General features: G+C 67.7%; 110 protein-coding genes, 1 tRNA gene and 1 pseudogene (2 of these 112 only partly in view). 52 read left to right on the forward strand and 60 right to left on the reverse strand.

What is annotated here, in order from left to right; all coding sequences use genetic code 11:
• The 4 genes from C5O27_RS01020 to C5O27_RS01035 all read right to left on the reverse strand — a co-directional run.
• Window positions 1–78, reverse strand: partial view of an alpha/beta hydrolase gene (locus C5O27_RS01020; protein ID WP_035751933.1) — the 5' end (the start) only. 933 nt of this gene lie to the left of the window's left edge; the window shows 78 of its 1,011 coding nt (coding positions 1–78); it begins with the start codon at window positions 76–78; the stop codon falls past the left edge of the window.
• 115 nt (window positions 79–193) lie between these two features.
• Entirely contained in the window at window positions 194–964 is a 771-nt protein-coding gene (locus C5O27_RS01025; protein WP_127961670.1) for an SDR family NAD(P)-dependent oxidoreductase, read from the reverse strand.
• Between the two features lie 54 nt (window positions 965–1,018).
• On the reverse strand, window positions 1,019–1,684 hold the full coding sequence (locus C5O27_RS01030; RefSeq protein WP_006358417.1) for a crotonase/enoyl-CoA hydratase family protein: 666 nt from the start codon (window positions 1,682–1,684) through the stop codon (window positions 1,019–1,021).
• Window positions 1,685–1,925: 241 nt separating this feature from the next.
• Complete coding sequence (locus C5O27_RS01035; protein ID WP_127961671.1) at window positions 1,926–2,990, reverse strand: enoyl-CoA hydratase/isomerase family protein; 1,065 nt, start codon at window positions 2,988–2,990, stop codon at window positions 1,926–1,928.
• A 47-nt stretch (window positions 2,991–3,037) separates the two neighbouring features.
• Here C5O27_RS01035 and C5O27_RS01040 point away from each other — a divergent pair, with 47 nt between their 5' ends.
• Together C5O27_RS01040 and C5O27_RS01045 are read left to right on the forward strand one after the other, a co-directional pair.
• On the forward strand, window positions 3,038–4,222 hold the full coding sequence (locus tag C5O27_RS01040) for a CoA transferase (protein WP_127961672.1): 1,185 nt from the start codon (window positions 3,038–3,040) through the stop codon (window positions 4,220–4,222).
• Window positions 4,219–5,628, forward strand: coding sequence for an amidohydrolase family protein (locus tag C5O27_RS01045; protein ID WP_127961673.1), 1,410 nt, complete (start codon window positions 4,219–4,221; stop codon window positions 5,626–5,628). Before C5O27_RS01040 ends, C5O27_RS01045 begins: the two co-directional genes overlap by 4 nt.
• An 8-nt stretch (window positions 5,629–5,636) precedes the next feature.
• On the opposite strand, the gene C5O27_RS01050 is transcribed toward C5O27_RS01045, so the two are convergent.
• Entirely contained in the window at window positions 5,637–6,329 is a 693-nt protein-coding gene (locus tag C5O27_RS01050) for an SDR family NAD(P)-dependent oxidoreductase (protein ID WP_127961674.1), read from the reverse strand.
• A 63-nt stretch (window positions 6,330–6,392) separates the two neighbouring features.
• Here C5O27_RS01050 and C5O27_RS01055 point away from each other — a divergent pair, with 63 nt between their 5' ends.
• Both C5O27_RS01055 and C5O27_RS01060 read left to right on the forward strand, forming a co-directional pair.
• Complete coding sequence (locus C5O27_RS01055; RefSeq protein ID WP_127961675.1) at window positions 6,393–7,253, forward strand: alpha/beta fold hydrolase; 861 nt, start codon at window positions 6,393–6,395, stop codon at window positions 7,251–7,253.
• Window positions 7,254–7,257: 4 nt separating this feature from the next.
• Window positions 7,258–8,481: pseudogene (locus C5O27_RS01060) on the forward strand (MFS transporter); the annotation flags it as partial.
• Between the two features lie 72 nt (window positions 8,482–8,553).
• Here the strand turns inward: C5O27_RS01060 and C5O27_RS01065 are convergent.
• Window positions 8,554–8,880: a hypothetical protein gene (locus tag C5O27_RS01065; protein WP_006358410.1), complete on the reverse strand. Its 327-nt coding sequence runs from the start codon at window positions 8,878–8,880 to the stop codon at window positions 8,554–8,556.
• A 303-nt stretch (window positions 8,881–9,183) separates the two neighbouring features.
• Between C5O27_RS01065 and C5O27_RS01070 the strand changes: the two genes are divergently transcribed.
• Both C5O27_RS01070 and C5O27_RS01075 read left to right on the forward strand, forming a co-directional pair.
• On the forward strand, window positions 9,184–10,662 hold the full coding sequence (locus C5O27_RS01070) for an LVIVD repeat-containing protein (protein ID WP_042376252.1): 1,479 nt from the start codon (window positions 9,184–9,186) through the stop codon (window positions 10,660–10,662).
• The gene (locus C5O27_RS01075; protein ID WP_006358408.1) at window positions 10,659–11,321 is read left to right on the forward strand and encodes a DUF305 domain-containing protein; all 663 of its coding nucleotides are present in this window, start codon (window positions 10,659–10,661) and stop codon (window positions 11,319–11,321) included. Before C5O27_RS01070 ends, C5O27_RS01075 begins: the two co-directional genes overlap by 4 nt.
• A 30-nt stretch (window positions 11,322–11,351) precedes the next feature.
• On the opposite strand, the gene C5O27_RS01080 is transcribed toward C5O27_RS01075, so the two are convergent.
• The 3 genes from C5O27_RS01080 to C5O27_RS01090 form a co-directional block, all read right to left on the reverse strand.
• Window positions 11,352–11,849 carry an HNH endonuclease gene (locus C5O27_RS01080; RefSeq protein WP_005194436.1) on the reverse strand — a complete coding sequence of 166 codons (498 nt, stop codon included), beginning with the start codon at window positions 11,847–11,849 and terminating at the stop codon, window positions 11,352–11,354.
• A 361-nt stretch (window positions 11,850–12,210) separates the two neighbouring features.
• Window positions 12,211–13,077, reverse strand: a complete 867-nt coding sequence (locus tag C5O27_RS01085) for an enoyl-CoA hydratase-related protein (RefSeq protein WP_127961676.1) — start codon at window positions 13,075–13,077, stop codon at window positions 12,211–12,213.
• A gap of 160 nt (window positions 13,078–13,237) precedes the next feature.
• Window positions 13,238–15,784 (reverse strand): ATP-dependent Clp protease ATP-binding subunit, encoded by a 2,547-nt coding sequence (locus C5O27_RS01090; RefSeq protein ID WP_127961677.1) that lies wholly within the window; start codon window positions 15,782–15,784, stop codon window positions 13,238–13,240.
• Between the two features lie 401 nt (window positions 15,785–16,185).
• Between C5O27_RS01090 and betT the strand changes: the two genes are divergently transcribed.
• The 4 genes from betT (at window position 16,186) to C5O27_RS01110 (ending at window position 22,467) form a co-directional block, all read left to right on the forward strand.
• Window positions 16,186–18,402: a choline BCCT transporter BetT gene (gene betT, locus C5O27_RS01095; RefSeq protein WP_127961678.1), complete on the forward strand. Its 2,217-nt coding sequence runs from the start codon at window positions 16,186–16,188 to the stop codon at window positions 18,400–18,402.
• On the forward strand, window positions 18,399–19,916 hold the full coding sequence (locus C5O27_RS01100) for an aldehyde dehydrogenase family protein (protein ID WP_127961679.1): 1,518 nt from the start codon (window positions 18,399–18,401) through the stop codon (window positions 19,914–19,916). The genes betT and C5O27_RS01100 overlap by 4 nt, the downstream gene beginning before the upstream one ends.
• Window positions 19,913–21,478: a GMC family oxidoreductase gene (locus C5O27_RS01105; RefSeq protein WP_127961680.1), complete on the forward strand. Its 1,566-nt coding sequence runs from the start codon at window positions 19,913–19,915 to the stop codon at window positions 21,476–21,478. The genes C5O27_RS01100 and C5O27_RS01105 overlap by 4 nt, the downstream gene beginning before the upstream one ends.
• A 356-nt stretch (window positions 21,479–21,834) precedes the next feature.
• A complete protein-coding gene (locus C5O27_RS01110; protein ID WP_127961681.1) occupies window positions 21,835–22,467 on the forward strand; it encodes a hypothetical protein in 633 nt (210 codons plus the stop codon).
• Here C5O27_RS01110 and C5O27_RS01115 read toward each other — a convergent pair.
• The gene (locus tag C5O27_RS01115; protein ID WP_127961682.1) at window positions 22,464–23,066 is read right to left on the reverse strand and encodes a TetR/AcrR family transcriptional regulator; all 603 of its coding nucleotides are present in this window, start codon (window positions 23,064–23,066) and stop codon (window positions 22,464–22,466) included. The genes C5O27_RS01110 and C5O27_RS01115 overlap by 4 nt on opposite strands.
• 69 nt (window positions 23,067–23,135) lie before the next feature.
• Here C5O27_RS01115 and C5O27_RS01120 point away from each other — a divergent pair, with 69 nt between their 5' ends.
• The 4 genes from C5O27_RS01120 (at window position 23,136) to C5O27_RS01135 (ending at window position 27,646) form a co-directional block, all read left to right on the forward strand.
• Window positions 23,136–24,014: an alpha/beta fold hydrolase gene (locus C5O27_RS01120; protein WP_127961683.1), complete on the forward strand. Its 879-nt coding sequence runs from the start codon at window positions 23,136–23,138 to the stop codon at window positions 24,012–24,014.
• A 95-nt stretch (window positions 24,015–24,109) separates the two neighbouring features.
• A complete protein-coding gene (locus tag C5O27_RS01125) occupies window positions 24,110–24,604 on the forward strand; it encodes an RNA polymerase sigma factor (RefSeq protein WP_127963729.1) in 495 nt (164 codons plus the stop codon).
• Window positions 24,601–25,923, forward strand: a complete 1,323-nt coding sequence (locus tag C5O27_RS01130) for a VOC family protein (protein ID WP_127961684.1) — start codon at window positions 24,601–24,603, stop codon at window positions 25,921–25,923. Before C5O27_RS01125 ends, C5O27_RS01130 begins: the two co-directional genes overlap by 4 nt.
• Before the next feature lie 163 nt (window positions 25,924–26,086).
• Window positions 26,087–27,646 (forward strand): HNH endonuclease signature motif containing protein, encoded by a 1,560-nt coding sequence (locus tag C5O27_RS01135; protein WP_127961685.1) that lies wholly within the window; start codon window positions 26,087–26,089, stop codon window positions 27,644–27,646.
• Here C5O27_RS01135 and C5O27_RS01140 read toward each other — a convergent pair.
• Window positions 27,643–28,116, reverse strand: a complete 474-nt coding sequence (locus C5O27_RS01140; protein ID WP_006358396.1) for an anthrone oxygenase family protein — start codon at window positions 28,114–28,116, stop codon at window positions 27,643–27,645. The genes C5O27_RS01135 and C5O27_RS01140 overlap by 4 nt on opposite strands.
• 52 nt (window positions 28,117–28,168) lie before the next feature.
• Between C5O27_RS01140 and C5O27_RS01145 the strand changes: the two genes are divergently transcribed.
• Together C5O27_RS01145 and C5O27_RS01150 are read left to right on the forward strand one after the other, a co-directional pair.
• Window positions 28,169–29,479 carry an outer membrane protein assembly factor BamB family protein gene (locus C5O27_RS01145; RefSeq protein ID WP_006358395.1) on the forward strand — a complete coding sequence of 437 codons (1,311 nt, stop codon included), beginning with the start codon at window positions 28,169–28,171 and terminating at the stop codon, window positions 29,477–29,479.
• Window positions 29,480–29,664: 185 nt separating this feature from the next.
• Complete coding sequence (locus C5O27_RS01150) at window positions 29,665–30,432, forward strand: lytic transglycosylase domain-containing protein (RefSeq protein ID WP_075862779.1); 768 nt, start codon at window positions 29,665–29,667, stop codon at window positions 30,430–30,432.
• Between the two features lies 1 nt (window position 30,433).
• Here the strand turns inward: C5O27_RS01150 and C5O27_RS01155 are convergent, their stop codons facing one another.
• The 4 genes from C5O27_RS01155 to C5O27_RS01170 form a co-directional block, all read right to left on the reverse strand.
• The gene (locus C5O27_RS01155; protein ID WP_127961686.1) at window positions 30,434–31,726 is read right to left on the reverse strand and encodes a M18 family aminopeptidase; all 1,293 of its coding nucleotides are present in this window, start codon (window positions 31,724–31,726) and stop codon (window positions 30,434–30,436) included.
• A gap of 10 nt (window positions 31,727–31,736) precedes the next feature.
• Window positions 31,737–32,417 carry a phosphoribosylformylglycinamidine synthase subunit PurQ gene (gene purQ, locus C5O27_RS01160; protein WP_005201295.1) on the reverse strand — a complete coding sequence of 227 codons (681 nt, stop codon included), beginning with the start codon at window positions 32,415–32,417 and terminating at the stop codon, window positions 31,737–31,739.
• 5 nt (window positions 32,418–32,422) lie between these two features.
• Window positions 32,423–32,662, reverse strand: coding sequence for a phosphoribosylformylglycinamidine synthase subunit PurS (gene purS, locus C5O27_RS01165; RefSeq protein WP_005201292.1), 240 nt, complete (start codon window positions 32,660–32,662; stop codon window positions 32,423–32,425).
• Between the two features lie 68 nt (window positions 32,663–32,730).
• Entirely contained in the window at window positions 32,731–33,213 is a 483-nt protein-coding gene (locus C5O27_RS01170) for a glutathione peroxidase (RefSeq protein WP_006358392.1), read from the reverse strand.
• Window positions 33,214–33,384: 171 nt separating this feature from the next.
• On the opposite strand from C5O27_RS01170, the gene C5O27_RS01175 reads away from it, so the two are divergent.
• Window positions 33,385–33,879, forward strand: a complete 495-nt coding sequence (locus C5O27_RS01175) for a MarR family winged helix-turn-helix transcriptional regulator (RefSeq protein ID WP_006358391.1) — start codon at window positions 33,385–33,387, stop codon at window positions 33,877–33,879.
• A gap of 61 nt (window positions 33,880–33,940) precedes the next feature.
• Window positions 33,941–35,488 carry a DHA2 family efflux MFS transporter permease subunit gene (locus C5O27_RS01180; RefSeq protein ID WP_075862783.1) on the forward strand — a complete coding sequence of 516 codons (1,548 nt, stop codon included), beginning with the start codon at window positions 33,941–33,943 and terminating at the stop codon, window positions 35,486–35,488.
• Window positions 35,489–35,557: 69 nt separating this feature from the next.
• Here the strand turns inward: C5O27_RS01180 and C5O27_RS01185 are convergent, their stop codons facing one another.
• Both C5O27_RS01185 and C5O27_RS01190 read right to left on the reverse strand, forming a co-directional pair.
• Entirely contained in the window at window positions 35,558–37,705 is a 2,148-nt protein-coding gene (locus tag C5O27_RS01185) for a S9 family peptidase (RefSeq protein ID WP_127961687.1), read from the reverse strand.
• Window positions 37,702–38,601 (reverse strand): phosphoribosylaminoimidazolesuccinocarboxamide synthase, encoded by a 900-nt coding sequence (locus tag C5O27_RS01190; protein ID WP_006358388.1) that lies wholly within the window; start codon window positions 38,599–38,601, stop codon window positions 37,702–37,704. Before C5O27_RS01190 ends, C5O27_RS01185 begins: the two co-directional genes overlap by 4 nt.
• Window positions 38,602–38,662: 61 nt before the next feature.
• Between C5O27_RS01190 and C5O27_RS01195 the strand changes: the two genes are divergently transcribed.
• A complete protein-coding gene (locus C5O27_RS01195; RefSeq protein ID WP_006358387.1) occupies window positions 38,663–38,950 on the forward strand; it encodes an Rdx family protein in 288 nt (95 codons plus the stop codon).
• Window positions 38,951–38,953: 3 nt separating this feature from the next.
• Here the strand turns inward: C5O27_RS01195 and purB are convergent, their stop codons facing one another.
• From purB to C5O27_RS01210, 3 genes are all read right to left on the reverse strand, one after another.
• The gene (gene purB / locus C5O27_RS01200; RefSeq protein ID WP_006358386.1) at window positions 38,954–40,381 is read right to left on the reverse strand and encodes an adenylosuccinate lyase; all 1,428 of its coding nucleotides are present in this window, start codon (window positions 40,379–40,381) and stop codon (window positions 38,954–38,956) included.
• A 65-nt stretch (window positions 40,382–40,446) separates the two neighbouring features.
• On the reverse strand, window positions 40,447–40,833 hold the full coding sequence (locus tag C5O27_RS01205) for a hypothetical protein (protein WP_006358385.1): 387 nt from the start codon (window positions 40,831–40,833) through the stop codon (window positions 40,447–40,449).
• A gap of 55 nt (window positions 40,834–40,888) precedes the next feature.
• Window positions 40,889–41,479, reverse strand: coding sequence for a TetR/AcrR family transcriptional regulator (locus C5O27_RS01210; RefSeq protein ID WP_197028075.1), 591 nt, complete (start codon window positions 41,477–41,479; stop codon window positions 40,889–40,891).
• Window positions 41,480–41,662: 183 nt separating this feature from the next.
• Between C5O27_RS01210 and C5O27_RS01215 the strand changes: the two genes are divergently transcribed.
• The 4 genes from C5O27_RS01215 (at window position 41,663) to C5O27_RS01230 (ending at window position 44,255) form a co-directional block, all read left to right on the forward strand.
• The gene (locus C5O27_RS01215) at window positions 41,663–42,421 is read left to right on the forward strand and encodes a DUF6882 domain-containing protein (RefSeq protein WP_164905296.1); all 759 of its coding nucleotides are present in this window, start codon (window positions 41,663–41,665) and stop codon (window positions 42,419–42,421) included.
• A gap of 94 nt (window positions 42,422–42,515) precedes the next feature.
• Window positions 42,516–42,785 carry a metal-sensitive transcriptional regulator gene (locus C5O27_RS01220; RefSeq protein ID WP_005201272.1) on the forward strand — a complete coding sequence of 90 codons (270 nt, stop codon included), beginning with the start codon at window positions 42,516–42,518 and terminating at the stop codon, window positions 42,783–42,785.
• Between the two features lie 32 nt (window positions 42,786–42,817).
• Complete coding sequence (locus C5O27_RS01225) at window positions 42,818–43,213, forward strand: DUF302 domain-containing protein (RefSeq protein ID WP_035752099.1); 396 nt, start codon at window positions 42,818–42,820, stop codon at window positions 43,211–43,213.
• Between the two features lie 94 nt (window positions 43,214–43,307).
• Entirely contained in the window at window positions 43,308–44,255 is a 948-nt protein-coding gene (locus C5O27_RS01230) for an alpha/beta hydrolase (RefSeq protein WP_075862788.1), read from the forward strand.
• Window positions 44,256–44,280: 25 nt separating this feature from the next.
• Here C5O27_RS01230 and purD read toward each other — a convergent pair whose 3' ends face one another.
• From purD to C5O27_RS01245, 3 genes are read right to left on the reverse strand one after another with little or no spacing between them, the layout of a single operon-like run.
• A complete protein-coding gene (gene purD, locus C5O27_RS01235) occupies window positions 44,281–45,534 on the reverse strand; it encodes a phosphoribosylamine--glycine ligase (protein ID WP_208651409.1) in 1,254 nt (417 codons plus the stop codon).
• A gap of 55 nt (window positions 45,535–45,589) precedes the next feature.
• The gene (locus tag C5O27_RS01240; protein ID WP_127961690.1) at window positions 45,590–47,545 is read right to left on the reverse strand and encodes an ArnT family glycosyltransferase; all 1,956 of its coding nucleotides are present in this window, start codon (window positions 47,543–47,545) and stop codon (window positions 45,590–45,592) included.
• The gene (locus C5O27_RS01245; RefSeq protein WP_042376936.1) at window positions 47,542–48,795 is read right to left on the reverse strand and encodes a bifunctional glycosyltransferase family 2/GtrA family protein; all 1,254 of its coding nucleotides are present in this window, start codon (window positions 48,793–48,795) and stop codon (window positions 47,542–47,544) included. The genes C5O27_RS01240 and C5O27_RS01245 overlap by 4 nt, the downstream gene beginning before the upstream one ends.
• A 106-nt stretch (window positions 48,796–48,901) precedes the next feature.
• Here C5O27_RS01245 and C5O27_RS01250 point away from each other — a divergent pair, with 106 nt between their 5' ends.
• Window positions 48,902–51,013, forward strand: coding sequence for a RecQ family ATP-dependent DNA helicase (locus C5O27_RS01250; protein WP_127961691.1), 2,112 nt, complete (start codon window positions 48,902–48,904; stop codon window positions 51,011–51,013).
• Window positions 51,014–51,041: 28 nt separating this feature from the next.
• Here the strand turns inward: C5O27_RS01250 and C5O27_RS01255 are convergent, their stop codons facing one another.
• On the reverse strand, window positions 51,042–52,418 hold the full coding sequence (locus C5O27_RS01255; protein WP_006358376.1) for a wax ester/triacylglycerol synthase domain-containing protein: 1,377 nt from the start codon (window positions 52,416–52,418) through the stop codon (window positions 51,042–51,044).
• Between the two features lie 145 nt (window positions 52,419–52,563).
• Window positions 52,564–52,989 (reverse strand): HIT family protein, encoded by a 426-nt coding sequence (locus C5O27_RS01260; RefSeq protein WP_006358375.1) that lies wholly within the window; start codon window positions 52,987–52,989, stop codon window positions 52,564–52,566.
• On the opposite strand from C5O27_RS01260, the gene C5O27_RS01265 reads away from it, so the two are divergent.
• A complete protein-coding gene (locus tag C5O27_RS01265; protein WP_006358374.1) occupies window positions 52,964–54,181 on the forward strand; it encodes a DNA adenine methylase in 1,218 nt (405 codons plus the stop codon). The two genes, C5O27_RS01260 and C5O27_RS01265, sit on opposite strands and share 26 nt — an antisense overlap.
• A 10-nt stretch (window positions 54,182–54,191) precedes the next feature.
• Window positions 54,192–55,034, forward strand: a complete 843-nt coding sequence (locus C5O27_RS01270; RefSeq protein WP_035751999.1) for a hypothetical protein — start codon at window positions 54,192–54,194, stop codon at window positions 55,032–55,034.
• On the opposite strand, the gene C5O27_RS01275 is transcribed toward C5O27_RS01270, so the two are convergent.
• The 4 genes from C5O27_RS01275 to C5O27_RS01290 form a co-directional block, all read right to left on the reverse strand.
• Entirely contained in the window at window positions 55,027–56,469 is a 1,443-nt protein-coding gene (locus tag C5O27_RS01275) for a sensor histidine kinase (RefSeq protein WP_006358372.1), read from the reverse strand. The genes C5O27_RS01270 and C5O27_RS01275 overlap by 8 nt on opposite strands.
• Window positions 56,469–57,191 (reverse strand): response regulator transcription factor, encoded by a 723-nt coding sequence (locus C5O27_RS01280; protein ID WP_035752003.1) that lies wholly within the window; start codon window positions 57,189–57,191, stop codon window positions 56,469–56,471. The genes C5O27_RS01275 and C5O27_RS01280 overlap by 1 nt, the downstream gene beginning before the upstream one ends.
• Window positions 57,192–57,282: 91 nt before the next feature.
• On the reverse strand, window positions 57,283–57,969 hold the full coding sequence (locus C5O27_RS01285; RefSeq protein ID WP_075862795.1) for a DUF899 domain-containing protein: 687 nt from the start codon (window positions 57,967–57,969) through the stop codon (window positions 57,283–57,285).
• 74 nt (window positions 57,970–58,043) lie between these two features.
• Window positions 58,044–59,246 (reverse strand): winged helix DNA-binding domain-containing protein, encoded by a 1,203-nt coding sequence (locus C5O27_RS01290; protein WP_127961692.1) that lies wholly within the window; start codon window positions 59,244–59,246, stop codon window positions 58,044–58,046.
• A gap of 441 nt (window positions 59,247–59,687) precedes the next feature.
• Between C5O27_RS01290 and C5O27_RS01295 the strand changes: the two genes are divergently transcribed.
• On the forward strand, window positions 59,688–61,334 hold the full coding sequence (locus C5O27_RS01295) for a WD40 repeat domain-containing protein (protein ID WP_244216574.1): 1,647 nt from the start codon (window positions 59,688–59,690) through the stop codon (window positions 61,332–61,334).
• Here the strand turns inward: C5O27_RS01295 and C5O27_RS01300 are convergent.
• Window positions 61,321–62,967: a carboxylesterase/lipase family protein gene (locus C5O27_RS01300; protein ID WP_127961693.1), complete on the reverse strand. Its 1,647-nt coding sequence runs from the start codon at window positions 62,965–62,967 to the stop codon at window positions 61,321–61,323. The two genes, C5O27_RS01295 and C5O27_RS01300, sit on opposite strands and share 14 nt — an antisense overlap.
• Window positions 62,968–63,052: 85 nt before the next feature.
• Between C5O27_RS01300 and C5O27_RS01305 the strand changes: the two genes are divergently transcribed.
• Window positions 63,053–63,406 carry a hypothetical protein gene (locus C5O27_RS01305; protein WP_006358365.1) on the forward strand — a complete coding sequence of 118 codons (354 nt, stop codon included), beginning with the start codon at window positions 63,053–63,055 and terminating at the stop codon, window positions 63,404–63,406.
• On the opposite strand, the gene C5O27_RS01310 is transcribed toward C5O27_RS01305, so the two are convergent.
• From C5O27_RS01310 to C5O27_RS01320, 3 genes are all read right to left on the reverse strand, one after another.
• Window positions 63,396–63,653 (reverse strand): hypothetical protein, encoded by a 258-nt coding sequence (locus tag C5O27_RS01310; protein WP_006358364.1) that lies wholly within the window; start codon window positions 63,651–63,653, stop codon window positions 63,396–63,398. The two genes, C5O27_RS01305 and C5O27_RS01310, sit on opposite strands and share 11 nt — an antisense overlap.
• Before the next feature lie 116 nt (window positions 63,654–63,769).
• Window positions 63,770–63,844, reverse strand: a tRNA-Thr gene (locus tag C5O27_RS01315).
• A gap of 51 nt (window positions 63,845–63,895) precedes the next feature.
• Window positions 63,896–64,282, reverse strand: a complete 387-nt coding sequence (locus C5O27_RS01320; protein WP_006358363.1) for a RidA family protein — start codon at window positions 64,280–64,282, stop codon at window positions 63,896–63,898.
• A gap of 166 nt (window positions 64,283–64,448) precedes the next feature.
• Between C5O27_RS01320 and C5O27_RS01325 the strand changes: the two genes are divergently transcribed.
• The 4 genes from C5O27_RS01325 (at window position 64,449) to otsB (ending at window position 68,551) form a co-directional block, all read left to right on the forward strand.
• Window positions 64,449–65,930, forward strand: a complete 1,482-nt coding sequence (locus C5O27_RS01325) for a threonine/serine exporter family protein (protein ID WP_006358362.1) — start codon at window positions 64,449–64,451, stop codon at window positions 65,928–65,930.
• A 113-nt stretch (window positions 65,931–66,043) separates the two neighbouring features.
• The gene (locus tag C5O27_RS22675; RefSeq protein WP_005200235.1) at window positions 66,044–66,205 is read left to right on the forward strand and encodes a hypothetical protein; all 162 of its coding nucleotides are present in this window, start codon (window positions 66,044–66,046) and stop codon (window positions 66,203–66,205) included.
• 4 nt (window positions 66,206–66,209) lie between these two features.
• The gene (locus tag C5O27_RS01330) at window positions 66,210–67,769 is read left to right on the forward strand and encodes an alpha,alpha-trehalose-phosphate synthase (UDP-forming) (protein WP_208651412.1); all 1,560 of its coding nucleotides are present in this window, start codon (window positions 66,210–66,212) and stop codon (window positions 67,767–67,769) included.
• Window positions 67,766–68,551: a trehalose-phosphatase gene (gene otsB / locus C5O27_RS01335; protein WP_127961694.1), complete on the forward strand. Its 786-nt coding sequence runs from the start codon at window positions 67,766–67,768 to the stop codon at window positions 68,549–68,551. Before C5O27_RS01330 ends, otsB begins: the two co-directional genes overlap by 4 nt.
• 6 nt (window positions 68,552–68,557) lie before the next feature.
• Here the strand turns inward: otsB and C5O27_RS01340 are convergent, their stop codons facing one another.
• Window positions 68,558–69,367: a transglutaminase-like domain-containing protein gene (locus C5O27_RS01340; protein WP_006358359.1), complete on the reverse strand. Its 810-nt coding sequence runs from the start codon at window positions 69,365–69,367 to the stop codon at window positions 68,558–68,560.
• Window positions 69,368–69,437: 70 nt separating this feature from the next.
• A complete protein-coding gene (locus tag C5O27_RS01345) occupies window positions 69,438–70,565 on the reverse strand; it encodes an ROK family transcriptional regulator (protein ID WP_127961695.1) in 1,128 nt (375 codons plus the stop codon).
• A 91-nt stretch (window positions 70,566–70,656) separates the two neighbouring features.
• On the opposite strand from C5O27_RS01345, the gene C5O27_RS01350 reads away from it, so the two are divergent.
• Entirely contained in the window at window positions 70,657–71,433 is a 777-nt protein-coding gene (locus C5O27_RS01350) for an SDR family NAD(P)-dependent oxidoreductase (RefSeq protein WP_006358357.1), read from the forward strand.
• 12 nt (window positions 71,434–71,445) lie between these two features.
• On the opposite strand, the gene C5O27_RS01355 is transcribed toward C5O27_RS01350, so the two are convergent.
• Window positions 71,446–72,702, reverse strand: coding sequence for a L,D-transpeptidase (locus C5O27_RS01355; protein ID WP_164905345.1), 1,257 nt, complete (start codon window positions 72,700–72,702; stop codon window positions 71,446–71,448).
• A 51-nt stretch (window positions 72,703–72,753) separates the two neighbouring features.
• Window positions 72,754–73,341 (reverse strand): helix-turn-helix domain-containing protein, encoded by a 588-nt coding sequence (locus C5O27_RS01360; protein ID WP_127961696.1) that lies wholly within the window; start codon window positions 73,339–73,341, stop codon window positions 72,754–72,756.
• A 48-nt stretch (window positions 73,342–73,389) separates the two neighbouring features.
• Between C5O27_RS01360 and C5O27_RS01365 the strand changes: the two genes are divergently transcribed.
• Together C5O27_RS01365 and C5O27_RS01370 are read left to right on the forward strand one after the other, a co-directional pair.
• Window positions 73,390–74,253, forward strand: coding sequence for a class I SAM-dependent methyltransferase (locus C5O27_RS01365; protein WP_127961697.1), 864 nt, complete (start codon window positions 73,390–73,392; stop codon window positions 74,251–74,253).
• On the forward strand, window positions 74,250–75,233 hold the full coding sequence (locus C5O27_RS01370) for an NAD(P)/FAD-dependent oxidoreductase (protein ID WP_127961698.1): 984 nt from the start codon (window positions 74,250–74,252) through the stop codon (window positions 75,231–75,233). The genes C5O27_RS01365 and C5O27_RS01370 overlap by 4 nt, the downstream gene beginning before the upstream one ends.
• A 1-nt stretch (window position 75,234) precedes the next feature.
• Here C5O27_RS01370 and deoC read toward each other — a convergent pair whose 3' ends face one another.
• On the reverse strand, window positions 75,235–75,912 hold the full coding sequence (gene deoC / locus C5O27_RS01375; protein WP_208651414.1) for a deoxyribose-phosphate aldolase: 678 nt from the start codon (window positions 75,910–75,912) through the stop codon (window positions 75,235–75,237).
• A 27-nt stretch (window positions 75,913–75,939) separates the two neighbouring features.
• Here deoC and purU point away from each other — a divergent pair, with 27 nt between their 5' ends.
• Window positions 75,940–76,833, forward strand: coding sequence for a formyltetrahydrofolate deformylase (gene purU / locus C5O27_RS01380; protein WP_127961700.1), 894 nt, complete (start codon window positions 75,940–75,942; stop codon window positions 76,831–76,833).
• On the opposite strand, the gene C5O27_RS01385 is transcribed toward purU, so the two are convergent.
• From C5O27_RS01385 to C5O27_RS01395, 3 genes are all read right to left on the reverse strand, one after another.
• Entirely contained in the window at window positions 76,830–77,822 is a 993-nt protein-coding gene (locus C5O27_RS01385) for an alpha/beta hydrolase (protein ID WP_127961701.1), read from the reverse strand. The two genes, purU and C5O27_RS01385, sit on opposite strands and share 4 nt — an antisense overlap.
• A 753-nt stretch (window positions 77,823–78,575) precedes the next feature.
• Window positions 78,576–80,354: an ABC transporter ATP-binding protein gene (locus C5O27_RS01390; RefSeq protein ID WP_127961702.1), complete on the reverse strand. Its 1,779-nt coding sequence runs from the start codon at window positions 80,352–80,354 to the stop codon at window positions 78,576–78,578.
• Window positions 80,347–82,110: an ABC transporter ATP-binding protein gene (locus C5O27_RS01395; RefSeq protein ID WP_127961703.1), complete on the reverse strand. Its 1,764-nt coding sequence runs from the start codon at window positions 82,108–82,110 to the stop codon at window positions 80,347–80,349. Before C5O27_RS01395 ends, C5O27_RS01390 begins: the two co-directional genes overlap by 8 nt.
• 111 nt (window positions 82,111–82,221) lie before the next feature.
• On the opposite strand from C5O27_RS01395, the gene C5O27_RS01400 reads away from it, so the two are divergent.
• Entirely contained in the window at window positions 82,222–82,851 is a 630-nt protein-coding gene (locus C5O27_RS01400) for a hypothetical protein (RefSeq protein WP_127961704.1), read from the forward strand.
• 38 nt (window positions 82,852–82,889) lie between these two features.
• Here C5O27_RS01400 and C5O27_RS01405 read toward each other — a convergent pair whose 3' ends face one another.
• From C5O27_RS01405 to C5O27_RS01425, 5 genes are all read right to left on the reverse strand, one after another.
• A complete protein-coding gene (locus tag C5O27_RS01405) occupies window positions 82,890–84,071 on the reverse strand; it encodes an LmeA family phospholipid-binding protein (protein ID WP_127961705.1) in 1,182 nt (393 codons plus the stop codon).
• Window positions 84,068–84,943, reverse strand: coding sequence for a carbon-nitrogen hydrolase family protein (locus C5O27_RS01410; RefSeq protein ID WP_006358346.1), 876 nt, complete (start codon window positions 84,941–84,943; stop codon window positions 84,068–84,070). Before C5O27_RS01410 ends, C5O27_RS01405 begins: the two co-directional genes overlap by 4 nt.
• A gap of 24 nt (window positions 84,944–84,967) precedes the next feature.
• Window positions 84,968–85,660: a class I SAM-dependent methyltransferase gene (locus C5O27_RS01415; RefSeq protein ID WP_244216575.1), complete on the reverse strand. Its 693-nt coding sequence runs from the start codon at window positions 85,658–85,660 to the stop codon at window positions 84,968–84,970.
• A gap of 107 nt (window positions 85,661–85,767) precedes the next feature.
• Window positions 85,768–86,277 (reverse strand): DUF2505 domain-containing protein, encoded by a 510-nt coding sequence (locus tag C5O27_RS01420; protein WP_006358344.1) that lies wholly within the window; start codon window positions 86,275–86,277, stop codon window positions 85,768–85,770.
• Between the two features lie 10 nt (window positions 86,278–86,287).
• On the reverse strand, window positions 86,288–86,794 hold the full coding sequence (locus C5O27_RS01425) for a DUF2505 domain-containing protein (RefSeq protein ID WP_006358343.1): 507 nt from the start codon (window positions 86,792–86,794) through the stop codon (window positions 86,288–86,290).
• Between the two features lie 38 nt (window positions 86,795–86,832).
• Between C5O27_RS01425 and C5O27_RS01430 the strand changes: the two genes are divergently transcribed.
• Window positions 86,833–87,954 (forward strand): UDP-N-acetylmuramate dehydrogenase, encoded by a 1,122-nt coding sequence (locus C5O27_RS01430; RefSeq protein WP_127961707.1) that lies wholly within the window; start codon window positions 86,833–86,835, stop codon window positions 87,952–87,954.
• Between the two features lie 21 nt (window positions 87,955–87,975).
• Here C5O27_RS01430 and C5O27_RS01435 read toward each other — a convergent pair whose 3' ends face one another.
• The 6 genes from C5O27_RS01435 to C5O27_RS01465 form a co-directional block, all read right to left on the reverse strand.
• Window positions 87,976–89,070, reverse strand: coding sequence for an alpha/beta fold hydrolase (locus C5O27_RS01435; RefSeq protein ID WP_127961708.1), 1,095 nt, complete (start codon window positions 89,068–89,070; stop codon window positions 87,976–87,978).
• A 60-nt stretch (window positions 89,071–89,130) separates the two neighbouring features.
• Window positions 89,131–89,958 carry a MerR family transcriptional regulator gene (locus C5O27_RS01440; protein ID WP_006358340.1) on the reverse strand — a complete coding sequence of 276 codons (828 nt, stop codon included), beginning with the start codon at window positions 89,956–89,958 and terminating at the stop codon, window positions 89,131–89,133.
• A gap of 6 nt (window positions 89,959–89,964) precedes the next feature.
• A complete protein-coding gene (locus tag C5O27_RS01445) occupies window positions 89,965–90,288 on the reverse strand; it encodes a DUF2516 family protein (RefSeq protein WP_005200278.1) in 324 nt (107 codons plus the stop codon).
• Between the two features lie 71 nt (window positions 90,289–90,359).
• Entirely contained in the window at window positions 90,360–91,478 is a 1,119-nt protein-coding gene (locus C5O27_RS22680; RefSeq protein ID WP_164905297.1) for a heparin-binding hemagglutinin, read from the reverse strand.
• Between the two features lie 14 nt (window positions 91,479–91,492).
• Entirely contained in the window at window positions 91,493–92,026 is a 534-nt protein-coding gene (locus C5O27_RS01460; protein WP_006358338.1) for a helix-turn-helix domain-containing protein, read from the reverse strand.
• A gap of 115 nt (window positions 92,027–92,141) precedes the next feature.
• Window positions 92,142–93,482, reverse strand: coding sequence for a DUF445 domain-containing protein (locus C5O27_RS01465; protein WP_006358337.1), 1,341 nt, complete (start codon window positions 93,480–93,482; stop codon window positions 92,142–92,144).
• A gap of 41 nt (window positions 93,483–93,523) precedes the next feature.
• Between C5O27_RS01465 and C5O27_RS01470 the strand changes: the two genes are divergently transcribed.
• The 4 genes from C5O27_RS01470 to C5O27_RS01485 all read left to right on the forward strand — a co-directional run bounded on the left by C5O27_RS01470 (window position 93,524) and on the right by C5O27_RS01485 (window position 97,130).
• Window positions 93,524–94,324, forward strand: a complete 801-nt coding sequence (locus tag C5O27_RS01470) for a TetR/AcrR family transcriptional regulator (RefSeq protein WP_187346472.1) — start codon at window positions 93,524–93,526, stop codon at window positions 94,322–94,324.
• Window positions 94,321–95,148, forward strand: coding sequence for an SDR family NAD(P)-dependent oxidoreductase (locus C5O27_RS01475; RefSeq protein WP_127961709.1), 828 nt, complete (start codon window positions 94,321–94,323; stop codon window positions 95,146–95,148). Before C5O27_RS01470 ends, C5O27_RS01475 begins: the two co-directional genes overlap by 4 nt.
• The gene (locus C5O27_RS01480) at window positions 95,145–95,996 is read left to right on the forward strand and encodes a polyphosphate kinase 2 family protein (protein ID WP_006358334.1); all 852 of its coding nucleotides are present in this window, start codon (window positions 95,145–95,147) and stop codon (window positions 95,994–95,996) included. The genes C5O27_RS01475 and C5O27_RS01480 overlap by 4 nt, the downstream gene beginning before the upstream one ends.
• Before the next feature lie 180 nt (window positions 95,997–96,176).
• The gene (locus C5O27_RS01485) at window positions 96,177–97,130 is read left to right on the forward strand and encodes a hypothetical protein (protein ID WP_127963732.1); all 954 of its coding nucleotides are present in this window, start codon (window positions 96,177–96,179) and stop codon (window positions 97,128–97,130) included.
• 168 nt (window positions 97,131–97,298) lie between these two features.
• Here C5O27_RS01485 and C5O27_RS01490 read toward each other — a convergent pair whose 3' ends face one another.
• The 4 genes from C5O27_RS01490 to C5O27_RS01505 all read right to left on the reverse strand — a co-directional run bounded on the left by C5O27_RS01490 (window position 97,299) and on the right by C5O27_RS01505 (window position 101,895).
• Window positions 97,299–98,081, reverse strand: a complete 783-nt coding sequence (locus C5O27_RS01490) for a heparin-binding hemagglutinin (protein WP_127961710.1) — start codon at window positions 98,079–98,081, stop codon at window positions 97,299–97,301.
• Window positions 98,082–98,333: 252 nt separating this feature from the next.
• Window positions 98,334–99,221, reverse strand: a complete 888-nt coding sequence (locus C5O27_RS01495) for a 3-hydroxybutyryl-CoA dehydrogenase (protein WP_127961711.1) — start codon at window positions 99,219–99,221, stop codon at window positions 98,334–98,336.
• A gap of 163 nt (window positions 99,222–99,384) precedes the next feature.
• Window positions 99,385–100,680 (reverse strand): isocitrate lyase, encoded by a 1,296-nt coding sequence (aceA, locus tag C5O27_RS01500; RefSeq protein WP_005200301.1) that lies wholly within the window; start codon window positions 100,678–100,680, stop codon window positions 99,385–99,387.
• Between the two features lie 471 nt (window positions 100,681–101,151).
• Window positions 101,152–101,895, reverse strand: a complete 744-nt coding sequence (locus tag C5O27_RS01505; RefSeq protein WP_127963733.1) for a hypothetical protein — start codon at window positions 101,893–101,895, stop codon at window positions 101,152–101,154.
• A gap of 93 nt (window positions 101,896–101,988) precedes the next feature.
• Here C5O27_RS01505 and ramB point away from each other — a divergent pair, with 93 nt between their 5' ends.
• A complete protein-coding gene (ramB, locus tag C5O27_RS01510; protein ID WP_127961712.1) occupies window positions 101,989–103,419 on the forward strand; it encodes an acetate metabolism transcriptional regulator RamB in 1,431 nt (476 codons plus the stop codon).
• 3 nt (window positions 103,420–103,422) lie between these two features.
• On the opposite strand, the gene C5O27_RS01515 is transcribed toward ramB, so the two are convergent.
• Entirely contained in the window at window positions 103,423–104,835 is a 1,413-nt protein-coding gene (locus tag C5O27_RS01515) for a lipase family protein (protein WP_127961713.1), read from the reverse strand.
• 411 nt (window positions 104,836–105,246) lie between these two features.
• On the opposite strand from C5O27_RS01515, the gene C5O27_RS01520 reads away from it, so the two are divergent.
• Window positions 105,247–106,536, forward strand: coding sequence for a lipase family protein (locus C5O27_RS01520; RefSeq protein ID WP_127963734.1), 1,290 nt, complete (start codon window positions 105,247–105,249; stop codon window positions 106,534–106,536).
• Window positions 106,537–106,567: 31 nt separating this feature from the next.
• On the opposite strand, the gene C5O27_RS01525 is transcribed toward C5O27_RS01520, so the two are convergent.
• Window positions 106,568–107,032: a MaoC family dehydratase gene (locus C5O27_RS01525; RefSeq protein WP_127961714.1), complete on the reverse strand. Its 465-nt coding sequence runs from the start codon at window positions 107,030–107,032 to the stop codon at window positions 106,568–106,570.
• Window positions 107,033–107,057: 25 nt separating this feature from the next.
• On the opposite strand from C5O27_RS01525, the gene C5O27_RS01530 reads away from it, so the two are divergent.
• From C5O27_RS01530 to C5O27_RS01565, 8 genes are all read left to right on the forward strand, one after another.
• Window positions 107,058–107,594: a carboxymuconolactone decarboxylase family protein gene (locus C5O27_RS01530; RefSeq protein WP_035752040.1), complete on the forward strand. Its 537-nt coding sequence runs from the start codon at window positions 107,058–107,060 to the stop codon at window positions 107,592–107,594.
• Between the two features lie 26 nt (window positions 107,595–107,620).
• A complete protein-coding gene (locus C5O27_RS01535) occupies window positions 107,621–108,289 on the forward strand; it encodes a class I SAM-dependent methyltransferase (protein WP_127961715.1) in 669 nt (222 codons plus the stop codon).
• Between the two features lie 28 nt (window positions 108,290–108,317).
• Window positions 108,318–109,136, forward strand: a complete 819-nt coding sequence (locus C5O27_RS01540) for a class I SAM-dependent methyltransferase (protein ID WP_127961716.1) — start codon at window positions 108,318–108,320, stop codon at window positions 109,134–109,136.
• On the forward strand, window positions 109,133–109,477 hold the full coding sequence (locus C5O27_RS01545) for a cupin domain-containing protein (protein ID WP_005200315.1): 345 nt from the start codon (window positions 109,133–109,135) through the stop codon (window positions 109,475–109,477). The genes C5O27_RS01540 and C5O27_RS01545 overlap by 4 nt, the downstream gene beginning before the upstream one ends.
• Before the next feature lie 36 nt (window positions 109,478–109,513).
• Window positions 109,514–110,179 carry a helix-turn-helix transcriptional regulator gene (locus C5O27_RS01550; RefSeq protein WP_127961717.1) on the forward strand — a complete coding sequence of 222 codons (666 nt, stop codon included), beginning with the start codon at window positions 109,514–109,516 and terminating at the stop codon, window positions 110,177–110,179.
• Window positions 110,180–110,262: 83 nt separating this feature from the next.
• Window positions 110,263–110,742 (forward strand): MTB12 C-terminal domain-containing protein, encoded by a 480-nt coding sequence (locus tag C5O27_RS01555; protein ID WP_005200319.1) that lies wholly within the window; start codon window positions 110,263–110,265, stop codon window positions 110,740–110,742.
• A 5-nt stretch (window positions 110,743–110,747) separates the two neighbouring features.
• Complete coding sequence (locus C5O27_RS01560; protein WP_127961718.1) at window positions 110,748–111,467, forward strand: ABC transporter ATP-binding protein; 720 nt, start codon at window positions 110,748–110,750, stop codon at window positions 111,465–111,467.
• Window positions 111,464–112,339 (forward strand): ABC transporter permease, encoded by an 876-nt coding sequence (locus C5O27_RS01565; RefSeq protein ID WP_127961719.1) that lies wholly within the window; start codon window positions 111,464–111,466, stop codon window positions 112,337–112,339. Before C5O27_RS01560 ends, C5O27_RS01565 begins: the two co-directional genes overlap by 4 nt.
• Here C5O27_RS01565 and C5O27_RS01570 read toward each other — a convergent pair.
• Both C5O27_RS01570 and C5O27_RS01575 read right to left on the reverse strand, forming a co-directional pair.
• Window positions 112,260–113,144 (reverse strand): DNA-3-methyladenine glycosylase family protein, encoded by an 885-nt coding sequence (locus tag C5O27_RS01570; RefSeq protein ID WP_127961720.1) that lies wholly within the window; start codon window positions 113,142–113,144, stop codon window positions 112,260–112,262. The genes C5O27_RS01565 and C5O27_RS01570 overlap by 80 nt on opposite strands.
• A 134-nt stretch (window positions 113,145–113,278) precedes the next feature.
• A protein-coding gene (locus tag C5O27_RS01575; protein ID WP_006358315.1) for a metal-dependent hydrolase family protein crosses the window boundary here: on the reverse strand, window positions 113,279–113,893 show its 3' end. 624 nt of this gene lie beyond the right edge of the window; the window shows 615 of its 1,239 coding nt (coding positions 625–1,239); its start codon lies off the right edge, out of view; its stop codon occupies window positions 113,279–113,281.

Below are 113,893 nucleotides of genomic sequence, written 5' to 3' on the forward strand. Positions count from 1 at the left end.
CGCCGGCGCCCATCCGGTCGCCGCAACCGCGACGGCACACGCGACGACAGCCAGTCGCCTCTTCCACGAGGAACGCACCAATAGCCCCTTTGGTTAACAATATTCTCAGACTTAACAAAGGTAACCGGGATCGACGGAGCACCCCAAGCCGAGACGGTCGTCGTTGTGCTTTTGTGATGTGCGGCAGGCCCGGTCAGCGTGGCTGGAACCGCTGCGCACCGTCGAGGCGCACGATCTCTCCGTTGATGTAGTTGTTCTCGAGCAGGTGTTGCGCCAGCGCGGCGAATTCGTCGGGAAGACCGAGGCGCTTGGGGTAGGGCACGCCGGCGGCGAACTTGGTGAGCGCCTCCTCCCCCATCGACTCCATGATCGGCGTCCGCATCGTGCCGGGGGCGATGGTGTTCAGGCGCACGGCAACCGAGCCGAGGTCGCGCGCGCCGAACAGGGTGAGACCCATGACCCCGGCCTTGGCGGCGGCGTAGGCGGTCTGGCCGACCTGCCCCTCGTAGCCGGCGATCGAGCTGGTCATCACGATCGCGCCGCGCTCCCCGGAATCCTTGGGTTCACCGGCCGCCAACTTGGCCGCGGTCAGCCGCAGGACGTTGTAGGTGCCGGTGAGATACAGGTTGAGGGTCTTGACGAACCCTTTCATCTCGGCGGGCGAGCCGTCGCGGCCGACGATCTTCTGTGCCACACCGAATCCGCCGTGCGCGATGACCGCGTAGCGCAGCTCGCCGAGTTCCCCCGCCTGCTCGAGCGCGGCGTTCACGGAGTCGTCGTCGAGCACGTCGGTGCGCGCATAGATCGCCCGCTCCCCCAGCTCTTCCGCGAGTTCCTTCGCCGGCTGGTCGGCCAGATCGGCGATCACGACCGACGCACCGGCGGCGTGCAGCCGACGCACCGTCGCCGCACCGAGTCCACCTGCACCGCCGGTGACGACCGCGACTTCACCCTCGAACGACATCTGTTCTCCTCACATCGATTTCACGTGCTGATCGGTTGGGCACATGCAGTTGACTCAGGCGCCGGTCCACTCGGGCTTGCGCTTCTCGGCGAACGCGCGGGCGCCCTCGATCGCATCTTTCGAGGTGAAGACCGGCGCGAGCAGGCGACCCTGGCGGTCCCACTTCTCGTCGTCGCTCCACGATTCCGACTCGGCGATGATCCGCTTGGTGACCGCGACGGCCAGTGGACCGTTCTCGGTGATGCGTTCCGCCAGCGCCAATTCGAGGGCCTTCTGGTACGGGATCTTCTTGGGCAGCCGGAGAAGTCCACCGGCGCCCGCGACGAGGCCGCGCTTGACCTCGGGGATGCCGAACTTCGCCGACTTCGACGCGACGACGAGGTCGGTCGCGAGAACCAGCTCGGTTCCGCCCGCGAGTGCGTAGCCCTCGACGGCGGCGATGACGGGCTTGGCCGGCGGCTTCTGTGTGAAGCCCAGACCGCGACCCTCGATGGCAACCGACTCGCCGGCCGCGAAGGCCTTCAGATCCATTCCCGCGCAGAAGTTCCCGCCCGCGCCGGTCAGGATGGCGACCGACAGCTCCGGACTGTCGTCGAGCTCGTCCATCGCGTCGGCGAGCGACTGGCTCACTTCGTGGTTGATCGCGTTGCGCGCCTGTGGCCGGTTGATCGTGATGACGAGGATGCGCCCCCGGCGCTCCACGAGAACTGCGTCGGACATGTGTCGCTGACCCCTCACCGATTTTCGACGATCGCTGCGGACGCGCTCACGCGAAATCGGGCGGCGTCGGCCGCAGCTCGGGGGTCATCGTAAGCAGAGACCGGTCGCCGAATGGGGAAAATGAACCAACTGAGTTAGACAAGTTCCACGACCCCGTCCGCAAACCCACCCCTTTTCCGTAAACCCACTACCCGGCTAGGGGGTGGAAATACGGAAAAGGGGTGGGTCTGCGGGAACGGGTCTACTCCCGGATCTCGTCGACCAGTCCCCAGTCCAGTGCCTGCTGGGCGTCGATCTCGGCACCTGTGACGAACAGGTACAGCGCACGCCACCGTCCGATGCGCCGGGGAACGCTCACGGTTCCGCCCGCTCCAGGGATGAGGCCCATCGCCACCTCTGGGAGGCGGATGCGGGTGTCCGGCGCGGCGACGATGTGCCCGGCGAAGGCGGGGATCTCGATACCCGCGCCGACGCAGTGCCCGTGCAGCCGGACTTCGACTTTGTCAGCCAGCGTGGACACCAACCGGCCGGCCCCACCGCGCGTGCGGATCAGATGGGCGGTCGACGAGTCGGGCATGTGGCCGAACTCGTCGAGGTCGCCGCCGGCACAGAAGGAGCTGCCCGCGCCGTCGATGATGATGCGGTCGATCGAGTCGTCGAGGACCGCGAGGCGCAACGCCTCCACGAGCGCGTCTCTCAGGGCCGTCCCGTACGCGTTACGGCGTTCGGGCCGGTTGAGGGTGATCCGCAGGGTTCCGGCCTGTCGGTCCAGCAGCACCGGGTCGACGGCGGGCGGTGGAAGAGGTCGTCCTTTCGCTAGACGCGCCTCCAGCCACCGACCGAACTCGTCGCCGCCCTGGAGTGTCGAGTAGCCCAGCGATTCGACGTCGATCGCCGCGACGGGGTCGAGCGGTTCGGCGGCACGCACGATCTGCGCGCCGACGAGGGATGCCTGCGGGCAGCGCGAGACGGCATCGGTGAACACTGCGACAGCCGCGTCGACGTCGTCGGCGGCCACCACACTCCGGTGGCCGGTTCCGGTCGGGGCACAGGTGAGATCGAGTGCCTCCAGCAGCGGGTTCAGCGCGTCGTCGAGCGGGCCCGTCGAAGTTCCCATCAGGATCACGTCCGACGCCGAGGCACGGTCGACGGCCCGGGTCAGGTCACCGTCGGTCACGCCATCCGCGGTGTCGAGGTCCACCAGCACCAGCGGGAGTGAGACAGCGGCACCATCCCCGAACAGGCCTCCGCCGCCGACGACCGGTTCGGCGGCGAGATCGGCGATCGAGATACGGCGGGCGTGCACGGCAGTGAACCTCCTGAGCTTTACCTGCGGACGGTAGCATTTCGCCCGTGTCCAGCCCTGCGTCCCATGATCCGGTGCGCGCCTGGGCGGAGAGCGGGATCCCGCATCTCACCGGTAGGCCCGACGGCCCGCCGCTCATTCCGCCCGGCCATGCCGCGGCACGGGCGCGCGAACTCACCGACTGGATCCGCACGGCAAGCGCCGGAGCGGTCGACGTCGACGGTGCCGCACTGCTGGGAGAGCGCGCGGCACTGACGGGTCACCGCCGCCAGGGAGACCTCACCCCGGGCGGATCGGGGCGTCTGCTTCCCGCATCGGACGGCTGGGTCGCGGTGAGTTGCGCACGCCCAGACGACCCCCTCCTGCTGGGCGCGCTGATCGAGAGCGAGGTCACCGAGGACGATCACTGGCCGAAGGTCGCCGCCTGGCTCGCCGGACACTCCCGAGCAGACTTCGACGAACGTGCTGCACTGTTGGGCATCGCGGGCGGCGGCGTCGCACATGGCGCCGCGATCGCTGACGCAGCGCGTGACGCATTGCGGCCGAACGGTGTTCCCCGTCCGGTCGACGGTCTGCTCGTCGTCGATTTCAGCGCCCTCTGGGCCGGGCCACTGTGCGCACACCTGCTGGGTCTCGCGGGCGCGCGGGTGGTGAAAGTCGAGACACCGCAACGTCCGGACGGCGCGCGACGCGGAAACCAGGACTTCTACCGATTGCTCCACGACGGCCACGAATCCGCCGTGCTCGACCCGTCCATCGCCGCTGAACGCGAAGCGCTTCACCGACTCGTGGCCGCGGCCGACATCGTGATCGAGGCATCCCGACCACGAGCGCTACGCCGATTCGGTCTGCGCGCCGAGGATTTCGTCGCCAACGGGATCACCTGGCTGTCCATCACCGCGGCCGGACGCGACTCCCACCGGATCGGCTTCGGCGACGACATCGCAGCCTCGGCGGGTCTGGTCGCCGCCGACGACGCGGGCCCGATGTTCGTGGGCGACGCGATCGCCGATCCGTTGGCCGGTCTGACCGCCGCCGCGCTGGCAATGTGCGAGCCCGGCAACGGGACACTGTGGGACATCTCCATGCGCGCCACGGTCGCCTCGACCCTCGGCGGTCAACCGTCCCCGCCCACGCGTCGCGACGGCGATCAATGGGTGGTCGACACCGGTTCCGGCACAGTGCCCCTCGATCCACCCCGAGCACGCGCCGGCGGTGGAGGAACCCGATGAACGGCAACCTGTTCCGTGGGGTGTCACTCCCCGAGGGCATCCGCGACGTGGCCGTGGACGACGGCATGATCACCACGGTCGGCGTGGACCTCACGGGCGACGCGACAACGGGATTCGACGTCATCGACGCCGACGGCGGTGCACTCATCCCGGGTCTCCACGACCATCACATCCACCTCCACGCGCTGGCTGCGGCCTCGGCGTCGGTACAGTGTGGTCCACCCCAGGTAACCAGCGCCGGCGATCTCGGCGCCGCCCTGGACCGCGCCCCCGACACCTCCGGCTGGGTCCGCGGCATCGGCTATGTGGAGACCGTTGCCGGACTTCTCGATTCCGCCGCCCTCGATCAGCTCCACGCCCGCCGGCCGGTCCGCATCCAGCACCGCAGCGGAGCGGTGTGGTTCCTCAACACCGCAGCCGCCGTGGGCGTCGGGTTGCGGACCGCCGATCATCCCGGCGTCGAGCGAGACGACTCCGGAGCACCGACCGGGCGGGTGTGGCGCGCCGACGACTGGCTTCGGGAGCGGATGGGGCACGCCCGGCCGCCGGATCTGAAACACGTCGGTTCCGAACTGGCCCGATACGGCATCACCGGGGTCACCGACGCCACGCCGAACCTGTCCGACGAGTCCCTCATCGCGCTCGTCTCCTCGCACACGAACGGAGCAGTGCCACAACGACTTCACCTGCTGGGCGTCCCACTCGACGCGACACCCGACCTCCCACCGACCGTGACCGTCGGACCGTTCAAGATCGTCCTCGCCGACTCCGACCTCCCCGACTTCCCAACCCTGTGCGACCAGATCCACACCGCGCATTCATGGGGCCGCGGCGTCGCCGCGCACTGCGTCACCCGGGAAGCGCTGCTCCTCCTGCTCGCGGCCCTCGACGAGGTCGGCAGCCACCCGGACGACCGGATCGAACACGGCGCGATCATCGCCGCAGACACCGTCGAGGAGCTGCACCACAGACAGATCCCCATAGTCACCCAACCCGGCTTCATCACCGCGCGGGGCGACGACTACCTGGATCGCCTCGACACCTCCGATGTCGCCGACCTGTACCGCTGCGCATCACTCGTCGAACGCGATGCACCCGTCGCGATGTCGAGCGACGCCCCCTACGGACCGGTCGATCCATGGACGGTGATCGCCGCTGCCGCAACCCGTCTCGCACCAGACGGCCGCACCATCGGCGCCGACGAACGGGTCAGCCGCGGAACAGCATTGGGTCGCTATCTGACGCCGCTGAGCACCCCGGGCGCAGCGCCACGGACGGTCCGTCCCGGTGAACCCGCCGACCTCGTCCTACTCGACGACACCCTCGAATCCGCGCTACGGACAGGCGCGGATTCCGTGCGCTGCACAATGATCCGCGGGCGCATGGCGTACCGGCGTGGGGAGTGAGCCGATTGTCAGCCGACGCCGGGCACCGGGACCTGCGCACCCGTCACCGCGGCGGAGGCGTCGGACACCAGGAAGGCGACGGTCTCGGCGATCGCCTCCGGCGACACCCAGCCCTTGCGGGACGAATCCGGCTGGCTCTCACGGTTGCCCGGGGTGTCGATCACCGACGGCAAGATCGCGTTGGCCCGGACGGCGTCGTCCTTGTACTCCGCGGCGAGGGCGCTGATGAACGCCCAGACGGCGGCCTTGGACGTGATGTATCCGGCGGCACCGGAGAACGGTGCGAACGCGGCCTTCGCCGACACTCCGACGATCGATCCGCCGCCGGCGTCGATCAGCTTCGGGATCGCCGCCGCGGACAGCAGATACAGCGGACGCAGGTTGAGGCGGAGCAGTCGCTCGAACTCGTCGACCGGGGTCGCGTCCACACGCTCCCCCATCGCGAACCCGCCGACCAGATTGACCACGGCCTTCACCGGAGCCGACGGATCACCTGCCGCAGCGGCGACGACCTCGGCCACCGACGACTCGTCGAACAGATCGGCCTGGAGAGCGACCAGTCGATCGGAGTCGGGAAGGCGCGACAGCTCGGCCTCGACGACCCACGGCACGACCACACGCCAACCGTCGTCGAGCAGTTTCCTCGTGACCGCGGAACCCAATCCGCCCGTACCGCCCGACACGATCACCGTTTGCGCCATCACCCGATCCGTCCAGTCTGATTGTGTGTATTCATCTCACCCTATGCGTGAAAGGCTATGCCGATGAGCACGAACGTCACCGCGGACGCTCCGGAGTGGTTCCGCACAGCAGTCGAAACGGAACCCGAGCACTCGTCGATCATCGTCCACGGTGCGCGGATCACCTATCGCTGCTGGGGTGAACCCGGCGCCCCCGGCCTGATCCTGGTCCACGGTGGTGCGGCCCACGCCGGATGGTGGGACCACATCGCCCCGCGGTACGCGCAGGACCGTTGCGTCGTCGCCCTCGATCTGTCCGGACACGGCGACAGCGACTGGCGCGACACCTACAGCCTGGGCATCTGGGCCGACGAGGTCGCCGCGGTCGCCACGGCTGCCGAAGCGACCACCGACGCAGTCCTCGTGGGGCACAGCCTGGGCGGGCTCGTGGGCATCCGGACGTCGGCCGCCCACCCCGATCTCACCGAGAACCTCGTGCTCGTCGACTCCCGCATCCTCGACGCCGAGATGCTCGACGAGATCCAGCGAAACCAGCCCGAGGAAGGCATTCCCCGAGGCAGCAAGCACTACCCGTCACCCGAGGCGGCCCTCGAACGGTTCCGGCTCGTGCCCGACCACCCGAGCCTCGACTACGCCAGGGCCCACGTGGCGCGGCAGTCGGTCGTCCGCGACGACGACGGCTGGCGGTGGAAGTTCGACCGCGGATTCGCCGACGAACTGACCGATCTCCCCTCGCACCCGCCGAGCAGCTGCCGGCTCAGCGTCGTCTACGGCGAACACGGGGTCGTGACCCCGGCGATGATCGACATCGTCACCGCCGGCCTCGACGAACCCGCACGCGTCGTCGAACTCGCCGGCGCCGGTCATCACATCCCGCTCGAACAGCCCCTCGCATTGATGGATGTGATCGACCACGCCCTCTGATTCGCGTGACAGCGTCTTCGCGTCGCTGCACATCCCCAACTACCGGATCTTCTTCGCCGGTATGACGGTGTCGATGACCGGTTCCTGGATGCAGGCCACCGCCCAGGCCTGGCTGGTGTTGACGTTGAGCGGGTCGGCATCGATTCTCGGCCTGATCGTCGCGCTGCAGGCACTGCCCGTTCTCCTGATCGGCCCGTATGCCGGTGTCATCGCCGACCGCGTCGACCGTCGGCGACTGCTCACGGTCCTCCAGGCGATGATGGGCTTGCTTGCGGCGGTGCTGGCCGCGCTCGCCCTCGCCGGAGTCGTGGCGGTGTGGCATGTGGCGATCCTGGCGGTACTGCTCGGCCTCGGACACGCCTTCGAGCAACCCGCGCGACAGGCGTTCATCCACCAGATCGTCGGGAAATCGCTGATCCGCAATGCTGTCACGCTGAACTCGGTGATGGTCAACGCCGCTCGCGCCGTCGGTCCAGCCGTCGCCGGTGTCATCCTCACACTCGTCGGCGCGGGTTGGTGTTTCGCGATCAACGCGGTCAGTTTCGTCGCGGTGGTCGCCTCGCTGATCGCGCTCGACAGCACGAAGATCACCCAGGAGACCCCGGTTCCCCGTGCGAAAGGCCAGCTGCGCGAGGGTATCCGCTACGTCCGCGGCATCCCCTCGCTGTGGATTCCGCTCGCCACGATGGCGCTGGTCGGCACTCTGGCCTACAACTTCCCGGTCACCCTGACGGCCGCCGCGGACTTCGTCTTCGACGGCGGCCCACAGGCTCTCGGTTTCATGACCTCGGCCATGGGTGTCGGCGCGGTGGTCGGCGGTCTGGTCGTCGCGGCGCGCGGCACCATCGGCCTGCGGCCGCTCACGCTGGCCGCCTTCGGATTCGGCATCACGATCGCCGCGGCCGCGCTGGCACCTGATCTGATCACCGCCATCTGCGCGCTGTTCCTGGTGGGCTGGCTGAGTGTGACGTTCATGTCGACCGGCAACGCCACCCTGCAGCTCAACGCCGAACCGCAGATGCGGGGACGCGTCATGGCCCTGTGGTCGGTGGCGTTCATGGGATCGACGCCGATCGGAGGTCCACTGATCGGCGCGGTCATCGAGGCCACCAATCCGCGTGTCGGCCTGGGCGTCGGCGCGGCCGCGTGTCTGGCCGCCGCGTTGCTGGCCTTCGTCGCCGACCGCAGAAGCCGACCGCGCCCGGGGCCCGAACCTGTCACCGACTGACCGGTGAAACGCCTTGCAGCCGGTCAGCTGTGCTGACCGGCTGCGTGCGGGGGCTCGGGACTCAGAGGCGGGTCAGACGGCGTCGCTTCCGTCGATGCTCCCGAAGTCGCCGACCGAGACGTTGCCCTGATCGTCGACGGCGGTGTCGAAGGTGCCGTCGCAGTCGGTGTCGGCGACCGCGATGTCGGTGTAGCCGTCGCCGTCGCTGTCCGCCTCGATCAGGTCGATCTGGCCGTCGGCATTGGTGTCGTAGGCGATCGAATCGGCCGAGCCGTCACCGTCGGTGTCGAGGACGGCGTCGGTGGTGCCGTCACCGTCGATGTCGGCGAGGGCGGCGTCGACGAGGCCGTCGCCATTGGTGTCGACCAGGACTGCGTCTGCGGGGATCTGGGTGCTCATGGGTTGTTCCTTTCGTGGTGTCCGACAGTGCGGGCTGTTCGCTGCGTTCGAATACTTGGAGCGGGTGCGGGCCGGGAATGTTCCCGGCGATCCAGGAGTCGTTCGGATGGCCGATGCCCCGCCGCGTGTGCCGACGACATGCCTCTTTCGACGAATCACCCCCACCGTCTCAGTCCGGCCGTTAGCGTGACTCAGGTCACGATCGGAGGGGCGATGACGCCAGATCGATGGAATGTGTCCACAGCACGACGGCGACTACACGCGATCACCTGCCTTGCCGCGGGGGCAGTGCTCGCGTCGACGATGCTGGTGTCGGCGCCGGCGACCGCCGCGAACCACTGGTTCCCGGACATCTCCGACACTTCTGTTCCCAAGGCCGACTGCGGTCCGGGCTCCAAGCCGGAACCGGGCCTGCAGGGTGACGTCAGCGCCGAGGACCGACAGTCGGGCCGGAGCAAGCAGGGCTACAACTGCAACCTGACCGAACTCGGCAATGTGACGGGTGCGGGCGGCGGCATCGTGTCCGCATCCTTCGAGCACTGCAGCTACACCGGAAGTCTCTTTCCCGGCAACAACTTCTTGCCTCAGCCGGGCGTCCAGGTCATCGACGCCTCGAATCCCCGGAACCCGAAGGTCGTCGGGTCGCTGACCGACACCGCGATGCGCGGCGGCACGTGGGAGACCCTGAAGGTCAACAAGAAACGCAAACTCCTCGCCGCGACCGGGGTCCCGCTCCTCTGGGGTGCAGGCTTTTTCGCGGTCTACGACATCTCCGACTGCACCCGACCCAAGCTGCTCAACGCCCGTGGCGGCGGCATCGCCTACCCCATCCCGTTCACCTCGCACGAGGGCGGCTGGTCACCGGATGGCCGAACCTACTGGGCGTCGGGTGTCGCACCCGGTCACCTGAGCGCGATCGACGTCGCCGATCCGCGAAACCCGCGGGTGATCTGGCAGGGACTGCACAGCTTCCTCGGTCACGGTTTCGGCATCACCCCCGACGGCAATCGCATGTACCTGTCGAACATGGCGGGCGTCACGGTCCTCGACATCAGCGCGGTACAGCGTCGTGCGCCGTATCCGCAGGTCCCCCACGTGGCCGCGTACCTGTGGCCGGACGGCCAGCTCAATCAGCACTCGATCCCTATCACCTACCGCGGCACGCCCCACGTCATCACGGCCGACGAGGGCGGCTCGGGCGGCGTCAAGATCTTCGACGTCGCCCGGGTCAACAAACCCCGCTACGCCGCACAGCTCAAACTCGAGATCAACCTGCCCGAACACCTGGACACCCAGTTCCGTTCGTCCATGGGCGGTTCGTTGTTCGGCAGCAACCCGCACTACTGCGCGGTCGACCGTCCGAACGATCCGACGGCGCTGGCCTGCGCCTGGGAATCGTCCGGCATCCGCGTGTTCGACATCCGGGACTTCTCCGCCATCAAGGAGATCGCCTACTACAACCCGCCGGCACAGAAGGGCGCGACCGCACTGACCCGGCCCAACTCACCGCATGTGCTCGGGTCGGTCATCGGCGCACCGGGTATCGAATTCCTCAGCCTCGGAATGTCTCTCGTGAACGGACGAGCCAAGCTGAACGAGATGATCGGTCCGCGCATGGGCATGGTCGTGGGTGGTGACATGGCCACCGACTGGTGCTTCTCCCCGCCGGAGTTCCACGGCAACAAGATCCTCACCACCTGCGCCGACGGGGGCTTCTACGCCCTCGAGTTGAGCAACCGGGTCTACACCCCGCCGCCGGATCAGGATTCCTTCCTCGGATGACCGACCGGCACACCAGTACGCAGATCGCCGGACTGACCTCGCTCGCCGTCCTGCTCGTGGCGGTCGGCGTGGTCATCGGTTCGGTGTGGTCACCCGGCTCGCGGGACGACCTGAAGACGATGAGCCCCTCCGACATCGGTTTCGCACAGGACATGTCGACGCATCACGATCAGGCCCTCCTGATGGCCCGCACAGTTCTCGCCGCCCCCGATGTGGATCCGACGATCCGCGGATTGGCCGACCAGCTCGTCGTCGCCCAATCCGCGGAGAGCGCGACCATGCGCGGCTGGCTGCAGTTCTTCGAGCTGCCGCTGACCTCCGACGAACCGATGTCGTGGATGTCCCACGGTGATTCACATTCCCACGGTGCCGGCTCGGGGACCACGCCCGACGCACCGCTCATGCCGGGCATGGCGAGCACCGAGGAACTCGGCCGACTCGCCACCCTTCGCGGCGACGAGGCCGAGAAACTGTTCCTGCAGCTGATGATCCGGCACCATCGCGGCGGACTCGAGATGGCGCAGGCGGCGTACAACGACGACCGTTCCGGGTCGGCGACCAAGCAGCTCGCCCTGAACATGCTCAGCGATCAGGGAAACGAGATCGGCCAGATGTCGATGCTGCTCAAGGAACGCGGCGCCGAACCCCTGCCCACCTGAACGGTTCTCACGCTCTGACGGTCCGACCTCTCAGTCGGTCTTGGGATGCAGCATGAACATCTCCCAGACCTCCTTCTGGTCCACGGCCCACGGGTCGTAGACGAAGGGTGCGTGCCGCAAGGCCATTCCCGCTTTCCTCGGGGTGCGGTTGGCCTTGAAACCGTTGCAGGACTTGCATGCCGCGACCTGATTGCCGAACGTGCTGGGGCCGCCCTGCGACACCGGCACGATGTGGTCCACGGTGTCGGCCGGACCGTCGCAGTAGGCGCAGATCCATTGGTCGCGACGCAGGATCGTCGCATTGGAGGCGTAGGAATCCATCGTCTTGCCCGCGTACGGACGGTAGGCGTCCCGCTTGATGGCCACCACCTTGTGGATGGGCAGCGACACGGTCGGCGAATGGACGACGCGCACCAAGGGGGTGCCCTCGACGTTGCGTGCGACCTCGGTGGTCAGCAGGACGGCAGCGCGACGCCAGGTGACGCGCGCGAGGATCTGTAATCCCGCATTCGTGACGAAGATGGTCATGGATACTCCTCGATGCGTGGGCGAGTGAGCGCGCCGACCATCGAGGTTCACGACCTCAGGAACTGGTGGCGCTGGATGTGATTGGTCCGGACCGGGTTCGGGCTGGTAGCCCGTACCGGCAGCCGGGGTCGGTCATCCGCCACTCGCGAACGAACACCGCCATACCGATCGACATCTGCGCCACCTCCTTTCCGCTCTCTTCTGGCCTGCTGTTCGCCACGATAACCGCGGTCAGCGCAGCCTGCCACCGTTCATGCCGCGTGTTCGCCGAAGTTCACGTGCTGAACACAGGCTGTTTGCAGCGGAAACGCGTCCGGCCCCGCCAGCTGACAGCTGACGGGGCCGGATTGCTCTGAACAGGTCAGAAGATGTCGGGGAGATCCTCCGACACCTTGTTCGGGTACGTCGCCGGTCGCTTCTCCAAGAACGACATGACGCCCTCGTAAACGTCGCCGGACTGGCCGCGGTAGAAGATCGCCTTCGAATCGGCGTGGTGGGCGTCGAGCGGACTGGGTGCCCCGGCCATGCGCCACAACAGCTGGCGGGTCAGCGCCGCCGAGACGGGTGCGCTGTTCACGGTCATCTCGCGGGCGACGGCGAGCGCGGTCTCGAGGACCTTGTCCTTGGGCACGACCTGCTGGATCAGTCCGCGTTCGTGCGCCTCGTCGACCTGCACCATCTTGGCGCCGACCGTCCACTGGAGAGCCGTCGGCAGACCGACGAGCCGCGGGAGGAACCAGCTCGACGCCGCTTCGGGCACGAGGCCGCGGGCGGCGAAGACGAAGCCGAATTTCGCGTCCTCGGAGGCGATCCGGACGTCGGCGGGCAGGGTCATGGTGACGCCGACGCCGGCCGAGGGGCCGTTGATCGCGGCGATGACAGGCTTGAGTGAGGCGAACATGCGGAGCGTCAGTCTGCCGCCCTCGTCGGCCGGGACCTCGTCGCCCTCGACCGCCGACGACGCGTCGAAGGTCGACCCACCTGCCTCGAGGTCGGCGCCGGCGCAGAACGCCCGGCCGGTGCCGGTGAGCACCACGGCCCGCACCGAGTCGTCGGCGTCGGTCTCGTCGAAGGCCGCCCGCAACTCCTCGCCCATCTGCAGCGTGAAGGCGTTGAGCCGGTCGGGGCGGTTCAGCCGGAAGATGGCGATCTCGCCGTCTCGCTCGACGGTGATGGTGGGCTCGGCCTGCGTGGCCTTACGGCCAACCTCTGATGTATCGCTGCTCACAAGGATCGATGCTATCGACCGCCATCACAGCGCGTTCAAGCAGGAGTCGAGTTTCCCGAGCGAACGCTCTGTCAGTGCGACCTTCGCTCGTCGCGCCGCACACGCAACGGCGGCGCCGCCCTTTCGGGTGACGCCGCCGATTGTGTCAGATCAGCTCAGGTCAGCTCGCGTCCGAGCCGCCGTCGCCTGCCTTGGACAGCTCGACCGGTGCGTCCGGAACCGCACGCGGCTTCTCCGAGCCGGTGAAGGTGAACTTGGCGTCTTCGCCGTCGCCTTCGCCGTCCCAGCCTTCGACGTCGACCAGCACGATCTGCCCGGGAGCGATGTCGCCGAACAGGATCTTCTCCGAGAGCTGATCCTCGATCTCGCGCTGGATGGTGCGACGCAGCGGGCGTGCGCCCAGCACCGGATCGAAGCCACGCTTGGCCAGCAGCGACTTGGCACGGTCGGTGACCTCGAGCGCCATGTCCTTGTTCTTCAGCGCGCTCTCCACTCGGGTCAGCATGAGGTCGACCATCTGGATGATCTCGTCACGCGTCAGCTGGTGGAAGACGACGATGTCGTCGATTCGGTTGAGGAACTCGGGCCGGAAGTGCTTCTTGAGCTCGTCGTTGACCTTCTGCTTCATCCGCTCGTAGCCGGACTTGGTGTCGTCCTTCGACGAGAAGCCCATGCCCACGGCCTTGGAGATGTCGCTCGTACCGAGGTTCGAGGTGAAGATCAGGACGGTGTTCTTGAAGTCGACCGTACGACCCTGACCGTCGGTGAGACGACCGTCCTCGAGGACCTGCAGCAGGGTGTTGTAGATCTCCGAGTGAGCCTTCTCGATCTCGTCGAACAGCACCACCGAGAACGGCTTGCGGCGCACCTTCTCGGTGAGCTGGCCGCCCTCTTCGTAGCCGACGTAACCGGGAGGGGCACCGAACAGACGCGACGCGGTGAAGCGGTCGTGGAACTCGCCCATGTCGATCTGGATGAGCGCGTCGTCCTCGCCGAACAGGAAGTTGGCGAGCGCCTTGGAGAGCTCGGTCTTTCCGACACCGGACGGGCCGGCGAAGATGAACGAGCCCGACGGACGCTTCGGATCCTTCAGGCCGGCGCGCGTACGGCGGATCGCCTTCGACACCGCCTTGACGGCGTCCTCCTGGCCGATGATCCGCTTGTGCAGCTCCTCCTCCATCCGGAGCAGACGGGTGGTCTCCTCCTCGGTGAGCTTGAACACCGGGATGCCGGTCCAGTTGCCCAGGACCTCGGCGATCTGCTCGTCGTCGACCTCGGCCACGACGTCCATGTCACCACTGCGCCACTGCTTTTCGCGCTCGGCCCGCTCGGCGACCAGCTGCTTCTCCTTGTCGCGGAGGCTGGCGGCCTTCTCGAAGTCCTGCGCGTCGATGGCGCTTTCCTTCTCCTTGCGCGCGTCGGCGATGCGGTCGTCGAACTCGCGCAGGTCTGGCGGCGCGGTCATCCGGCGGATGCGCATGCGCGCACCGGCCTCGTCGATGAGGTCGATCGCCTTGTCCGGCAGGAACCGGTCGTTGATGTAGCGATCGGCCAGCGTCGCGGCAGCGACGAGTGCACCGTCGGTGATCGAGACGCGGTGGTGCGACTCGTAGCGATCACGCAGACCCTTGAGGATCTCGATGGTGTGCTCGACCGACGGCTCGCCGACCTGGACCGGCTGGAAACGACGCTCGAGAGCGGCGTCCTTCTCGATGTACTTGCGGTACTCGTCGAGGGTCGTCGCACCGATGGTCTGCAGCTCGCCACGGGCCAGCTTCGGCTTGAGGATGCTAGCGGCGTCGATCGCGCCCTCGGCGGCACCTGCGCCGACGAGCGTGTGCAACTCGTCGATGAACAGGATGATGTCGCCGCGGGTGTTGATCTCCTTGAGGACCTTCTTCAGGCGTTCCTCGAAGTCACCGCGGTAGCGGCTGCCCGCGACCAGCGAACCGAGGTCGAGGGTGTAGAGCTGCTTGTCCTTGAGCGTCTCGGGGACCTGGCCGTTGACGATGGCCTGCGCCAGACCCTCGACGACGGCGGTCTTGCCGACGCCCGGCTCGCCGATCAGAACAGGGTTGTTCTTGGTGCGGCGGCTCAGGACCTGCATGACCCGCTCGATTTCCTTCTCCCGGCCGATGACCGGGTCGAGTTTGCCCTCGGCGGCCGCGGCGGTCAGGTTACGACCGAACTGGTCGAGGACCAGCGAGGTCGACGGGGTGCCGGTCTCGCTGCTGCGACCGCCGGTGCCCGCCTCCTGCGGCTCCTTGCCCTGGTAACCGCTCAAAAGCTGGATGACCTGCTGGCGGACCCGGTTGAGGTCGGCGCCGAGCTTGACCAGCACCTGCGCGGCAACGCCTTCACCCTCGCGGATGAGGCCGAGCAGGATGTGCTCGGTGCCGATGTAGTTGTGGCCGAGCTGCAGGGCCTCGCGCAGCGAGAGCTCCAGCACCTTCTTGGCGCGCGGGGTGAACGGGATGTGTCCCGACGGCGCCTGCTGGCCCTGGCCGATGATCTCCTCGACCTGGCTGCGCACACCTTCCAGGGAGATCCCGAGCGACTCGAGCGCCTTGGCGGCCACGCCCTCGCCCTCGTGGATGAGGCCGAGGAGGATGTGCTCGGTTCCGATGTAGTTGTGGTTGAGCATCCGCGCTTCTTCTTGGGCCAGAACCACAACCCGTCGCGCGCGGTCGGTGAACCGTTCGAACATTGTTCTCCCTCACATTGCTAGCGCCCCGGCCGCCGCGAGAACCACCTCGTGTGCTCTGGGGGGACACTCGGGGCGGATGGGCGACGACCAGCCTGCTTCTACTCTAGAGGTCGCCCTGGGTGCACCTGCAGTTAACGCCCGTGCAGAGTGCACGGATCAACCGCGATGGCGGGGATGTGCACAGTACAACTGCGCAGGCCGGGGCGGTGTTCCCGCTTCGCTACGCCCAGAGCGAACGGGGCGTCGGGTCACCGCCGAAGGGCGACGAGGCGGGTCCGGCCGACAGTACCGACAGCGGTGTTGCCCGAGGGGTCGGTGAACCATCCGAGTTCATCGCCGCGATCGGTGAGTCGGGCAATTCACCCGACCACACGAGTTCGGAGAGGCTAGCGTCACAAGCCATGAGTGTCGGCGAAAGACCTGCAATCCCGTCCACTCCTGACACCCCGGACACCGGGGAACCGACACGACGCCCGAGTTCGGTCAATCTGACCGTCTTCGTCGCTTCGGCCGCCATCGTGCTCGCCTTCGCGATCTGGGCGCTCGCCGCGCCGGAGACCGCGGAGACCGTCATCAACGAGGTGCGGAACTTCATCACCCGCTGGTTCGGCTGGTGGTACTTCATCCTCGCCACCGCGATCGTCGGTCTCGTCGTCTTCCTCGGCGTCAGCAAATACGGGCGGTACCGCCTCGGACCGGAGGAATCCCGTCCCGAGTACAGCCTCTTCACGTGGACGTCGATGCTGTTCGCCGCGGGCATCGGCATCGACCTGATGTTCTTCTCGGTCGCCGAGCCCGTTACGCACTTCCTGAACCCGCCGACGGGCGCGGCGGAGACCAACTTCGCGGCACGTGAGGCCGTGACGTGGACCGTCTTCCACTACGGCATAACCGGCTGGGCGATGTATGCCCTCATGGGCGGCGCCCTGGCCTATTTCGCGTTCCGGCACAACCTGCCGCTGACGATCCGTGCGGCGCTCTACCCGCTCTTCGGCAAGCGGGTCGAGGGACGGTGGGGCGACGCGATCGACGTCGCGGCCGTACTCGGCACGATCTTCGGCATCGCGACTTCGCTGGGAATCGGTGTGGTGCAACTGAACTTCGGTCTCAACGAGATCTTCGGCATCGAGCAGGGCAAGGCGGCGCAGATCGGTCTGATCGCCCTGTCGGTGGTGATCGCCACCGCGTCGGCGACCTCCGGGGTGGACAAGGGCATCCGGCGGTTGTCGGAGATCAACGTGATCCTGGCCATCGGCATGCTGATCTACATCACGGTCGCGAAGGACGCGGACTTCCTCCTCAACGGTCTGGTCCAGAACGCGGGCGACTACGTGTCGACCTTCGCCGACCGCACCCTCGACACGTTCGCCTGGGATCAGGTGAATCCACAGCCCGGCAACGACGCCCGCGCCTTCGTCGACGGCTGGACGCTGTTCTTCTGGGCGTGGTGGGTGGCCTGGGCGCCGTTCGTCGGGCTTTTCCTGGCACGAATCTCCCGCGGACGGACGCTGCGGCAGTTCGTCTTCGGCGTTCTGGTGGTCCCGTTCAGCTTCATCCTGGTGTGGATCTCGATCTTCGGGAACAGCGCCCTGCAAGCAGCCCGCGGCGACAAGGAGTTCGCCGAGACGACGGCATCGGCCCCCGAGGCCGGTTTCTACTCGCTGCTCGAGCAGTACCCGGGCGCGACACTGCTGATCGGCATCGCGACCATCACCGGCCTGCTGTTCTACGTGACGAGCGCCGATTCGGGGTCGCTGGTCATGGGCAACTTCACCAGCCGCCTCGACGATCCGATGGCGGATTGCTCACGGTCGCTCCGCATCTTCTGGTCGGTCGCCATCGGCCTGCTGACGCTGTCGATGCTCTTCGCCGGCGGCGGCGACGGATCGATCCTCACCCTGCAGGCCGCGACGGTCATCATGGGCCTGCCGTTCTCGTTCGTCCTGGGGCTGATCGGTATCTCGCTGTTGCGGGCTGTCCGCACCGAGTCGTACAAGCTCGACAGTTACCGCACCACGCTGCCGAAGGTGATCGCCGTCGGACGCGGGCCGACCGAGCAGAGCAGTTGGCGACACCGCCTGATCGGAACGCTCCGCTTCCCCGGCCGGATCGCAACCCGCAGATACATCACGGCGACGGTGGTCCCGGCGATGCACGAGGTCGCCGCACAGTTCGGTCGCGAAGGCGTTTCGGCGACGGTGGACGAGTCGGCCGCCAACGAGGGCCTGCCGTCTCCTCGTCTGATCGTGAAGCTGGCCGATGTCCCGGCCTTCGAGTACTGCGTGTGGCCGGTGTCCGCGCCGACGCCCACCTACGCGGTCCGTTCCCAGCGTTCCGACGACCGGTACTTCCGGTGCGAGGTGTATCTGACCGAGGGCTCGCAGGGGTATTCGCTGTCGGGATACACCCGGGAACAGATCATCGGCGACATCCTCGACCAGTATGAACGGCATCTCGGTTACCTCCATCTGCGTGACTCGGCGTCCGATCATCACGACCACACCGCTGTCGACCACGACCCCGACACCAGCGGCCCCGCCGCCGGCTCCGCGAGCGCCGGTACCGTCGCGGAGACGGACATACCCGACAGCGACCCGGAAGGAGCACCCGCTCCATGAGTGACACTCTCTACATCGACGGCCGGTGGTGCGCCGCCGAGTCCGGCAAGACTCGTGAGATTCGTTGCCCAGCGGACAATTCGGTGGTGGGCGTGGTGGCCGAGGCGTCCGCGGAGGACACCGAGGCGGCGATCGCCGCCGCCCGGCGCGCCTTCGATGCCGGGGAGTGGAGCGCCACCCCGGCTGCCGAACGCGGCGATCTCCTGCTCCGTGTCGCCGATCAGATCGACGCCCGCCGAGACGATTTCGTTCGTGCCGAGACGCTAGACACCGGCAAGCGGCCGTACGAATCGGACATCGACATGACCGACATCGCGAACTGTTTCCGCTATTTCGGGAAGCTGGCCGCCCAGGACGCCGGCCGTGTCGTCGACACCGGGTCACCCGATGCCGACTCACGCATCGTCTTCGAGCCGGTCGGTGTCTGCGGTCTCATCACGCCGTGGAACTATCCGCTGCTGCAGGCGGCGTGGAAGGTCGCACCGGCGCTGGCCGCGGGTAACACCTTCGTCCTCAAACCCGCCGAGCTGACGCCGCACACCTCGATCCTGCTCCTGGAAGTGCTTGACGGCCTGGGCCTTCCGGCCGGGGTCGCGAACCTCGTGTTGGGTGCCGGCGCGGATGCGGGCGCCCCGCTGTCGTCGCATCCCGACGTCGATCTGGTGTCGTTCACCGGTGGACTCGTCACCGGGCGAGTCATCGCCCGCGAGGCCGCGGCGACGGTGAAGAAGGTGGCACTCGAACTAGGCGGCAAGAACCCCAACGTGGTGTTCACCGACGCCTGCGCCACCGACGAGCTGCTCGCGGCCGCGGTGGACAACGCGCTCAACGCCGCGTTCCTGCACTCCGGCCAGGTCTGTTCGGCGGGCGCGCGACTCATCATCGAGGAGTCGGCCCACGACCGGTTCGTCGACGAGCTGGTTCGTCGAGCCGAGGAGATCCGTCTCGGACTCCCCTACAGCGAGGGCACCGAGACCGGGCCGCTGATCTCCGAAGCCCACCGCGACAAGGTGCACGCCTACGTCGAGAAGGCACGTGCCGACGGTGCGGTGATCCGCACGGGTGGCGCCTTCGCGACCGGCGACCAGGGCTCGGGGAAGCTCGACGACGGATGGTTCTACCTGCCCACCGTCATCGACTGCGCCGACCGTTCGATGGCCTGCGTGCACGACGAGGCCTTCGGGCCGACCGTGACCGTCGAGACCTTCACCACCGAGGACGAGGCAGTGACGCTGGCCAACGACACCGTCTACGGCCTCGCCGGCGCGGTGTGGTCGGCCGACGCCGCCCGCGCACGCCGCATCGCCGGCCGTATCCGGGCAGGAACGGTGTGGGTCAACGACTTCGGACCGTACCTCCCCGAGGCGGAGTGGGGCGGTTACGGCCAGTCCGGCTTCGGCCGTGAGCTCGGGCCGTCGGGCCTGGCCGAGTACCGCGAGGCAAAGCACGTCTACGAGAATCTTCGGCCGGGCGTGACCGGTTGGTTTGCAGACCGGAAGGGGCAGCAACAGTGAGCGAGTCGTACGACTACGTGGTCGTCGGAGGCGGTTCGGCGGGTGCGGCGGTGGCGTCCCGGCTGTCCGAGGACCCGTCGGTCACGGTGTGTCTCCTGGAAGCCGGTCCGTCCGACGTCGGGGACGACGCGATCCTGCGCCTCGATCGCTGGATGGAACTGCTCGAATCCGGTTACGACTGGGACTATCCCATCGAACCGCAGGAGAACGGTAACGACTTCATGCGGCATGCTCGCGCAAAAGTCCTGGGAGGCTGCAGTTCCCACAACAGCTGCATCGCCTTCTGGGCGCCGCGTGAAGACCTCGACTCGTGGGAGCGCGATTTCGGGTGCGCGGGCTGGGGTTCGGAGGAGTTGTACCGACTGTTCCCCCAGATCGAGACCAACGACGCCCCCGGCGATCATCATGGCCGCAGCGGGCCGGTCCACATCATGACGGTCCCGCCGAACGACCCGTGCGGTGTCGCCGTGCTGGACGCTTGTGAGGCGGTCGGCATCCCGAGGGCGGAGTTCAACAGCGGAAAGACGGTCGTCAACGGCGCCAACTTCTTCCAGATCAACCGCCGGCCCGACGGAGTCCGCGCGTCGTCGTCGGTGAGTTACCTGCACCCCCACCTCGACCGCCCGAACCTGACCATCCGCACCGGCTCCTGGGCCAAGCGCATCGTCATCGAGAAGGTCGACGGCGAGCTTCGTGCCGTCGGGGTCGAGATCACCGACAACGCGTTCGGACGCACGTCCAGGATCGATGCCGGACGCGAGGTGATCGTCTCGGCCGGCGCCATCGACACCCCGAAACTCCTGATGCTCTCGGGGATCGGGCCCGCCGACGATCTCCGTCAGCACGAGATCGACGTCTTCGTCGACTCCCCCGGTGTCGGCGAACACCTGCAGGATCACCCCGAGGGCGTCATCGGCTTCGAGACGAAGAAGCCCATGACGCAGGAGTCGACGCAGTGGTGGGAGGCCGGAATCTTCACCACCGTCGACGACGGACTCGACCGGCCGGACCTGATGATGCATTACGGCAGCGTGCCTTTCGACATGCACACGCTGCGTCAGGGCTACCCCACCAGTGAGAACGCCTTCTGCCTGACGCCGAACGTCACCCACGCACGGTCGCGGGGCACGGTGAAGCTGCGATCTCGCGACTTCCGCGACAAGCCGCGCGTCGACCCCCGGTACTTCACCGACCCCGAGGGTTACGACATGCGGATCATGACCGCCGGCCTCCGCAAGGCACGGGAGATCGCCGCGGCCGCACCACTGCAGGAATGGGTTGCGCGCGAACTCTATCCGGGACCCCACACCACCAGCGACGAGGAGCTCGCCGACTACATCCGACGCACCCACAACACCGTCTACCACCCCGTGGGCACGGTCCGGATGGGACCGCCGGACGACGACATGTCGCCGCTCGACCCCGAGCTGCGGGTCAAGGGAGTCGCAGGCCTGCGCGTCGCCGACGCGTCGGTCTTCCCCGAACACACCACCGTGAACCCGAACATCACCGTGATGCTGGTCGGGGAACGGTGTGCGGAGTTGGTGGCGGCAGCGCGGTAGATCGCTCACCGGAGGGTGCGGAAGGATCTGCGCTCGGCCACGGCGTTTACGTCTGCCTCAACCTGGATACAGAGCTCAAACGTGATGCCTTCGGATTCCCCGACGGTCGCACACCCGAACTTTGGAATCGCACCCGTCAGGAGGTCGACGTTGCCGCAGCACCGAGTTGATATGAGACTGCCGTCCAGGCCTGTGAACGTCGGAAATGGCGACACTTCTCTGTCGGTCTATGCCGACGAGGTCAAGCTCGGCGAGATCGGGTTGTCGCGCGGCGGTGTGACCTGGTGGGCGCGAGATGCGAAGAGACCGACGCGCGACATGACTTGGGAGCAGTTTGCACGTCTGATGGAACAGGGTTGACCGACCGGCCGCCCGCCCCACGGCGTGCGCCGGACACACCCCTGACGCTGCGAGGGCGACAACTCTCCGCGACGCTCGGCGACTTCTGGTCCTGGTCGGCATCGGATCTTCTGAGCAACTCGTTGCGTGGCCAACTGGCCGAGTACATCGTGGGGTTCGCGCTCGACTGCCTGCGCGCCGATGAGAGCAGGCGCGAATGGGACGCTTTCGACCTGGTGACACCGAACGGCGTCCGCGTCGAGGTCAAGTCCACCGCGCATCTTCAGTCCTGGGGTCCCACGACCCCGAACTCGCTGGGGTTCTCGATCGCTGAACGCTACGCGTGGGACGCCCGCACGAACACGTCGTCGAATGCACGGCTGAGATCGGCGGATATCTACGTCTTCTGCGTCCACACCGCTACGGATCCCGTCGTTGCCGACCCACTCGAGCTCGACCAATGGGATTTCTTCGTCTTACCGACAGCCACTCTGAACGAGATCATGCCGGGTCAGAAACGGGTCGCTCTCAACGCACTTCGTGTGCGTACAGGCGCGGTTCGATGCGGATTCGACGAGCTCAGCGCGGCTGTGGACCGGGTCCAGGAAACCGGACGCCCATTCGGCGCAGCCGCCTCCGACCTGGCTTAGGCCCGAAACGAATCGACTACGCGGTCGAGAACCGCGGCGACCTCCGCGGTCGCCGCGTCTCGATCCTCGGCCGCGGCGACGTAGAGCGCCGCCTCGTCGAGCGCACCGATCGCCACGTGGGCAAGAGGCCGGGTCGGCTGGTCGATGGCCTGGCCTGCGGCGATCGCCGCCTTGATCAGCCCTTCGACAAGGGCGAAGCCGAACTCCTCGCCGCGTGCTCGCCACTGGGCCCAGCCGAGGACGGACGGCGCCTCGACGAGCGTGATCCGGTGCACCGAGGGCTCGGTGCAGAGCTCGAGGAACAGCCGCATACCCGATTTGAGGGCGGCGATCGGGTTGTCGGCCGCGAGTTCGGCGGATCGCTCGGCGATCTGGGTGACGACGTCCTGCTCGACGGCGTCGTAGACGGCGGTGAACAGACCCTTCTTGTCATCGAACTGGTGGTAGAGCGCGCCGCGGGTCACGCCGGCTTCGGCGACGATCTCCTGGGTGCCGACGTCGGCGAAGCCGCGCTCACCGAAAAGCTTGCGACCTGCAGCGATGAGCGCCGCGCGGGTCGCCGCGGTGCGTTCGGCCTGGGTCCGACGATTGACTTTCATACAGTCTGCACGTAACTTTCGTACTCAGTGTTCGTAAGTTCACTGAGTCTACGAGAAGCGGACCTCGCCATGGCCAACATGCTGCCGACCGTCGAACTCCCGTCTGGGGTCATCGAGTACGCCACATACGGACCCACCGATTCCACCCTGCCGCCGATCGTCTTCATGCATGGGGCCGTCGTCGATCACCGGCTGTGGGAACCGGTCGCCGAACTCCTCGCCGAACGCGGTCACCGGTGCTTCGTGCCGTTGATGCCGCTCGGTTCACACCGAATCCCGTGGGGACCGGATGCGGACCGTTCACCGCGCGGTGCCAGCCGGTTGTTGCGCGAGTTCGTCGGGCACTTCGACCTGTCGTCGGCGACACTGGTGGCCAACGACACCGGCGGCGCGGTCACCCAGTTCGCCCTCGACGAGGACCCGCACTTCGTCAACCGCCTCGTGTTCACCAATTGCGACGCCTTCGATCTGTTTCCGCCGCAACCGTTTCGACTGGACTTCGCATTGATGCGGCAGCGACTCCTGCTGAAGCCGCTCGTCGAAGCGATGCGGTTCAAGGCTCTGCGTCATTCCCCGCTCGGAGTCGGCTTGCTCCTCCACGACCCCGACCCTGGTCTCACCGGTTCGATGTTCACTCCCCTGCAGAGCGACGCCCGCATCCGCGACGACTTCATCGCATTCCTGCGCGAGATCAGCCCGGCGGAGCTAACCACGGTGACCCCACGCATGTCACGGGTCGAGCTGCCCGTGCGGTTCGTGTGGGGTCGTGACGACCGGTGTTTCACTCTCGAACATGGTCGACGATTCGCCTCGGTCTTCCCCGGAGCCCACGGCGAGGGCGCCCGGTTCGTCGAGGTCCCTGATGCCCGGACGTTCGTCTCGCTGGACCAGCCGCGGGCGGTGGCCTCGGAGATCGCGGCGTTCACGACGGAGGCGTCGAAGCGCTAGGAAAAAACTTCGCCGAAGGGCGTCGGGTTCCGTCGCCCACGCACGACGATGAAGACGTGAGCAGCGACCAATCGGCGTCTTCTGGACCAGAGGGACTGCTGGCGGTGTACGACCAGGCACTTCCGGCCGTCTACGGGTTCGTGGTCCGTCGCTGCGCGGATCGGCGGACTGCAGAGGACGTGACCTCGGAGACCTTCCTGGCCGCGATGGACTCCGTCCGTCGGCACCGGGACACCGAACCGACCACTCCGTGGCTGATCGGGATCGCGCGGCACAAGCTCGCCGATCACTGGCGGCGCGCCCAACGCACGCCGGAACCGGTCGAGGAGGTACCCGACCACGGGGACGACCCATGGGACACCGAACTCGACCGCATGGTCGCCCACCACACGCTGGGGCAGCTGACGCCGATCCACCGCGCTGTGCTCACGTTGCGCTACGTCGACGACCTTCCCGTCGGCGAATGCGCCGAGATCCTCGGTCGCACGGTCGGTGCCACCGAGGCGCTTCTCACCCGCGCGAAGCGTGCCTTCCGCGCGGCCTACCCCGAACCACAACGCCAGAGCAGCGGGAGAGGAGGTCACGCATGAACACCCGGAACAGCGCACGCTTCGGCGAGGCACGGGATCCGTTGCACGTACTGCGCGCAGCCGACACCCCCGGCTTCGACGATCCTGTCCAGCCCGACCGCGACTTCGCCGCGTCCCTGCGCGACCGACTCGAACGCGGGGCGACACTTCCGCAAGGAGTCATCATGTCCACCGCAACACAATTCGACGAGCCCGCCACCGTAGAGGCGACGAGCGCGCTGCCCGTGGTCGAGCGACCCGGCGCACTCCCCTACCTCACCGTGGCAGAGCCGCAGGCCGCCATCGACTGGTACACCGCAAACCTCGGTGCTCGGCTCCGTGGTGAGCCGATCGTGATGGACGACGGGTCCATCGGCCACGCCGAACTCGAGATCGGCGGCGGCGTAATCTATCTCGCCGCCGAGTTCCCCGACCTCGGATTGCGGGCGCCCGATCCCGGCCACGTCTCGGTGAGCCTGATGCTCGCCGTCGACGACACCGACGCCGCGGTCGCCACCGCCGCGCGCGCGGGCGCCGCCGTGACCCGTGAACCCTACGAGGCGTATGGCTCACGCACCGGCGTCATCGTCGACCCGTTCGGTCACCGCTGGATGCTGACCGGGCCGTCGAAGGCGCAGCTCTCCGATCGGATTCGTCAGGGCGACATCGGCTACATGTCTCTGAACATCCCCGACGCCGCGCGGGCCCGACGCTTCTACGCCGCCACCCTCGGCTGGGAGTTCGATCCCGAGGGGCGTCGCGTGATCAACGTCGGGCATCGGCTCGGGATCTTCGAGACCGACGGCGAACCAACCGTGTTCTGCGCGTATGCCGTCGACGATCTCGAGGCAGCACAAGCCCGTATCGTCGCGGCCGGCGGACAGGGCGAGTTCGGGACGAGCCCCGACGGTCACCGAGTCGTCGATGCCGTCGATGCGCAGGGCGTGCGTTTCGCAGTGTTCGCCCCCGAACCCGGCGACGTCCGACCCGACCAACACCCGCGCGGCATCGGAGCGATGAGCTACCTCACCGTGATGACCCCGGACAGCGCCCGCTTCCGCGACTTCTACGGTTCGGTACTCGGCTGGACGTTCCACGGCGGGCGGATCGACGACGGCTGGGAGGTCGACGACGGCCGACCCCAGGTCGGGATCGCCGGTGGCGCCGACACTTCCGTCGCAGTACCGATGTGGGTGACCGATGATGTCGAAGCAGCGGTCGAGCGTGTCCGCGCTGCCGGCGGCGGCGTCCTCGAGGAACCCCGCACTGCGCCATACGGCGTCTCGGCCCGATGCACCGACGACCAGGGAGCGGAGTTCTACCTCGGTCAGTTGTTCTGAGCGGCCCGACGGCCAGACTTCAATCCGAGGAGACCTGCTGCCGCACAACCGGTTACCTCGAATTTCCTGTGGATGAGGATCCGAGTATGTCGGTGGGTTGATCTACATTGGTTGGTAACAGATTCAGCCATCCAGGTTGGGCTGTAGACGTTGTGGGGGCAGCGTGAGCAAGTGGACCGATCTACCGAGCGGGTTCCTCGCCGGGGTCGATCCTGCCCACCCCGAATCATCCGACACCGCAACCCATATGGAACGGTTCGGTTCGATCCGCCATGGTGAGGCTTATCTGGCGTGGTGCCGGTATGAGTCGATCGTCACCGTCTACGACCAGCTCGTGGTCAACACTCAGGGCGGATTCTTCATCGACCGCTACACCGAGATGGTGACCCGGGTCTGCCGCGAAGCCGCCATCACCCGCTACCAGGCCGATCAGTGGGTGGGTGAAGCGCTCGCCCTGCGGGACCGGCTACCGAAAGTGCTGACCACCCTGCGCGACGGCATCCTGTCGCGGCAGTTGATCCAGACGGTCATCTCCCGCACCGACCTCATCTCCGACGCCGCGGCCATCGCGGACCTCGATACCGAGATCGAAACCATCCTGCGCACCAGGAAGGGCGCCTGGACCACACCGAAGCTGCGTGACATGGTCGACCGCCTCGTCTTCCGTCACGATCCTGATGCGGTGCGGGAGCGGCGTCGTGAAGCGTTGGACAAGCGCGGTATGTGGACCGAGAACTTCACCGACGGCACCGGTGAGATCACCGGCGTGATGGCCGCGGAGAACATTCGCATCGCGGCACAAGCGGTGAAAGCGTTGGCCGATACCGTGTGTGCGCACGACGGCCGCAACCGTAACCAGCGCAACTCCGATGCCATGTTCGCGCTGTTGACCGGCACCATCTTCGACTGCCAATGCGGGCGTGAGGATTGTGACGCCGAGATCCCCGACCCCGCCGAGGTGGTCCGGTCGGTGAGTACCGAGGTCGTCATCCACGTCGTCACCGACGCCGCCACCCTCGCCGGGGCACCAGGGGTCGGTTGGGTCGACGGCGCCGGCGTCATCTCCGACGACCACGTCCGCGATCTCGCCGAACGGTCGGACTCCACCATCACACCCGTCACCCCGGTCCGCACACCACCGGCCCGCATCGTCGTCGAGGACGTCCCGTCGAACGACGTCGTGATCGTCTACCCCGGTGCGCAAGCCGCCGACCCGTACCGACCCACGGCTGCGTGCGCCGATTTCGTGCGTGTCCGCGATGGGTACTGCACCGAACCCGGCTGCGCCCACTCAGCTTTCGGTAGCGATCTCGACCACGTCACCGAGTACGACCACACCAACCCCGCCCAGGGTGGGGCGACGGCGAGTGAGAACTTGAACGCCAAGTGCCGGTTCGGGCATCTACACAAGACGTTCGGCGACTGGATAGACGTCCAGTACCGCGACGACGACGGGCACCTGGTCACCGAATACCGCACGTCCGAAGGGTTCGTCATTCCCGGTGACGCCGAGAACCTCGAGGACTCCTTCCCCAACCTGCGTCGTATCCGCTACGAACAGCCACCCCAGGCCCCACCGACACCACGGGTCATCACCGGGGACGACACCCCGCCCACCAGCAACCGGCTCGCGCACAAACACGCACGCCGGCGGGCCGAACGTGCCCGCAACCTCCGCGAGCGCGAACGCCGCGAGGCCGCGGACGGCCCGCCCCCGTTCTAACCCACGAGCAACCCGACCACCAGGACGACGACCGCAGCGGTGGTGAGCACCGATCGAACGATGTTCCACGGCATCCACACTGACGTGAATTCCGCCCAGACCCGGTCTGCCTCCGTGCCGTGGACATCGGCGGCGGCATCGAGGCGGTTGTTGGCCGGGACGTTCACCGTCATGGTGATGACGATGCCGAGCAGCGTGAGGAGGGTCGCGGCGAGGACCCACCAGCGCAGCCCGTCATTCCATGCGGCCCAGGTACCGAGGGCACCGAACACGACTCCACCGCCGAAGATGACCGCGAACAGCGGATTGAGGATGGCAGTGTTCATTCGTTGCATCGCCACGACCGCGACGTCGGCGCCGGCGCGGGTCAGTCCGGGGATCACGGCGTAGCCGAAACCTGCCAGCACACCGGCGCTGAGTCCCGTGGTCACGACCGTGAGGGTCACCAGTACATCCTGCAGTGGGTCCATAGAGAACAGTGCACCTCGTGGCCCGCGGAAACGCCATGGTTCACTCTTAGCCATGTCCTCACGCTCCCGCGCCCGGGCGCTTTCCGCGCGCCTGCCGTTCGGCATCGGGACGGTCGTACTGATCCTCTGCGCAGCAATGCTCGTCACCGTCGGAGTGGTGCTCTCCGGCGGCAAGTACCAGGTGGACGACGCCGAGTACGCCTACGGGGAACTGCGCGACTACCACCGTGCGCCGTCCATCGCCTGGACCATCGTCGGCCACGAGGATCTCCCCGACTATCGCGACGAGGTGACCATTCAGGTCGTCGACACCTCCGACGAGGGCTGGCTCATCGCCTACCCGTCGGGTCTGGGCCGCTCGTTCACGATGGTGGACCGCCGCAACGGCCGTCTCCTCTGGGACTCCCCGGTCAACGCCGGCCAGGGCGACTGCGCCTTCAACGAGGCCGGCCAGGTCGGGTGCGCTGTCCAACTCGGCACCCCGCTCGACGACGGCTTCTATCTCGTCGACGACGCCGGGGTCCCGACGCAGACGGCCCGATACCTCGACACCAAGAAGGTCGTGGGACTCGGCAACAACTTCCTACGGGTCAACCGGGTCGGTCACCAGCTCTCGTTGAACACGCCGGCCGGCAAGACCATCTGGGCACGCACCTTCGCGGCACCGGTCGTCGACATCGAGGTCACCGGCGACATCGTCGTCGTCAAGACCGCCGATGCCAGCCAGTTCCTGGTCAACCCGACGAACGGCGACAACCGCATCGCCTGCGACCAGTGCGACATCGCCCTCTATCCGACGGGCGTCACCGTCGAGCACCAGGACTACAACGCCGAGCGTGTCACCACGTACGCCACGATCAACGGACGCGTCGACCCCGACCCCGTCGACGACTCGGAGGGCCTGCAGGTCGAATCCGGGCCGTCGACACTGCCGCTGCTGACCGCCTCCAACCGCATCTTCGCCGATCGCGGCGAGTACGAGGTGCGCGATCCGGCTCGGCAGGGCGCACTGTGGCGGATCAGCGACCGCGAACTGTCGAAGTCGGGCGCCATTGCCTGCGGCTCACTGGTGAACTTCGGACGCCTCGACGGGTCGCGGACGACGTACGCGCTCGCCGACGGCGATCACATCGGCAGCGGTCCGCCGCCCGGTCCGGAGCAGCCAATCCTGGCCAATCCGGCCTGCATCGGATCGACGGGCACCACCATGATCCTGTCGAACCAGGGCCAGCTGACTGCCCTGACACCTGAGAACAGTGTGGCCTGGGAACAGGGCGTCGGTTCGCCCGGATTGATCAAGGTCGTCGAGGGTTACATCGTGCTCAGCGAGGGTTCCACGATGTCCGTTCTGCGTCCGAATTGAGGCGCGTGTGGGCCGTCTCACATCGGAGACCGGCTGCCCCCGACTACCTGCGAAGACACAAACCTGACCCGCTGTCCATACCCTTGTTGGTCACGGGAAGATAACGCTTTGCTCACGACCACGTGTACGGTCGGCTCGGTTCCGAGAGCACGAACCACGAGCAGTACACGTGAGGTCAGTAAGTTTTGGGTAAGCATTCCAAGCCACGGAAGAAAACACGCACACCGCTGTGGGCCACGGCCCTCCTCCCCGTCGGAGTCCTGGCGGGCGCGGCCACCGCAGGAGCCGAGCTGTCGCACCCGACAGCCGCCCCGGAGCCCAGCAGCCTCTCCACGGGCGTGACGGCCACCGCGGCCCCCGCGCTCACCCCCGCCGCGCGGGCGCATCCGATCGCCCCGGCCCCGACGCCGGCACCCGCCCCGGTCATCCGCCCGGCGAGCGTCACCTCCGGCGCGGTCCCCGTGACCAACTACGACGCCTACAAGAAGGCCGCGAGCACCCTCGCCGACACCACCCCGCGCTGCGGCATCGACTGGAAGGTCATCGCCGGCATCGGCAAGGTCGAGTCCCACCACGCCGACCAGGGCAACGTCAATCCCGACGGTGTGCTGCGCAGTGCCATCTTCGGCCCCGTCCTCGACGGCTCGCTCGGCGGCAACGAGGTCATCAGCGACACCGACGGCGGTGAGCTCGACGGCGACGCGGCCTACGACCGCGCAGTCGGCCCCATGCAGTTCCTGCCGTCCACCTGGAAGGCCTACGCCGCAGACGGCAACGGTGACGGCAAAGCGGACCCGCAGAACATCTTCGACGCCGCGCTGACCACCGGTCGCTACCTGTGCGACGAGGGTCTCGACCTGCGCAACCCGGCGTCGCTGACCACCGCGATCCTGCGCTACAACAACTCCATGGAGTACGTGAACAACGTGCTCGGGTTCGCCCGCTCCTACTGATTCAGTTCCGAGCCAAGAAGGCTTGCAACGCAGCGGAATACATCGGCACGTCGGCGGCACCCATCAGTTCGCGCGCGGAGTGCATCGCGAGCTGCGGCGCGCCGACGTCGATCGTGGTGAGGCCCGTGCGGGTCGCGGTGATCGGTCCGATCGTCGAGCCGCAGGGCAGATCCGCGCGGTGGACGTATCGCTGCATCGGCACGCCCGCATCGTCGCACGCCACCGCGAAGATGGCTTCTCCCAACGCATCCGAGGCGTAACGAAGATTCTGGTTCACCTTGAGCACCGGGCCGCCGCCGATCGAGATGCGATGGCCGGGCTCGTGGCGTTCCGGATAGTTCGGGTGCGTCGCATGCGCCATGTCGCCGGACAGGCACACGCTCCCGGCCATCGCTTGCAGATAGTCGGAGCGGGAACCGCCGCGCGACAACACGATCCGCTCGCAGATCGAGGCCAGGAAGTCCGACGCCGCGCCACGCTCAGAGCCGCTGCCGACTTCCTCGTGGTCGAACAGCGCCAGCACTCGCGTATGCGCCGACGACGACCCGTCGAGCAGCGCCCGCAGACCCGCGTAGCAGGTGCCCTGATTGTCCAGACGCGGTGCGCTGAGCAGGTTCTCGGCCGCACCGATCACCGCCGATGGCGCGACGTCGTGGGTCATCAGTTCCCAGCCGAGCAAGGTGTCGGGGTCGATGCCCGCGTACTCGGCGACCCAGCCGAGCACGTCCGGCGTGGCGTCGTCGAGACCCCAGAGACCGTTGAGGTGTCGCTGCGGATCGGGTGAGACGCCCTTGCGGTCCTCCGACAGGTGTATCGCCAGCTGCGGCACCCGCACCACCGGCTCGGTGACGTGGACGAGGGTGTGCGCCACCTGATCTCCCGCCCGGTAGGCGAGGCGACCGGACAGGCCGAGATCTCGGTCGAGCCAGGAGTTGAGCCAGGCGCCGCCGTAGGGTTCGAGCGCGATCATCGCCACCCCGGCCGACGTGCGGTCGGGATGCTGCTTCAACCGCAGGTTGGGGCTGTCGGTGTGGCCGCCGACGATGCGGAAGGCGGGACCGTCGCCGGTCTCCCAGGCGATGATCGAGCCACCGCGGATCACATACGACTTCGACGACGCCGCGGTGACCGCAGCAGGCCACGCCTGCTCCTCGAAAAGCCTTGTGTATCCCGCATTTTCGAGCTCACGGGCGACCGTGGCGCAGACGTGGAACGGCGACGGCGAGGCGTCGATGAACTCACCGAGCCCGGCCGCCGACGCGCTTGTCGGAATCCTCGGCGCTGCGTCGCTCATCCGGACGCACTCAAACCGAGGCGAGGACCGAGTCGATCACCGAGTAGAACAGGCCGAGCCCGTCGTCGCTCGGGCCGGTCAGGGCCTCGGTCGCGTGCTCGGGATGCGGCATGAGACCGACGATCCGGCCGTTCGGGCTGGAGATCCCCGCGATGTCGAGTGCCGACCCGTTGGGATTGCGCTCCGGGTAGGTGAAGACGATCAGACCCTCGCCCTCGAGTTCCTCGAGTTTGCGCTCCGACGCCACGTAGCGGCCCTCGCCGGACTTCAGCGGGATCAGGATCTCCGCGCCGCGCTCGAAACGCGTCGTCCACGCGGTCGTGTTGTTCTCGACGCGCAGCCACTCGTCGCGGCAGATGAAGTGCAGACCCTCGTTGCGGGTCAACGCGCCCGGCAGGAGCCCGGCCTCGCACAGGACCTGGAATCCGTTGCAGATTCCCAGGACCGGCATGCCCTTGCCCGCCGCCTCGACGACCGAACCCATGACCGGCGCGAAGCGCGCGATGGCTCCGGCGCGGAGATAGTCACCGTAGGAGAAGCCGCCGGGCACGATGACCGCGTCGACACCCTTCAGGTCGGCGTCGCCGTGCCACAGCGCAACGGGTTCGGCGCCGGCGAGCCGGACCGCGCGGGCGGCATCGACGTCGTCGAGGGTGCCCGGGAAGGTGATGACACCGATACGAGCTGTCATGCCGCCTACTCCGAGACCCGGGAGACGTTGAAGTTCTCGATCACCGTGTTGGTCAACAACTCTTCGGCGATCCGCTCCAGGGTCACGTCGTCGACGGTGTCGTCGACCTCGAGCTCGAAGCGCTTGCCCTGACGGACGTCGCCGATCCCGGTGAACCCGAGCCGACCCAGTGCGCCGACGATGGCCTGCCCCTGCGGGTCGAGAATCTCGGCTTTGGGCATCACGTCGACCACCACTCGCGCCATGGCACCGCTCCTCAATCTCTACTGATCAGTTCTCGCCTGGTCAGCTTACCGGGTGCCCCCAAATCGACTCAGAGCACGGATTCGATCGCGGCGACGACAGTCGGATCGGTCGGCTCGGTGCGGGGACGGAAACGGTTGACGACCTCACCGTCGGCGTTGACGAGGAACTTCTCGAAGTTCCACTGGATGTCGCCGGCCTCGCCGTCGGCGTCGGTGGCCTGGGTCAGCTCGGCGTACAGCGGATGGCGCGCGTCGCCGTTCACATCGGTCTTCTCCAGCAGCGGGAACGTGACGCCGTAGGTGGTCGAGCAGAAGGTCGCGATCTCCTCGGCGGTGCCCGGCTCCTGGCCCATGAACTGGTTGCAGGGCACGCCCACGACGGTCAGCCCCTTGTCGCCGTAGGTCTTCGCGAGCTGCTCGAGGCCCTCGTACTGCGGGGTGAGGCCGCACTTGCTGGCGACGTTGACGATCAGCAGCGGTCCGCCGAAGTCCTTCAGCGAGACTTCGGAGCCGTCGAGAGAGGTGACCGGGATGTCCTTGATGTTGCCCATGGGGAGAGATTAACCGGTCGCCAGAAGGCTGTCCGGCGCAGGACGAGACGGTCAAACTCTGTACCTGCACCGAGCCTCCCGTGAGACGGGGGTCACACCATCGCGCAGATCATGTGCGATCTCACGCATATTGCGCTTCTGCAATAGTTGCGTCGGAGTTACTATTTTCCGGTGCCTGAGGAACCCACGTGCGCAGCGAGCGCCGACGAGTCGATCGAATCCGCTTCGGCAGCGCTCGTCGCATTCCTCGACCGTCTGCTCGACCTCGGCCGGCCGGAAACCATGGAGAGTCTCGCCGCCACCGACATCACCTTCTCCCAGCTCCGCGTGCTCTGTGCGCTCGGCAGCCACGACGGGCCGATGCCGGTCAACGCCATCGCCGACCAGGTCCAGTTGTCCCTCGCGGCCGCGGGCCGGACGGTCGACAAGCTGGTCAGCTCCGGTCTCGCCGATCGTCGTGAGGACTCGGCAGACCGTCGCATCAAGCGCGTCTCGCTCACCGACGACGGCATGCGCTACCTCGAGACACACCTGGCACTGCAACACGACACCGTGCGACGGTTCGTGGCCGGCCTCCCCGCCGAACTCCGGGACAACCTGTGTTCGGCGCTGCGACCCATCGTCGACGACGGCGTCGACCACTTCTGCAATCTGGCCACCCGTTGACCGCGAACACCTCCCGACACCTACTTCTCAGTCGCATCCCGACCGATAGGACAAACACCGCATGACATCCTCCACCGGAGGCCATCTCCACGAAGGTCCACCAGACACCAAGCTGGACAAGAACGTCCTGCTGGTCGCCGGTGTGGTCGTACTCGGCGCGATCATGTCGATCCTCGACGTCACCGTGGTCGGCGTCGCCCAGAACACCTTCCAGCAGGAGTTCAACACCGACGCCGCGGGTGCCGCGTGGACCGCGACCGGTTACACCCTCGCCCTCGCCGCCGTGATCCCGCTGGCCAGCTGGGCCGCGTCGCGTTTCGGCACCAAGAAGGTGTACCTGACCTCGCTGGTCCTGTTCACCCTCGGTTCGATCCTCTGTGCCTTCGCACCGAACATCGGCATGCTGGTCGCGTTCCGCGTGGTCCAGGGCCTCGGCGGTGGTCTGCTGATGCCGATCGGCATGATGATGCTGACCAAGGCGGCGGGTCCCGAACGCGTCGGTTCGGTGATGGCCGTCCTCGGTATCCCGATGCTCCTGGGCCCGATCTCGGGTCCGATCCTCGGCGGCGTGCTCATCGAGCAGCTCAGCTGGCACTGGATCTTCCTGATCAACGTCCCGATCGGCATCATCGCCTTCGTCTTCGCCTGGATCGTCCTGCGCGACGACGCCGAGACCAAGCGGTCCTCGATCGACTTCGTCGGGTTGCTGCTGTTGTCGCCGGGTCTGGCGCTGTTCCTGTTCGGCATCTCGTCGAGCGCCGAACACCGCACCTTCGTCACCGGTTCGGTGCTGATCCCGACGATCATCGGCGCACTTCTCATCGTCGCGTTCATCGTCCATGCGCTGCGCGCGAAGAAGCCGCTGCTCGACCTGCGTCTGTTCAAGAACAAGACGCTGAGCATCGCGGTCGCCACGATGGTGCTGTTCATGATCGCGTTCTTCGGTGCCGCACTGCTGTTCCCGCAGTACTTCATCGGTGTGCGCGGCGAGTCGACATTGACCGCGGGTCTGCTGCTCGCCCCGCAGGGTCTCGGCGCCATGCTGACGATGCCGATCGCCGGCAAACTCACCGACAGGATGGGCCCCGGCAAGTTCGTACTCGCGGGCATCGTGTTGATCCTCCTCGGCATGACCGCGTTCACCATGCTCGGCTCGGACACCTCGTACTGGCTGATCTGCGGTTCGCTGTTCGTCCAGGGCCTCGGTATGGGTATGACGATGATGCCGATCATGTCCGCGGCGCTCGCCACCCTGAGCAACGCCCAGGTGCCGGACGGTTCGACGTTGATGAACGCCATCCAGCAGACGGCCACCTCGATCGGCACCGCGGTGATCTCGGTGATCCTCGCCAGCAGCCTGGCCGGCAAGCCGGAGGCCGGTCTCGCGATCATGGCGAACACCTCCGACAAGCCGCTACCCCCGGGTGTCCCGAACCCGTTGCCGGAGTCGTTCTTCGACACCGCCGCCGACGTGTTCTCCAACACCTTCGTGATCTCGGTCGTGCTGATCTGCCTCACCGTGATCCCGGCATTCTTCCTGCCGCGCAAGAAGATCGCGTCCCCTCTCGTCGAAGAGGACATGGATCGCGGTCCGATCATGATGCACTGATCGACCTCCGGGTCCAAACCGGAAGAGCCCCACCGCCCGCGAGGGTGGTGGGGCTCTTCGGTGTCGAGGTCAGCTCTCCAGCGCGCCCGACTGCTGCAGTATCCAGGCGATCTCGAAGGCGACTTCCTCCCACTGCTTGTAGCGTCCGCTGACGCCGCCGTGACCGGCGCTCATCTCGGTCTTCAGCAGTATCGGGTTGCCCGACGTCGACTTCTCCTGGAGCCGCGCCACCCATTTCGCCGCCTCGGTGTACAGCACCCGGGTGTCGTTGAGGGAGGTCAACGCGAGGATCGGCGGATACGGCTTCGCGTCGACGTTCTCGTACGGCGTGTAGGTCTTCATGTACTCGTAGACCTTCGGGTCGTGCAGCGGGTCGCCCCACTCGTCCCATTCGATGACCGTCAGCGGCAGCGACGGGTCGAGGATCGAGTTCAGCGCGTCGACGAACGGCACCGACGCCAGGATGCCGTTGAACAGCTCCGGCGCGAGGTTGGCCACCGCACCCATCAGAAGACCGCCGGCCGAACCGCCCTCGGCGACCATCTGCTGCGGCGTCGTCCATCCCGTCTCGACGAGATGGTGTCCGGCCGCGACGAAGTCGGTGAAGGTGTTCTTCTTGCTGAGGTCCTTGCCGTTCTCGTACCAGTAGCGACCCATCTCGCCGCCGCCACGGATATGGGCGAGGACGAAGACCATGCCGCGATCGAGCATGGACAGCCGGGACACCGAGAAATAGGGATCGATGCTGGCCTCGTACGAGCCGTACCCGTACAGCAGCAGCGGGGCAGGCTTCGCTGCGTCGGTCTCCTTGCGGCGCACCACCGACAGCGGGATCCGGGTGCCGTCGTCGGCGACCGCCCACTCACGGGACTGGACGTAGTCGGCGGGGTCGTAGCCGCCGAGCACCGGCTGCCGCTTCAGCAGGGTGCGTTCGCCGGTGGCGACGTCGAGTTCGAACAACTCCGCGGGTTCGATGAAGCTGCCGTAGCCGATGCGCAGCTTCGGTGACCACCACTCGGGGTTGCCGCCGAGCCCGGCCGTGCTCAGTTCCTGATCGAAGTCGACCTCGTGGAAGTCGGATTCGGCGGGGATGCCGTCGATCCGGCGGAGGTCCGCAATGGCCAGGCGCGGCAGCGCCTCTCGCCGGTATGACAGCACCAGGTAGTCGGCGAAGGCGTCGAGGTCCTCGACGCGGCGGGCCGGATCGTGTGCGATCAGCGGACGCCGGTCCGCGGGGCTGTCCACCGGCGCGATGTCGATGGCGAAGTTCTCCGCCTTCTGACCGTCCACGACCTCGTTGTGCACGATGACGAAGTAGTCGTCGCCGCCGATGACGGCATGTTCGACGCTGTACTCGACGCCGTCGACGCGCGGCACGACGCTGCGGAACTCACCGGTCGGGTTGTCGGCTTCGAGAACGTAGCTCTCCGAGGTGATCTTGGAGCCGACTCCGATGACGAGGTATTTGTCGCTGCGGGTGGTGCCCATGCCGACCCAGAACCGCTCGTCGGGTTCGTGGAAGACCTTGACGTCCTCGGTGCCCGCACCGATGTCGTGTCGCCACACCGTGTCCGGCCGCCATGCGGCGTCGACCGTCGAATAGAAGACGTGGCGGGCGTCGGCCGACCACACCGCGCTACCCGAGGTGTCGGTGACGACGTCGTCGAGGACCTCGCCGGTACGAAGGTCCTTGATGCGCAGCGTGTATCGCTCGTCGCCGACGACGTCGGTGCTGTAGGCCAGCCAGTTGCCGTCGTCGCTGACGGTGAGCGCACCGAGGCTGAAGAAATCGTGTCCCTCGGCCTCGACGTTGCTGTCGAGCAGGACCTCCTCACCGGGCAGCGTCACACCGTCGTCGACCTTCGGCGCGGTCCAGTCGTCATCGCCGGCGATCGGGCACCGGCAGGACGTCGAATACTGTTTGCCCTCTTGCGTTCTGGCGTAGTACCAGAAGCGTCCACGTCGGACGGGCACCGACATGTCGGTTTCCTTGGTGCGGCTCTTGATCTCGTCGAAGATCTGCTTGCGCAGATCCGACAGGTGACCGGTGTGCGCCTCGGTGAACGCGTTCTGCGCCTCGAGGTAGGCGGTCACCTCCGGATCGTCCTTGTCGCGCAACCATTCGTAGTCGTCGACGAAGGTGTCGCCGTGGTGGGTGCGTTCCTTCGGGACCTTCTTGGCGACCGGCGGTGTCGCGGTGTTTCGCTCGTCGGTCACGAGGCCACCTCCGCGGTGGGCCAGTCGGCGAAGGACTTCTGCGAAATCCATTCGTAGGCATCGATGTACCGCTGGCGCGTCTTCTCGACGACGTCGTCGGGCAGCGATGGCGGAGCGACATCGGAGGCACGGTCCCAACCGGATTCGGCGCTGGTGAGCCAGTTCCGGACGATCTGCTTGTCGAAGCTGGGCTGGACCTTGCCGGCCGCGTAGGTCGCGGCCTCCCAGTAGCGCGACGAGTCGGGGGTCAGAACCTCGTCGGCGAGCACGAGCTCACCGTCGGGGCCGCGACCGAACTCGAACTTGGTGTCGGCGAGGATGATCCCGCGGTCGGCAGCCACCGCAGCACCGCGACCGTAGATGTCGAGGGTCGCCGACCGCAGCGCCCCGGCCAGCTCGGCACCCTCCTGTTCGACGACGCGCTCGAAGCTGATGTTCTCGTCGTGTTCACCCTGCTCGGCCTTGGTGGCCGGGGTGAAGATCGGCTCGGGCAGCTTGGAGGCCTCCGACAGACCCGCAGGCAGTTCGACGCCGCACACCGCACCGGTCGCCTGATAGTCGAGCAGACCCGAACCCGTCAGGTAGCCGCGCGCCACACATTCGACCTGCACCATCGGTAGGCGCTTCACCACCATCGAGCGGCCGACGACCTCGCCCGGGATGCGTTCGTCGGTGGGACCGCCGGCGAGGTGGTTGGGAACGCCGAGCTCGTCGAACCAGAAGAAGCTCATCGCTGTCAGGATGCGTCCCTTGTCGGGGATCGCGGGACTCAAGATGTGGTCGTAGGCCGAGATCCGGTCGGAGGCCACCAACAGCAGGGTGTCGGCGTCGATCTCGTAGATCTCACGGACCTTCCCCGACGCCAGATGCCGGTAGGACTGCAGTTCAGGACGCATGGACTCGACCCTAGAGGGTCACCGGTCGGCCGGGGGCGGCAGCCTCTGACATTCTTGACCGATGACCGCACCGCACATCACCATCACCTACTGCACCCAGTGCAACTGGCTGCTGCGGGCGTCGTGGATGGCATCGGAGCTGCTCAACACCTTCGGCACCGAGATCGGCTCGGTGACGCTGGTCCCCGGGACCGGCGGCGTGTTCCACATCGACGTCGACGGCACGCAGATCTGGGAGCGCAAACGCGACGGCGGATTCCCCGGGGCACCCGAACTCAAGCGCCTGGTGCGCGACGTCGCGCTCCCCGACTGGAAGCTCGGGCACGCCGACGCCTCCGCGCCGGAGTGACCCCTAGAGGATGGGGGCAGGTGCGTAGGCCGCGGCCTCCGGGTACTGGCCGATGATCTTCTCCGCGGCGGCGATGACGTCGGCGACCTGCTGTTCGGCGGCACCCACGAAGACCGACTTGTCGGCGAGCAGCTCATCGAGCTGGGCCCGGTCGAGCGGGATGCGGTCGTCGGCGGCGAGGCGGTCCAGCAGGTCGGGCTCGCGGCCCTCCTCGCGCATGGCCAGGGCCACCGCGACGGCGTTCTCCTTGATCGCCTCGTGCGCGGTCTCCCGACCCACGCCCGCACGCACCGACGCCATCAGCACCTTGGTGGTCGCGAGGAACGGCAGGTAGCGGTCGAGCTCGTTGGCGATGACCGCGGGGTACGCGCCGAACTCGGCGAGGACGGTCAGGAAGGTCTCCATCAGGCCGTCGATCGCGAAGAACGCGTCGGGCAGTGCGACGCGGCGGACCACCGAGCAGAAGACGTCGCCCTCGTTCCACTGGGCACCGGCGAGTTCGGCGGCCATCGAGCCGTAGCCGCGCAGGACCACCGCGAGACCGTTGACGCGCTCGCAGCTGCGGGTGTTCATCTTGTGCGGCATCGCCGAGCTGCCGACCTGGCCGGGCTGGAAGCCCTCGGTCACCAGCTCGTGGCCGGCCATGAGCCGGATGGTGTGGGCCAGCGACGACGGCGCGGCGGCGACCTGGACCAGCGCGGACACGACGTCGTGGTCCAGCGACCGCGGGTAGATCTGGCCGACCGAGGTGAACGACCGCGCGAAACCGAGGTGGTCGGCGACGCGCGCCTCGAGGTCGGCGAGCTTGGTGGCGTCGCCGCCGAGGAGGTCGAGCATGTCCTGCGAGGTGCCCATGGGGCCCTTGATGCCACGCAGCGGGTAGCGGTCGATCAGCTCACGAAGTCGGGTGAGCGCGATCATGAGTTCGTCGGCGGCCGAGGCGAAACGCTTGCCGAGGGTCGTCGCCTGCGCGGCGACGTTATGGCTGCGGCCGGCCATCACGACCGAGGAGTACTGGGCGGCACGTTCGACGATGCGGGCCAGGACGGCGACGCCATGGGCGTGCACGTGCTCGAGGGAACGGAGGATCTGCAGCTGCTCGACGTTCTCGGTGAGGTCGCGGCTGGTCATGCCCTTGTGGATCTGCTCGTGACCGGCGAGGGCGTTGAACTCCTCGATGCGAGCCTTGACGTCGTGGCGGGTGACGCGCTCGCGGTCGGCGATCGAGGCGAGGTCTACCTGGTCGACAACGCGCTCATAGTCGGCGATGGCGTCGGCCGGGACGTCGATCCCGAGGTCGGCCTGTGCCTTCAATACCGCGATCCACAGTCGCCGTTCGAGGGCGATCTTGGTGGTGGCCGACCACAGCTCGGCGAGGTCGGTGGAGGCATAGCGGCTGGCCAGGACGTTGGCGATGACGGGCTTCGACACCCGCTCAGTGTAGGTCGCTCAGGAGCGGATCCCGAATTCCTCAACCCTGCCGACCCACACGACGCTCAGAACGCGAAGCAGGTGCCGTTGGACCCGTAGCCCTGTCGCACCTTCACGAGGGTGGGCTGCGAGGCCTTGCCGTTCTGGACGGCGTAGAGGTACTTGTCACCGATCCGACGGGGCACCCAGGTGACCGAGGCAAGGGCACCCGAGGGGAGATCGCGGCCGATGAATCGAGCCGGAAGACCCGGCTTGACCTCCCAGAACTCCACCCAGCCGGACGAGTTGACCGCGACGGTCACGGGGTAGGTGCACCCGGTTCCGTAGACCACCGACGACAACGGGACACCCGCGTCGACCCGACCGGCCGGCGCCGCCTGGGCGCCGGGAGCGACGAGCATCAGCACCCCGGCGATCGCGGACATGAGCGCGGCAACAAGACCTCTGCGCATACGGCGCCTACTCATCGAATCCCCCGACATCCGATTCCTTCTTCCTTTCCTGCGGTCACGCTCGCGGTGCCAGGACGTCGATCACCTCGAGCAGGACGTCGCGTACCGCGTCGATGGGCCGGACACCGTTCTGTCCGAGTGCGCCGACGATGGCGCCGTCCTCGATCCCGATCAGCTGGGCGATGTGGGCGGGGTCGGCAACCCGGCCGGACTTGGCGAGGACGTCGAGGTGACACATGGACAGCGTCTGCCACCTGTCGCTCACCACCTCGCGCAGCATCGGGTACCGCGCCGACAGCGCGATCATCTCGTAACGGGCCGACAGTTGCTGGATCGTGTCGTCGCCGACGACGACCTCGGCGAGGGCGGTCGAGGTCGCGGTCTTCCCGCGGCGTCGACGCGGAAGTGCGTTGCAGCGCTCGGTGACTGCCTCCGCGTCGTGGCTGCAGAGGCTGGCTGCCGCCTCGGCCATCAGGTCGTCGAGGGAGGCGAAGTAGTACGTCGTCGACGCCAGCGGCAACTGGGCACGTTCGGCCACCGCACGATGACGCACGGCGTCGAAGCCGCCTTCGAGCAGCAGCTCGCCGGCGGCCTCGATCAAGCGAGACCGCCGTCGCGCACCCTTGGGTGTCGCCGCCGACGTCATCATGTGGTTCATGCTGCCAAAGGCATCCGTACCGCCGTATTGCTTTTGACCAAAGCGGTACACGCACAGTCGATTTCCCGTATAAGAGCAGAACAACGGTGGTGAATGGCCGGTTCAGATCGACGTCAGTCGGTCATCGGACAGCAGGATCGTCTCCGCTCTCGACCCGTTTACCGTGATCCCATGCAGTTCGACGGCCTCCACGCTGTCGCCGATTACGCGGCGCTCTACACCTCGCTGAGACAGTCCGCGTTCGTCGACTCCCTGCGTGAGAGGCTGGGCGACTTCGACGTACGGTGCGCCGAGGACAACCGGACGGTCGTGTTCGCCCGCGCGGGCACCGACACCCCTCGCGACGAGGCGACGGTTGTCCGCTCGCGGGCATCACTCGTCGCCGTCCTCGAACCGTCCGCGATCATCTGGGGTTGGGCACACCCGTGCGGCGACCACACCGGACCGGCGTCCAGGCTTCGCGAGGCCGGCGCGCGACTCGGTATCGAGGATCTCACCTCCCCGCGAGTGACACTGCCGCCCAAGCCGTCCCATGACGCCGACGATCCCGGCGATCGGGTCCTCGGCGTCATCGCGGCCGCCGCCGTCGGCAGCACCGGCGTGAGTCCGTATTGCACGGTTCGGCTCGACGACGACGATCGCGGCGTCTTCCTGCTCGACGACGTCACTCTCCCCGAGCCGACCTTCGCCGACTTCGCAACCCGGATGCCCGACGTCCTCAGTTCCCTTGCGGTGAACGATCATCGGGTCGCCATCCACGGGATGGCCGCACGACGTGGCTGGCACATCAGCTGGCGCACCGGCACCGACGGCGGGCGTTCACCGATCTGTGACGTCACCGACGGCCGTTCCGTCGTCCGGGTGAACTTCGACCGGCGCGGCCGTCCGGTGAACTACCGGTGCGAGCTCGCCGACGCCGAGCGCGATTGAGCCGACTTCCGCCTGACGAGACCTCTCCTCATACCCCAAGGGGTATAGTCGCGGTTGTCAAGGTATCCACGCGTGCAAACCTCAGGAGGTTGTCATGGTCGGTGACGAGGAATCGATCGGCGTCGTACTCAACCGACTACGCCGCGCCCACGGACAGCTCGCCGGCGTGATCTCGATGATCGAACAGGGACGAGACTGCAAGGACGTCGTGACCCAACTCGCCGCGGTGTCGAGTGCACTGGATCGGGCCGGTTTCAAGATCGTCGCGACCGGCCTCCGCGAATGCATAACCGGTGAACAGTCCAAGGACTCGGAGCCGATGACGATCGATCAGATGGAAAAGTTGTTCCTGGCGCTCGCCTGACGCACGCGAGGAGCACCACGAGAGGAGTGATCATGAAACTCGGTTACCAGACGACCCTGAAGACGGACTTCGACGACGCGGTCGCGCGGACGCGGGAAGCGCTCAGCGATGTCGGATTCGGCGTGCTCACCGAGATCGACGTGAAGGCGACGCTCAAGAAGAAGCTCGACGAGGACATGGAGAACTACCTCATCCTCGGGGCCTGCAATCCGCAGTTCGCCCATCGCGCGCTCGGGATCGAGAGGCAGATCGGCCTGCTGCTCCCCTGCAATGTGGTGGTGCGCGACGACACCGACAACGCCGGGACCGTCATCGTCGAGGCGATGAACCCCGACATCATGGTCGCGGTGACCGACGCCCCGGGCCTGCCCGACGTGGCGTCCGGAGCAGCCGAACTCCTGCAGAAGGCCATCGCGTCGCTCGACTGAACGTCAAGTCCGAGACAGATTTCTCACAGCGGCGGCGAGTCGGCCGACTCGACGTTGCGTCGAGCCCGGGGTCCGCGATTACCCTGTTGCTTCGATGACGAGCGTGCGATCCCGATTCTCCGATGCAGCCGACCGCGACCTTCCGCGCGTGGGCCGTCGTGCCGTGCTCGCCGCCGGCGTCGGGGCCGCCGCGCTCGGACTGGCCGCATGCTCGGACAAGGCACCGTCGGCGTCGGTGCAGCCGCGCAACCTCGAAGGCCGTGCCGCCGACGACGAGCTGCCGATCGAGACCTCGCCGCCCCCGGTCACCAGTGGCCCCCCGCTGATCACCGGCAGCTTCAAGTCCGCCCGCATGGGCGGCCGCGACACCCGCTGGGCGGTCGCCCGACCCAACGGCGTGACCGGCAAGCTGCCCGTCGTCGTCGTGCTGCACGCGCTGAACACCAACGAGAAGACCATCTTCGGGTCGAAACTCGAGATGCAGACCGTGATGCAGCAGTACGTGGACAACGGCAACGCCCCGTTCGCGCTGGCCGCCGCCGACGTGGGCCGCAACTACTACCACCGACGGGCCGACGGCACCGACGGTGGCGCGATGATCCTCGACGAGTTCCTGCCGATGCTCGCGAACGACCCACGGCTCAACCTGTCCACCGACCGCATCGGTCTCTTCGGATGGTCGATGGGCGGATACGGCGCGCTGCGTCTGGCGTCGATGCTCGGTGCGCCGCGCGTCGCCGCGGTGGCGGTCAGCTCGCCCGCGATGTGGGCCGATCCGCGCAACTTCCCCCCGCGCGCCTTCGACGGCCTCGCCGACTACCAGGCCAACTCGCTGTTCGGCGCGCAGCCGAGCTTCGCGAAGATCCCGCTGCTCATCAACATCGGTTCGAGCGACCAGTTCTACACCTACACCCGCCAGTGGGCCGCGGGCCTTCACCCGCCGGCCGCCTTCGGCACTGCAGCCGGTGGGCACACCAACCGGTACTGGCGCAGCGTGCTCCCCGAGCAGATCGAGTTTCTCGGCCGCAATCTCGCGGACTGAGCTCCCGACCCGCCCGGGTCTGCCACTAGATGCTGATCTTGCCCTCGAGGGCGTTGCGGCCGATGTCGGTGCGGTAACGCGAGCCTGGCAGCTTGATCTTCTCGATCCGGGCGTAGGCCTGGGCACGGGCCTCGGCGAGGTCGGCGCCGGTACCCACGACGGCCAGCACGCGACCTCCGGCGGAGACGATCGCACCGTCGGCGTTCCTGGACGTGCCCGCGTGCAACACGCCCTCGGCGTCGGCGCCGGTGATGACGTCACCGGTGCGCGGCTTGCCGGGGTAGTTCTCGGCGGCGACGACCACGGTGACCGCAGCGCCGTCGTGCCATTCGAGCGCCGGCAGGTCGGCCAGCGTGCCGGTGGCGGTGGCGTTGAGCGCCGCACCGAGCGGCGACTTCAGCAGCGCGAGGACCGCCTGGGTCTCGGGATCACCGAAGCGGCAGTTGAATTCGACGACCGCAGGCCCGTCCTTGCCGATGGCGAGACCGGCGTACAGGAGACCCGAGAACGGGATTCCGCGCTTGACCATCTCGGCCGCAACAGGTTTGACGACCTCGTCGACGATGCGCTCGGTCATCTCGGCGGGCAGCCACTGCAGCGGTGTGTAGGCACCCATGCCGCCGGTGTTGGGTCCGGCGTCGTTGTCGCCGACCCGCTTGTGGTCCTGCGCGGGCAGCAGCGGCACCACGGTCTCGCCGTCGACGAGGCAGAACAGCGACACCTCGGGACCGTCGAGGAAGCTCTCCAGCAGGACGGGGTGTCCGCTCTCCAGGCACTCGGCGGCGTGGTCGCGGGCGACGTCGCGGTCGGCCGTGACGACGACGCCCTTACCCGCGGCGAGACCGTCGTCCTTGACGACCCAGGTGGGCCCGAAGCGGTCGAGTGCCGCGTCGAGGTGCGCGGGGTTGTCGACGATCTCCGCGTGTGCGGTGTGGACGCCGGCCGCGGCCATCACGTCCTTGGCGAAAGCCTTGGAGCCCTCGATCTGCGCGGCCTGCGCGCTGGGACCGAAGGTTGCGATGCCGGCTTCGCGCAACGCATCGGCGACGCCGAGAACCAGGGGCACCTCGGGTCCGATGACCACGAGGTCGGCTTCCAGCTTCTGCGCCAGGGCGACGACCGCCTCACCGGAGACCACGTCGACGGCATGGTTGGTGGCGATCGCCGAGGTGCCGGCGTTACCGGGAGCGACATGCAGGTCGGTGACCGACGGATCGTTCCTGAGGCCGATGAGAAGGGCATGTTCGCGGCCGCCCGAGCCGATCACGAGTACTCGCACGACCATGACTCTAAACGACTGCGTACAGGGCCCGCGTCACGCGCCGGTGAGCGCATCAGCCGGTCTGCTGGGTCAGGTCGTACATCGTGACCCCGTCGACCGTCACCGCGGTGAAGTTCTCCTGAACCCACGCACTGATCGACGATGCCGGACGTTCGGAGTCCGTGCCCATCGGGTCCCCGCCCATACCGGGCCCGCCACCACCGCCGAGGAACCAGTGGATCTTCTTCTCGGCGACCAGTTTCTGGAACTCGGCGAGGGTCGGCGACGGATCGCTGCCGTTGAACCCGCCGATCGGCATCACCGAATGGCCGCTCTCGAGCTGGTAGCCCGAGGCGGACATCGACCCGACCGCCGCGGCCACCCACGTGTACCGGTCGGCGTCGGCGTTCAGCTTCTCGACGACGGCTGCGGTGGGGGTCGAACCGCGCAGCAGGCCACCGGGCCCGTCGCCGCCGCGACTGCCGGGCATCCCCTGGCCGGGGCCTCCGCGTCCACCAGGGCCGAACTCGCCCTCGACCCGCGGGCCGGCGGTGATGATCGATCCGCTCTTCTCGGTCGTCACCGTGTCGATCGTGTACGCGACCGGACCGGCGAGTCCGGCGAGGATCGCACCGGTCACCGCTGCACCTGCGACACCGCGGAGGTTGGCGAAGACCATCGCGGCACCGGCGAGCAGGCCGACGACGAGGACCACGACGCGCAGCCACGGCACGAAGTCGGGGGTGCGGTTCAGCAGGACGAAGCCCCAGCCGGCCGCGATCCACACGGATGCGCCGAGAGCGATCCGGACCCACAGTCGGCCGCGGTGACTCCAGCAGACCGCCCCACCACTGGCGACGAGAGCAGCGACCGCCGGGGCGAGGGCTGCGGTGTAGTACTGGTGGAAGATCCCGGCCATGAAGCTGAAGACACCCATCGTGACCAGCAGCCACATTCCCCAGACCACGAGGTAGGCGCGACGCGGTTCGGTCCGTCGCGCACCGCCGATCAGGACTGCCGCGACAACGGCGAGTAGGAGCCCGGTCGGGATGAGCCACGCGATCTGACCGGCCTGCGCAGGTTCGAACATCCGCAGCCATCCGGTCTCACCCCACGGGCCACCGCCGGGGCCACGGGGGCCACCCATCTCGCCCATACCGGAACGGCCGGGGGCCACGGCCCCGGTCTCGTTGCCGTTGAGTCGGCCGAACCCGTTGTAGCCGAGAGTCAGCTCGAGAATCGAATTGTTCTGCGAACCACCGATATACGGCCGCGAGGACGTCGGCCAGAGTTCGACGGCGAGTATCCACCAGCCGGCGCTCACGATCATCGCTCCGAGCGCGGCGAACAGCTGACCCAGCCGGCGCAACCAACCACGCGGACCGAAGGCCAGATAGGTGACCGACAGTGCCGGCACGATCAACATCACCTGCAACTGCTTGGTGAGGAATCCGAACCCGATGAACACGCCGGTGAGGATCAGCCACCGCCACCGGCCGTCGTCGACGGCCTTCATCAGCGACCACACGGCCGCGATCATCAGCAGGATGAGCAGGGCTTCGGGGTTGTCGAAGCGAAACATCAACGCCGCGACCGGCGTCAGCGCCAGTACCGCGCCGGCGAGGATTCCGGCCCAGTGGCCGAAGTACTTTCGCGTGATCAGGTACAGCAACGCGACCGATGCGACGCCCATCAGGACCTCGGGCACCAGGATCGACCAGGAGTTGACGCCGAAGATCCGGGCACTGATGCCCGGAATCCACAGCGAGGCAGGTGGTTTGTCGACGGTGATCGAGTTCGCCATGTCGCTCGATCCGAAGAACCAGGCCTTCCACGATTCCGAACCGGCCTGGATGGCCGCCGAGTAGAAGGAGTTAGCCCAACCGTTGGTCGAGAGATTCCACAGATAGAGGACACCGGTACCGATCAGCAGCGTGGCCAGTGAGAGACGTGCCCACAGCACGTTCTTCGCGTGTGCATGCGTCTGCGGAGCGGAGTCGCGGGGTGGGTCGATGGTCAGTGTCGTCATGCGACAACCTCCGGGGTCTTGCGGAACACCCAGCGGAGACCGACGAACCGGGTGAGCGTGGCCACCAGGTTCGCGACCACGAGGATGATCAGTTCGATGTGTTTGGTCGCGTCCGGCGCGACGGTGTGCAGGAACAACAGGGAGCCGGCGGTGACCAGCCAGCCGAACAGGAACACCCCGAGACCGAACAACTGGTGGCGGAGTGCGTTGTCACGCCCGCGGACGCCGAAGCTGAACCGGCGGTTGGCTGCGGTGTTCAGGACGGCGGTGATCGCGAGGGCGACCAGGTTCGACACCTGCGCTCCCAGGAACGAATGCAACGCCAGGAACAGCACCGCGAAGGAGATCGTCGAGGCGACACCCACCACACAGAACCGCGCGAGCTGACCGACCAAACCCTTCGGCACACCGTCGATCTGGGGGCCGGCCGCCCGGCCGCGACCGATGGAGGCGCGGAGCTGCGCGATCGGCAGCCGCCCCATCGCCAGCGCGAGACCGACTCGCGCACAACCCTTCAGATCGGCGAGTGCGGTGGGCACGATGTCGACGGTGCTGTCCTGGTCGTCGACCCAGTCGACCGGGACCTCCGCGATCCGCAAGCCGATCTGCTCGGCGAGAACGAGCAGCTCGGTGTCGAAGAACCAGCCGGTGTCGACGACGAACGGCAGCAACCCGCGTGCGATGTCGGTGCGCATGGCCTTGAACCCGCACTGGGCGTCGGAGAACCTGGCGCCCATGGCGGTTCGGAGGATGAGGTTGTAGGAGCGCGAGATGAACTCCCGCTTGGGTCCGCGGACGACCCGCGACGACCGGCTGAGCCGGGTGCCGATCGCGATGTCGGAATGCCGCGACACCAGCGGGGCGATGAGCGGCATCAGCGCGTTGAGGTCGGTGGAGAGGTCGACGTCGCAGTAGGCGACGATCTCGGCGTCGCTGCACTGCCACACCCCATTGAGCGCACGCCCCCGCCCCTTCTCCTCGAGGTGGACGACGCGGACGCCCTCGAGTTCGTCGACCAGACCGAGGGCGATCGCGAGGGTGTCGTCGGTGCTGGCGTTGTCGGCGACGGTGATGCGCGCCGGATACGGCACGTGCTGCCGCAGATGGTCGGCGAGCCGGCGCACCGACGACGCGACGTCGGCCTGTTCGTTGTAGACGGGGACGACGATGTCGAGGACCGGGGTCGACGCCGAGCTGTCGGCGAGCGTGTACACCTGCGCCGTCCGGACCGGCGGTGCTTGCGGGATCATGAGGACCACGATCGGCTCGCACCCTCGAACCACTCTGGAACCCGGCTGCAGGGTTCCTGTGAACCGTCGATCTCCACTGTCGGCCGTCGCCACTACATTGGGGCTCATGACCGCCACCCTCGCCCCTGACCAGCTGACCGCCGCCAACCGCGTGATCACCAGCCTGGCCGGTGAGGGCGCCGCGCTGCGCGAGGACCAGCTGCGCGCGGTGACCGCGCTGGCCGGGGGCGAGCCCGGCACACCCGGCGCGCGGGTTCTCGTGGTCCAGGCGACCGGGTGGGGCAAATCCGCGGTCTACTGGTCGGCCACCGCGATCATCCGCGCCGGTGGCGGCGGACCGACGCTGATCGTCTCCCCGCTGCTGTCCCTCATGCGCGACCAGGTGTCCGCAGCGGCTCGTGGCGGCCTGTCCGCGGCGACGCTGAACTCGTCGAACGTCGACGAGTGGTCGGCGATCGAGGCGCAGTTGCGGGCGGGTGACCTCGACGTCCTGCTCGTCTCGCCGGAACGCCTCGCCAATCCCGGCTTCGGACGACGTGTGCTCGACGCACTGGCCGGCAACCTCGGACTCCTGGTGATCGACGAGGCGCACGCCGTCTCCGACTGGGGTCACGACTTTCGGCCCGACTACCGACGCGTGGCCGACGTGCTCCGCTCGGTCAACCCGACGACGCCGGTCCTGGCCACCACCGCGACCGCCAACGCGCGCGTCACCGAGGACGTCGCCGCCCAGCTCGACGCCGGTTCCGACGCACCGACACTCGTCCTCCGCGGGCCGCTCGCCCGGAAGTCGTTGCATCTCAACGTTCTCGACGGACTCTCACCCGTCCAGCGCTACGGCTGGGTGGCGCAGGCGCTCCCCCATCTCCCGGGTTCGGGCATCGTCTACGTCCTCACCGTCGCCGACGCCGACCGGCTCGTCGAGGCCATCCGCGCGGTACACGGCGATTCGGTCGAGGTCGCCGCCTATACCGGCCAGCTCGACGCCGACCGCCGGCACGAACTCGAAGATGCGTTGCTGCACAACAAGGTCAAGGCGCTCGTCGCGACGTCAGCCCTCGGGATGGGCTACGACAAGCCGGACCTGGGCTTCGTCGTACACGTCGGTTCGCCGCCGTCGCCGGTTTCCTACTACCAGCAGGTGGGTCGTGCCGGGCGTGCCCTGGACGACGCCGTCGTGATGTTGCTGGCCTCGCAGACCGACGACCGGATCTGGGATCACTTCGCCACCGCGACGATTCCCGATCCCGACAAGATGCGCGATCTGCTGGCAGCACTGGAGGCCGCCGACGAACCGCAGTCGCCCATCCAGCTCGAGGCCGCCACCCGCTTCCGCCGTACGCGAATCGAGTTGATGCTCAAGCAACTCGCCGTCGACGGCATCACCGACCGCACCCCCGACGGCTGGGTTGCCACCGGCAAACCCTGGACCTACGACGCCGCACACTACGACGGCGTGCTCGCGGTCCGTCGCCGCGAGGCCGACATCATGCGCTCCTACATCGCCGGGCGCACCTGTCTGATGCGACTGCTGACCGAATCGCTCGACGACCCACAGGCCGCCGACTGCGGTCGCTGCTCGGTCTGCCGCGGCGCGCTGAGTGAGGGACTCCCCGACTCCGTCGATGCGGAGGTGGTGCGCACCGTCACGTCGACGCTACGCCGCAAGGCGTCGACCCTCGATCCGCGGAAGATGTGGCCGGGCGGCGAATTCGGTCGTCGCGGAAGGATTCCCGCAGACCTCCTCGCCCAGCCGGGTCGCGTCCTCGCACACGCCGACGCCCCCGAATGGGTGGAGGTGCTGGCCGCCGCCCGCAACGGCGACGAACGCGCACTGGCCGAACTCGGCGATGCCGCCGTCGCGACGCTGTCCTCCTGGGTCCGCGAGACGGGTATCCGCGCCGACGTCATCGTGTCGCTCCGCCTGACCGGCACCAATCTGGCCGAGACGCTCGCCGAACATCTGCGCACGGTCGGGAAACGGGGCGGCGGAACCTTCCCCGTCCACCTGGGCGATCCGCCGACCGATGCCACCGGAGCAGTCGAGGCCGCCTACTGGCGCGACCACCTCGGCGATCCACCCGAGGTCGCCGGACAGAACGTGATGCTCGTCGTCGACGCCAACAGCTCGGGCTGGCCGATCACCCTCGCCGCCGCGGCACTCCGTGAGGCCGGGGCCGGTGCCGTCCTACCGCTGCTGATCCACCGGACGGTCTGACCCTTCGAGACGCTCGCGTGCTCGTTCCTCAGGGAGCAGGTCGGGCGAGCGAGAGCACCTCGTCGAACCCGTCGACGAGGCACGAGTGGAAGACGTCGACATCGGCGATGGCGCCGGTGTCGACATCGATCCCCAGCTCACACGTGTCGATGTAGCTGAGCAGGGTGACGTTGACCGCGGCCCCGATCGTGGGACCGAAGGCGTACTGGGCGGTCATCCGGGCGCCGCCGAGGTAGAGCGGCACCGGAATACCCGGCACGTCACTGCACAGGAAGTCGACGTGACGCAGGACCGAACCGATGTACCAGCGCGGCATCAGGTTCATGGTGCCGGCGATGAGCTGGGTGTACGGCAACGAGCGCTCGTCGCGGACACGTGAGGTCCGCCGGTGGATTCGAGCGATCCGTTGCGCCGGATCGACTTCGGCGACCGGCACGTCGAACCGCATCAAGGTGATCCGGTTGCCGCCTGGGGCGTCCTCCTCGGTCCGCAGGTTCACCGGCATACACAGATGGAGGTCACCGACTTCGACGTCGTGTTTCTCGTGGTACAGACGGAGCCCTCCGGCGACGCCCGCGACGAAGGCGTCGTTGAGTGAGCCTCCACCACGGTGCCCGGCGTCGCGCAGTTGCTGCAGCGGAACCTCGTGGACGTCGAGATGCCGTACCAACGAGCGTTCCGTCATCAGCGGCGATCCCGTCTCGTTGACGGGCCGGACGGTGCGGAACACCGATGCAGCTGTCTCGACGGCGTCACCGGCGGTCGCGATCGGATGGCGAATCGTGTTGAACGCCAAGCCCGGTACCGATTTCACGACTTCCATCACGGTGTTCGAGGCGCGCTCGGCGTCGAATCGCATCGAGTCCAGGTAGTCCCGCCACCAGGCTTCACCGTTCGGCGGCGTGATGGCGTCGGGCGTGCCCGGCGGATGGTCGGATTCCTCGGTCAGGTCGAAGAGCCGCATCGCGATCTCGATGGCCCCCACCCCGTCGGTCAGCGCGTGGTGGAACTTGCAGACGACCGCGGCACCGCCGTCGGCGAGCCCGTCCACAAGCGTCGCCTTCCACAACGGCCGGGCACGGTCGAAGTCCTCCATCGCCGCGATCCGCGCCATCTCCAGCACGGTGTCGAAAGTGGCCGGAGCGGGTGCCCCGACCCGGCGAATGTGGAAGTCGAGATCGAAATCCTGGTACGGGACCCACCTCGGCGGCGCCGACAGCGGCGAGTACACGACGCGCTCGCGGAACATCGGCAGGTCGGCGCTGATCGTCTCGAACCGGCTGCGCATCGCATCCCAGTCCGGTGTGCGGTCGAGCAGGATGACCGTCACCACCGTCGATCGCAGGCGCGGGTCGGACTCCATCGACCAGGTGAAAGCGTCGCTGTTGCGCATGTACTCGGTCATGACTGCCTCCGGTCATGACCGTACTCAGCCGCCGATCACGGCGTTGTCGTTTCGGCTCACCAGAGGACTTTGTACCTCTGCGCCCCGGGCGGCGAAACCCGCTCCCTGAGTAACCCCGGAGCTCGCGGAGGGGCGTATCGAAGGGTCAGTCGGCGACGTACTCGCCGTAGCCGAGCGAGCGCAGGCTGGCGCGGATCTTCTCGGCCGCGGCATCGAGGTCCTCGGGGCTGGCGTTCTTGTTCGCGTTGGCGAGGTCGAAGGTCTCGAGCGAGAGTCCCTGGAACACGTGGATGTGCACGTGGGGAACCTCGAGGCCGGCGATGAGCAGGCCGATGCGCGGAGCGTCGAAGGCGTCCTTGACGGCCCGGCCGACCTTCTGTGCGACGCCGCTGAGATGGGCGAACAGCGTGCTGTCCATCTGCTCCCAGTGGTCGACCTCGTTGCGCGGCACCACCAGAACGTGGCCGGGGGTGACCGGCTCGATGGTCAGGAACGCGACGGCTTCGCCGTCCTTCCAGACGAATCGACCCGGGATGTCGCCGTTGATGATCATGCTGAAGACCGATGCCATGGGCCCGAGTCTAGATGTTGTGGGGTTCGGCACCGAGGACGCAACCGTGTTCTCCACGGCGCTGTCGGGGGTCCATGACATTCTTTTCGGTGTGAGTGGGCCAGAATCCTCCCGACCGGGACGCAGCACCGGCAGACCTGTCGGATCCAGCGACGTCCTGGCCCGCGCTCAGCGCTTTCCGCGGTTGCGATACATGGGGTCGAAGTACCGGCTGCTCCCCCACCTCGAACGCACCTTCGCCGAGATCGGCGGGTCGACGGCGGTCGACGCCTTCTCCGGGTCGGGAGTGGTGTCGTACCTGCTGAAGGCGCAGGGATTCGAGGTTCTCAGCAACGACTTCCTCCACTTCCCGCATGTCATCACGCGTGCGTCGGTGGCTAATTCGAGCGTCCGCCTCGAGCCGGAGCTCGTCGAGCAGATCTGCGGGCCGGCCGCCGACGACCGCGACTACATCTCCCGCACCTTCGACGGCCTGTACTTCACCGCCGAGGACCGCACATTCCTCGACTCGGCGTGGTCGCACATCGACGCGCTGCGCGGCTACCGCCGCGACCTGGCCATCTCCGCGCTGGTCCTCTCCGCCGCACGCAAGCAGCCGCGCGGGGTGTTCACCTTCACCGACTCCACCCGCTATGCCGATGGGCGCCGCGACCTCACGATGTCGCTGCGCGACCACTTCCGGTTGCGCGCGGCCGCCGACTACAACGGCACGGTGTTCAGCAACGGCTGCAGCAGTCGGAGCGTCCAGGGCGACATCTTCGACCTCGCCCTGCCGTGGTCGGCGCCGCCGGATCTCGTCTACCTCGACCCCCCGTACGCGCCGCCCACCGACGACAACGACTACATCAAGCGCTATCACTTCCTGGAGGGCCTCTCCGCGTACTGGCGCGGGATGACCATCATGGAGAACACCAAGACCAAGAAGCTGCCCAAGCGCTTCACGCCGTTCGCCTACAAGCGGACGATCGAGGACGCGCTGCTGCGGACGTTCGAACACTTCGAGGACGCGGGCGCGATCGTGCTGTCGTATTCGTCGAACGCGTTGCCGGGCAAGGACCGGATCGTCGACCTCCTCGGCAAGGTCAAACCCTCGGTCGAGGTGATCGCCATCGACCACAAGTACAGCTTCGGCACGCACGCCGCGGCCACTCGCCGCGACGTCAGCGAGTTCCTGTTCATCGGACGGGACTGACGCCGAGCACATGAGTGACGCAGTTGACTTCGAGGATTATCTGAAGTCGTTGGGACGGTTGACCTCTCACGTCGACCCTACCGCCTCCACGCCGGAGGCCGAGCGGATCGTGGAGGCCACCGGGAGTCTCGGCGGTCTCCTCGACACCGACATCACCGGACTCGCCGCGTGGGTACGCGACAATCCCAACGACGTCCCGGTGCTCGGGCTCGCGGTCGGATTGTCGCAGGAGAAGCTCAAGAACGCGTTGCGCGACCGGTTCGACACCAGCGGCTGGCACGGACTGGCACGCACCCAGCCCGTCGACCTGGTGACCTGGCTCGACGCGGAATTCGACCTCGTCCGGATGCTCCGCACCCAGCTGGAACGCACCTACACCTTCGCCGACATCCTCGTGGCGCGCGCCGGAACCCGTGCCACCGCGACCCGTGCCGGCGCGTCGGGCCGTCGTATCGAGGACGAGATCGAGGACATCGCACGCGATCTCGGCCTCGACTACACGACGCGATCGCGATTCGTCGGCCGCAACGGACGCACCGCCCCCGCCGACCTCATCGTGGGCGATCCGAACTCCGCCGACATCGTGGTGGCCGCCAAGGGATTCGACTCGACCGGCTCGAAGCTCACCGACGCCGTGCGCGAGATCGAGGAGATGGCCGAGGTCCGTCTCCCGACGCAGCTCGTGCTCGCGGTGATCGACGGAATCGGCTGGAAATCACGGCAATCCGACCTCCGACGCATCCACCAGCTCTGGGCCACCCGCCAGATCGACGGCATGTACACCCTCGTCACGCTCGACCAGTTCCGCACCGACGTGGCCGAGTTCGCGAGGTTGCGACGATTGATCAGCTGAGGAGCGGCAGTCGCACCCAGAAGGTCGCGCCCTCGCCGGACGTCGACTCGACGCCGACCCGTCCGCCGTGCGCTTCGACCAGCGCGGCAACGATGGACAGCCCCAGACCGTTTCCGCCGCCGGAACCCCGGTGGCGTGACTGGTCGCCACGGTAGAACCGCTCGAAGACGTGTTGCGCATCCTCTGCGGTCAGCCCCGGTCCGGTGTCGGCGACCCTCAGCACCGCCTCCAACGTGCCGCCGGAGTCGGCCTCGACCGACACCCCGACCGTGATCGACGCCTCGGCCGACGTGTGGTTGATCGCGTTGCCGATCAGGTTGCGGAGCACCTGCAGCAGCCGCGGCCCGTCGCCGGAGACCAGCGGCGGATGGTCACCGGTCGTCACCTCGAGCCGGATGTCGCGTTCGGGCGCGCCGACGCGCGCGGACGCGACGGCCTCGGCGGCCAGGCCGAGCAGGTCGACGGGTGCCGTCGCGAGGGGGCGCTGCGCGTCGAGGCGTGCCAGCATCAGCAGGTCCTCGACGAGCAGGTTCATCCGACCGGCCTCGTCGTTGATCCGGCGCATCGCATCGGAGACGTCGGAGACCCCGCCCTGCGAATACAGTTCGGCGAAGCCCTTGATCGACGTCAACGGAGTGCGGAGTTCGTGGCTCGCGTCGGCGACGAAGCGCCGCATCTCCTCCTCGGAGGCGCGGGCTTGACGCTCCGACGCCGCGGTGGTCGCGAAGGCCTGCTGGATCTGGCCGAGCATGGTGTTCAGCGAAACCGACAGACTGCCGACCTCGGTGTTGGGAGCCGCCAACGGAACTCGACGCGTGAGGTCGCCCGCCGCGATCGCGTGTGCGGTCTCCTCGACCCTGCGCAGGGGCCGGAGACTGGTCCGCACGAGCAGATAGCTGAGCAACCCGATGAGGACCACGACGATGGCACCGATGGCGAACTGCAACCAGATGAGCCGACTGATCGTGGCGTCGATGTCGGTCATCGGGGTGGCCACGGTCGTCGTGCCGAACATGTTGCTGCGCTTGATCACCCGCCAGCGTGGTCCGTGCGGCTCCACCGATCCGACGGTGACCGGGCCGACGTTGTCGCCGGTGACCCCGTCGAGGTTCGGCGCATGGTCGAACTGGTTGTAGACGTTGGTCGCCGAGATGCCGGCCGGACCCCGGAAAGTCGACTCCACGTAGTACGGCGACGGCGGACGACGCGGCCCCGGCGGGCCGGGACGCGGATCGTTGGCCGGCGAGCGTGGATCGGCCCACGTGCGCGTGGCGTTCACGAGACCCTCGTCCGTGCGCGAGATCAGGTCCTGCCGCATCGACGACGTGACCGCCACTCCCGAGGCCAGCAACCCGACGACCACGAGCGCAAGCGTGAGAGCGACCAGGGAGAGCCGCAGTGGCACACCGCGCCTGCGGACTTCGGACGCAGCCATCAGTCGCGCGGCTCGCGCATCACATAGCCGACGCCTCGCAGGGTGTGGATGAGGCGCCGCTCGCCGTTGTCGAGTTTGCGACGCAGGTAGGAGACATAGGACTCCACGACGTTGACCTCGCCGCCGAAGTCGTAGTTCCAGACGTGGTCGAGGATGCGGGGTTTGGACAGCACCGTCCCCGCGTTGACCATGAAGTACCGCAGCAAGGTGAACTCGGTCGGCGAGAGCTGGACCGGTTGCCCCGCCTTGAAGACCTCGTGCGTCTCGTCGTCGAGTTCGATGTCGGCGAAGGTGATCCGGGACGAGGACTGCTCCGCTTCGCCGAAACCACTGCGGCGCAGCAACACCTGCAACCGGGCGACGACCTCTTCGAGGCTGAACGGCTTGGTGACGTAGTCGTCACCGCCGATCGTCAGGCCGTTGACCTTGTCCTCGACCGAGTCGCGGGCCGACAGGAACAGGGCGGGCGCCTCGACCCCGTCCGCGCGGAGACGGCGCAGCAGTCCGAAACCGTCCATGCCCGGCATCATCACGTCGAGGATCAGCACGTCGGGCTTGCGGCTCCGGCACCTGTCGATCGCCGCCGGTCCGTCGGCGGCCGTCTCGACGTCGTATCCCTGGAACTTCAGCGACACCGACAGCAGCTCGCGGATGTTCTCCTCGTCGTCGACGACGAGCACCTTCGCTCCTCGGGTTGCGTCGTCCTGGGCCGGTCTGGTCACTCTTCCACTGTTCCAGAGGGGCCTGGGACCTCACTGTCCGGACACTGGGAGGTTCCTGTGAGTGCCGACCTGCGGTTCGATCGGTGAAACCTCACGCGGTGGGATCTCCGTAGGCGGCGGCGATGGCCTCCGAGTCACGCCAGCGCGAGTACGTGGGGCTCTGGGGCCAGCCGTCGGGTGAGTCCTGCCATTCCTCCTGACGCCCCCACGGGAGGACGTCGAGAAGCCCGAAAGTGAACCCGAGCTGCTCGGTGCCGCGGCCGGTCGTGTGCCACGTGCGGTAGACCTTGTCACCGTCGCGGAGGAAGACGTTGATCGCGAATCCCTCGCCGGGCCCCGCGCCGACGTCGGCGGAGAACGTCGTGCCCGCCGACGAGTACCAGTCCATGCGGTTACCGACGCGCTTCTTGTAGGCAAGGGCCTCCTCGATCGGGCCGTGGGTGATGATCACGAACCGGGCGTCGTAGTCGGCCAGGTAGTCGAGTCGACTGAACTGCGTCGTGTACCCGGTGCACCCCGGGCACTGATAGGTCTCGCCGGGAGACCACATGTGGTTGTAGACGATCAGCTGGGAGCGCCCGTCGAAGACGTCCACGAGACGGATCGGCCCGTCGGGTCCGGTCAGGGTGTGGTCGGGCATCTCGACCATCGGCAGCCGCCGCCGCTGCGCCGCGATCGCGTCGAGTTCGCGCGTGGCCGCCTTCTCGCGGACCCGCAGTTCCGCGAGGGCCTTCGCCCAGGTGTCGTGGTCGGTCACGGGTGGGAGTTGATCGCTCATCGCGGCGCCTTTCGATCGATACGGGTGTTCTGCAGAGACAGACCGCGACTCGGAGCCCAACTCATCGCCTCGACTCAACGCCGCCGCATGTACGGCGCGGCGTACCCGATCTTCATGGAGCCGCCGCCGAGCCACGCCGCGAGCTCCTCGGCCCGCGCGCCGAGTTTCCTCCGGGCGTCGGCGGGCAGGGGCTCGAGCGGGTGGATCGCGATCGAGTTGTCATCCCGGCGATACCAGCCGCCGACGATCCGGCCGTCCCACCACGCGGTCTGGCCGCCGTTGCCGACGGAGTCGAAGATCTCGGGACCGTGATCGCCGAGGTAGAAGCCGCGCTCCTTGAACCCCATCGTGGTGGGGTCGAGTTCGGGCAGCAGAACCGCCTGCGGTTCGCAGTCCTGGTCGCCGGCCTCGTCATCGGCCTCGCCGGGGAGGTCGTCGGGCAGCACGTGTCCGACGCCGCCGCAGTCCAGTTCGGCCTCGACGGTGCCGAGGTCGGCGAGGGCGGCTCGCACCGCGGTCTTGGTGGAACCGAGCCACCACACGAGATCGGTCTCGGTCCCCGGTCCATAGGTGCGCAGCCAGCGTTGGACGAGCGCCCGGTGGCCGTCGTGCACACTCGGCGCGTCCGGGGTCTCGCCGAGCCACACCTTCATCGACGTCCACGCCGGACGGGACAGGTGCCAGTCGAATCGGTTGGGTCCGCGGACGATGTCTCCGGAAGCGTCGAGCATGTTCAGCACTCGCGGTCCGAAATGACTCTTCCCCGCCCACGACTTGCCCTCGCCGAAGGTGATCGAGCCCTCCAGGACGGGCAGCCGGGCGCGGAGCTCGGTCGACGTGAGCGATTCACCGCCGGCGAGTTCGGTGAGGACCGCGTCCCGCGCGGTCTCGATCCAGCCCTCCGGGTCGTCGACGTCGGGACTGCGGCGGAGATCGCGAAGCATGTTGGTGCGCTCGGAGGCCGAGATCCGGGGCCCGAGCGCACCGATCGCCTCGGCGAGGACGTCGCGGGGGAAGGCGAAGAGGGTCCGGCGCATCGCGAGGTGTTTGACGAGGGTCCGGTCGTCGTAGAGCGCGGTGTCGATGTCGGCGCGGGCCAGACCGTCGACGCGCGCCCACGCGGACAGGTAGACCGTCGACGGGGTGGTGGCGTGGAGACCGACCATCGTCGCGGCAACGTCGACGGCGGACCCTGCTCGCGACGCGGCGTCGAGGTGCATGCGGCGCATCAGCCGGGACCGGCGCGTGGTGTCGGTGATCCGGGGGCGCACTGGCATGCCGCGATCCTAGTGAGCCGACGAGGCGGTTGAAGCCGGGAGAGGAAGAGGGGAAGCGGGTGCCGGCTCCGGCCGACCCCCATCGACCCGGTGTTCCGGCACCCGCCCGGTTGCGTGGGCCGGACGACACACAGCCCCCGACGGGCAGTGCCTGAGAACACCTCCGTGTGTCCTGCGACCAACGCATCCTTACGCTCCCGACCCCCGTCAGGAACGCCCACCCAGGAGACCCCACCCCGCGTCCGGAGTACAGCCCCGTTCCGGATCGAGGGGCGAACACCGAGGTCAGGCGGCAAACGGACTATCCGGACCGGACACATCCGAATCCGGATCCGGACGTGTCCGTCGCCACCTTTGCCCTTCCGACGGTGGCGCACCGGGGTCACCTGTCGCATGATGGATCGGTCGATCAGTCGTGCGGTCTGAGCGTGGAGTCGGTGAGTGGATTTTGGTGAAGCGCTCGCGCGCCTTTTCGTGCAAGCGGGGCGCCCTACCCTCCGGGCGTCGGCGGCCCGGGCCAAGGTCTCCGCGCAACGGACCTTCAGCCCCGACGGGCGGCTGCTCGCGAGCGGCGGGGACGACCGCGTCGTGCGGCTGTGGACCACCGGACCGGACCCCGCGCCGCTCGGCGAACCCGTCACCGGGTTCCCCAGCATCACGCACGCGGTCGCGTTCAGTCCCGACAGCCGCTCCCTGGCCGTCACCGGCGACAGCCCGAACGCGCAGCTCTGGGATGTGAGCAAGCCGCTGTCCCCGCGGCCGCTCAGCACCTCTCTCCCGACCGCGACCGCGGGCTCCTGGTCCATCGCCTTCGACCCGACCGGTTCGCAGGTCGCCTCGGCCCGCGCCGACGGCATGGTGCGGGTCTGGAACACGACCAACCCGGCTTCACCCACGGCCCAGTGGGCGCTGCAGACCGCATCGGAGCAAGGGTCGGTCCGCACCTTCTCGGCCACCTTCGACCCGACCGGTGACCGCCTGGTGTCCGGGCGTTCCGACGGGAAGATCGACGTCTGGTCGTTGCCGGACCGTTCGGTCCCCGACCGCGGCGGCACGATCAGCGGGGTGGCCACCGATCCGGCGCAGCGCATCCTCGCGACCGTCGGCTCGGACACCACCCTGAACGTGTGGACCCTCGACGACGGCGAGATGTCGTTGCGCTCCCGCACTCCCATCCAGCGTCGGGTCAACGACCACCCGCGAGTCTCGGTGAACGAACGCGGCACCCTCGCGGCGACGGCCAACAACAACGGCGGCCTCGTGGAACTGTGGGACATCGGCGACCCGGACGCCCCGCGGGCCGCCGCCCGGTTGCCCGTCTCGACGCGGTACTCGTTCCCGGTCGCCTTCGCACCCACCGGCGATGTCCTCGCGACCGGCGACACCGACACCACGATCGCGCTGTGGAACATCGCCGATCCCACCTCGCCGAGGCGGATCGGCGCATCCCTGCGCGGTCCCGCCGACCTCATCCGCAGTGTCGCCTTCAGCCCCGACGGCACCCGCGTCGCGGTGACCTCCGACGACAAGCGGGTGTACCTCTACGACCTGGAGTCCGGGAACCCCGATCCGGTGACGGTGATCTCCGATGACGCTCCCGTCACGCAGGCGGCCTTCGACGACGACGGAGAGGTCCTCGTCGTGGCGGCCCGTGACCTGTCCACCTGGCGACTGCCGGCGACGCACACCGACGGTGAACCCGAACTGATCGACCGCCACGAGGACATGTTCGCCAACACGCTGTCGATGTCGCCCAACCGGATCGCCGTCGGTACTTCCACGCACGACCTGATCAGCTTCGCGCTCGCCGACGACGGCACGCTCGGTGATCGACAGGCGGTGGGAACACTGCTCGACTCCACCGACACCACCACGACGTGGCAGGTCCCGGTCCGGCTCCCCGCCGACGACGAGATCATCGCCGGTGGCGACACCACCGGCAACGTCTACGTGCACACCCTGGACGTGCCCGACGCCCGCGAATGGATCTGCGGGACCTCGACTCCCATGACCGAGGAACAACGGTCGACGTACCTGCCCCACGCCTCCCTCCGAAGCGATTGCGACGCAACGGTCAGCGGAAGCTGAGCACCTCGTCGCCCCACGCCTCCCAGAGGTCGCCGTCGAGGTTCTGGACCACCCGGTCCTCGGCGTCGATGCGCAATACCGGACGGCGGCCGGTGTCGTAGGTCGGCCACTCGTCGCCGGGACCTCCGGTATCGGGTGCGCGACCGTGCGCGAACGATGTCCACCGGCGGATCAACCTCTGCGACACGGCTTCTCCGTGCTTGCGTCCGCCGAGCAGGAAGGTGATGTCGCGCGGACCCGAACCCAGGTTCCCCCACACGTAGGGCACCTCGGTGGCATGTGCGGCACCGAGACCCAGCAGCCGGAACATCCTGGTGGTCCAGTCGTAGCGGTACACGTAGACAGGAGCCCGGCGGGCGTGGGCGTCGGCGAGCCACAGCGTCGGCATGCGGAACGCGACGTCGCGGGCCACGCCGAGCCCGGTGACCTTGGGACGCAGGCCCGAGTACGCCGAAAGCACCTGTGCGCGTTCGGGTAACACGATGTCGGGGTACTCCTCGCGCATGCCGGCGAACATCCGCTCGATCTCCTCGGCGGTGATCGGCATGAGCGGCGACTTCATGTACTTGAAGAGGTTCGCCTCGTCGCGGTTGGTCCCGATGATCAGCGGCACGGGCAGGGCGCGACCGTTCCGGTAGACGTCGAGGGGATGGTCGGGCAGCAGGTCGCCGTCGACGACCGGCGCGAAGGCGATGGTGCCGGGAGATTCGGTGGGCACCTTCTCGAACAGCTCGGTGGTGAGCGTCGAACACCTTGTGGCGTCGAGGGATTCGAGTCGCTTCACCACTTCCGCCGAGTCGCCCGGGTCTTCGATCCCGGCGGCGTCGAGCAGCATGCGCGCGACGCGGGCGGCCCGGTCGGAGCCGTACATCGACGTCACCGGGGAACTCTGGGCGATGGCCCGGCCGAACATCCCCTCGGCCGCGGGTACCGTCAGCAGCGCGGTGACGAGGCCGGCGCCCGCCGACTCGCCGAACACGGTCACCTTGTCGGGGTCTCCGCCGAAGGCCGAGATGTGGTCGCGGACCCATGCCAGCGCGGTGAGGACGTCGCTGAGCCCGACGTTCGACTCGAAGCGGGGATCGATCGACGAGAGGTCGGCGAACCCGAGGACACCGAGCCGGTAGTTCAGCGTCACGATCACCACGTCGCCGGTGGAGGCGAGCGCCGCGCCGTCGTAGTAGGGCTGACTGCCGGAGCCGAGCACATATGCCCCGCCGTGGAGCCACACCATGACCGGCAGCGCGACAGCGTCGTGTGCGTGTGTCGAGGCACCCGGCGGCGTCCACACGTTGAGGTAGAGACAGTCCTCGTCCATCACGACGTCCGGACCGAGCCGGACCGCGGGATTGAGTTCCTGGGGGCAGACCGCCCCGAAGGAGGAGGCGTCGATGACGGTGTCGGAGCTTCCGTCGCCGTCGGCAGCGCCACGGTTGGGGAGCAACGGCTGGGCGCGACGCCATCTCAGTTCGCCCAGCGGAGGTCTCGCGTACCGGATGCCGCGCCACACGTCGGCGCGCTCACCGGCGATTCCGCGGTAGGTGCCGAGGGCGGTACGCGCGAGCGGATCCGCGGCCGATGGTGCCGAGGCCGCCTCGGCCACGGCTGAGGTACCCGGTTCGTCGTGTTCCATCCGTACATCGTGCACCGAGAACCCGTTTCCGGGCACGCGTTCCCCGCGGCGGGAATGTCGGGCACCGGCTGGGTAGAGTACGGCCATGGATGTACTACGCAACGTCGTAATTCTGCTGCACATCGTCGGCTTCGCTGTGACGTTCGGTGCCTGGTTCGCACAGGTGGTCGCCCGCGAGTTCCGCTTCACCCGGGCCATGGACTACGGCATCCTGCTCTCGCTGCTCACCGGCCTGGCACTGGCGGCACCGTGGCCCGCCGGAATCGATCTCAACTACCCGAAGATCGGCATCAAGCTGGTGATCCTGCTCGTGCTCGGCGCGATCCTGGGCATCGGCAGCGCCCGTCAGAAGCGCACCGGCGAACCGGTTCCGCGGGCGCTGTTCTGGACGGCCGGCGCCTTGTCGCTGCTCGCTGCCGGACTCGCCGTCATCTGGTGACCATCTCCAGGCGATAGACACACATCGTCGGTTCGGGCCGGACGGTGACCAGGTCGTGATTCGTCTTCTCGGCGGGACGGCCGAATGCGCCGACATGGGTGATGACCCGAAAGGACACCACCCGGTCGCCGTCCGGTGTGTGCGCGACGATCTGACCGATCGAGGATTCCTTGACCTCGGACCCGGCGCCCGAGTGCCGCAGCTGCTCGACCAGCCCCAGCAGGGCCACCGCCGCGACGAAACCCACCAGCCACCACCTCGTGCGGCGTCGGTGTCGGTGTCGCGCAGGCGGGCGGGGCCATCGACTCTCGGGTCCGGTGTGACCGTTCGTCATCTGGCTCCCCCCGCGGGCCGGAGCCCTCGTGGAGCCCCCTGTCAGGATTGAACTGACGACCGCTCGCTTACAAGGCGAGTGCTCTACCACTGAGCTAAGGAGGCGTGCGTGCGCGAGTATATCCACCGCGCATGCGCCTGCCCCAGCGGACCCGGTCAGCCCGGGATCGCGGCGACCGCCTCGATCTCCACCAACTGGTCGTCGTAGGCGAGGACCGAGACACCGAGCAGACTGCCGGCCGGCTTGTGATCGCCGAAGGCCGCCGTCACCGCATCCCAGGCGACCACGAGGTCGGCCTGCAGGTGTTCGGCGACGAAGACGGTCACCTTGGCGACGTCGGACAGCGACGCACCGGCCTCCGCCAGTGCCACCTCCAGGTTCGCCATGCACTGCCGTGCCTGTTCGCTGACGTTCCCGGGGGCGACGGTGGCGCCCTGTTCGTCGATCGGCGCAGCGCCCGCGGTGAAGACGAGACTGCCGGGGGCCACTGTCGCGCTGCGGGTGTGACCGTCGAGGGGACCGTTGATCTGCACTGATGACATGCCGCGATCCTAGAGTGCGGTGGGGGCTCGCAGCGCTGCGTGGGACCGGCCGTGTCCGGGTAGTTCACATCTGAGATCGATTCGGTGCCAAGATCGAAGCGGCAGTCGACGATGTTCGACGACTCCCGACCGAACGCGAATGCTCGACTGACACAAGGAGGCATGCGTGCGCGAGTTCCTCGGCCGCGCGCTTCGTCGACTCACCGGAACCCGGCAGGCGACGATCGACACGATCGAGCCCGGCAGCATCATGGTGTCGCCGCGGAAGCCGATCGAACCGTTCGACGTCGCGGCGATCACCGAGGTCCTCGACCTCGCCACCAAGATCGGCGCCGTGTTGCTCGACTCGGGGACCGGCGCGATCGACACGCAGACCCAGATCAAGTTCGTCGCAGGTGTTTACGGTCTCGAGGACGTGGACGTCGACGTCACCTACAACACGATCGTCGTCAGCTCGCGACGCGGCGCGACGCTTCCGCCGATCACCACGATGGAGCAGGTCTACTACCGCTCGATGGACTTCACCCGACTCGCCCAGGTGGATCGGCTCGTCCGGCGCATCCGCGACTCCGGCATCACGCCGTCGACCGCTCACCGCATGGTCGACGAGATCATCACCGCCCCACACCCGTACCCGCACTGGGTCGCGACGGTGGCGTGGGGCGCGATGGCGTCGGGCATCTCCGTCCTGCTCGGCGGTCAGTACCTGGTCGCCGCGCTGGCCTTCGTCACCACGGTCGCGATCGTCCTGGTCAACCGGAACCTCAACCGGATCGGTACGCCCGTCTTCTTCCAGCAGCTCTCCGGCGGATTCATCGCCGTCGTCCCCGCGGCCCTCGTCTTCGGCGCGGCCGAGAGACTCGGTGTGGAGATCGCACCCTCGCAGGTCATCGCCGCGGGCATCGTCGTCCTGCTCTCGGGGCTGTCGCTCGTCGGTTCGGTGCAGGACGCCATCACCGGCGCTCCGATCACCGGCGTCGCCCGGTTCTTCGAACTCCTGCTCATGACCGGCGGCATCATCGCCGGCGTCGGTATCGCCATCCGACTGCTCGAGGCGGGCGGCATCTTCCTGCCCACGATCACCACCTCGACCAGCTTCGAGGCGGTCGAGTTGCCGGTCCGAGTGGCCGCGGGCGCCTTCGCCGCCTGCGCCTACGCGCTGGCCAGTTACGCCGAGACCCGCGCGCTCGGCGTCGCCTTCCTCGGCGGCCTGATCGGCACCGCGGTCGCGGCGTCGGCGACCTTCACCTCGATCGGCGACGTCATCGCCAACGGTTTCGCCGCGGCCTTCGTCGGCCTGGTCGGTGGCCTCCTGGCCCGTCGTGCGCTGACGCCGCCGCTCGTCGTCGCGGTCGCGGGCATCACCCCGCTGCTCCCGGGTCTCGCGGTCTACCGCGGTCTGTACGGCATCCTCAGCGAACAGACGCTCAGCGGCTTCACCTGGATCGCGAACGCCCTCGCCATCGGCTGCGCGCTCGCCGCCGGCGTCACCCTCGGTGAGTTCGTCGCCCGGTCGCTGCGCCGCCCCCAACTCCCGCCACGACCCGACTGGAGTCTGCGGCGCCGCCTCCTCGCCCAGCGCGAGGCCCGCGAGGGCCGAACGGTCCGTCAGAACCGTCGGTGGCCGCCCCCACCGCGGCGGTTCTGAGCACCCCCGCGACCCGGGTAGAATGGCGAATCGGGCGCGCCACCCATCGGCCGCTCCAGCCCGCACCGCTTCGAGCCACACCGCGACACCGCACGCACGACGAGGGGACTCACATGCCCGCGAAGACCACCGACATCGCCGACGAAGAACTGGAACCGGTAGCCGACGAGACCGCCAATTCGGCGCGCCGCGTCGTGGCCGCCTACGCCACCGACGCCGACGAGTGCCGGATGCTGCTCGCAATGCTGGGGATCGCACCGGGCGAGAACGCCTGATCCGGTGACGCCGCGACCGGCTGGAACCGGGACCGCCCCCATCCGTGACAACGAGTCCGGGGAGGGGCCGAACCGGGCTGCTCCGCACGACGGCGCAGAGTTCGTCGTCGTCGCCAACCGTCTCCCCGTCGACAAGGAGATCCTGCCCGACGGCACGATCAACTGGAAGCGGAGTCCCGGCGGTCTCGTGACCGCCCTCGAGCCGATCCTGCGCGCCAACACCGGCGCCTGGGTCGGTTGGTCTGGCATCCCCGATTCCGATGACAATCCCCCGGACATCGAGGGCATCGACATCCACGCGGTGCCGCTGTCCACCCAGGAGATCGCCGAGTACTACGAGGGCTTCTCCAACGCCACCCTGTGGCCGCTCTATCACGACGTGATCGTCAAACCCGAGTACCACCGCGAATGGTGGAACACCTACGTCGAGGTGAACCGGCGGTTCGCCGAGGCCGCGTCGCGGGCGGCCGGCGAAGGTGCTGTCGTGTGGGTGCAGGATTATCAGCTGCAGCTGGTCCCCAAGATGCTGCGCATGCTGCGGCCTGATGTGAAGATCGGCTTCTTCCTGCACATTCCGTTCCCGCCGGTGGAACTGTTCATGCAGATGCCGTGGCGCACCGAGATCGTCGAAGGTCTCCTGGGCGCCGACCTGATCGGTTTCCATCTCCCCGGCGGCGCACAGAACTTCCTCTTCCTCGCCCGCCGGCTGGCCGGCCAGGCCACCAGCAAGGGCACCGTCGGCGTCCGCTCCCGTTTCGGCGTGGTGCAGGTCGGCTTCCGCACGGTGCGCGTGGGCGCGTTCCCCATCTCGATCGACTCCGGTGAACTCGCAGCGTTGGCCAAGACCAAGAAGATCCGGGATCGGGCCGCCGCGATCCGCCGCGAACTCGGCAATCCCAAGACGATCATGCTCGGCGTCGACCGCCTCGACTACACCAAGGGCATCGACGTCCGGCTCAAGGCGATCTCGGAGCTACTGGCCGAGGAACGGCTAGATCCGTCCGAGACGGTGATGATCCAGCTCGCCACGCCCAGCCGGGAACGCGTCGAGAGTTACAAGCAGATGCGTGCCGGCATCGAGCAGCTGGTCGGCAACATCAACGGCAACTACAGCCACACGGTGAGCCGCCCGGTCGTGCAGTATCTGCACCGGCCGGTGCCACGCGACGAACTGATCGCCTTCTTCGTCGCCGCCGACGTCATGCTGGTGACACCGCTGCGCGACGGTATGAACCTCGTGGCCAAGGAGTACGTCGCCTGCCGCAGCGATCTCGGCGGCGCTCTGGTACTCAGCGAGTTCACCGGTGCCGCAGCCGAACTGCGTTCGGCGTATCAGGCCAACCCGTACGATCTCGACGGGGTCAAGGACGCCATCGCGGCCGCGGTGAACCAGAGCCAACACGAGGGACGCCGCCGTATGCGGGCGCTGCGCCGCCAGGTGCTCGCCCACGACGTCGACAAGTGGGCCCGCAGCTTCCTCGGCACGCTCGGGGAGAACTCGGAGACCGAGCTGGAACCGAACCGTGGTGTGCACCTGGTCACCGACTCCCTCGACGACGCATGAGTGACACCGGGATTCCCGCGGACCTGCGTGCGGCCCTCACCGCGGCCGCACGCGCTCGCCGGCTGCTCGTCGCATCCGATTACGACGGATGCGTGGCGCCGATCGTGTCGCGCCCGGAGGACGCGGTCCCGAACCCGGCGTCGATCACCGCACTCGAGTCGGCCGCAGCACTGGCCGACACCGAGGTCGCGGTCATCTCCGGTCGTGAAATCGCCGTCCTCGCAAGCCTTTCCGGCCTGGGTGCACCGGTGACGCTGGTCGGGAGTCACGGCAGCGAGTTCGACACCGGGTTCGCGGTCGAGGTGACCGACGCCGCGCGCTCCCTGCTCGTCCGGCTCATCGACGAACTGCGTGACATCTCAGCACGTTTCCCGGGTTCGACGGTCGAGACCAAACCGGCGAGCACCGTGCTGCACGTGCGCAATGCGGATCCCGACGACGCCGCGACGGCACTCGAATGCGCACGATCGGGCCCCGGCTCCTGGGACGGCGTGCATTCCACCGAGGGCAAGTGCGTGCTCGAACTCGCGGTCATCGAGACCAGCAAGGGGCATGCGCTCGACGTCCTGCGGGAGCGGCTCGACTGCGACGTCGTCATCTACGTCGGCGACGACGTGACCGACGAGAAGGCCTTCGCGCACCTGCGGCCCGAGGCCGGCGACATCGGCATCAAGGTCGGCGAGGGTGCCACCGCAGCCGGATTCCGCATCGAGGACACCGACGACGTCGCCGCGGTCTTCGACTACGTGGCCACCGAGCGCCGAGCCGCGCTCGACGCCTGAACCGGTTCAGCCGATCATGACCCGGGTGGTCGCGTCGTCGTAGGGCAGGTCACCGCGAACAGTCGCGGTCACCGCGTAGTTGTTGAGCGTGATCGTGCCGCGGTGGTTGTCGAGGAACGCGGTGTCCGCGGCGTCGCGCCCGGTGGCGATCCGCACGAGCGATTGCCGCGGCGCCAGACGCGTCGCGTCGACGACCACCCACTCGTCGTCGATGATCGCCTCGGCGACGGCGTGGAAGTCCATCGGGGAGCACCCCGGCGCGTACACGGCGACGAGCCGGGCGGGGATGTTCAGCGCCCGCAGGAGCGCCACGACGAGGTGCGCATAGTCGCGGCACACACCTGCCCCGGCGAGCAGGGTGTCGACGGCACCGTCGATGGGATCGCTCGCCCCGGGGATGTAGTTGAGCCGCTGCTGGACGAAGGCCACCACCTGGTTGAGGAGTTCCTCCTCGGGCAGCGACAGATTGAACTGGCCGGCCACGAATCCGAAGAACTTGTCGCACTCGGCGTATCGGCTGGGGCGCAGGTATCGCGACCGGTCGGTGCTCTCCACCGGGATCGGGTCCGCGGGGGTGAGGATCTCGGCGGTGTAGTCGATCGTCAGCAGTCCGCGATCGAGTTGCATCCGGTGGATGCGCGACGCGTGTTCGGCGACGAGCTCCTCCACGGCGACCGGACTGCCGTCCAGCTCGATCTTGAGTTCCTCCTGCAGTTGCAGGCCGGGCAGCTTCGCCACCGTGATCTGCATCTCGAGTTCGGTCGGGTCGTCGATGCTCACCTCGAGTCGGGCGGACACATCGCGGGGCAGGGTCATGTCCCCCACCGTAGGGGATGAATTCCCGCACGGCACATACGGCGGTGCCGCACGCGAACGGTCCGCCGATTCAGAGTGTGGCGACGGCGGCGATCGGATCGGCGTAGATGACGCTGAGCGCGACCACGACCGCGGCGCTCTCCTGAACGTGCACACCGAATCTCGACGGCGCGATCTCCAGCGGCCGGTCGAGCGTCGACGCCTCGTCGAACGCCGCCTGCACCGGCGCAAGCCCGTGCGGGTGCGCCGAGAACGCGTCGCCGGCGACGACGATGGTGTCCGGGTTGATCACGTCGCGGATCATCGCGACTGCCTCCCCGAGGACCCGTGCGCGTTCGTCGACGATGCGCGACGAGTCCGGATCGATGCCGAGGCGGTGGGCTGCCGCCTGTGCGGCGTCGTCGCCGATGACGTTCTGCAGCCGCACCCGGGTGTGTCCCGGGGCGAGCACCGGCGCGGACACGGGCAGGTGCGCGATGGTCCCGGCCCCGCGCTCGGGGACGTGGACCCGGCCTTCGAGAGTCATTGCCATACCGGCGGTCTCGCGGGCGTAGAAGAAGAGTCCGGTTCCGGATGCGTCCCGCGATCCGGCCAGCAACAGTTCCGCGGCGGCCATCGCCTCGACGTGTTCACACACCGACACGGGGGTGTCGAGACGCGCCGCAAGCGTTTCGCCCACCGGGAGTTGGTGCCAGCCGAGGACGCGGTGATCCACCACACCCGTCTCCGCGTCGACCGCACCGCCGAGCGCCACCCCGCCCCACAGCAGACGACGTCCGCCGAATCGGCCGGCGAGCTCGGCGAGCCGCGCGCACAGTTGCTCGATCGCCTCCTGCTGATCACTCGACGGGGTGAGCACGGCATGGCTGTGCAGGGTGCGTCCACCGAGATCGGCGATGACCAGGACCGAGCGCCGCGCACCGATGTGCAGTCCCGCGACACACAGCGAGTCCCGGTCGATGGTCAGCGGATTCTTGGGCCTGCCAATGGTTTTCGGTCCCGCGAGATCGGGACGCTCGGCGACGAGTCCGTGGGCGGCGAGGGCATGGACCTGGCGGTTGATCGTCGCGGCGGACAGCCCGGTCGTCGAGGCGAGCTGATCTCTGGTCACCGGCCCACCGATCCGGATCGCGTGCAATACCGCGGCCGCCGGAGTGGACGTCAGTTGCAGCGCCGCCGGGATCACTCCCCCACGCATGGGACGAATGTAGCAGTGCGCGTGCACACACGGGCGCGGCGTCGTGCGGTGTCGTGAGGGGCGGGTCGCGACCTGGTCGTAAGGTGGGCCCATGAGCCCTGACACCAGCACCGGAGCCACCGCACAGACCTCGGACCAGCGACCGATCGCCGTCGTCACCGGAGCGAGTTCCGGCATCGGCGCCGCGACGGCCCGTCAGCTGGCGAAGCAGGGGTACCACGTGGTGCTCGGCGCACGTCGCGTCGACCGCGTCGAGGCGCTCGCCGCCGAGATCGGTGGAACCGGTAAGCAGCTCGACGTCACGGACGAGGCTTCGGTCGCGGCGTTCGTCGAGGGCCTCGACCGGGTCCACGTCCTCGTGAACAACGCCGGCGGAGCCAAGGGCCTCGACCCGGTGTCTAACGCGAACCTCGACGACTGGCGCTGGATGTGGGAGACCAACGTCCTGGGCAGCCTGCGGATCACCAAGGCACTCATCCCCGCGCTCATCGCATCCGGTGACGGGCTGATCGTCGCCATCACCTCGATCGCCGCCCTCGAGGCCTACGACAACGGCGCCGGTTACACCTCGGCCAAGCACGCCCAGGCGGTCACCCATCGCACCCTGCGCTACGAACTTCTCGGCCAGCCGGTGCGTCTCACCGAGATCTGCCCGGGCATGGTCGAGACCGACTTCTCGCTCGTGCGGTTCGAGGGCGACAAGGACCGCGCCGACGCCGTCTACCAGGGCCTCACCCCACTGACCGCGGACGACGTCGCCGAGGTCGTCGGATTCGTCGCCTCCCGCCCGCCGCACGTGAACCTCGACCAGATCGTCCTCATGCCTCGTGATCAGGCGTCGGCACGACGAAACATCAAGACCGGCTAGCGCGCTCGCGGTTCAGCGAGGTGCGGGAACGTTGGAGGTCGGGGCGCCGCTGGGCGTCGCCGGCACCGACGACTCCGTCACCTCGCCCTCGATGGCCGACATGCCCTGCCAGGTCTCCCAGTCGAAGATCCAGTCGTAGATGTCACCGTCGGCCTCCGACAACGGGATTCGCGTACCCGAGACCTCGACCGGGTCGCCGTAGACGGCCACCCGGAAGTAGCGTTCGGCGTCGGCCTCCGACAGGTTGATGCACCCGTTGGTGACGTTCGCCGTGCCCTGGACATTGACCGTCTCGGGGTTGGCGTGGATGAACTCGCCGTTGTTGGAGATGCGCACGGCCCAGCGTTCCCGGATGTTGAAGTAACCGGCGGCCGGGTTGCTCATGAAGAACTCGTCGTACTTCTCGGTGACCACGTGGATGCCGGAACGGGTCACGTTGCGGTCGAGATCGCCGCCGCCGTAGCTGCAGGGCAACGACATCAGCTCGGCGCCGTCACGGAGTACGACGATGCGGTGCGAGGACTCCACGGCCTGCACGACCTGCGCTCGGCCGATCGAGAAGTCACTCGTCACGTCGGCGGCCCCATAGGCACCGCCACCGTGATCGAGGCCGTACAGCTTCGCGTCCATGTGCACCTTGGTGCCGGGCGCCCAGTACTCGCGGGGTCGCCAGTGGACGCGTGAACCGTTGTCCTCGCCGAGCCACGCCCACGATCCCTCGGTGGGCGGCGTGGTCGTGACGGTGAGGGCCCGCTCCACCGCTTCCTTGTCCTCGACGGTCCCGTTGAACTTCAGGATGATCGGCGCGGCGATGCCGACCTCCTGGCCGTCGCCGATGTTGACGACGACGTTCAGCTGACTCGACGGTTCGAGGGTGGTGAAGCTCCCGGCGACCGGCACGGTCTTGCCATCGATCCCGAGAGCCGTTCCGCTCCAGGTGTATTCGGTGGCGTATCCCAGGGGTTCGGCGATGGTGTAGCTCGTCCGGTCCTCCGACAGCCTGCCGTTCACCACCCGCCCGCGCGGGTTCGTCAGCTTCACATCGGGATTGAGTGTGCCGTCCGCGGCCTGCACGGAGATCTCGGAGATCGGGCTGGGCGACTCACCGTCGAGCGGAGGGGTGAAGGTCAGCCGGACCTTCGGTTCGGCAGGTTTGTCGCCGCCCGGGCCGGCATCGGAACCCGTACACGCCGCGATCGCGACCCCGAGTACGCCGACCCCGGCTGCGGCGAGCACAGCGCGTCGGTTCACCGGGGCCTGAGAAGTCATCACCCGCACAAGCCTACCGATCTGCGGCGATGGTTCACCGGAGCCGATGCCTCAAGGCTGCGGATCGTCAACAGTGGTCGCCGCGGACGGCATGTGAGCACGCTCCCCCGCGTGATCCATGATCGACAGCACCTCGGCCGCACCGTCGTGAGCGCAGATCGCATGCGGGATCATGGTCGAGAACTCCGCGGCATCGCCCTCCGGCACGATGATCGCGCGGTCGCCGAGCAGGAGTCGCACCGTGCCGGTGAGCACCGTGAACCATTCCCGACCAGGGTGAACCCGCAGGTCACCGAGCGGCTGTTCGCTTTCGAAGCGCATCTTGGCGACCGTCACCCCCTGCGGGCTGTTCTCCCGGGAGAGCAGCCACATCGTCATCCCCTCGGCGGTGTGCGGCTGGGGACGGATCACGACGTCGGTGTCGTCGGCGGGTTCCACGAGCTGATCCAGCGTCGTGCCCAGTGCTCGCGCGATCGGGACCAGCTGATCCAGCGCGACCCGGCGGTGTCCGGTTTCGATACGGCTCAGCGTCGACGGGGAGAGGTAGCAGCGCGCGGCCAGCGCATCGAGGGTCCAGCCTCTGGCCAGCCGGAGCCCGCGAATGCGCTGACGGACGACCGAATCGAGTTCTTGCGTCATAGGCAAGATGCTATGCCGGTTACGCATTGCAGCGCTACCGTCGATCCCATGACCCACTCTCATGACCACACCCACCTGGCATCGGCGCTCGACCTCGACGCCGAACTCCTCGGCGGTTACGTCGACGAGGCCGCTGCGGCCATCACCCGCAGTCTCGGACGGGCAGCGCGGCGGATCGTCGATCTCGGCGCGGGAACCGGCACCGGCACCGAGGCGCTCGCGCGCAACTTCGCCGACGCACGGCTCCTCGCGGTGGACAGTTCCGCGGAGATGGCCGCGCTCGTCGAGCAGCGGGCGGCCACCGGCGGTTTCGCCGGGCGGGCGGCCACCGTGGTGGCCGACCTCGACGACGGCCTGCCACCGTTGCACTCCCCGGACGTTCTCTGGGCCTCGATGTCGCTGCATCACCTCGCCGACCCCACGGCACTGTTGCGCGCGGCGGCCTCCGTGCTGGCCCCGGGCGGCGTCGTGGCGATCATCGAGTTGGACGGCCTCCCGCGCTTCACGTCCGAGAACTCGGAATTGCGCGGGGTCGAGGACCGCTGCCACGCCGCGGCGGCCACCGCCGGATGGGAAGCGCTCGTAGACTGGACCGACGCGCTCGACCGAGCCGGTCACGACGTACTCGAACGTCGGACCATCCGCGTCGGGCCCGGCGGCCCGAGTCAGGCGGTCGCGCGCTATGCCCGGCACTGGTTCGGCCAGTTCCGGCACCGTCTGGCAGACGTTCTCGACCCCGCCGACCTCTCCGTCCTCGACGAACTGATCGATGAGCGCAGTCCCCGCTCAGTCCACCGACGTACCGACCTGACCTTCACGGCCGGCCGTCACCTCTGGATCACCCGGCCGCGCTCCGCCGGCCTCATGGACGCCCCGTCCGACACCCGACCCCTCGAGAGTGAGCTGTCATGACAGACCCCCGCACCGATCGAAATGACTCCGCGGCCACCGAATACGACGTCGCGATCGTCGGGGGTGGCGCCGGCGGCCTCAGCGCTGCCACGATCCTGGCACGTTCACTGCGCAAGGTCGTCGTCATCGACGCCGGAGTGCCCCGCAACGCCCCGGCCGCGGGCGCCCACAACGTTCTCGGTCAGGACGGGATCTCACCACTCGAACTGCTGGCTCGCGGGCGTGCCGAAGCCATCGGGTACGGCGCCGAAATCCGCTCGGGCACCGTCGTCGACGCGCGGCGCGACCCCGACGGCGACCGGTTCACCCTGGACGTCGACTCGGGAGACACGGTGACCGCGCGCCGCGTGATCCTCGCGACCGGCCTCGTCGACGAGCTGCCCGCCATCGACGGGGTATCGGAGCTCTGGGGGCGCGATGTCCTCCACTGCCCGTACTGCCACGGCTACGAGGTTCGCGGCAAGCGGATCGCGGTGATCGCCACCGCGCCCATGTCGGCCCATCAGGCCCTCATGTTCGGGCAGTTCAGCGATCAGGTCACGGTCATCGCCCATGCTCCCGACGCACTGTCGGAGGACGATCGGTCGCATCTGGTCGCGTCCGACATCGACATCATCGACCACACCGTCGAACGGGTTCTGGTCCGCGAGGATGCAGACCCCGAACGCCTCGGCGGCGTGCTGCTGTCGGAGGGCACCGTGCTCGACGTCGATGCGGTCGTGGTGTCCCCCCGGTTCGTGGTGCGCGGCGAGCTGTTCGAGCGTCTCGGCGGGACCCTCACCGACGGGCCCGCGGGCGGGCTCGTGGAGACGGGGCCCATGGGTGAGACCGACGTTCCGGGTGTGTGGGCGGTGGGTAACACCACCACCATCCACGCGATGGTGACGGTCGCGATGGGCGAGGGTGTCTCCGCCGGCGCCGCGGCGAACGCAAGCCTGGTGATGGCCGATCTCGAACAGAAACCGGCACCGGTCGGCTGACCTACTCGGGGAAACCGTCCAGCACGGCCGCCGACGACGACAGCCCCAGACGGGTCGCGCCGGCCGCGATGAGTTCGGCGGCGAACTCGGCCGTCCGGATGCCACCGCTCGCCTTGACCCCGACGCGGGCGCCGGCGGCGGCGCGCATCAGCCGCACCGCCTCGACACTCGCGCCGCCGGCGGGATGGAAACCGGTGGAGGTCTTCACCATTCCCGCGCCGGCCTGCTCGGCACGGCGGCACACCTCGGTGACCGTGTCGGGACCGGCGAGCTGTAGGAGCGCCGCGGACTCGATGATCACCTTGAGCAGCGTCGAATCCCCGACGGCCTCACGCACGGTCAGGACGTCGGCGAACACCTCGTCGAACCGACCGTCGACTGCGGCACCGACGTCGATCACCATGTCGACCTCATTCGCCCCGGAGTCCACCGCAAGCCGGGCTTCGGCGGCCTTGACCAGGGAGTGGTGCTTACCCGATGGGAAGCCGGCGACCACGCAGGTCCGCTGGTCACCGGTGTCGATCGGGAGCATCGACGGCGACAGGCACACCGCGAAAACGCCGAGCCGGGCGGCCTCGGCGACCGCGGCCTCCGCGTCGGCGCGGGTGGCCTCGGGCTTGAGGAGTGTGTGGTCGATGATGGCGGCGACGTCGCTACGCCGCAGGTCCGTGTTCGTCACATCGACGAGCTTGGCACACTGAGGGGCGTGACAAGCGGACAGCTGACCCCGACCGACCAGACCGAGCATCGCTATGTGCTGACGCTCGGCTGCCCCGACCGCACGGGCATCGTCGCCCGCATCTCGACCTTCCTGACCGATGTCGGGGGCTGGATCACCGAGGCCGCGTACCACTCCGACGACGACACCGGCTGGTTCTTCACCCGGCAGGCGATCCGCGCCGACGAGGTGTCGTTCACCGCGGACGAACTCCGCGCACGCTTCGCCGCGGAGGTCGCCGCCGAGCTCGGCCCCGAGACCGAGTGGCGCCTCACCGACACCCGTGACACCAAGTCCGTGGTGCTGCTGGTGAGCAAGGAAACCCACTGCCTCATCGACCTTCTGGGTCGTGCGCATCGCGGCGAGCTACCGGCGACCATCCGGGCCGTTGTCGGCAACCATCCCCAACTCGAAGAGCTGGCAACGCGTTTCGAGATCCCGTTCCACCACGTCCCGTTCGGTGAGCGCAAGGCCGAGGCCTTCGCCGAACTCGCCCGGATCGTCGACGGTTATCGGCCCGACGCCGTGGTCCTCGCGCGGTTCATGCAGATCCTGCCGCCGCAACTGTGCGGCGCCTGGGCCGGCCGCGCGATCAACATCCACCACAGCTTCCTGCCGAGCTTCATCGGGGCCCGCCCGTACCACCAGGCATTCGCCCGGGGCGTCAAGCTGATCGGCGCGACGTGCCACTACGTCACCGCCGATCTCGACGCCGGACCCATCATCGAACAGGACGTGATCCGGGTCGATCACAGCGACTCGGTGACCGACATGGTGCGTCAGGGACGCGACATCGAGACGCTGGTCCTGTCCCGCGGACTGCGCTGGCACCTCGAGGACCGCGTCTTGGTACACGGCCGGAAGACCGTGATCTTCAACTAGTTCAGCGCCCGCTCGTAGAACGACCACGAGCGGTGCAGCTGGTCCTGCCAGTAGCCCCAGGAGTGCGTGCCGGTGGGCGGCAGGTCGACCGTCGCCGGGATGTTCAACTGCTGCAGCCGGTTCACCAGCTGCAGGGTGCAGGTCATGGTGCCGCCCTCGATGGCGCCGCCGACCAGGATCTGATCGGCGAGGGTGTCGGTCTTCTTCACGTACGCCGGGTTGTCGTACTGCCCGGGCAGGCCGGTCGCATTGGAGATGTACAGCTTGGTGCCACGCAGCTTGTGGGCGTTGAGGACCGGATCGTGCTTGCGCCAGCCGGGTCCGTTGTACGGCCCCCACATGTTCCTGGCGTCGCCGCCGCCGCGGACCTCGACGACCAGCCGGATGCTGTTCTGGCCGAACGGGTCGGCGGTGGTCGGGCAGCCGCTGTAGGAACCGACTGCCTCGTACAGACCCGGATGCTCGATCGCGAGGTTCAGGACCGAGGTTCCCGACGAGGAGATGCCGCCGATCGCGTTGCGCCCGGAGGTGTTGAAGTTCGCGTCGAAGACCGGAGGCAGTTCCTTGCCCAGGAACGTCGACCACTTGTGGACGCCGAGCTCGGGGTCGGGCTTCTCCCAGTCGGTGTAGTAGCTGAACTGCCCCTGGTTGGGGATGACGACGTAGAGGTTCTTGTTCTTGGTGAACTCGACGATGTCGGTCTTCGCCAGCCAGTTGGCGCCGTCCTCGCCGCCGCCCGCTCCGTTGAGGAGGTAGAGGACCCCACGTGGCTTGGACTCGTCGGCCGGCTTGATCACCGTCAGTGGGATGTCTTTGTTCATCGCATCGGAATGCACGACGATGTTGGTGACCCGTTCGGTGGGCGAACCCGCGGTCACGAGACTCGGCGCCGCGGCTGCCATGCCGGCGGTGCCGGTGGCCGACAGCGTGAGCCCGATGCCCAGAGCGACCGCGATCGCGGCGCCGCACCTGCGCAGACGCTGGTTCATGCATTCCTCCTCGTCGAGTCCCCGATAGGCCCCGGGGCGGGCGTGGGTCCTGTCAGATGGACCGTATCGTGTCGGGCTGCCGGGCGGGCACGCACCGCGGATCATTCAACCGCCCGGACTCCCGAACGGCGCCGATCCAGCGGGCGCCATCGACCCTTGAACGCGAATCGCCTCACAGCCGAGGCCGTGAGGCGATTCGCGTTGAGTGTCGACCTAGGACTCGGACGATCCTTCGATCGAGCCGGTCAGCAGATCCGCAACCAGGTCCTCGACGAGACCACCGATAATGCCTTCGAGAATGTCAGCCATGACGCTCCTTCGATCGTTGGGGGAAGTTTGAATCCGACCCGCCCGCTCCCACCTGTGCGGCTGGTCGAGACAGAGATTACATATCCGTCTCGATGATGTCTCCATTGTTTACGAGGACTTGGCACGAATCTTTGTTTCCGCCATCCGGCGTTGGCATGGAATGCCTGATCAGGAGCTCTGATTGAGACGAACACTGGAATCCAGTTGGACAAACGTTCATTCAGTGGCTGACCAGAACCATAATAACAACGTCGATGCAACGTTTTAGTGGAGTATCAACAAACCGGCCCCCAACCTTCTCAACCGTAACTTTCTGGTGGGTGAGTTTCTGATTTCAGATTCCCGGCGCGCGCGTCAAGCGATTCTTCGAAATGGGACGAATTCGTTGCCTCGTATCAGAAACCGGATCAATATGCCCGCTGAAAGTCTCTGACCTCAGCAGATTCATTTCACCTCGGAAACCGAGTCGACGCCGCAGCGTCGGGCGTAGATGCCACCGGTCCGGATCAGTTCGTCGTGGGTTCCGGATTCCATGATCGCCCCGTCCTCGAGAACCACTATCTGATCGGCGAGTGCGGCAGTGGCCATTCGGTGGGTGATCAACAACGTCGTCGTGTCGGCCCGCAACCGCTGGAGCGCGCGCTGTACGAGCAACTCGGTGCGGGGGTCGGCGGCGCTGGTCGCCTCATCGAGGATGAGGATGCGGGGCGAGGCCGCGATGGCCCGGGCGACGGTGACGAGCTGTTTCTCCCCCGCGCTGAGGTTCTCCGATTCCTGGCCGATGACGGTGTCGATGCCCTGGGGCAGCGTCGCGACGATCTGGTCGAGATGTCCGTCATGGACCGCACGGTCCACCGCGTCGTCATCGGCCATCCCGTAGGCGATGTTCTCGCGGACGGTCCCGGTGAACAGCCATGGCTCCTGGGTCACGACCGCCATCCCGTCGCGCACCCGTTGCGGGCCGAGGTCGACGGCGTCGTCACCGTCGATGGTGATCGAACCGCCGGTCGGACGGTAGAAGCCCTGCAGCAGGTTGGTGATGGTCGTCTTGCCCGCGCCGGTCGAGCCGACGATCGCCGTCGTCATCCCCGGCGCCATCCGGAAACTCACGGAGCCGAGCACCGGCATGCTCTCCTCGTAGGCGAAGGCGACGTCGTCGAACACGATCTCCGGCGGTCGACGATGACGTCCAGCCTGGTCCGGCCCCACCTCGCCGGTCTCCGACGCGCCGTCCTCCGGCTCGTCGAGCACCTCGCGCACCTTGCCCGCCGACACCGTGCCCGACTGCACCTTGGTCACGAAACCAGCGAGTTCACGTACCGCCGAGGACAGCTGCTGAGAGAAGATCACGGCCACCTGGGCGGCACCGAGACTCAGCGTTCCGTCGACGACCATGAGGCCGCCGAGGACCGCCAGGGTCAAGAACACCACGGCGTTGATCGCGGTGAGGACCGGCGCAAGTGTGCCGGCGGCCCACTGGGAGGAACGCGTCGAACCGAACAGCTTCTCGTTGAGGGCATCGAACCGACGCCGGGCGATGGGTTCGGCGTTGTACGCCTGCAGCATGCGGCGCGTGCTCAGCTCTTCCTCGAGGTGCCCGGTGAGGGCGGCCGTGGTGGTCCACCGCGTCTCCAGGAACGGTCGTGCCCTCCGCGCGATGACGACCGACACCGCTGCCGACACCGGCGCGGCGACAAGCGCGACGGTCGCCAACAGCGGCGAGACGACGAACAGCACGACGGTGACCACGAGAAGGGTCAACACGTTGGTGGGGACGGTGACCAGCACCGGAGCGATCACGGTGGCGGCATTGTCGGTGTGCGCGGTGAGCTTGCTGACGAGCACGCCACGGTTGTTCGACTCGAAGTAGCGCAGCGGGAGCCGGTGGACCTTGTCCTCGATGCGCGCGCGCAACCCCGCCACCGACCGCTGCACCGCGATGGTCAACATCTGCCCCTGGGTGAACGCGAGACAGGCGACCGCCACATAGATCGCCGCCTGCACGCCGAGCACTGTCCAGAGTCGCCGCCAGTCCATGCCGTCCACGCCCATCGTCCCGTCGACGATCACGTTCGTGACCACACCGAACAGGATCGGTCCGACGACCGCGCCCAGCGACGCCACTATCGCGCACAGCGAGATCGCGACGGCGCGACCCCGACTCAGGTGGAGTTGCCGCATCAGCCATCGCAGTGAACCGTCGCGCCGGTTCGTATCAGGCATCGGTCACCGCCTGGGCGTAGGCGATCTCGCGGTAGATCTCACTGTCGGTGCGCAGGGTCTCGTCGGTGCCGACGGCGACGAGACGGCCGTCCTCCAACACGCCGATGGTGTCGGCATGCCGGACCGACGAGACCCGCTGGGCCGCGATCAGCACCGTTGCCTCCGGGTGGGTTCGTCGCAGATTGGCGATGACCTCCCGCTCGGTGTCGACGTCGAGGGCGCTGAAGGGATCGTCGAGCACGTACAGCGAGGGCCGCCGGAGGACCGCGCGGGCCAGTGCCAGGCGCTGTCGCTGGCCTCCCGAGAAGTTGCGGCCCTCCTGCGCGACGCGAGCGTCGAGCCCCCCGGGCCGCGCCTCGACGAAGTCACGGGCCGCAGCCACCTCGAGCGCTTCCCACAGTTGTTCGTCCGTGGCGTCGGGACGACCGATCCGCAGGTTGTCGGCGATCGTGCCGGTCACCAGCGCTGCACCCTGCCCGACGAACGCGGTCCGCGCACGTACCCACGCCGGTGCCAGGCCGGTCACGTCCGTGCCATCCCACCGGACGACGCCCGAGTCGGGGTCGGCGAAGCGCAACGGCAACGACAGCAATGTCGATTTCCCGCTGCCGGTACCGCCGAGGAGTCCGGTGACCGTGCCGGCGGCGCACGTCAGCGAGACGGCGTCGACCGCGGGGGCGTCCGCGCCGGGAAAGCCGACGGAGACGGAGCTGAAGACCACCGCGGGTGCAGACGACGTCACGCCGGCTTCGGCGTCGCCGGGTTCGAGGACCTCGGTGTCGAGGACCTCGGCGATGCGGCCCGCGCTGGTGACCGCGCGTGGGATGACACCGGCGATCACGGTCAACAACGACACGGCGAGCAGGATCTGGCTGAGGTATCCGACCGCGGCCGTGATCTGACCGATCTGCATCTGGCCTCGGTCCACGAAGATCGCACCCACCGCGACCACCGCGACCCCCGCGAAGTTGGATACCACGGTCACGGTCGGGAGCAGGAGAACCTGAGTCCGTCCCAACCTCAGAGCGACGCCGGTGAGTTCGTCGTTTTCGGTCGCGAAGCGAGCGCGCTCGCGGTCCTCCTGCCGAAACGTCCTGATCACGGCTATGCCCCGCAGCTGTTCGCGAAGCACCCGATTGATGGCGTCGAGCCGACCCTGCAGTCGCCCGGCCCATGGGACGATGCGCCGCACGAGCACCCCGACCAGCGCGACGAGGACCAGCCCGGCCACGAAGATCACCGGGGCCATCCGCCACGCCTGCGACAGGGAGAGCACCAGCGCACCGAACAGCATGAGCGGCGCGGTCACGACGATCGTAAGGAAGATGAAGAGGAACCCCTGGATCTGTCCGACGTCCCCGGTGGATCGGGTCAACAGGCTGGACAGGCCCAGCCGGGAGACCTGCTGATCGGTGAACCTGCCGATCCGGCCGTTGACCCGGCCGCGCAGATCGCGTGCAGACCTCGCCGAGAGGTGCGACGCGAGGTAAGTCGCCCCGAGCGAGACCGCGAGGTTGATCACCGCCACTGCGACCATGACGAGTCCCACGACCTTGATGGTCCCCACGTCGCCGCGCAGGATTCCGTCATCGATGATCGCGGCGTTCAGCGCCGGCTGGGCCAGCGAGGTGAACACGCTCGCGAGTTGGAAGACAACGAATCCCGCGAACACCCGGGGAGAGGCAATCAGTCCGGTGCCGACGAGGCCGAGAAGGGCTCGCACCTCGTATCTGCTCATCGAGGGGGCTACGGGCATTGGGCGAGACTACTCCGACCAGTTCGATGAGCGGAGAAACAGGTCTGTATGCACAACGAGATTCCCAAGGATCGGTTCATCCACGTGTCAGTAGTGTGCTGATATTGCCATGTGAACGAGCACGACTCGATTTCGAACACGCGCCTGTTGACCGCCGACGAACGTGCAGAAGCGCTCGACCTGCTGGAAACCGGCTTATGGGAAGTGCCGATGTATCGATGGCTTCTCGGCCCGAGTGCCGAATCCGACGCGTACAGGTGGTTCGGCGAAGTGCTTTTCGCCGACCACCTACCCGGTTTGCATGGCCGGTTCTCCGAGACCGGTGACTTACTGGGTTTGGTCGCCACGGCCGAGCCGAACCACGCGACACAGCCGGTGGATCAGGACTTGACGGCTCGCACACGCCATTTCGTCACAACCCTCGACGGATTCGTCGAGCGATTCACCGAGCTTCGCGAGAAATCTCGTGAGTCGATGTTGACGGGCACGGTCAGACTGGTGTTCGGCTTGGTCCACCCCGACCATCGACGCCGCCGAGTTCTGTCAGACCTATTCCGTCCGATCGTCGACCAGACCGGCCGGCGGGGGTTGTCGGCGACCCTCGGAACCGCGGACCCCCAGCTTCGGGAGTTCTTCTGTCGCCGAAGCTGGGGTGGAGAGGTCTACGGAGAGTTCAGCCTCACCGACGGACCCACCGTGTGGTTGGTGAGGATCGGGCCGCCGACAAACGATCAGCACTAGGCGTCGTCGCGCGAGACATCCGGCCGATCGCCCATTGATCAGACCGAGCATCCCGACTGCTGGTCGTTCCCGGTCATCTCGTTGGTCAGCTGAACATCCGAGCCGCTGATCGCGAACTCGAGACCCGTGTCGGTGACCTTCAGCTGATCGACCCGGACCTCGTCGAAGAACGGTCCGAGCGCCGAGGTGGTGATCTGGTCGACGATCTGCTGTGCGAAGTCCGGCGGGATGCCGAACACCAGCGCGCTTGCCTTGACGACCTCGAAGTCGACCCGGCCGTCGGTGAGGACGGGCTTGATCGTCGCCGACACCGGAACCGCGAAGAACATCACCGGAAAGGCCGCCTGCACCTCGAAGGTGCCGTCGGCCGCATTGCCGGAGATCTCCTCGACCGAGCCGACCGGGCTCGCGCCGTTGCCGGTGCTCTGGCCGCCGGCACCGGCGGGAGCGCTTTCCTTGCTGAGTTCGACGATCCGCTCGTAGGGGATGAAGCCGTCGCCGTTGAGGGTGCGGATGTCGGTGCTGCTGCTGTTCCCGGAGATGCCGTCGGCCCGCATGTGCAGACGCACACCGTCGGCATCGGCACCGTCCTTGGTGTCGACCTGGACGTACGGAACGTCGCCACTGCCCTGCAGGATGATCGGCTTGCGGCTCAGCGACACCGAGGTGGGCACGCCGGTGAGACCGCTGAACGACTCCTCGAGGCAGTTCGTCACCTTGTTGCGCAGATAGAGCTCGCTGCCGACCGCGCCGATGACCACGAGCAGCAGCACGGCGATGGCGCTCAGCGCCACGATCTTCTTGGTGCTGCGGCTCTTTCGCGGCGAGGTCAGCACCGGACCGCTGCCCGGCGTCGCCAGGGGTGCGCTCGAGTCGTCGTGGTAGGGCGTCTCCCCGGGCGCGAACTGCGCGGTGCCCGGCCGGCCGGGCCCGCCGCTCAGGTCGGAGGTGTCGGCCTCCGAGGGCGGCACGTTCGAATACGCCTGCGCCCCGGGCGCGATCGGAGTCGTGGGGAACTGTTCGGTCTCCCCCGACTCGGGAACGTCTGTACCGGTGGAGGGCTCGACTGGCTCAGCGGACCTGGTGGGGTCGGCGTCCTCCACCGGACGCCAGTCGTCGCCGGTGGATTCGGTGTGATCGGTGGGTCCTGCGGATTCGGTGGGATCGTGCGACTCACCCTGGTCTCGGGGGCCACCACCGGGAGTTTTGCTGTCGCTCATGGATTCCGTCCTCGGTCGTCGGACTCTCGAAGCCGTTCGCCGGTGGGTGCGACCTTGCTGGACACCGCACCGCCGGCAGGCAGCTCTCGCTCGTTGGCGAGGACCGCCAGTTGTTTACGAGCCTTCTCGACCAGTGCCAGGTCGAGGTCGTGGACATCGACACCGACCCTCTCCGGGTACGCGGCGACCACGGTACCGAAGGGGTCTGTGATTTGGCTGTGTCCGATCCCGGTCGGGGCCCCCGACCCGGCGACCGCCTCATCCGGGGGAAGTGCCTGCCCCACGGCGACGACGAACGTCGTCGAATCCAGTGCCCTGGCCGTCGCGAGCACCTTCCACTGATGGATCTTGCCAGGCCCGGCACCCCAGGACGTCGGCACGACGACGATATGCGCGCCACGTCGGGCGAGGTTCGTGAACAGTGCGGGGAACCTGATGTCGTAACAGGTGGCCACCCCCACGGTGACCCCGTCGACCTCGAAGGTCAGCGGTTCCGAACCGGCCGCGACGGTCTTGGACTCCTGAAACCCGAAGGCGTCGTACAGGTGCAGTTTGTCGTATCCCTGACGCGACCCGTCGGGGTGTGCGACGAGCACCGTGTTGAACACGCGGCCGTCGTCCGACGGGGTGAACATCCCGGCCACCACGGTCACGCCGGCCGACGCCGCCACCTCCGACACCGCCCTCGCCCACGGCCCGTCGAGATCCTCCGCCACCGGCTTCAACGGAACGCCGAACCGGCACATGGTCGCCTCCGGGAACACGACCAGGCGCGCCCCGCGCGATGCGGCGTCCTGCGTCGCCGCGCGTAGGGTCACCAGGTTCTCGCTCGGATCGTCGGTCGAACTGATCTGAGCCATCGCCACACGCATAGCCGCCACAGTAGTGCCCGCGGTCTAAGGGGCTACGGCTTCCCACGGGACGGTCAGCACGTTGTCCGACATCCGACGGCGGGTGACGACACAGTCGACGCCGCGTTCGCGCAGCAGGTCCTGGGCGTGACGCCAGCGGACGCGTGGCCCGTACGGCGCCAGCGGGGCGGCGATGTCCCAGCACTGGTCGGCGAGGGTCAGCAGGTCGTGGATCTTCTCGCCCGGCACATTGCGATGGATGAGCGCCTTCGGCAGTCGTTCGGCGAGATCGGATGGGCGCTCGGAGTGTTCGGGAGCCCAGCAGAGCGTCAGGCTGACCGGCCCCGCGTGGTCGAGCAGCACCCACGTACAGCGTCGGCCGATCTCGTCGCAGGTGCCCTCGACGATCACCCCGCCCGGCGACAGAGCCGCACGCAGCCGCGACCACGCGGCGTCGACCTCGGTCTCGTCGTACTGCCGCAGGACGTTGAAGGCGCGCACCACCCGGGGACGCAGGCCCGCCATCTCGAAGCCGCCGACCGCGAACCGCACACCGTCGCGCGGGTCGACGACGCGGGCCGGGTCGATCTCGAGTCCCACCATCTCCAGGTCGGGGGCGACGCGGCGGAGCCGGCCGGCCATCTCGACGGTGGTGTCGGGGCGTGCGCCGTAGCCGAGGTCGACGACCAGCGGACGGGCGACATCGAGGGCCGCGATCACGGCCGGTTCATGAGCCATCCACCGATCCACCCGACGGAGACGGTTGATGTTGGTCGTTCCGCGCGTCACCCGGCCGATCGGACTGTTCGACGGCCGTCGCCCGGACTGCTGTCCGGGGGTGCGACTCACAAGTTCTTGTCGATCCAGTCCTTGGCGTACTCGGCCTCGGCTCGGAACAGATCGACCAGGTTGATGAGGATCATCTGCTCGAGCTTGCCGTTGACGAACGGGACGAAGACCTTCGCCTCACTGGTCCGGCGGATCGTGCAGCCGTCGTCGGTGGGGAACAGTTCCTGCCAGCCGTTGAGGCTGCCCGGACCCGCGGGGATCGACGCGTTGTAGGTGCCCTTGGTGTGGTCCGGGTCGAACGGACCGAGGGTCTCCTCACGCGTGATGACCATGTCCTTCATCATCACCGTCTGCGCGAGCGGGGGCAGCTGGTCGCGACCGATCGTCTGCCTGAGGACGACCTTGACCCCGTTCTCGTCGGAGGTGAAGGAGGCGACCTCGCAGTGCGGCGAGATCATCTGGAATCCCGCCATCATGTCGTCCCAGTACTGCTTGATGCTGTGCGCTTGGTAGAGCTTCTCCGCAGGGTGGGTGTAGCGAGCGGAGTAGCTGAGCCGTCGTGCCATGACGACCAGGCTACGTCAGCGGATTTCCCGACTCCCAATCGACGGTGTGCCCACACTCGTGATCGAGCAGGCCGACCAGCTCGCTGACCACGGCCTTCTCGATCTTCCCACCGAACATCGGCAGGTTCACCGACACCTCGGCGGAGCAGTCACTGGTCGCCGGATCGCCGGCGGTGGTGATGGTCCCGTACACGTTCACCGGCACCGGGGCGCCCTCGACCGTGGCGTGGATCTCACCCTCGATCCGGTCTCCGACCAGCCGAAATGTGTTCTTCCGCGGAATCCGGAGGTCGCCGGGCATGATCTTGGTGACCGCCGACGGGAGCTTCTCCGAGGGGATGCCCTGACTCATCTCGACGGACACGGTGTCGCCCGCGATGTTCACCTTCTCGACGTGGCCGTGACCGGAGTTCATCCGCTCCACCAGATCGTGCCAGTACTGCTCAGTGGTGTAGAGCGCCCAGAGCCGTTCGGTGGAGAACGGGTAGGACACCGAGTGCTGCAGCTTGCTCGCCATGAGGAGAACGCTACCGTTCGCCGGTTACCGTTGAACGCGTGACCGACACGCAGACGCCGCTGAGCGCGCCCCTCGCCGAGCTGACCACCCTGCGTCTGGGCGGCCCGGCCCGCGAGATCGTGCGCTGCCCGGACACGCGCAGCATCGTCGAGACCATCCAGGAGCTCGACGAACGGTCCGAACCCGTGCTGGTGATCGGCGGCGGGTCCAACCTCGTCATCGGCGACGCCGGCTTCGACGGCACGGCCGTCGTGCTGGCGAGCAGCCGCATCGAGTTCGGCTCGGGCCGCGAGTCGGGTCGTCCGCATGTCGTCGCCGACGCCGGCGTGGGCTGGGACGACCTGGTCGCCGCGACCGTGGAGGCGGGTTTCGGAGGGTTGGAGTGCCTGTCGGGGATTCCGGGCGCGGCCGGTGCGACGCCGGTGCAGAACGTCGGGGCCTACGGAGTCGAGGTCGCCGACATCCTGCGGTCGGTCCAGGTCCTCGACCGCCGGTCGGGCACCCTGCGGTGGGTCTCCCCCGCCGAGCTCGGACTCGGCTACCGCACCAGCAATCTGAAGCACCGCAACGATTTCGTGGTGGTCGCGGTGTCCTTCTGGCTCAACGACGATCGCGCGAGCCAGCCGATCCGGTACCGCGAGCTGGCCACGACGGTCGGTGTCGAGCCCGGCGACCGCGTCGACGCCGTCACCGCCCGCGAGGCGGTGCTCGGACTGCGTCGCGGCAAGGGCATGGTCCTCGACCCCGACGACTTCGACACCTGGAGTGCCGGTTCGTTCTTCACCAACCCGATCGTCGACGGCGAGGACGCCCCCGCGGTCCTGGAACGCATCGCGGCGAGGGTCGGCGACGACGTGGCGATCCCGTCCTACCCGGCCGGCCCGCAGCCGAACACGGGCGACTCCCCGAACGCCGACGCCCCCACCGCGATCAAACTGTCGGCGGGGTGGCTCATCGAACGGGCCGGCTTCGGACGCGGCTACCCGTCCGCCGACGCCCCGGTCTGCTTGTCCACGAAACACACTCTGGCGCTGACCAATCGGGGTGCGGCTACCACCGACCAGCTGCTGACGCTCGCGCGCGAGGTCCGGGACGGCGTCCTCGACACCTTCGGCGTCACCCTGCGACCCGAGCCGGTCTTCGTCAACTGCGTGCTGTGAGGCCGGGTCAGAGGTTGCGACTCAGCTGACCCGCTGCTCGGCTCGCGAGACCTCGGCCACCAGGTCGTCGAGCATTTCGTTGAACCGCTCCGCGGCCTCGATGCTCGCCATGTGGCCGACGCCTTGGTAGACGACCAGATCACGCAGCGAACCATTGCGCCGCAACACCTCTGCCATCTGTTCGGCATGGGTGCGCGGGGTCAGCCGGTCCTCGGTACCGACGACCACGGTCGTGGGCACCGACAGCGCGGCCAGCCCCGGCGTGACGTCGAGTTTGCCCATCGCCGAACCCCAGCCGGCCCGTGCGCGCGGGGGGCAGGCTCCGATCATCTCGTCGACGAAGTTGACGTGCGCCTTGCGCGCGTGGGGTCCCAGTGCGATGTAATGCGAGATGCGAACGCCGTAGGGAGTCTTGGGGATCGGCACCGGCATCGAGGTGAACGCCTTGGCCACCACGGGCGCGAACGGCCGCGCATACGCGGGCAGATCAACCGGGACGAGGGTGTGGTTCTCCAGGACGCCCTTCGCTGCGGTCGAGACGAGCACCACGGCCGAGACCCGCGAGCCGACCTTCTCCGGGTACTGCCCCGCCCACGACATGATGGTCATCCCGCCCATGCTGTGCCCCACCAGGATTGCGCGCCGGCCGGCGGGCACGGCTGCCTCGAGCACAGCGTCGAGATCCTGTCCGAGCATCGCGATGGTCGGACGCCGGAGGCCTCGCTCACTGAGTCCGTGACCACGCTGGTCGTAGACGACCACGCGTCGGCGACCGCCCTCGGAGGAGGCGAGGTGATTGATCTGCGGATACCAATACGCGGTGTTGCAGGTCCAACCGTGAACCATGACGATGACGTCACCGTCGTCGTCCGCTGCGTCGTCGGAGCCGTAGATCTCGACATTGAGGACGGTCCCGTCGGAACTGCGGACCGGCAGCCGGTGCGGCGCCGAGTCGGGCGCGGTGAGCAGGTCGTCGGGACCGTCGTCGACCGCGAGTTCGGCGCGCAGCGCACTTCGGGCGATACCGGCGAGCACGGTGCCCACGCCGACCCCGACCACGCCCGCACCGATCACGGTCGCGATTCCCCCGACGTTCACCAACGACCTCTTGTTCACCGGCACTCCTCCAGCCTCGGACGGGTCGTCCGCAAGGGAGACCCGAGGGGGGCGCCGCGTTCAGCGCCCCGTGTCGGTGTTCAATGTACCAATATCCGTTGTCTCATAGCCGGGGTCAGGCTGGTCACCGGACGAATTCGGCGTCGTGGAGTCAGGTTCGTCATCCCCGGTGGTGGCATCGAAGTAGGTCGCCGCCCGCCCGATCGCCTGGGAGATCTGCTCGTCGAGGGCCCGGCGGAACGTTGTCTCGACGATCTCGTGCGCCATCGGACGAACCGTCTGGATCAGGTCAGCCATCTCGCTCACGCCGGCCTCGCCCAGGTCGGGAAGGTTCTCGTCGAAATACTTGTCGGTGATGATCGACACGAAGCTCGACGCCACGTCCTCGAGATCGTCCTGGACACGAACCCACCGGTCGAGGAGGAACTCCAGGTCGACACCGGCCTTCACCAGGACCTCGGCACCCTCGAGGAGCTCGGGGTTGCGGATCGCATAGTGCGTGCCGTCCTTGGCCAGCAGACCCAGCTTCTGACTGAGCGCGATGGACCTGTCCGACGCGTTGAGCGTCTTCTTCAGCTCGGCGATGGTGATCGTCGCGGCGCGCTTGAAGTTGCGGAATCGACCGCCCTTCGGCGACCCGCGCAGGATCTGTTCGACGCGCATGCCGTGGTGGGCGGCGTGCAGCAACTCGCTGATCGTCGCGAACGTGTACCCGCGTTCGAGCATGCGGGAGATGAGGTTCAGGCGGACCAGGTGCTGGTCGGAATACCAGCCCGCACGGCCGCGGATGGTGGGTGGCGGAAGCAGTCCGCGGTCCTGGTAGACCCGGATGTTGCGAACGCTGACCCCCGACGCCTCGGCGAGGTCGTTGATCCGATACTCCGCCACGATGCCTCAGGCCTTTTTGCTGAACCAGGACTTGCCCTGGATGTCGTCCACACGTTTGCGCACGTCGACCAGGTACACGAGCATCGCGACCACGCCGATGATGCCCAGGAAGCTCACCGCGCCGAAGAACCAGATGAACAGCGACGCGGCGGCCAGGATCGCAACCCAGATCACCTTGCTCTGCCGGTCGACCGCCGGGAAGGCATCGGGCCGCTGAATGGCCGCGTGGATCAACGCGACGACCGCCGCGATCCCCGCGACCACAGTCAGGACCAACATGATCAGACTCTGCCCGTAGGCCAACACGCTGAAGACGTCCACGCCGAACACTCTAGTCCCGTGCGCCCCGATTGCCGCAGCAGCCCACGACGCCACGCGCGGGCGGAACGTGCGCCGAGGGATCAGTCGGCGCGGGGAGTGGCCTTCTTGGCAGCAGTTTTCTTGGCGGGAGCCTTCTTCGCGGCCGTCTTCTTCGCTGCGGTCGTCTTCTTCGCCGCGGTCGCCTTGTTCGCCGCTGCGGCCTTCTTCGCCGCGGGTGTCTTCTTCGCAGCCGCCTTGGTCGGTGTGGCCTTCGTCGCCTTGGCGGGGGTGGTCTTGCGGGCCGGGGCCTTCTTGGCCGCGGCGCGTTCGGCGGCGCCCTTCACCGCGGCGGCCTTCTTCGCCGGCGCCTTCTTCGCGGGAGCCTTCTTGGCCGGGGTCGTCTTGGCGGGGGCCTTCTTCGTTGCCGCCTTCTCGGCCGGTGCCTTCTTCGCGGGTGCCTTGTCCGCGGCAGCCTTCGCGGGAGGGGTCGCCTTGGCGGGGGCCTTCTTCGCCGGAGCCGGCGCCGCAGCGACCGCCCGCACCGGAGCGTCGGCGCTGGCGTCGCGGATCGTGCCGTCGGGTCCGCTGCCGTCGGCCAGCCCGGCCAGGCGCAGCGCCCGCTCACCAACCGCGCGAGTCTGCTCGGAGATCGTCCCCAGCGCCTCCTCGGTGAGACCGACCGCGTCGCTGTAGACCTTCTCGAGCTTCGGCAGGTTCTCCCCGACGACCGGCTGCGACAAGAGCTTCCCGACGGCCTCGTCACGCCGTTCCGACAGGGACGTCAGCAGCCCGGCCGCGACGGCGAGATAGGCCTCGGCGACCTTGCGGAGCTCCTCCGGGGAGAACCGGGCGCGCAATTCCTCGATCTCGCTGGGCAATTCGACCGGAAGCGTCGACAGCTTCGACTTCGCCTCCTCGAAGAGCGCCAACGCGGTCGCGAGCGCCTCGTCGATCCTCGCCTGGGCGTCGTCCCGGGAACCCGTGATCTTCGCCTGCGTCGAGCCGACGGTCTCGACCAACTTCGACTGGGTGGTCTCGACAGTCTCGGCGAGCCTCGACTGGGTGGTTTCGACGGTCTCGGCGAGCTTGGACTGAGTAGTTTCGACAGTCTCGGCAAGCCTCGACTGGGCCTGTTCGCTCGCCGCCTCCCCGCGCTCCCGGACCTCGGCCAGCAAGGCGGCCACCTGTCCCACGGCTGTCGTCAACGGGTTCTCGCTCATTCAGCTCTCCTGCCTCAGTTCTCTCGGAACTCGTCTTTCTCGGAACCAGTCGAGGAGATCGCGTTCTCCTTGCGGAAGGACTCGTAGATCTCCAGCAACATCTGTTTCTGACGCTCGTTGATCGAGTCATCTGCGATAAGAGCATCACGGACCGGGCTCGCGGGGCGTTCTTCGAGAATTCCTGCGCGCACGTACAACACTTCCGCAGACACCCGTAGGCCCTTGGCGATCTGGGCGAGGACGTCCGCGGAGGGTTTCCGGAGGCCTCGCTCGATCTGACTGAGGTACGGATTGCTGACCCCGGCACGTTCGGAGAGCTGCCGGAGCGAGACCTTTGCGGCCACTCGCTGGGACCGGATGAAAGCACCGATGTCCTGCGCCGCGTTCGCCACCGCGTCCTGCGCGGCCGTCGCGACGGCCTCCACGGCCTCGACCGCCATCGCCGTCGTGCCGTCGCCGTCGTCGGACGCATGATCCGCGGAGTCGACGGACTCGGCCTCGCCGTTCACGACGGCGTCGACGGAAGCCTCGTCCTTGTCGCGCTTCATCACGCTCCGTTCCAGGGGTGGATCATCTCTACCGAGTATCGACGTCGCTGCTAGCACGTGCAAGCACACAGCTAATCCGGGCGTCGGATCGTGGGCGGATCACTGGGATTCGACGTCAGTGGAAGATCAGCACCGACGTCGTGTGGATGACCAGGCCGGCGAGCGCACCGACCACGGTGCCGTTGATCCGGATGAACTGCAGATCGCGTCCCACCTGCAGTTCGATCTTGCGGCTGGTGTCGTCGGCGTCCCAACCGCGCACGGTCTCGGTGATGACCGAGATGATCTCCTGCGAGTAGTTCGCGGCGATGTGGTGCGCGACCCGCGCGACCCAGCCGTTCATCTTCTCCTGCAGCGGACGGTCGTCGCGAATCCTGGTGGCGAGCTGGATGATCGAGTCCGACAGGGTGTTCCGCAGCGTGCTGTTGGGGTCGTCGAGCATCTGCTCGATGACGGCCTTGCCGGTCTTCCAGGCGGTCGACGCCGCGCCGGTGACCTCGTCGCGACCCACCAGTTCCATCTTGATCGCCTCGAACTTCTCGATCATCTCGGGATCGTTCTGCAGGTCGTCGGCGAACTTCTCCACGAATTCGTGCATGGCCCGGCGCAATTCGTGGTCGGGGTCGGAGCGCACCTTGTAGGTGAACTCGACGAGCTCCCGGTGGATCTTGTCGCCGACGAGTGTGTTGACGAACTTCGGCGTCCACTGCGGGCCGTCGCGGTCGACGAGGCGGTCGATGAGGTCCTGGCTGCCGATCGCCCATTCGTGCGCGCGATCGCACAGCATCTGGAAGACCGGTTCGAGGCGGTCCTCGGCGATGAGCTGTTCCAGGATGCGGCCCGTCGGGGGTGCCCACTGGGGTTCGGCGACCCACTTCAGTGCGGCCTGGATGAGCTGTTCGACGTCCTCGTCGCGGAGCATCTCCGACGCGAGCTGGATCGCGCGCGCCGCTTCGCCGGAGATCCGCGGCGCGTTGCGCGGATCGGCGACCCACGTCGACAACCGTCGCGGCAGATCGATCTGCTGTGCGCGGTAGACGACGACCTCGGGCGTCATGAAGTTCTCTTCGATGAAGCCGCCCAGCTGGTCGCCGATGTCGTCCTTCTTCTTGCGGATCAGGGCGGTGTGCGGGATCGGGATACCCAGCGGATGCCGGAAGAGAGCCGTCACCGCGAACCAGTCGGCCAGCGCGCCGACCATGCCGGCCTCGGATGCGGCCTGCACATAGCCGACCCACGCGGCGACGTCGGCGCCGTCGCGGTGCTCGAGGTAGCGGGTGAAGAGGTAGACCACCGCCGCGAAGACCAGGAAGCCGGTCGCGACCGCCTTCATCCTGCGGAGATCCCTGCGTCGGCCGGCATCCCCGGCGCTGTCCCCTCCGAATCCAGGGGCGGACGGCGCATCGGGCTTGCCCTCGGGCTGCCCGGCGACTCCTTCGATCACTCTCGATGCCATGGCACCAGTGTCACCCATCAACCGACTACGCTGGCGTCGTGATGGCCAACCGCCCCAATCCCGCAGCTGCTGCGCGTGCAGCGATGGCGGCTGCGGCCAACGTGACGCGCGGCCTCGAACAGGTTCTGACCACGGTCACCGAGACCGGCGCCAAACCGGACGGCCGCAAGCAGCGTTGGGAGAAGCACAAGCTCGCCCGACGCACCGAGCTGACCGACGGCGTCATCACCGCGGTCCGCGAGCTCGGCGCCGACGTCGGGATGGACGAGATCGCCGCCCACATCGGTGTCTCCAAGACCGTTCTCTACCGGTACTTCACCGACAAGAGCGACCTCGGGGTCGCGACCACCGTGCGCTTCTTCGAGAACACGATCTGGCCGCGACTGACGGAGGCGCTCTCCGACGACGTCGACGAGTACACGCTCACCCACACGATCATCGGTGTGTACGTCCACGCGGTCGACGACGAACCCAACCTGTACCGCTTCGCACTCGCCAGCTCGCCGACCTCGTCGCCGGCTCCCGCCGACTCGGTACGCCTGGTGTCGCAGCTGGTCATGAGCAGCATCGTGATGCGCATGACCGAGCGCGGCGCGGACACCACCGGCGCCGAGCTGTGGTCGCACGCTCTCGTCGGCGGTATCCAGCACGTCGTCGACTGGTGGATGACCAGCCGCACGCTCGACGCCGACCAGGTCGTCGACTACCTGACGATGATGGTGTGGAGCGCGGTCGTGGGCGTCGCCGCCGTCGACGGCTCGCGCGAGGCCTTCCTCGCCTCTCCCCCGCCGCTGACCGAACCAGCACGCGAGGCGCCGTCCGACGCGACAGGCGGCTCATGAGCCGGGTCGCGCTGGTGACCGGCGGTAGCCGGGGCGTCGGCCAGGGCGTCGCCCGTTCGCTCGTCGACGACGGCTGGACCACCTACGTCACCTCACGTCACGGCACCGGACCGGAGGGCGCCATCGCCCTTGCGTGCGACCACACCGACGACGCCGCGGTGGCCGCGGTGTTCGACGAGATCGCCTCTTCCAGTGGGCAACTCGACCTCCTCGTCAACAACGCGTGGGCGGCGCCGAAGGGATTCGGCGGGTTCTCGGACCCGTTCTGGAAGCGCCCGGTCGACGACTGGGACACACTTATCGGCGTGGGTCTGCGTGCCCACTACGTGGCCTCGGTGCATGCGGCGCAGCTGATGACCGAGGCCGGTCGGGGTCTGATCACGAACATCTCGTCGTTCGGTTCCCGCGGCCATCTGCATTCGGTGCTGTACGGGATGAGCAAGACGGCGCTGGACAAGATGGCCGCGGACATGGCCGTCGAGCTGAAGGGCACCGGGGTCAGCGCGATCTCGTTGTGGCTGGGCCTGATCCGCACCGAGCTACTGCTGTCGCTCGGCATCGACGAGTTCGCCGGTTTCTCGTTGCAACGAGCCGAGGACCCGGAGTTCGTGGGTCGCGTGATCTCCCGCCTCGCGCAGGACCCCGACCTCGCCGCGCACAGCGGCCACACCCTCGTCACCGCCGAACTGGGCGCCCGCTACGGGATCGTCAACAACGATGGCACACCACCGGATTCGCATCGCGGCGCATTCGGCGGCGGGCCGCTGTTCCCGCCGGCGATCGAGACCGATCAAGCAGTGGAGCCACGAAAGGACGAGTCATGAGGAACGGTTGGTCCATTCCCGCCGCCGGAGCCCTCCGCGCAGGTGCGGTCGGGCCGATCGCCTCCTTCGACCCCGGATCGACGCCCGGGTTCGACGGTGACAAGATCTCCGGCGCAGAGCTTCTCGTGAAACGCGGCGAGGAGCTGGCCGGCCTCCAGGAGTTGCTGTACGCCAACGGCCGTGCCGGCGACCACCGGTCGGTACTGCTGGTCCTGCAGGGCATGGACACCGCGGGCAAGGGCGGCATCGTCCGGCACGTGGGCGGTCTCCTCGACCCACAGGGGTTGTCCATCAAGGGATTCGGGAAGCCGACGCCGGAAGAGTTGCAGCACGACTTCCTGTGGCGCATCAACAAGGCGCTCCCGCCCGCCGGCCGGATCGGGATCTTCGACCGGTCGCACTACGAGGACGTCCTGCCCGTACGGGTACACAACCTCGTCCCGAAGTCGGAGTGGGAGAAGCGCTACGATCTCATCAACCAGTTCGAGTCCGAACTGGTCGCCAACGGCACCACGATCATCAAGTGCTGCCTGGTGGTGTCCAAGGACGAGCAGAAGGCACGTCTCGCCGAACGTCTCGACCGTCCGGACAAGTACTGGAAGTTCAACCCGGGTGACATCGACGAGCGCGCCCACTGGGACGCCTACCTCGAGGCCTACCAGGACGTTTTCGACCTGACCGACAAGGACTCGGCACCCTGGTTCGTGATCCCCGCGAACCGGAAGTGGTTCGCCCGCCTCGCTGTCTGCGAGCTGCTCACCACCGCACTCGCCGGCCTCGATCTCGACTGGCCGAAAGCGGATTTCGACGTCGAGGCCGAGAAGAAGCGGCTCGCCGCCAGCGACTGAACGTCGCGAAAAGAGCCACTCCCGCGTGAGCGCTTCGTCGCCGCGGGAGGAGTTCCTTTGCGCGGGCGCCAGCCGATAAGCGGGAGGGCAGGGGTACGGCGGGAGGGAAACGGACACGCGGCGGGAAGGCGATGAGATCGGTGGGAGCCGAAATGCGTTTCGGTGCGTCAAAGAAGGATGATGGCCTTCCCAATCGATCAGTACGGTCTCGTCAGGAGAGCCGCAGCGCTCGACGCCGCGATCTCCGACAACGAGCTCGCGGCCGCCGTCCGCCGCCGCGAACTCATACGTCTCGTGCCAGGCGTGTTCGTACCGGCATCGACACAGTTCGTCGGACATGAGGGCGCCCAACGGTTACACCGGTTCAAAGCGATCGCGGTTGCGACCAACTGCGACGCCGGTGCGCAGGCAATGCCGCTGAGTCATGCGTCGGCTGCCGCCGTCCACGGACTCCCACTCCTCAAACCGGACATCGAGTCCGTGCACGTCGTGAACGGGAAGAAGTCGGGTGGATTCATCCAGGGGCACCGCCACGTCCACGCAGCACCATTCGGTGACGACGACATCGTCGAGGTCGACGGCATGCTGGTCACGACCCTCGAACGCACCGCGGTCGATGTCGCAACGAGCGGCACTTTCGCCCAGTCGCTGGCCGCATTCGATCAGGCCCTGCGTACCGGCGCGAACGCCGAAAAGCTCGCACATACCCTGGCGGATCGTCGACGCCGAGGTGTCCGCACCGCCCGACGGGCGTTGCGACTCGCCGACCCCCTGTCCGAGAACGTGGCCGAATCCTGGACTCGCGCGCAGATGATCGAGGCGGGGTTGCCGATACCGAGACTCCAGCACGAGTTCCGCGGCCGTCGCGGCACCTACTATTCGGACTTCGACTGGGACGAGCGGCTCATCGGCGAGTTCGACGGGATGGTCAAGTACGGCCGGCTGCGCAAACCCGGAACCACCGTCGAAGATGCCGTGATGCGGGAGAAGCGTCGTGAGGATGACCTGCGCGCTCTCGGTGCCATCGTCGTCCGATGGACGTGGACGGATCTCGAGAAGGGTGCGGTGGTGGGGATGCTTCGTCCGTGGCTGGAAAGTCTGAAGCTGCTGTCGTCGAGGACCATTCCCGCGTGACTGTTTCCTTGCCGCCGGCCCGATTCCCTCGCGCTTATCGGCTGGCGCCCGCGGGAGGTAGTCCTCCCCGCGGGAAGGAATCCAGCCCGCGCGGGGGAAACACCCGAGCGCACACACGACGACGCCCCCGCCGGACAGCGGGGGCGTCGTAGTGACTTGCGCGAGTGCTTACTTCGCGGTGGTCGCCTTCTTGGCCGGAGCCTTCTTGGCGGGCGACTTCTTGGCCGGGACCTTCTTCACCGGGGGAACCGACTCGTCCTTGGCCTCGGCGACCTTCTTGGCCGGCGATGCCTGAGCGGTGCGGGCCTTGGCCTCGACAGTGCCTGCGGCGCCGTCGATCTCCTTGGCCGCGTCGTCGGCCTGCTCCTTGATGTCGCCGCCGATCTCTTCGATGGCGACGGCGACGTCCTCGACCTCTTCGCTCACGCGACCGGCCAGCTTGGCGGCGCGCTCACCGACGAGGCGGGTCTGCGAGGACACGACGCCGAGGGCGTCTTCGGTGATGTCGACCGCGTCGTTGTAGACCTTCTCCACACGGGACAGGTTCTCCTGGACGACCGGCTTCTTGCGCAGGCGCTCGAGGGTGGCCTCACCACGCTCGGCGAGCGTGTTGTAGAAGTCGGTGGCCTTCTCGACGTACGGGTCGGCCAGCTTCTTGAGCTCGTCGGCGGTCAGCTTGCCGCGGAGTTCGTCGATCTCGGTGGGAACTTCCTCGGAGAGCGACTCGATGCGGGTCTTGGCCTCATCGAAGCGGCTCTGAGCCGTCTCGGGCAGGTCGGCGATGAGGGCCTTGGTCTCGGTGTAGCGAGCCTCGAGACGCGTCTGGGCGGTCTCGGCGGCGGCCTCGGTGCGCTCACGGAGCTCGGTGAGCTTCTCGGTGACCTGCGTGAAGGCATAGTCACCGGCGCCGACTGCGGCGTAGAGGGGGGCGTAGTTACGGGTGGTGGTCACGAGTGACTCCTTCTGTTGGCACCAATCGCGCTGCAGCACATGCGGTCTCGCTGATCTCGGCATCATTGCCGGGCGCATGTCGGTTTGTCGTCGGTTCGACCCGATGTCCGGTGTCGCAAGCCGCCATGATCTTCCGGCTCGTCACCGCGCGAGATTAGGGAACCGCGGCGCCATCGGTATTGGTGTTTCCGAAGTCCAGTATCCACGCCGTGCTAGCAAATGCAAGCATTCTGCTAACACCTGTGTCTCAGCTCACCTTTTGCCGGCGAGAACCCGCTCGTACTCATAGAAGCCGTGACCGGCCTTCTTGCCGAGACGGCCCGAGGTGACCATCTGCACCAGCAGCGGGGGCGGCGCGTAGAGCGGCTCGTCGAACTCCTCGTGCATCTTGTCGGCGATGGCCTTGACGGTGTCGAGACCCACCAGGTCGGCGAGCTTCAGCGGCCCCATCGGATGGGCGCAACCGAGCATCATGGCCCTGTCGATGTCCTCGACCGTCGAGAAGCCGCTCTCCACCATGCGGATCGCGGAGAGCAGATAGGGAACGAGCAGGGCGTTGACGACGAAGCCCGAGCGGTCGGCGGAACGGATCACCTGCTTGCCGAGGACGTCGTGCGCAAAGGTTTCGGCCCGCGCGGTCACCTCGGGAGCGGTCACCGGCGTGGTGATGAGCTCGACCAGAGGGAGCACGGGTACGGGATTGAAGAAGTGGAGGCCGATCACGCGGGCGGCGCTCTGAGTCGCCGTGGCCAGCTTCATGATCGCGATGGAGGATGTGTTCGACGCGAGGACCGCGTGCGGATCGTCGACGATCTTGTCGAGGTCGGTGAAGATCGCGGTCTTGACGGCCTCGTCCTCGACGACGGCCTCGCAGACCAGCTGACGGTCGGCGAAGTCGTTCAGATCCGAAGTGAAGGTGAGTCGGTCGGCCGCCTGGTCGCGTTCACGTTCGGTCAGTTTGCCGCTCGACACTCCCCGATCGAGCGAACTCAGAATGCGGGCGCGCCCCGCGGAGAGGAGATCACGGGTGGACTCGTAGACCAGTACGTCGGCTTGGGCCCGGGCACACACCTCGGCGATCCCGGCGCCCATCTGTCCGGCTCCGACGATGCCGACTCGGGTGATCTTCTGGCTTGTCATGTCAGATCCTCCGGGAAACGCCTATGTGACAACTGATCTCGTAAGAACACGGGTAACTCCCGGGGTACGACCAAAGCCCTTGATACGCCAGCAGGCGGCCCGCAGCGAAAGCCGCGGACCGCCTGAAGGGGTTCGCCAAAGTTCCGGGCAGGCGGAATAGCTCCTAGTGGAACTGGCCCTCTTCGGTCGAGCCCTTGAGAGCTGCGGTCGAGGTGTTCGGGTCGACGGTGGTGGCGATGCTGTCGAAGTACCCGGCGCCGACCTCACGCTGGTGCTTGACGGCGGTGAAGCCACGCTCGTCGGCTGCCTTGAACTCGCGGTTCTGCAGGTCGACGAAGGCGGTCATCTGCTCGCGGGCGTAACCGTAGGCAAGGTCGAACATGCCGTAGTTGAGCGAGTGGAAGCCGGCCAGGGTGATGAACTGGAAGGTGAAGCCCATGGCGCCCAGCTCGTTCTGGAACTTGGCGATGGTGCTGTCGTCGAGGTGCTTGCTCCAGTTGAACGACGGGCTGCAGTTGTAGGACAGCAGCTGGTCGGGGTACTCGGCCTTGACGGCCTCGGCGAACTTGCGAGCCAGCTCGAGATCCGGGGTACCGGTCTCCATCCAGATCATGTCGGCGTACGGAGCGTAGGACTTCGCACGCTCGATGCACGGCTCGATGCCGTTCTTCACGTGGTAGTAGCCCTCGGCGGTGCGCTCACCGGTGACGAACTGCTTGTCGCGGTCGTCCACATCGGAGGTGATGAGGGTCGCGGCCTCGGCGTCGGTACGCGCGATGACGACGGTGGGGACACCGGCGACGTCGGCGGCCAGGCGGGCCGAGTTCAGGGTGCGGATGTGCTGCTGGGTCGGGATGAGCACCTTGCCACCGAGGTGGCCGCACTTCTTCTCCGAGGCGAGCTGATCCTCCCAGTGGGTACCGGCGGCACCCGCGGCGATCATGGCCTTCTGGAGCTCGTAGACGTTGAGAGCGCCACCGAAGCCGGCCTCACCATCGGCGACGATCGGCACGACCCAGTTGTCGACCGAGTCGTCACCCTCGACGCGGGCGATCTCGTCGGCGCGGAGCAGCGCGTTGTTGATGCGACGAACAACGTTGGGAACCGAGTTCGCCGGGTACAGCGACTGGTCGGGGTAGGTGTGGCCGGACAGGTTGGCGTCACCGGCGACCTGCCAACCCGACAGGTACACGGCCTTCAGGCCGGCGCGGACCTGCTGTACGGCCTGATTGCCGGTGAGGGCGCCGAGAGCGTTGATGTAGGAACCGTCACCCTTGGTCACGCCGTCCCACAGGATCTCGGCGCCACGGCGGGCGAGGGTGTGCTCCTCGACGACCGAACCCTGGAGCTGAGCGACCTGCTCGGCGGTGTAGTCGCGCTTGATGCCCTTCCAGCGGGGGTTGGTGTCCCAGTCCTGCTGGATCTCCGCGGCGGTGCGGGGCTTTCCGACGTTGCTCATTGGCTACTTCGCTTTCGTTGTCCTGCTCGTCCCGACCGGGTCGGATCGGGGCGACCGGCCCGGCGCGCCGCCGAGGCCTGGAGTGCTGACCGGCATCCGTCGTGAACCCCGAGAGCTTTGCACTCGCGCGTCCGGCGGCGGTGTCGGCCGGATTTGCGAACTCTTGGGCTTCCGTCTGTGGTGCCTGCAGCAAGGGTGCCACAGGATAAACCCGCAGGTCCAACCCTCAGTGAGTGCAAATCCGGGTTATTTTTTGACGAGGGTTTGCAAATTCTGCAAATCTTGTCGTGTGAAAACCCCCGCGGTCCGTCGAAAAAAGTACGCGCGTACTGGGATTTCCTACTCAGGAGTACAGCACACTCCCCGGCCGCGATTCGAGGTATCGAGGAGACCGCGCTCGGCGCAGACCGGGCACGGAGTGACGACATTCACACCGCGCAGACGGCCGGATGAGCCCTTCGAGGGGCTCGATCAGGGGACGGTGACGCGGCCGATCGCGTCGCCGAAGAGCTCCGCCATGGCAGCGGAGTCGACCGGTTCGGTCGGGTCCGTGGGCGGATCGGCGGCCGGGGTCGCAGCGCCCGACACCGTCAGCTGGACGGTGACCGGACCCGACGCCGGTCGGTCCAGGGCGGCGTATCCGGCGAAGCCGACCTGGCGTCGGACCCCGCCGTCGGGAAGCGTGGTGGTGACCTCGGACCGCGTCAGCAGCATCTGCTCGCCTGCACCGAGCCCGCCGTCGATCTCGGGTGGCGCGATCTCGGTGTACTCGGTGACGACGCGACTGCCGGCGAGGTTGCCGGTGGTGATCTCGGTGGTCGTGCGCGCACAGCGTCCGGTGGTGGCGAGCCGGTCCGCGTCGATGTCGCGCCGCGCCTTCGTGACCAGCTCGACGAGCACCCCGCTGCCACCTCGAGCGGCGAGGACCGCCGAGTTGTCCGCGGTCAGCTCTCCGTTGAGGTCTGCGTCGGCGGTCGGGACGCAGTACTCAGGGGTGACGCGGGTGGTGCGCGCGGCGTCGATACCCGCCCGGTTCCCGGCGACCAGGTCGCTGACGGACAGCGCCTCGGCGGCGAATCCCGGCGGCAGCTCGGTTGCCGGGAGCAACAGGTCGGCCGGGGTGCGCGGGGCAGGCGCCTCGGCGGACCCGGTCGAGCACCCGGTGACCGCGATCATCCCGGTCACCAGCGCGAACGCCCCGACCGTCACCCGCATCGGGGTGCGGAGTCGGCCGTCGGGTGAGCGCACGCGGTCACCGTACCCTGTAGAGGATCATCGATCTGGCATCACCTGTTCTGGAGGTGGCAAGTGAGCAGGACCTACGTCGGATCCCGGCTGCGCCAGTTGCGCTCCGAGCGCGGACTGTCGCAGGTGGCCCTTGCACAGACGCTGTCGATCTCCGCGTCGTATCTCAACCAGATCGAGCACGACGCCCGACCGCTCACGACCTCGGTGCTGCGCAAGATCACCGAGGCGTTCGGCGTGGACGCCGGGTTCTTCGACTCCCAGGACGACCTCCGACTCGTCGCCGAACTGCGTGAGGTGCTGCTCGACGACGACATCGAGGCCGCGCCGGGCGCGCATGACGCCTCGCAGATCAGCACGATGGTCGCGGCACATCCGGAGATCGCGCAGGCGATGGTCAACCTCCACCGGCGCTACCGGATCGCGACCGATCAGCTCGCCGCGGCCACCGACGAACGCGGCGACCGCAGCATGCGCGGCACGATCAGCGCGCCGCACGAAGAAGTGCGCGACTACTTCTACCAGCGCCGCAACTACATCCATGAGCTCGACATCGCCGCCGAGGAGATGACGAACCGGATGCGTATGCACTCGGCGGACATCCGCCGCGAGATCATGAACCGCATCGAGAACGTGCACGGCATCAGCATCGTGCGTCGCGTCGACCTCGGCGACTACACCCTCCACCGCCTGAACGCCGAGGAGCGCAGGCTCGAGTTCTCCGCCGCGCTCTCCGCCGGACAGCGGACCTTCAAGCTCGCCAGCGAGCTCTGCTACCTCGAGTACCACGACCTCCTCGACGAACTCGTCGACCAGGGCAACTTCACCAGCGAGGACGCCCGGTCGCTGGCGCTGCTCGGACTGGCGAACTACTTTGCGGCGGCGGTCGTCCTCCCGTACAGCCAGTTCCACGGCGCCGCTGAGGATTTCCGCTACGACATCGAGCGACTGTCTGCGTTCTACGCGGTGTCCTACGAGACGATCTGCCACCGGCTCTCGACACTGCAGCGCCCCAACCTGCGGGGCATCCCCTGGTCGTTCGTTCGCGTCGACCGCGCGGGGAACATGTCGAAACGCCAGTCCGCCACCGGTTTCCACTTCTCCTCCAGCGGCGGCACCTGCCCGCTGTGGAACGTCTACGAGACGTTCGCCTCGCCGGGCAAGATCCTCACCCAGATCGCCGAGATGCCCGACGGCCGCAACTACTTCTGGGTCGCGCGGACCGTCGAACGACGTGCGGCGCGCTACGGGCAACCCGGCAAGACCTTCGCCATCGGCATGGGATGCGAACTCCGCCACGCCGGCCGGGTGATCTACTCCGACGGCCTCGAGATCGGCCCGCAGGCGCACGTGACCCCGATCGGTGCGGGTTGCCGGGTCTGCGAGCGCACCAACTGCGCACAGCGTGCGTTCCCGGCACTGGGCGCGACCCTGCGCGTCAACGAGCACTCCTCCACGGTGTCGCCGTACATGGCGATCACCGAGAATCGTTGATGCTCAGCGACACTCGTTCGGGGCAGGGATTCCCTGGAGTCGACGGTCGAGCCAGGTCGCCACGTCACCGAACGAGGTGAACACCGCGGTGATGTGCTCGGCCGGGTACTCCCGGTAGATCGCGGTCGCACCGAGCTTGCACTGTTCGGCGAACAGGGCCCGCGCCTGGGACGCGGGAATCCACCATTCGTAGGTCCCGTGGTAGATCAGCAGCGGCATCGTCGCCTTCATCCCCGACATCGAGGTGACGTCGAAGATGCGTTCGGCGACCGGCGAATGGAACGGGTCCGGGTCAGCAGAGAGCAATTGCGTGGGCACGTGGGAGACGCCGAGTATGCCCATGTCACCCGTGCACAGATCGCGCAGGGGCGACGTCGCCAGCCAACGGGCGGCATGGTTGGACATCTCCAGGATCTCGGGACGCTCCCGGGCCACACCCAGCATCGCGGAGTGATAGACCCCGGAGGCCAGGTTGGCGTTCATCGCGCCGGCCAGGGCCCGGTAGTCCGCCGGCACTCCACCGATGGCCGCGCCGACGAACCGCCCGGCCTGATCAGGCGCATACGACGAGGCGAGTCTCGACGCCGCGTTGGTCGCGATGGCGCCACCGGAGTACCCGTTCATGACGATCGGTCCCCGGCCGAACTCTTTCGGGTCCAGTTTCGCGGCCGCCCGGACGGAATCGAGGACGACATGGGCGCCCACATACGGTTCGGCGTAGGCCATCCGGGCGCCGGTGTGGTCGGGCACGATCACCGCGTATCCGCGGTCGAGTGCCAGCTGCGTCAACGGCGGGAACAGGTCGGTGCTGTTGGTGTCGTCGTTGTAACCGTGGGAGAACGTGTAGCCCGGCGTGCAGGTGGTTCCCAGTGCGACGATCGGTGTGTTGTTGATGACGACCGGCCGCGGTCCCGGGCCCGTCCACTGCTTGCGCGGGACGAACAGGGTCGCGGTGCCGAACAGCGGTCCGCCGGTGGCATCGGTGGTGCGGAACTTGACCTGCCGAGCCGAACGCAGGGGCACCGTGACGAGGAATCCGGCCACCGGCGTCACGTCCCGGGTCGCGATCAGGTCGCCGGGCTTGCGTCCGGCGAGGTCGGCGGGCCAGTGATCGAAGAACCGGTCACCCACCGGCGACGGCATGACGGCCTCACGCAGTTCCTGCAGCTCACGGGAACCACCCTCGATCTTCGACCGCTGCGGGATGCGCTGGAGCTTCTTGATCGGGGGCGGCGGCACAACCGCGTCGATCTCGCCCGGGATGTTGGGCGGGATGGCGGTCAGGTTCGGGGGCTCGGCACTCGCCACGGTGCCCGCCCCCACTCCCCCGAGACCGGAGACCAGCGTGGCCGTGGCGACGCCGACGACCACCATCGCGCGCAGCGCCCGTGGTCGCCACCTGCAGATCGAACGCATCGCCAACACTCCTGTCATGCGGGCGATTCCGGGTCAGCTCACCCCCGATGGTCAGCCCGACTCGCTCCTCCGGTCCGAATTCCGTCATGCTAAACGGCCGCACGGACTTCGGCAGGACACACCCCTGTTCACGCCGGAAAATCCGATCGTCCGGCTCATTGTGGATCACGGTTCGGTCTCGAAGAAACGGCCATCGGGGCGCCGGACATCGATACCTGGTCGCTTGTCCTAGTGTCGACCGCAGTGAGGCGACGAGGCACTCACACGCTGCGGAGGCACCCGATGGCGACAACCGCGAACGGTCGACGACACCGGACCGGTCGCCGGACGCTGATCGCCGGGATCGCCACCGGGCTCATGGCTGCGTGGTGCGCGGTGGCACCGGGCTCCGCCTTCGGCGAACCGCCGAACATGATGCCCATCCCGCCGCCGGCCGCCGGCGCCGTCGACGCGGCCGTGCCACCGCCGCCGGTCCCGCGACTGCGAGACATCCCGCCGCGGGCACGGGCCGCCGGATTCGACCACCGCACACTGGAGTTGCGGGAGGCGCTACTGCCCTCGCCCACCGGTGATCCGTTGTTCGACCGCTGGCCTGCGGACCTGTCGACGATGCGACCGGGTCGGGTCATCGCGGTCCGCGACGTCAGGGCCACCGCGGGTCCGGTCGTCACCGTCCCCCTCCGGTCGGCCACCCTGATCAAGTTCGCCACCACCGATGCGACCGGCGCCCCGATCTTCGGCACCGCGACACTGCTGATCCCGAACCGTCCCGCCCGCGGACCCCGACCCCTGCTGGTCAACAATCTGCCCATCGATTCGCTCGGCGCCGCCTGCACCCCCGGATACACGCTGGCGCACGGCTTCTCGATCGCGACGAACCCCACCGACCTGATCCCGCCCACCACCCAGATCGCCCTGAACGACGGCCATGCAGTCCTCGTCCCCGACCATCAGGGGCCGCGGATGGCGTACGCCGAGCCCGTGCTCGCCGGGCACGTCGTTCTCGATGCGATCCGAGCCGGACTGTCAGTGCGCCCGGAAACGCTGCGGCACAGCAGGATCGCGATGACAGGCTACTCGGGTGGGGCGATCGCGACGCACGGGGCGTCGAAGCTGGTCGGCGAGTACGCACCCGAACTGTCCGACCGGATCGTCGGCGCCGCCCTCGGCGGGGTGCCCGCGGATTTCCGGATGCTCGTCGGCAGCATGAACGCGAATCTGGCCTCCGGGCTGTTCCACGCGGCGACCTTCGGCATCGCCCGCGAACGCACCGAGATCCTCGCGCTCGCCAATCGCCCCGCGCGGTGGCTGGCCACGTCACCGTTGAAGAACGTCTGCGTCATCCCCGAAGCACTGGGCGGCGGGACCTTCATGCCGATGCAGCTGATGTCGAATGACCCCGATCCGTTCCACTCGCCCGTCGCCGAGCGCATCTACCGGCTCACCGCGATGGCCGACCGGAAATCGGTGGTGCCCTTGCTGATCTACCACGGCACCCACGAGTGGTGGATTCCCGCGGCGGGCGCACGTGCGCTGTACCGGCAGCAGTGCGGATACGGCGCCACCGCCGCCTACCGGGAGATCTTCGGCGAACACCTCACCGGCGCGATCCTGGGTTTCCCGGTCGCGCTGGAATGGCTGAACGAGCGGCTCGCCGGCCGCCCGGCCCCAAACGAATGCACGCGGCGCCCGGCCGGTTGAGGCCGAGCGTCGCGAGACGGTCAGGGGTGGATCAGTAGACGAGGACGCGCAGGTTCTCGGCGACGCATGCGGGCTTGGACTCGCCCTCGATCTCGACCGTGTTGGTCACGACCATGTTGACGCCCTTGGGGGTCTTCTCGATCGAGGTGATCACCGCGTTGGAGCGGATACGCGCACCCACCTTCACCGGGTTCGGGAAGCGCAGCTTGTTCATGCCGTAGTTGAGGAAGAGCTTGGGGCCCTCGATGGTGAAGATCTGGCCGGCGAGCATCGGTAGCAGCGACACGGTGAGGTAGCCATGCGCGATCGTGGTACCGAACGGACCCGACTTCGCGCGTTCGGGATCGGTGTGGATCCACTGGTGGTCACCGGTAGCGTCGGCGAATGCATCGATCCGCTCCTGCGTGATCTCCAGCCACTCGCCCGATCCGAGGTCTTCGCCGATCGCGGCCTTGAGTTCCTCGACACTGGTGAACGTCCGTGTGCTGTTCGTCATAGTGGCCGTAGTCTACCGTGGCCCCATGAGCGCACCGCGAGTCACACCGGGTGGTCTCCGAGATCTCGGACCCTTCAATTTCGTCTTCGCGCGTGGGGCCGCACGGGTCATCGGAGTAGACGACGCCCACATCTTCTCCACGCTCGGCCGGGCGAAGGGACTGTTCCGCGGCTGGCTGCATTACAGCGGCCGGTTGATGCCCTTCGGGACATTGCCGCGCAAGGACTCCGAGATGATCATCATCCGGGTGGCCCATCTCCGCGGCTGCGACTACGAACTCGACCATCACCGCCGGTTGGGACGCCGGGCCGGTATCGATGACGCCGAGTTCGAGCGCATCCTCTCCGGCCCCGACGCCGGGTGGGGCGACCGCGAGCGGGCCATCCTCCGCGCGGTCGACGAACTGGTCGACACCAAGGACGTCTCCGACATCGCCTGGGCCGCTTTGGCGCGGCATCTCGACAATCGCCGCCTGATCGAGTTCACCCTGCTCGTAGGCCAGTACGACAGCCTGGCCACGACGATCCACACGCTCCGCATCCAGCGCGATCATCACACCTGACGGTCACACCTGACGAGGGATGAGCGATGGAGTCGATCAGCCAGCGCCTGATGCGCAACGCCGCGTTCGCCGAGATCTACGAGAACCTCTGGCGACCGACGTTCACGAGGTTGTTCAGTCTCGGTGGGCGTGCCACCGAGGACTACGACCGTGCACTCCGGGCCTACCTGTCCCGCCCCGGTGACCGACTCGTCCTCGACGTGGCCTGCGGCCCAGGCAATTACACGCGACTCATCGCCGACGGCCTGACCGGCGACGGGCGCTGCATCGGGATCGACTTCTCCGCCCCGATGCTCGCCCGCGCGGCCCGCACCAACGCCGTCGACCGCGCCGCCTTCCTCCGCGCCGACGCCCACTCGATCCCGTTCGAGGACAACACCTTCGACGTCGTCACCTGCCTGGCCGCCCTGTATCTCATCCCCGACCCGCTCCCCGTCGTCGACGAGCTGGTGCGGGTCACCAGGCCGGGCGGCGAGATCGTCATCTTCACCTCCGTCACGACCGAGGTGACATCACTGCCCGGCGTCCAGCGGGTCGTCGGACTGACCGGCTTTCGTATCTTCGACGAGCACTCCATCACCGACCGCCTGCGCGCCGCGGGCGCGGCCAACGTCGAGCAGACGATCACCGGTCACGGACAGTACGTCCTGGGCGTGAAACCGGGGCCGGTGAGCACTGCCGGGGATTTGCAGTAAAGTCCTCCTCGAAATAGGGAGGTTAGGTATGACTAACGAAACCACGTCCGGGGATCAGCTGCCGTTCGGCCAGCGCAAGACCGAGGACATGCCGGGCCACTGGCTCCTCGCCCGACTCGGCAAACGCGTCCTGCGTCCGGGCGGACTCGAGCTCACCGAGAGCCTGCTCGACGACGCCCGCATCAGCGGCTCCGATGTCCTCGAGATCGCACCGGGCCTGGGCAAGACGGCCACCGCGATCCTCGAGCGATCGCCGAAGAGCTACGTCGGCGTCGACGACGATCCGGACGCCGTCGTCCTCACCAAGGGCGTCATCGGTGAGCGTGGCCGGGTCGTCGCAGGTGACGCGTCGGCCACCGGACTCGATGACTCGAGTACCGACGTCGCCGTCGGCGAGGCGATGCTGACGATGCAGGCCGACCGCAACAAGGCCAAGATCGTCGAGGAGGCATTCCGTGTGCTGCGCCCCGGCGGCCGGTACGCGATCCATGAGCTCGCGATCAATCCCGACACCCTTCCGGACGAGGAGAAGACCAAGATCCGCAAGTCGCTGGCGCGATCGATCAAGGTCAACGCCCGTCCGCTGACCGAAGCCGAGTGGCGCAAGCTACTGACCGACGCCGGCTTCGAGGTCACCACGGTCAAGTTCGCCAAGATGGCACTGCTCGAGCCGCGTCGCGTGATCGCCGACGAGGGACTCGTCGGGGCATTGAAGTTCATCGGCAACGTGATCCGCGACGGCGATGCACGCAAGCGCGTCCTCGCCATGCGGGCGACGTTCACCAAGTACAAGTCGCACATGGCCGCCATCGAGGTCATCGCCACCAAGCCGGAGACCGCGAAATGAGCGACTCGACCGTGATCACCGGCCTCGCCGACAACACCGGCAAGACAGGCGATCGTCCCGACATCTCCGTTCTCTCCCGCAACGACGGCGGCAACGTCATCCGCCTGTCGTTCCTGGCCGGTCAGACGATGCCCGACCATTGCGCCGGCCGCCCGATCCTGGTCATCGGCCAGACCGGCGAGATCGACTTCACCGTCGGGGAATCCACCACCCGCCTCGAGACGGGCGTGGCGATCCACGTGAACGCCAACATCCCCCACGCGCTCGTGGCACGGACCGATGCGGTCGTCACACTGGTGGTGTTGGAGAATCCCACGGGGGAGCAACCCTCCGGGAGCTGAAGCACGCGGGGCGCGTCGAGATCGAGAGGACCAGCCATGGCGACCAAGCAGCGCGACAAGATCATGGCCCTGCTGTCCAAATCGGTCGAACCGATGGTCGCCGGGGAGATCTCGACGCGCCTCGACCTGCACGTGACCACGGCCCGTTTCCACCTCGCCAAGCTGGTCGAGGAGGGGCGGGTCGAGACCACGACCGTTCCGACGCCGGGCGTCGGCCGTCCCCGCGTCGGCTATCAGCTCGTCCGCCGGGCGCCCACCGGCGCACTGCTGGGCCATCTCCTGGGCCAGTTGGGCAGCACGCGGGCCGCTCGTGAACATGCCGGCGCCGAGGCCGGCCGCCTGTGGGCCGAGGAGCATGCGCGCCCGGCGCCGACCGCCGATCTGCCCGACCCGGTGACCGTCGCCTCGGACACTCTCGGCGCGCTGGGATTCCAGGTCTCGAACATCATGAGCGCGTTCGGCTCTCACGAACTACGACTCTGCTCGTGCCCGCTGCAGGACATCGCCCGGACGCACCCCGAGGTCGCCCGAGGAGTCGCCCGCGGCGTCATCGAGCAGGCACTCGCCGCCAGCTCCCCCGCCCTCAGTTCGCAATATGCCGTCACCGTCGCCCCGGACCCGGCAGGCGGCGACTGCGAGATCGTGCTGCGGCTGGCGCCGTTGCGGCGCACCGCAAACCACTTCGAGACCCCACTCAGGTGAGGCTTGCCTTAATTAATTTGAAGGATTAAGTTTCTCCAAAGGCGTTGGCGAACGACCATCGCCGAACAGGAGGGACTCTCGTCATGCATCTCATCCGCAGGATGACCATCACGCTGCTCGCGACGCTCGTGGCCGTCGTCGGGCTCGTCGCGGCCACCGGCGGTGCCTCGGCCGCCAAGACCTTCCCGCCGAACTTCAAGGTCACCACCGACCGCCCGACGCTCGCCGATCTCAACGACATCGTCGAGTTCCTGGTCGAGACCCCGGCGTCGGACCAGGCCAAGGCCGCCAACGTGGAGGGTGGGATGAACGCGGTGATCGTCCCCAAGACGGTGTACTCGCTCGGTCTCTTCCGTGCGCCCCGCGGCTGGAACGAGGTGACCGGTCCGCTGGTCCAGAAGGGCAACAGCGTCACCGCCACGCTCAACAGCGGCTCGGCCGGACGCCCCACGATCCGCATGACCATCGAGTTCAAGAAGCTCGACGGCAACTGGAAGCTCGCGGCGAGCTCGCTGTGCCAGGGCGTCAAGACCGTCGGCCTGAACATCTACTGCAACTCCTAGTAGCCGTGCTCGACATCAGCGGCCTGTCCGTCCGAATGGGCGGGCAGGCCGTTCTCGACGACATCACCACCCGCGTCGACGACGGTGAGCTGGTCTATCTGCTCGGACGCAACGGCACCGGCAAGACGACGCTGCTCCGGACCATCTGCGGCGTCATACCTCCTGCGGCGGGCCGAATCCTGTTCGACGGCAAGCGATTCAGCGAACTCGATGCGCCACCCACGGTGATCGGCATGCATCTGGGCACCGACGCCGCCCACCCCGGCCACAGCGCACGGCGCCACCTGACCTGGCTGGCCCGTGCCGGCGGAATCCCGACCGGTCGGGTCGCCGAGGTCCTCGACCTCGTCGGGCTCACCGACGTGGCCGGCCGCCGGGTCGTCGACTACTCCCTCGGCATGCGTCAGCGGCTCGGAATCGCCTCCGCCCTCCTGGGCGATGCGCGCACCCTCGTCCTCGACGAGCCGGTCAACGGCCTAGACGTCGACGGCATCCGTTGGCTACGCGGGCTTCTCCGAGATCTCGCCGACGACGGCCGGCGTCTGCTCATCGCCTCACACCACCTCGACGAGGTGGCCCGCACCGCCGACCGCGTCGTCGTACTGAACTCCGGCCGTATCGCCGCCGACGCGCCGCTGGCCGAATTCGTCGGTGATTCCGCCGATCTCGAGGAGGCCTACCTCGCCACAGTCGGTGGTCAGACCCCCGCAGGAGTCACCGCATGACCGCCACCCTCACGGCCGTCGCGGCACAGATCGGACGCGGCGCACGCGCCGAACTCACCCGCGTCGGCGGTGCACGCAGCATCCTGCTCTACGGGTTGATCCCGGGGGCGGTCCTGCTTCCCCTCGTCATCACCCTCGGCGTCGCCACCGTCGCCGAACGATTCGCGTCGATCTCGGGGAGCATCCAGGTCACCTCGGTCACCACCACCAACTCGGTCTACTGGGTCATCACCTTCACCGTGATGATCTGGGCCGTCGTCGCCGCCTACGCACAGGCGACCGCCGAGCGCGGCGCGCTGGGAGAACTCGCCCGCCACCTCTACCCGCGGCGCTGGACCGGTCTGGTGTCCCGGTGGATCGCCTACGGCGTCGGTGCCGCGCTGTGCAGCGCCGCACTGGTCGCGCTGGTCATGGCGATCCTGCCCACCTTCTTCCCGAAGGTCTACAGCGGCGTCGACATCGGTTCACCCGAGGGCCTCCGCTTCCTGATCGCGGTACCTGTCTTCGCGGTGTTCACCGTCGGGATCGGCATCGGACTCGCAGCGATCATCGGACACCCGGCGGCAACCGTTGTGGCCCTTCTCGGTTGGACGTACGTCATCGAGAACGCGATCAGCCTGGTTCCCGACGGTTACACGCTGCAGCAGTACATGCCCTTCCTCAACGGAACCTTCGGCACCGGGCAGGAACTCGCATTCATGCCGCCGTGGGGTCCCACCGGCGGGCTGCTCTACTGCGGCGCGGTCGCGGTGGCCCTCTTCGTCCTCGGATGTGTCTCGCTGACGTTCCGGGTCAGAAGGACCGGTAGTCGCGCACCGTCATCCGCGGTCCGCGCCGTTCTCGCCGGACGCCGTGCAGCTCCACCATCCTGATGATCCGACGCCGTTGTCCGGCATAGGGTTCCAGTAGCTCGAGCATGCCCGCGTCGTCGACCGGTTCGCCGATGAGGGTCAGGCCCACCAGCGTCGGGATGTGATAGTCGCCGACCGACACCGCATCGGTGTCGCCGACGGCCCGGGCGCGCGTCTCCGCCTCGGTCCAGCGCCCCACGCCCCGCAGGAGCCGGAGCCGATCGTGGTGACGTTCGACGTCCATCGCGGTCGCCCCGCGGATCGTGCGCATGCGCACGGGTTCGATGCCGCTACGGTGCCACTCCCACGACGGGATGTCCGCCCACGCGGCCCGCGGCGGCGGTACACGCATCGTGCCGGGTACCGGACCCGGCGCCGGCTCGCCGAAGCGTCGGACCAGATATCGCCAGGCGCGAAAGGCCTCCGCCCCGACCACCTTCTGCTCGAGGATCGCCGGTACCAGCGCCTCCCACACCCGATCGGTGCGGCCGATCCGCAGGCCCGCCGACCGGCGGACGAGTCCGGCGACCACCTCGTCGTGCACCGCCATCGCCTCCGGCTCGTCGGACGCGCCGAGGAAGTCCGGCAACTGCTCGAGCAGCCAGTCGCCGCCGGGTCCCCACGCGCGTCCCAGCACCCGCGACCCGTCGATGCGCAGAGTCACGGTGCCGGGACCGTCGGGGGTCTGCACGGCGCGCCAGATCGACCCGTCGTTGCCGTAGACGAACGTGGGGTCACCGGCGCCGCGCCGGAGATGGCCGACCGTGCCCCGGACGTCGAGTTGCCACGGCAACTCCCATTCCCGGACCCGCTCGACGGCACTCACCGTTCCGAGCGTAGCCCGCTCGGCAGTGTTCGTTTCTCGTCGAATTCGCCGAGAATGCACTCGCCGACGTGCGTCCTATTCGTCTGTCGTTCAGCGAATGGACGGCTCTCGCGAGATGCGTCGGTCGAAACCGATCAGACCGCGTAACCGCCACGGTTGGAAGCGGTCTTGCCCTCCTTGAGGACCAGAAGGATGTTGTCGTGGTCGGCGAGCGAGTCGATGTCGGCGAGCGGATCACCCTTGACGACGACGACGTCGGCGAGCTTGCCCGCCTCCAGGGTGCCCAGCTTGTCGGCGACGTCGCAGAGCTCGGCGGAGGTCTTGGTGCCGGCGACGATCGCCTGCATCGGGGTCATGCCACCGAACTTCACCAGGCAGCCGAGCTCGCCGAGGGTGGCACCGTGGTCGGGGACCAGACCGGCGTCGGTGCCGACGGCGACCTTGATCCCGGCCTCGACCGACGCCGCGATGGACTCGTGAGCCAGCTTGTGCCACTTCTCGGACTTGGCGACCGCCTGCGGCGTCGCGGTGTCCGGCTTCAGGGTCTCGATCAGAGTGGGGACCAGGAACTGACCGCGCTCGACCATCTCCGTCCGGAGTTCGTCGGTGAGTGCGTACCCGTGCTCGATGGAGTGCGCGCCACCCTGGACGGCGGCCTGGATACCGAGGAAACCGATCGCGTGCGCGGCGACCTTGCGTCCGCCGTAGTTCTCGGCCTCCTCGACCAGCGCGGCGACGATCTCGGTGCG

Origin of the sequence: Gordonia alkanivorans, from assembly GCF_004011905.1 — a bacterium.
GTDB lineage: Bacteria > Actinomycetota > Actinomycetes > Mycobacteriales > Mycobacteriaceae > Gordonia > Gordonia alkanivorans.

Coding starts and splice junctions, on each gene's coding strand:
- C5O27_RS01025 (WP_127961670.1), bottom strand. CDS start 964: ATGTCGTTCGAGGGTGAAGTCGCGGTCGTCACCGGCGGTGCAGGTGGA.
- C5O27_RS01030 (WP_006358417.1), bottom strand. CDS start 1,684: ATGTCCGACGCAGTTCTCGTGGAGCGCCGGGGGCGCATCCTCGTCATC.
- C5O27_RS01045 (WP_127961673.1), top strand. CDS start 4,219: ATGAACGGCAACCTGTTCCGTGGGGTGTCACTCCCCGAGGGCATCCGC.
- C5O27_RS01050 (WP_127961674.1), bottom strand. CDS start 6,329: ATGGCGCAAACGGTGATCGTGTCGGGCGGTACGGGCGGATTGGGTTCC.
- C5O27_RS01055 (WP_127961675.1), top strand. CDS start 6,393: ATGAGCACGAACGTCACCGCGGACGCTCCGGAGTGGTTCCGCACAGCA.
- C5O27_RS01065 (WP_006358410.1), bottom strand. CDS start 8,880: ATGAGCACCCAGATCCCCGCAGACGCAGTCCTGGTCGACACCAATGGC.
- C5O27_RS01070 (WP_042376252.1), top strand. CDS start 9,184: ATGCTGGTGTCGGCGCCGGCGACCGCCGCGAACCACTGGTTCCCGGAC.
- C5O27_RS01075 (WP_006358408.1), top strand. CDS start 10,659: ATGACCGACCGGCACACCAGTACGCAGATCGCCGGACTGACCTCGCTC.
- C5O27_RS01080 (WP_005194436.1), bottom strand. CDS start 11,849: ATGACCATCTTCGTCACGAATGCGGGATTACAGATCCTCGCGCGCGTC.
- C5O27_RS01090 (WP_127961677.1), bottom strand. CDS start 15,784: ATGTTCGAACGGTTCACCGACCGCGCGCGACGGGTTGTGGTTCTGGCC.
- betT (WP_127961678.1), top strand. CDS start 16,186: ATGAGTGTCGGCGAAAGACCTGCAATCCCGTCCACTCCTGACACCCCG.
- C5O27_RS01100 (WP_127961679.1), top strand. CDS start 18,399: ATGAGTGACACTCTCTACATCGACGGCCGGTGGTGCGCCGCCGAGTCC.
- C5O27_RS01115 (WP_127961682.1), bottom strand. CDS start 23,066: ATGAAAGTCAATCGTCGGACCCAGGCCGAACGCACCGCGGCGACCCGC.
- C5O27_RS01120 (WP_127961683.1), top strand. CDS start 23,136: ATGGCCAACATGCTGCCGACCGTCGAACTCCCGTCTGGGGTCATCGAG.
- C5O27_RS01130 (WP_127961684.1), top strand. CDS start 24,601: ATGAACACCCGGAACAGCGCACGCTTCGGCGAGGCACGGGATCCGTTG.
- C5O27_RS01140 (WP_006358396.1), bottom strand. CDS start 28,116: ATGGACCCACTGCAGGATGTACTGGTGACCCTCACGGTCGTGACCACG.
- C5O27_RS01145 (WP_006358395.1), top strand. CDS start 28,169: ATGTCCTCACGCTCCCGCGCCCGGGCGCTTTCCGCGCGCCTGCCGTTC.
- C5O27_RS01155 (WP_127961686.1), bottom strand. CDS start 31,726: ATGAGCGACGCAGCGCCGAGGATTCCGACAAGCGCGTCGGCGGCCGGG.
- purQ (WP_005201295.1), bottom strand. CDS start 32,417: ATGACAGCTCGTATCGGTGTCATCACCTTCCCGGGCACCCTCGACGAC.
- purS (WP_005201292.1), bottom strand. CDS start 32,662: ATGGCGCGAGTGGTGGTCGACGTGATGCCCAAAGCCGAGATTCTCGAC.
- C5O27_RS01170 (WP_006358392.1), bottom strand. CDS start 33,213: ATGGGCAACATCAAGGACATCCCGGTCACCTCTCTCGACGGCTCCGAA.
- C5O27_RS01180 (WP_075862783.1), top strand. CDS start 33,941: ATGACATCCTCCACCGGAGGCCATCTCCACGAAGGTCCACCAGACACC.
- C5O27_RS01190 (WP_006358388.1), bottom strand. CDS start 38,601: ATGCGTCCTGAACTGCAGTCCTACCGGCATCTGGCGTCGGGGAAGGTC.
- C5O27_RS01195 (WP_006358387.1), top strand. CDS start 38,663: ATGACCGCACCGCACATCACCATCACCTACTGCACCCAGTGCAACTGG.
- C5O27_RS01205 (WP_006358385.1), bottom strand. CDS start 40,833: ATGCGCAGAGGTCTTGTTGCCGCGCTCATGTCCGCGATCGCCGGGGTG.
- C5O27_RS01210 (WP_197028075.1), bottom strand. CDS start 41,479: ATGACGTCGGCGGCGACACCCAAGGGTGCGCGACGGCGGTCTCGCTTG.
- C5O27_RS01215 (WP_164905296.1), top strand. CDS start 41,663: ATGCAGTTCGACGGCCTCCACGCTGTCGCCGATTACGCGGCGCTCTAC.
- C5O27_RS01220 (WP_005201272.1), top strand. CDS start 42,516: ATGGTCGGTGACGAGGAATCGATCGGCGTCGTACTCAACCGACTACGC.
- C5O27_RS01225 (WP_035752099.1), top strand. CDS start 42,818: ATGAAACTCGGTTACCAGACGACCCTGAAGACGGACTTCGACGACGCG.
- C5O27_RS01230 (WP_075862788.1), top strand. CDS start 43,308: ATGACGAGCGTGCGATCCCGATTCTCCGATGCAGCCGACCGCGACCTT.
- C5O27_RS01240 (WP_127961690.1), bottom strand. CDS start 47,545: ATGACGACACTGACCATCGACCCACCCCGCGACTCCGCTCCGCAGACG.
- C5O27_RS01245 (WP_042376936.1), bottom strand. CDS start 48,795: ATGATCCCGCAAGCACCGCCGGTCCGGACGGCGCAGGTGTACACGCTC.
- C5O27_RS01250 (WP_127961691.1), top strand. CDS start 48,902: ATGACCGCCACCCTCGCCCCTGACCAGCTGACCGCCGCCAACCGCGTG.
- C5O27_RS01255 (WP_006358376.1), bottom strand. CDS start 52,418: ATGACCGAGTACATGCGCAACAGCGACGCTTTCACCTGGTCGATGGAG.
- C5O27_RS01265 (WP_006358374.1), top strand. CDS start 52,964: ATGATCATGCTGAAGACCGATGCCATGGGCCCGAGTCTAGATGTTGTG.
- C5O27_RS01260 (WP_006358375.1), bottom strand. CDS start 52,989: ATGGCATCGGTCTTCAGCATGATCATCAACGGCGACATCCCGGGTCGA.
- C5O27_RS01270 (WP_035751999.1), top strand. CDS start 54,192: ATGAGTGACGCAGTTGACTTCGAGGATTATCTGAAGTCGTTGGGACGG.
- C5O27_RS01275 (WP_006358372.1), bottom strand. CDS start 56,469: ATGGCTGCGTCCGAAGTCCGCAGGCGCGGTGTGCCACTGCGGCTCTCC.
- C5O27_RS01285 (WP_075862795.1), bottom strand. CDS start 57,969: ATGAGCGATCAACTCCCACCCGTGACCGACCACGACACCTGGGCGAAG.
- C5O27_RS01290 (WP_127961692.1), bottom strand. CDS start 59,246: ATGCCAGTGCGCCCCCGGATCACCGACACCACGCGCCGGTCCCGGCTG.
- C5O27_RS01300 (WP_127961693.1), bottom strand. CDS start 62,967: ATGGAACACGACGAACCGGGTACCTCAGCCGTGGCCGAGGCGGCCTCG.
- C5O27_RS01305 (WP_006358365.1), top strand. CDS start 63,053: ATGGATGTACTACGCAACGTCGTAATTCTGCTGCACATCGTCGGCTTC.
- C5O27_RS01320 (WP_006358363.1), bottom strand. CDS start 64,282: ATGTCATCAGTGCAGATCAACGGTCCCCTCGACGGTCACACCCGCAGC.
- C5O27_RS22675 (WP_005200235.1), top strand. CDS start 66,044: ATGCCCGCGAAGACCACCGACATCGCCGACGAAGAACTGGAACCGGTA.
- otsB (WP_127961694.1), top strand. CDS start 67,766: ATGAGTGACACCGGGATTCCCGCGGACCTGCGTGCGGCCCTCACCGCG.
- C5O27_RS01340 (WP_006358359.1), bottom strand. CDS start 69,367: ATGACCCTGCCCCGCGATGTGTCCGCCCGACTCGAGGTGAGCATCGAC.
- C5O27_RS01345 (WP_127961695.1), bottom strand. CDS start 70,565: ATGCGTGGGGGAGTGATCCCGGCGGCGCTGCAACTGACGTCCACTCCG.
- C5O27_RS01350 (WP_006358357.1), top strand. CDS start 70,657: ATGAGCCCTGACACCAGCACCGGAGCCACCGCACAGACCTCGGACCAG.
- C5O27_RS01355 (WP_164905345.1), bottom strand. CDS start 72,702: ATGACTTCTCAGGCCCCGGTGAACCGACGCGCTGTGCTCGCCGCAGCC.
- C5O27_RS01360 (WP_127961696.1), bottom strand. CDS start 73,341: ATGACGCAAGAACTCGATTCGGTCGTCCGTCAGCGCATTCGCGGGCTC.
- C5O27_RS01365 (WP_127961697.1), top strand. CDS start 73,390: ATGACCCACTCTCATGACCACACCCACCTGGCATCGGCGCTCGACCTC.
- C5O27_RS01370 (WP_127961698.1), top strand. CDS start 74,250: ATGACAGACCCCCGCACCGATCGAAATGACTCCGCGGCCACCGAATAC.
- C5O27_RS01385 (WP_127961701.1), bottom strand. CDS start 77,822: ATGAACCAGCGTCTGCGCAGGTGCGGCGCCGCGATCGCGGTCGCTCTG.
- C5O27_RS01390 (WP_127961702.1), bottom strand. CDS start 80,354: ATGCCTGATACGAACCGGCGCGACGGTTCACTGCGATGGCTGATGCGG.
- C5O27_RS01395 (WP_127961703.1), bottom strand. CDS start 82,110: ATGCCCGTAGCCCCCTCGATGAGCAGATACGAGGTGCGAGCCCTTCTC.
- C5O27_RS01405 (WP_127961705.1), bottom strand. CDS start 84,071: ATGAGCGACAGCAAAACTCCCGGTGGTGGCCCCCGAGACCAGGGTGAG.
- C5O27_RS01410 (WP_006358346.1), bottom strand. CDS start 84,943: ATGCGTGTGGCGATGGCTCAGATCAGTTCGACCGACGATCCGAGCGAG.
- C5O27_RS01415 (WP_244216575.1), bottom strand. CDS start 85,660: ATGGCTCATGAACCGGCCGTGATCGCGGCCCTCGATGTCGCCCGTCCG.
- C5O27_RS01420 (WP_006358344.1), bottom strand. CDS start 86,277: ATGGCACGACGGCTCAGCTACTCCGCTCGCTACACCCACCCTGCGGAG.
- C5O27_RS01425 (WP_006358343.1), bottom strand. CDS start 86,794: ATGGCGAGCAAGCTGCAGCACTCGGTGTCCTACCCGTTCTCCACCGAA.
- C5O27_RS22680 (WP_164905297.1), bottom strand. CDS start 91,478: ATGAGCGAGAACCCGTTGACGACAGCCGTGGGACAGGTGGCCGCCTTG.
- C5O27_RS01460 (WP_006358338.1), bottom strand. CDS start 92,026: ATGAAGCGCGACAAGGACGAGGCTTCCGTCGACGCCGTCGTGAACGGC.
- C5O27_RS01465 (WP_006358337.1), bottom strand. CDS start 93,482: ATGGCATCGAGAGTGATCGAAGGAGTCGCCGGGCAGCCCGAGGGCAAG.
- C5O27_RS01470 (WP_187346472.1), top strand. CDS start 93,524: ATGGCCAACCGCCCCAATCCCGCAGCTGCTGCGCGTGCAGCGATGGCG.
- C5O27_RS01475 (WP_127961709.1), top strand. CDS start 94,321: ATGAGCCGGGTCGCGCTGGTGACCGGCGGTAGCCGGGGCGTCGGCCAG.
- C5O27_RS01480 (WP_006358334.1), top strand. CDS start 95,145: ATGAGGAACGGTTGGTCCATTCCCGCCGCCGGAGCCCTCCGCGCAGGT.
- C5O27_RS01485 (WP_127963732.1), top strand. CDS start 96,177: ATGGCCTTCCCAATCGATCAGTACGGTCTCGTCAGGAGAGCCGCAGCG.
- C5O27_RS01495 (WP_127961711.1), bottom strand. CDS start 99,221: ATGACAAGCCAGAAGATCACCCGAGTCGGCATCGTCGGAGCCGGACAG.
- aceA (WP_005200301.1), bottom strand. CDS start 100,680: ATGAGCAACGTCGGAAAGCCCCGCACCGCCGCGGAGATCCAGCAGGAC.
- C5O27_RS01505 (WP_127963733.1), bottom strand. CDS start 101,895: ATGCGGGTGACGGTCGGGGCGTTCGCGCTGGTGACCGGGATGATCGCG.
- C5O27_RS01515 (WP_127961713.1), bottom strand. CDS start 104,835: ATGCGTTCGATCTGCAGGTGGCGACCACGGGCGCTGCGCGCGATGGTG.
- C5O27_RS01520 (WP_127963734.1), top strand. CDS start 105,247: ATGATGCCCATCCCGCCGCCGGCCGCCGGCGCCGTCGACGCGGCCGTG.
- C5O27_RS01525 (WP_127961714.1), bottom strand. CDS start 107,032: ATGACGAACAGCACACGGACGTTCACCAGTGTCGAGGAACTCAAGGCC.
- C5O27_RS01530 (WP_035752040.1), top strand. CDS start 107,058: ATGAGCGCACCGCGAGTCACACCGGGTGGTCTCCGAGATCTCGGACCC.
- C5O27_RS01535 (WP_127961715.1), top strand. CDS start 107,621: ATGGAGTCGATCAGCCAGCGCCTGATGCGCAACGCCGCGTTCGCCGAG.
- C5O27_RS01540 (WP_127961716.1), top strand. CDS start 108,318: ATGACTAACGAAACCACGTCCGGGGATCAGCTGCCGTTCGGCCAGCGC.
- C5O27_RS01545 (WP_005200315.1), top strand. CDS start 109,133: ATGAGCGACTCGACCGTGATCACCGGCCTCGCCGACAACACCGGCAAG.
- C5O27_RS01550 (WP_127961717.1), top strand. CDS start 109,514: ATGGCGACCAAGCAGCGCGACAAGATCATGGCCCTGCTGTCCAAATCG.
- C5O27_RS01555 (WP_005200319.1), top strand. CDS start 110,263: ATGCATCTCATCCGCAGGATGACCATCACGCTGCTCGCGACGCTCGTG.
- C5O27_RS01565 (WP_127961719.1), top strand. CDS start 111,464: ATGACCGCCACCCTCACGGCCGTCGCGGCACAGATCGGACGCGGCGCA.